97 protein-coding genes, 5 pseudogenes and 1 CRISPR repeat array (2 of these 103 running past the window's edge) are annotated in these 115343 nt (G+C 33.9%); of the genes and pseudogenes, 18 read left to right on the forward strand and 84 right to left on the reverse strand.

The features are described 5' to 3' along the window. From ltrA to TETH514_RS11210, 3 genes and pseudogenes are all read right to left on the reverse strand, one after another. Positions 1 to 880: the 5' portion of a group II intron reverse transcriptase/maturase gene (gene ltrA / locus TETH514_RS11200; RefSeq protein ID WP_009052667.1), read on the reverse strand. The gene continues 533 nt to the left of window position 1, outside the view; only the first 880 of its 1413 coding nucleotides appear in the window; its start codon is at positions 878 to 880; its stop codon lies beyond the left edge, outside the window. 448 nt (positions 881 to 1328) lie between these two features. After that, positions 1329 to 1817, reverse strand: coding sequence for a ribonuclease H-like YkuK family protein (locus tag TETH514_RS11205; RefSeq protein ID WP_009052668.1), 489 nt, complete (start codon positions 1815 to 1817; stop codon positions 1329 to 1331). 109 nt (positions 1818 to 1926) lie between these two features. Continuing rightward, positions 1927 to 2735, reverse strand: a pseudogene (locus tag TETH514_RS11210) (lipid II flippase Amj family protein). A 186-nt stretch (positions 2736 to 2921) separates the two neighbouring features. Here TETH514_RS11210 and TETH514_RS11215 point away from each other — a divergent pair. From TETH514_RS11215 to TETH514_RS11225, 3 genes are read left to right on the forward strand one after another with little or no spacing between them, the layout of a single operon-like run. After that, positions 2922 to 4319, forward strand: a complete 1398-nt coding sequence (locus tag TETH514_RS11215) for an MFS transporter (RefSeq protein ID WP_009052669.1) — start codon at positions 2922 to 2924, stop codon at positions 4317 to 4319. A 5-nt stretch (positions 4320 to 4324) separates the two neighbouring features. After that, positions 4325 to 4732, forward strand: coding sequence for a nucleoside-diphosphate kinase (gene ndk, locus TETH514_RS11220; protein WP_003867735.1), 408 nt, complete (start codon positions 4325 to 4327; stop codon positions 4730 to 4732). Between the two features lie 57 nt (positions 4733 to 4789). Next, positions 4790 to 5125: a hypothetical protein gene (locus tag TETH514_RS11225; protein WP_003867736.1), complete on the forward strand. Its 336-nt coding sequence runs from the start codon at positions 4790 to 4792 to the stop codon at positions 5123 to 5125. 2 nt (positions 5126 to 5127) lie between these two features. Here TETH514_RS11225 and TETH514_RS11230 read toward each other — a convergent pair whose 3' ends face one another. From TETH514_RS11230 to TETH514_RS11240, 3 genes are all read right to left on the reverse strand, one after another. Then, positions 5128 to 7803, reverse strand: coding sequence for a calcium-translocating P-type ATPase, SERCA-type (locus TETH514_RS11230; RefSeq protein ID WP_009052670.1), 2676 nt, complete (start codon positions 7801 to 7803; stop codon positions 5128 to 5130). A gap of 67 nt (positions 7804 to 7870) precedes the next feature. After that, complete coding sequence (locus TETH514_RS11235) at positions 7871 to 8587, reverse strand: DUF2225 domain-containing protein (protein ID WP_003867739.1); 717 nt, start codon at positions 8585 to 8587, stop codon at positions 7871 to 7873. A 48-nt stretch (positions 8588 to 8635) separates the two neighbouring features. Continuing rightward, the gene (locus TETH514_RS11240; RefSeq protein ID WP_009052671.1) at positions 8636 to 9685 is read right to left on the reverse strand and encodes a membrane protein; all 1050 of its coding nucleotides are present in this window, start codon (positions 9683 to 9685) and stop codon (positions 8636 to 8638) included. Between the two features lie 155 nt (positions 9686 to 9840). On the opposite strand from TETH514_RS11240, the gene TETH514_RS11245 reads away from it, so the two are divergent. Next, the gene (locus tag TETH514_RS11245) at positions 9841 to 10752 is read left to right on the forward strand and encodes an LCP family protein (RefSeq protein WP_009052672.1); all 912 of its coding nucleotides are present in this window, start codon (positions 9841 to 9843) and stop codon (positions 10750 to 10752) included. Positions 10753 to 10762: 10 nt separating this feature from the next. On the opposite strand, the gene TETH514_RS11250 is transcribed toward TETH514_RS11245, so the two are convergent. The 27 genes and pseudogenes from TETH514_RS11250 to yfcE form a co-directional block, all read right to left on the reverse strand. After that, positions 10763 to 11542 carry a tyrosine-protein phosphatase gene (locus tag TETH514_RS11250; protein ID WP_003867743.1) on the reverse strand — a complete coding sequence of 260 codons (780 nt, stop codon included), beginning with the start codon at positions 11540 to 11542 and terminating at the stop codon, positions 10763 to 10765. Next, on the reverse strand, positions 11542 to 12249 hold the full coding sequence (locus tag TETH514_RS11255; protein ID WP_009052673.1) for a CpsD/CapB family tyrosine-protein kinase: 708 nt from the start codon (positions 12247 to 12249) through the stop codon (positions 11542 to 11544). Before TETH514_RS11255 ends, TETH514_RS11250 begins: the two co-directional genes overlap by 1 nt. Positions 12250 to 12273: 24 nt before the next feature. Continuing rightward, positions 12274 to 12957, reverse strand: a complete 684-nt coding sequence (locus TETH514_RS11260; RefSeq protein WP_003867745.1) for a YveK family protein — start codon at positions 12955 to 12957, stop codon at positions 12274 to 12276. Between the two features lie 78 nt (positions 12958 to 13035). Beyond that, on the reverse strand, positions 13036 to 13944 hold the full coding sequence (galU, locus tag TETH514_RS11265; RefSeq protein ID WP_009052674.1) for a UTP--glucose-1-phosphate uridylyltransferase GalU: 909 nt from the start codon (positions 13942 to 13944) through the stop codon (positions 13036 to 13038). 30 nt (positions 13945 to 13974) lie between these two features. Beyond that, entirely contained in the window at positions 13975 to 15342 is a 1368-nt protein-coding gene (glmM, locus tag TETH514_RS11270) for a phosphoglucosamine mutase (protein WP_003867748.1), read from the reverse strand. A gap of 108 nt (positions 15343 to 15450) precedes the next feature. After that, positions 15451 to 15990 carry an antiterminator LoaP gene (gene loaP / locus TETH514_RS11275; protein ID WP_012268781.1) on the reverse strand — a complete coding sequence of 180 codons (540 nt, stop codon included), beginning with the start codon at positions 15988 to 15990 and terminating at the stop codon, positions 15451 to 15453. A 282-nt stretch (positions 15991 to 16272) separates the two neighbouring features. Beyond that, positions 16273 to 16842, reverse strand: a complete 570-nt coding sequence (gene pdxT, locus TETH514_RS11280; protein WP_012268782.1) for a pyridoxal 5'-phosphate synthase glutaminase subunit PdxT — start codon at positions 16840 to 16842, stop codon at positions 16273 to 16275. A gap of 1 nt (position 16843) precedes the next feature. Beyond that, a complete protein-coding gene (gene pdxS / locus TETH514_RS11285) occupies positions 16844 to 17722 on the reverse strand; it encodes a pyridoxal 5'-phosphate synthase lyase subunit PdxS (RefSeq protein ID WP_009052677.1) in 879 nt (292 codons plus the stop codon). 169 nt (positions 17723 to 17891) lie between these two features. After that, a pseudogene (locus tag TETH514_RS13210) lies at positions 17892 to 18055 on the reverse strand (MBL fold metallo-hydrolase); the annotation flags it as partial. Between the two features lie 19 nt (positions 18056 to 18074). Further along, the gene (locus tag TETH514_RS11290; protein ID WP_003867752.1) at positions 18075 to 18515 is read right to left on the reverse strand and encodes a DUF86 domain-containing protein; all 441 of its coding nucleotides are present in this window, start codon (positions 18513 to 18515) and stop codon (positions 18075 to 18077) included. Further along, positions 18508 to 18948 (reverse strand): nucleotidyltransferase domain-containing protein, encoded by a 441-nt coding sequence (locus TETH514_RS11295; protein WP_009052678.1) that lies wholly within the window; start codon positions 18946 to 18948, stop codon positions 18508 to 18510. The genes TETH514_RS11290 and TETH514_RS11295 overlap by 8 nt, the downstream gene beginning before the upstream one ends. A 38-nt stretch (positions 18949 to 18986) precedes the next feature. Then, positions 18987 to 20282 (reverse strand): TIGR02679 family protein, encoded by a 1296-nt coding sequence (locus TETH514_RS11300; protein WP_009052679.1) that lies wholly within the window; start codon positions 20280 to 20282, stop codon positions 18987 to 18989. Next, the gene (locus TETH514_RS11305; RefSeq protein ID WP_009052680.1) at positions 20275 to 24441 is read right to left on the reverse strand and encodes a TIGR02680 family protein; all 4167 of its coding nucleotides are present in this window, start codon (positions 24439 to 24441) and stop codon (positions 20275 to 20277) included. Before TETH514_RS11305 ends, TETH514_RS11300 begins: the two co-directional genes overlap by 8 nt. Next, positions 24434 to 25585, reverse strand: a complete 1152-nt coding sequence (locus tag TETH514_RS11310; RefSeq protein ID WP_009052681.1) for a TIGR02678 family protein — start codon at positions 25583 to 25585, stop codon at positions 24434 to 24436. Before TETH514_RS11310 ends, TETH514_RS11305 begins: the two co-directional genes overlap by 8 nt. Before the next feature lie 10 nt (positions 25586 to 25595). After that, positions 25596 to 27083, reverse strand: a complete 1488-nt coding sequence (locus TETH514_RS11315; protein ID WP_003867757.1) for a TIGR02677 family protein — start codon at positions 27081 to 27083, stop codon at positions 25596 to 25598. Between the two features lie 184 nt (positions 27084 to 27267). After that, the gene (locus TETH514_RS11320; RefSeq protein ID WP_009052682.1) at positions 27268 to 27774 is read right to left on the reverse strand and encodes a hypothetical protein; all 507 of its coding nucleotides are present in this window, start codon (positions 27772 to 27774) and stop codon (positions 27268 to 27270) included. Beyond that, on the reverse strand, positions 27771 to 28148 hold the full coding sequence (locus TETH514_RS11325) for a nucleotidyltransferase family protein (protein ID WP_003867759.1): 378 nt from the start codon (positions 28146 to 28148) through the stop codon (positions 27771 to 27773). Before TETH514_RS11325 ends, TETH514_RS11320 begins: the two co-directional genes overlap by 4 nt. 60 nt (positions 28149 to 28208) lie before the next feature. After that, a complete protein-coding gene (locus tag TETH514_RS11330; RefSeq protein ID WP_009052683.1) occupies positions 28209 to 29492 on the reverse strand; it encodes an Nramp family divalent metal transporter in 1284 nt (427 codons plus the stop codon). 22 nt (positions 29493 to 29514) lie between these two features. Beyond that, positions 29515 to 29673 carry a hypothetical protein gene (locus tag TETH514_RS12620; protein WP_156770527.1) on the reverse strand — a complete coding sequence of 53 codons (159 nt, stop codon included), beginning with the start codon at positions 29671 to 29673 and terminating at the stop codon, positions 29515 to 29517. 123 nt (positions 29674 to 29796) lie between these two features. After that, positions 29797 to 30237, reverse strand: coding sequence for a SoxR reducing system RseC family protein (locus TETH514_RS11335; RefSeq protein WP_003867761.1), 441 nt, complete (start codon positions 30235 to 30237; stop codon positions 29797 to 29799). A gap of 143 nt (positions 30238 to 30380) precedes the next feature. Continuing rightward, a complete protein-coding gene (locus TETH514_RS11340; RefSeq protein WP_003867762.1) occupies positions 30381 to 32387 on the reverse strand; it encodes a sodium-translocating pyrophosphatase in 2007 nt (668 codons plus the stop codon). Positions 32388 to 32600: 213 nt separating this feature from the next. Continuing rightward, entirely contained in the window at positions 32601 to 33089 is a 489-nt protein-coding gene (locus TETH514_RS11345) for a small multi-drug export protein (RefSeq protein ID WP_012268784.1), read from the reverse strand. A gap of 187 nt (positions 33090 to 33276) precedes the next feature. After that, positions 33277 to 33429, reverse strand: a complete 153-nt coding sequence (locus tag TETH514_RS12625) for a hypothetical protein (RefSeq protein ID WP_003867764.1) — start codon at positions 33427 to 33429, stop codon at positions 33277 to 33279. Next, positions 33423 to 33665 (reverse strand): hypothetical protein, encoded by a 243-nt coding sequence (locus tag TETH514_RS12445; protein ID WP_081448152.1) that lies wholly within the window; start codon positions 33663 to 33665, stop codon positions 33423 to 33425. The genes TETH514_RS12625 and TETH514_RS12445 overlap by 7 nt, the downstream gene beginning before the upstream one ends. After that, positions 33586 to 33762, reverse strand: coding sequence for a hypothetical protein (locus tag TETH514_RS12975; protein WP_232195842.1), 177 nt, complete (start codon positions 33760 to 33762; stop codon positions 33586 to 33588). The genes TETH514_RS12445 and TETH514_RS12975 overlap by 80 nt, the downstream gene beginning before the upstream one ends. A gap of 71 nt (positions 33763 to 33833) precedes the next feature. Beyond that, a complete protein-coding gene (locus TETH514_RS11355; RefSeq protein ID WP_003867766.1) occupies positions 33834 to 34751 on the reverse strand; it encodes an aldo/keto reductase family oxidoreductase in 918 nt (305 codons plus the stop codon). Positions 34752 to 34942: 191 nt separating this feature from the next. Beyond that, positions 34943 to 35497, reverse strand: a complete 555-nt coding sequence (gene yfcE / locus TETH514_RS11360) for a phosphodiesterase (protein WP_003867767.1) — start codon at positions 35495 to 35497, stop codon at positions 34943 to 34945. Positions 35498 to 35803: 306 nt separating this feature from the next. Between yfcE and TETH514_RS11365 the strand changes: the two genes are divergently transcribed. From TETH514_RS11365 to TETH514_RS11375, 3 genes are read left to right on the forward strand one after another with little or no spacing between them, the layout of a single operon-like run. Continuing rightward, positions 35804 to 36349 (forward strand): LemA family protein, encoded by a 546-nt coding sequence (locus TETH514_RS11365; protein ID WP_003867768.1) that lies wholly within the window; start codon positions 35804 to 35806, stop codon positions 36347 to 36349. 20 nt (positions 36350 to 36369) lie between these two features. Next, entirely contained in the window at positions 36370 to 37269 is a 900-nt protein-coding gene (gene htpX / locus TETH514_RS11370; protein ID WP_012268785.1) for a zinc metalloprotease HtpX, read from the forward strand. Positions 37270 to 37309: 40 nt separating this feature from the next. Continuing rightward, positions 37310 to 38323, forward strand: coding sequence for a hypothetical protein (locus TETH514_RS11375; RefSeq protein ID WP_003867770.1), 1014 nt, complete (start codon positions 37310 to 37312; stop codon positions 38321 to 38323). Positions 38324 to 38413: 90 nt separating this feature from the next. Here the strand turns inward: TETH514_RS11375 and TETH514_RS12630 are convergent, their stop codons facing one another. From TETH514_RS12630 to TETH514_RS11405, 7 genes are all read right to left on the reverse strand, one after another. Next, a complete protein-coding gene (locus tag TETH514_RS12630) occupies positions 38414 to 38536 on the reverse strand; it encodes a hypothetical protein (RefSeq protein ID WP_003867771.1) in 123 nt (40 codons plus the stop codon). A gap of 200 nt (positions 38537 to 38736) precedes the next feature. Further along, positions 38737 to 39000, reverse strand: a complete 264-nt coding sequence (locus tag TETH514_RS11380; RefSeq protein WP_003867772.1) for a Txe/YoeB family addiction module toxin — start codon at positions 38998 to 39000, stop codon at positions 38737 to 38739. Next, entirely contained in the window at positions 38985 to 39242 is a 258-nt protein-coding gene (locus TETH514_RS11385; RefSeq protein ID WP_003867773.1) for a type II toxin-antitoxin system Phd/YefM family antitoxin, read from the reverse strand. Before TETH514_RS11385 ends, TETH514_RS11380 begins: the two co-directional genes overlap by 16 nt. Before the next feature lie 380 nt (positions 39243 to 39622). Next, the gene (locus TETH514_RS11390; protein ID WP_003867774.1) at positions 39623 to 39874 is read right to left on the reverse strand and encodes a hypothetical protein; all 252 of its coding nucleotides are present in this window, start codon (positions 39872 to 39874) and stop codon (positions 39623 to 39625) included. A gap of 351 nt (positions 39875 to 40225) precedes the next feature. After that, positions 40226 to 41524: a hypothetical protein gene (locus TETH514_RS11395; RefSeq protein ID WP_003867775.1), complete on the reverse strand. Its 1299-nt coding sequence runs from the start codon at positions 41522 to 41524 to the stop codon at positions 40226 to 40228. 18 nt (positions 41525 to 41542) lie between these two features. Beyond that, a complete protein-coding gene (locus TETH514_RS11400; protein ID WP_004397274.1) occupies positions 41543 to 43954 on the reverse strand; it encodes an AAA family ATPase in 2412 nt (803 codons plus the stop codon). A 113-nt stretch (positions 43955 to 44067) separates the two neighbouring features. Further along, entirely contained in the window at positions 44068 to 45150 is a 1083-nt protein-coding gene (locus tag TETH514_RS11405; protein ID WP_009052685.1) for an Rpn family recombination-promoting nuclease/putative transposase, read from the reverse strand. Between the two features lie 208 nt (positions 45151 to 45358). Here TETH514_RS11405 and TETH514_RS13090 point away from each other — a divergent pair, with 208 nt between their 5' ends. Together TETH514_RS13090 and TETH514_RS13095 are read left to right on the forward strand one after the other, a co-directional pair. Next, positions 45359 to 45466: a hypothetical protein gene (locus TETH514_RS13090; protein ID WP_269207971.1), complete on the forward strand. Its 108-nt coding sequence runs from the start codon at positions 45359 to 45361 to the stop codon at positions 45464 to 45466. Between the two features lie 95 nt (positions 45467 to 45561). Next, complete coding sequence (locus TETH514_RS13095) at positions 45562 to 45666, forward strand: hypothetical protein (RefSeq protein WP_275452384.1); 105 nt, start codon at positions 45562 to 45564, stop codon at positions 45664 to 45666. A 124-nt stretch (positions 45667 to 45790) separates the two neighbouring features. On the opposite strand, the gene TETH514_RS11410 is transcribed toward TETH514_RS13095, so the two are convergent. The 3 genes from TETH514_RS11410 to TETH514_RS12640 are packed head-to-tail and all read right to left on the reverse strand — an operon-like array spanning position 45791 to position 54451. Then, positions 45791 to 50614: a DEAD/DEAH box helicase gene (locus TETH514_RS11410; protein ID WP_009052686.1), complete on the reverse strand. Its 4824-nt coding sequence runs from the start codon at positions 50612 to 50614 to the stop codon at positions 45791 to 45793. Then, positions 50592 to 50933, reverse strand: a complete 342-nt coding sequence (locus tag TETH514_RS12635; RefSeq protein ID WP_038016603.1) for a hypothetical protein — start codon at positions 50931 to 50933, stop codon at positions 50592 to 50594. The genes TETH514_RS11410 and TETH514_RS12635 overlap by 23 nt, the downstream gene beginning before the upstream one ends. Further along, a complete protein-coding gene (locus TETH514_RS12640; protein WP_012268787.1) occupies positions 50879 to 54451 on the reverse strand; it encodes a hypothetical protein in 3573 nt (1190 codons plus the stop codon). Before TETH514_RS12640 ends, TETH514_RS12635 begins: the two co-directional genes overlap by 55 nt. Positions 54452 to 54728: 277 nt before the next feature. Between TETH514_RS12640 and TETH514_RS11425 the strand changes: the two genes are divergently transcribed. Then, positions 54729 to 55301: a Uma2 family endonuclease gene (locus tag TETH514_RS11425; protein ID WP_009052687.1), complete on the forward strand. Its 573-nt coding sequence runs from the start codon at positions 54729 to 54731 to the stop codon at positions 55299 to 55301. 82 nt (positions 55302 to 55383) lie between these two features. Here the strand turns inward: TETH514_RS11425 and TETH514_RS11430 are convergent, their stop codons facing one another. The 20 genes and pseudogenes from TETH514_RS11430 to TETH514_RS13080 all read right to left on the reverse strand — a co-directional run bounded on the left by TETH514_RS11430 (position 55384) and on the right by TETH514_RS13080 (position 78490). Further along, positions 55384 to 56535 carry a plasmid pRiA4b ORF-3 family protein gene (locus tag TETH514_RS11430; RefSeq protein WP_003868690.1) on the reverse strand — a complete coding sequence of 384 codons (1152 nt, stop codon included), beginning with the start codon at positions 56533 to 56535 and terminating at the stop codon, positions 55384 to 55386. 117 nt (positions 56536 to 56652) lie between these two features. Continuing rightward, positions 56653 to 57315, reverse strand: a complete 663-nt coding sequence (locus TETH514_RS11435; protein WP_009052688.1) for an SdpI family protein — start codon at positions 57313 to 57315, stop codon at positions 56653 to 56655. Between the two features lie 358 nt (positions 57316 to 57673). After that, entirely contained in the window at positions 57674 to 58621 is a 948-nt protein-coding gene (locus TETH514_RS11440) for a YveK family protein (protein ID WP_009052689.1), read from the reverse strand. 213 nt (positions 58622 to 58834) lie between these two features. Next, on the reverse strand, positions 58835 to 59908 hold the full coding sequence (locus TETH514_RS11445) for a mannose-1-phosphate guanylyltransferase (RefSeq protein WP_009052690.1): 1074 nt from the start codon (positions 59906 to 59908) through the stop codon (positions 58835 to 58837). A gap of 233 nt (positions 59909 to 60141) precedes the next feature. Beyond that, positions 60142 to 61515, reverse strand: a complete 1374-nt coding sequence (locus TETH514_RS11450) for an exopolysaccharide biosynthesis polyprenyl glycosylphosphotransferase (RefSeq protein WP_009052691.1) — start codon at positions 61513 to 61515, stop codon at positions 60142 to 60144. 60 nt (positions 61516 to 61575) lie between these two features. Next, complete coding sequence (locus TETH514_RS11455) at positions 61576 to 62931, reverse strand: UDP-glucose/GDP-mannose dehydrogenase family protein (RefSeq protein WP_009052692.1); 1356 nt, start codon at positions 62929 to 62931, stop codon at positions 61576 to 61578. 88 nt (positions 62932 to 63019) lie between these two features. Next, positions 63020 to 64129: a glycosyltransferase family 4 protein gene (locus tag TETH514_RS11460; protein WP_009052693.1), complete on the reverse strand. Its 1110-nt coding sequence runs from the start codon at positions 64127 to 64129 to the stop codon at positions 63020 to 63022. Positions 64130 to 64134: 5 nt separating this feature from the next. After that, entirely contained in the window at positions 64135 to 64347 is a 213-nt protein-coding gene (locus tag TETH514_RS12785; RefSeq protein ID WP_012268789.1) for a serine O-acetyltransferase, read from the reverse strand. A 79-nt stretch (positions 64348 to 64426) separates the two neighbouring features. Next, positions 64427 to 64648, reverse strand: a complete 222-nt coding sequence (locus TETH514_RS12790; RefSeq protein WP_038016609.1) for a hypothetical protein — start codon at positions 64646 to 64648, stop codon at positions 64427 to 64429. A gap of 11 nt (positions 64649 to 64659) precedes the next feature. Then, on the reverse strand, positions 64660 to 65829 hold the full coding sequence (locus TETH514_RS11475) for a glycosyltransferase (RefSeq protein ID WP_009052694.1): 1170 nt from the start codon (positions 65827 to 65829) through the stop codon (positions 64660 to 64662). A 74-nt stretch (positions 65830 to 65903) separates the two neighbouring features. Continuing rightward, positions 65904 to 67130 carry a glycosyltransferase family 4 protein gene (locus tag TETH514_RS11480; protein ID WP_009052695.1) on the reverse strand — a complete coding sequence of 409 codons (1227 nt, stop codon included), beginning with the start codon at positions 67128 to 67130 and terminating at the stop codon, positions 65904 to 65906. Further along, positions 67085 to 68206: a glycosyltransferase gene (locus TETH514_RS11485; protein ID WP_009052696.1), complete on the reverse strand. Its 1122-nt coding sequence runs from the start codon at positions 68204 to 68206 to the stop codon at positions 67085 to 67087. The genes TETH514_RS11480 and TETH514_RS11485 overlap by 46 nt, the downstream gene beginning before the upstream one ends. Beyond that, positions 68196 to 69554 carry an O-antigen ligase gene (locus tag TETH514_RS11490; RefSeq protein ID WP_009052697.1) on the reverse strand — a complete coding sequence of 453 codons (1359 nt, stop codon included), beginning with the start codon at positions 69552 to 69554 and terminating at the stop codon, positions 68196 to 68198. Before TETH514_RS11490 ends, TETH514_RS11485 begins: the two co-directional genes overlap by 11 nt. A 157-nt stretch (positions 69555 to 69711) precedes the next feature. Then, positions 69712 to 70725, reverse strand: a pseudogene (locus tag TETH514_RS11495) (Rpn family recombination-promoting nuclease/putative transposase); the annotation flags it as partial. A gap of 63 nt (positions 70726 to 70788) precedes the next feature. After that, positions 70789 to 71988: an RNA-guided endonuclease TnpB family protein gene (locus TETH514_RS11500; RefSeq protein ID WP_009052698.1), complete on the reverse strand. Its 1200-nt coding sequence runs from the start codon at positions 71986 to 71988 to the stop codon at positions 70789 to 70791. Next, a pseudogene (locus TETH514_RS12470) lies at positions 71976 to 72576 on the reverse strand (IS607 family transposase). Before TETH514_RS12470 ends, TETH514_RS11500 begins: the two are co-directional and overlap by 13 nt. A 455-nt stretch (positions 72577 to 73031) precedes the next feature. Next, on the reverse strand, positions 73032 to 74726 hold the full coding sequence (locus TETH514_RS11510; RefSeq protein WP_009052699.1) for an ATP-binding protein: 1695 nt from the start codon (positions 74724 to 74726) through the stop codon (positions 73032 to 73034). A 23-nt stretch (positions 74727 to 74749) separates the two neighbouring features. Continuing rightward, the gene (locus TETH514_RS11515) at positions 74750 to 76450 is read right to left on the reverse strand and encodes an ATP-binding protein (protein WP_009052700.1); all 1701 of its coding nucleotides are present in this window, start codon (positions 76448 to 76450) and stop codon (positions 74750 to 74752) included. A 191-nt stretch (positions 76451 to 76641) separates the two neighbouring features. Further along, a complete protein-coding gene (mgtE, locus tag TETH514_RS11520; RefSeq protein WP_009052701.1) occupies positions 76642 to 77991 on the reverse strand; it encodes a magnesium transporter in 1350 nt (449 codons plus the stop codon). A gap of 202 nt (positions 77992 to 78193) precedes the next feature. Next, complete coding sequence (locus TETH514_RS13080) at positions 78194 to 78490, reverse strand: AAA family ATPase (RefSeq protein WP_083758527.1); 297 nt, start codon at positions 78488 to 78490, stop codon at positions 78194 to 78196. A gap of 66 nt (positions 78491 to 78556) precedes the next feature. Here TETH514_RS13080 and TETH514_RS11525 point away from each other — a divergent pair, with 66 nt between their 5' ends. The 5 genes from TETH514_RS11525 to TETH514_RS11545 all read left to right on the forward strand — a co-directional run bounded on the left by TETH514_RS11525 (position 78557) and on the right by TETH514_RS11545 (position 83794). Continuing rightward, entirely contained in the window at positions 78557 to 79567 is a 1011-nt protein-coding gene (locus TETH514_RS11525; RefSeq protein WP_003868362.1) for an ABC transporter substrate-binding protein, read from the forward strand. Positions 79568 to 79648: 81 nt separating this feature from the next. After that, positions 79649 to 80395 (forward strand): ABC transporter ATP-binding protein, encoded by a 747-nt coding sequence (locus TETH514_RS11530; RefSeq protein ID WP_003868363.1) that lies wholly within the window; start codon positions 79649 to 79651, stop codon positions 80393 to 80395. Next, on the forward strand, positions 80388 to 81200 hold the full coding sequence (locus tag TETH514_RS11535) for an ABC transporter permease (RefSeq protein ID WP_003868364.1): 813 nt from the start codon (positions 80388 to 80390) through the stop codon (positions 81198 to 81200). Before TETH514_RS11530 ends, TETH514_RS11535 begins: the two co-directional genes overlap by 8 nt. A gap of 71 nt (positions 81201 to 81271) precedes the next feature. Then, positions 81272 to 82903: an NAD+ synthase gene (locus TETH514_RS11540; protein ID WP_009052702.1), complete on the forward strand. Its 1632-nt coding sequence runs from the start codon at positions 81272 to 81274 to the stop codon at positions 82901 to 82903. A gap of 30 nt (positions 82904 to 82933) precedes the next feature. Continuing rightward, entirely contained in the window at positions 82934 to 83794 is an 861-nt protein-coding gene (locus TETH514_RS11545; protein WP_009052703.1) for a DMT family transporter, read from the forward strand. On the opposite strand, the gene yihA is transcribed toward TETH514_RS11545, so the two are convergent. The 7 genes from yihA to TETH514_RS11580 all read right to left on the reverse strand — a co-directional run bounded on the left by yihA (position 83771) and on the right by TETH514_RS11580 (position 93182). Continuing rightward, entirely contained in the window at positions 83771 to 84349 is a 579-nt protein-coding gene (gene yihA, locus TETH514_RS11550; RefSeq protein ID WP_003868369.1) for a ribosome biogenesis GTP-binding protein YihA/YsxC, read from the reverse strand. The genes TETH514_RS11545 and yihA overlap by 24 nt on opposite strands. Continuing rightward, the gene (gene lon / locus TETH514_RS11555; protein WP_003868370.1) at positions 84339 to 86675 is read right to left on the reverse strand and encodes an endopeptidase La; all 2337 of its coding nucleotides are present in this window, start codon (positions 86673 to 86675) and stop codon (positions 84339 to 84341) included. Before lon ends, yihA begins: the two co-directional genes overlap by 11 nt. A 100-nt stretch (positions 86676 to 86775) precedes the next feature. Continuing rightward, positions 86776 to 88050, reverse strand: coding sequence for an ATP-dependent Clp protease ATP-binding subunit ClpX (gene clpX / locus TETH514_RS11560; protein WP_009052704.1), 1275 nt, complete (start codon positions 88048 to 88050; stop codon positions 86776 to 86778). 21 nt (positions 88051 to 88071) lie between these two features. Further along, on the reverse strand, positions 88072 to 88659 hold the full coding sequence (gene clpP, locus TETH514_RS11565; protein WP_003868372.1) for an ATP-dependent Clp endopeptidase proteolytic subunit ClpP: 588 nt from the start codon (positions 88657 to 88659) through the stop codon (positions 88072 to 88074). A gap of 5 nt (positions 88660 to 88664) precedes the next feature. Continuing rightward, on the reverse strand, positions 88665 to 89963 hold the full coding sequence (gene tig, locus TETH514_RS11570) for a trigger factor (RefSeq protein ID WP_009052705.1): 1299 nt from the start codon (positions 89961 to 89963) through the stop codon (positions 88665 to 88667). A gap of 311 nt (positions 89964 to 90274) precedes the next feature. Beyond that, positions 90275 to 91318 carry an IS30 family transposase gene (locus tag TETH514_RS11575; protein WP_009052524.1) on the reverse strand — a complete coding sequence of 348 codons (1044 nt, stop codon included), beginning with the start codon at positions 91316 to 91318 and terminating at the stop codon, positions 90275 to 90277. A 262-nt stretch (positions 91319 to 91580) separates the two neighbouring features. Continuing rightward, positions 91581 to 93182 carry a CTP synthase gene (locus TETH514_RS11580; RefSeq protein ID WP_003867589.1) on the reverse strand — a complete coding sequence of 534 codons (1602 nt, stop codon included), beginning with the start codon at positions 93180 to 93182 and terminating at the stop codon, positions 91581 to 91583. 359 nt (positions 93183 to 93541) lie between these two features. Between TETH514_RS11580 and TETH514_RS11585 the strand changes: the two genes are divergently transcribed. Next, a complete protein-coding gene (locus TETH514_RS11585) occupies positions 93542 to 94360 on the forward strand; it encodes a histidinol-phosphatase (protein ID WP_003867588.1) in 819 nt (272 codons plus the stop codon). Positions 94361 to 94408: 48 nt separating this feature from the next. Here TETH514_RS11585 and serA read toward each other — a convergent pair whose 3' ends face one another. The 14 genes from serA to TETH514_RS11650 all read right to left on the reverse strand — a co-directional run bounded on the left by serA (position 94409) and on the right by TETH514_RS11650 (position 112761). Beyond that, a complete protein-coding gene (gene serA / locus TETH514_RS11590) occupies positions 94409 to 96004 on the reverse strand; it encodes a phosphoglycerate dehydrogenase (protein ID WP_009052116.1) in 1596 nt (531 codons plus the stop codon). Between the two features lie 13 nt (positions 96005 to 96017). Further along, positions 96018 to 97100, reverse strand: a complete 1083-nt coding sequence (locus TETH514_RS11595) for an alanine--glyoxylate aminotransferase family protein (protein ID WP_003867586.1) — start codon at positions 97098 to 97100, stop codon at positions 96018 to 96020. Between the two features lie 203 nt (positions 97101 to 97303). Continuing rightward, positions 97304 to 102634, reverse strand: coding sequence for an SH3 domain-containing protein (locus tag TETH514_RS11600; RefSeq protein WP_009052115.1), 5331 nt, complete (start codon positions 102632 to 102634; stop codon positions 97304 to 97306). A gap of 449 nt (positions 102635 to 103083) precedes the next feature. Continuing rightward, positions 103084 to 104010 carry a homoserine kinase gene (gene thrB / locus TETH514_RS11605; RefSeq protein ID WP_003867584.1) on the reverse strand — a complete coding sequence of 309 codons (927 nt, stop codon included), beginning with the start codon at positions 104008 to 104010 and terminating at the stop codon, positions 103084 to 103086. Next, on the reverse strand, positions 104000 to 105055 hold the full coding sequence (thrC, locus tag TETH514_RS11610; RefSeq protein WP_009052114.1) for a threonine synthase: 1056 nt from the start codon (positions 105053 to 105055) through the stop codon (positions 104000 to 104002). The genes thrB and thrC overlap by 11 nt, the downstream gene beginning before the upstream one ends. Positions 105056 to 105058: 3 nt before the next feature. Beyond that, the gene (locus TETH514_RS11615; protein ID WP_009052113.1) at positions 105059 to 106315 is read right to left on the reverse strand and encodes a homoserine dehydrogenase; all 1257 of its coding nucleotides are present in this window, start codon (positions 106313 to 106315) and stop codon (positions 105059 to 105061) included. Between the two features lie 12 nt (positions 106316 to 106327). Continuing rightward, on the reverse strand, positions 106328 to 106768 hold the full coding sequence (locus TETH514_RS11620) for an ACT domain-containing protein (protein ID WP_003867580.1): 441 nt from the start codon (positions 106766 to 106768) through the stop codon (positions 106328 to 106330). 206 nt (positions 106769 to 106974) lie between these two features. Next, positions 106975 to 107754 carry an MBL fold metallo-hydrolase gene (locus tag TETH514_RS11625; protein WP_009052112.1) on the reverse strand — a complete coding sequence of 260 codons (780 nt, stop codon included), beginning with the start codon at positions 107752 to 107754 and terminating at the stop codon, positions 106975 to 106977. Between the two features lie 259 nt (positions 107755 to 108013). Continuing rightward, positions 108014 to 109642 carry an NAD(P)/FAD-dependent oxidoreductase gene (locus TETH514_RS11630; RefSeq protein ID WP_232195962.1) on the reverse strand — a complete coding sequence of 543 codons (1629 nt, stop codon included), beginning with the start codon at positions 109640 to 109642 and terminating at the stop codon, positions 108014 to 108016. A gap of 16 nt (positions 109643 to 109658) precedes the next feature. Next, positions 109659 to 109940, reverse strand: a complete 282-nt coding sequence (locus TETH514_RS12990) for a hypothetical protein (RefSeq protein WP_232195847.1) — start codon at positions 109938 to 109940, stop codon at positions 109659 to 109661. Between the two features lie 120 nt (positions 109941 to 110060). Further along, a complete protein-coding gene (gene cas2, locus TETH514_RS11635; RefSeq protein ID WP_003871087.1) occupies positions 110061 to 110324 on the reverse strand; it encodes a CRISPR-associated endonuclease Cas2 in 264 nt (87 codons plus the stop codon). A 16-nt stretch (positions 110325 to 110340) separates the two neighbouring features. Further along, positions 110341 to 111333, reverse strand: a complete 993-nt coding sequence (gene cas1b, locus TETH514_RS11640; RefSeq protein ID WP_003867575.1) for a type I-B CRISPR-associated endonuclease Cas1b — start codon at positions 111331 to 111333, stop codon at positions 110341 to 110343. Next, complete coding sequence (gene cas4 / locus TETH514_RS11645) at positions 111330 to 111827, reverse strand: CRISPR-associated protein Cas4 (RefSeq protein ID WP_003867574.1); 498 nt, start codon at positions 111825 to 111827, stop codon at positions 111330 to 111332. The genes cas1b and cas4 overlap by 4 nt, the downstream gene beginning before the upstream one ends. 205 nt (positions 111828 to 112032) lie before the next feature. Next, positions 112033 to 112761: a peptidase E gene (locus TETH514_RS11650; RefSeq protein WP_009052111.1), complete on the reverse strand. Its 729-nt coding sequence runs from the start codon at positions 112759 to 112761 to the stop codon at positions 112033 to 112035. Positions 112762 to 112899: 138 nt separating this feature from the next. Between TETH514_RS11650 and TETH514_RS11655 the strand changes: the two are divergent. After that, a pseudogene (locus TETH514_RS11655) lies at positions 112900 to 114119 on the forward strand (IS110 family transposase). Between the two features lie 85 nt (positions 114120 to 114204). Further along, a CRISPR array of direct repeats spans positions 114205 to 114904; the repeat unit is 30 nt; unit sequence GTTTCAATTCCTTATAGGTAGGCTAAAAAC. A gap of 325 nt (positions 114905 to 115229) precedes the next feature. Further along, positions 115230 to 115343, forward strand: the start of a protein-coding gene (locus tag TETH514_RS11660) for an IS110 family transposase (RefSeq protein WP_003869923.1). It continues 1107 nt past the right edge of the window; only the first 114 of its 1221 coding nucleotides appear in the window; its start codon is at positions 115230 to 115232; its stop codon lies beyond the right edge, outside the window.

Below are 115343 nucleotides of genomic sequence, written 5' to 3' on the forward strand. Positions count from 1 at the left end.
ATTTCTTTATGCTCTTCATTACTCTGTTTCCTGCAGACCTGCTTCTTACATATATGTTGCAGTCATCTGCATATCGGCAGAATTTATGCCCTCGTTTCTCAAGTTCTTTGTCTAGTTCGTCCAACATTATGTTTGCTAATAGGGGACTTAATGGCCCTCCTTGGGGTGTCCCTTCTTCTGTTGATACTTTGATTCCGTTTATCATTACTCCTGATTCTAGGTATCTTCTTATTAACTTTAGTACCCTTTTATCTCCTATCCGCTTTTCTAGTTTGGACATTATTATGTCGTGGTTTACTCTGTCAAAGAACTTTTCTAAGTCCATATCTACAACCCATGTATATCCTTCATTTATATATGCTTCTGCGGCTTTTATTGCGTCTTTTGCACTGCGTCCTGGTCTAAATCCATAACTGCTATCAGAAAATGTATGGTTGTAGACTTTATTTAGTATTTGGGCTATTGCTTGTTGTATTAGCCTATCTAGTGCTGTAGGTATTCCTAGTAGTCTTACTCCTCCATCTGGTTTGGAAATTTCTACTCTTCGCACTGGTTGTGGTTTGTATTTCCCCTCCAGCAGTTGTTGTTTTATGGTTGCCCAGTTTTCTTTGAGATACGGTAGAAGTTCATCTACTTCCATCCCATCGACTCCATGGCTTCCTTTATTTGCAACAACGCGCTTGTATGCTGCTCTCATGTTTCCTCGTTCTACTATCATTTCAAGCATCTTGCTGGTATATCTTTGTACATCGTTTCTTCTATCTTTTGACGCCGATGATATACTATGCACTTCCGTTGTCTTTTGAAATTCCATTTCTCTATTCAACGGATAGCCTCTTTGTTGAGTTGTCTGCAGTCTCTGCATATCTTTCGAGTCCATAAGATTTCCAAAACCTCCTAACGTTCGGCCCTTCCTTATCTATTCATGACTAGATAAGTACTATGACCTCTGCTGACTTCTCAAGGTTCAACCATACATCACTGTATGGGTTGTCACTTCAGAGTTCACTTTAGTGACTTATCCTTGAGACCTCCCCGGGTAAGAACGATAACTTTCATCTCATATATCTGCCAGATTTACTGTATGGGATTCGGGTAGTGTTGGACTTCGTTTTGTTACGCAAACTCATCCATCCCAATTCAGCCTCTTATCTGGTTCTTGTTCATCAGACCGAGATTTTGCCTTAAGCTTCCTTCAGATTCCACCTCACGATGGACACCCTTGCTCTTGGCTAGTGGTTCCCACTACCAAGCCCACAGCGGACTTTCACCGCCTAGCTATCGCCCATGCCGGGCGCACATAAAAATAAGACCTCCTTCGGGAGGTCTTATCCAATATTAGCCATACTTTTAGTGTGCTTATCAGCTACTTTGCTAGCCCCATAAGATGCAGGCTTAACTTGTGCTTCAAATCCACATCCTAACACCATGTTAACTACTTCTTTTATAATATCTCTTGTTTTACCATTTTCCCCTACGTCTAAATGAATCTGTATATTTATATCCTTTTTATCAGTCTGATTGATCTTTTCAAAAAGCTGATTCGCTATTTCAATGCTATAAGTAGCCTCCATAAAAATCCTTTGTTTTAAAGACAACACCTTTTTATTACAAAATTTCCTATAATAATACCTGGCACCTTTCCCTTCTCGGTATATGATTACAGCAGTGACAAAGCATACGGATTTACCTGGTTGAGAGTCTGTACCCACCATCAACTTGTAATTAGATTGCCGGTCTCCCTCAACAAATTCCATGATGTCTTGGAACATTTTATCAATATCCATTTTTCCCTTGGTTGGGCTAATGAAATACAATGACCCCATCTCCTTTAACTGCAAATTGCTTAGCGCAATTAAATCTTATTTTAATTTTTATTATACACCATTTTCTTAAAAAGTGTATTAAAATTTTTTTATTTTTTTGTTAAACTATCAATTTTGTAACAAACAGTATCAACTCTGCAGCTGGTATAAATATAAGCTGAGCCAGCAAAGTACCCAAAATTTTCCCCAACACAAGAAGCACTACCATACTGTCCACATCATGTTGGGTCCTTTTACCGCTTAAGGCCTGGTCAGTTATAAGAGCCGCCACAGGGTCCACTACAACGGTAAACAATACAGTCGCAAACCCGTTTACAATACCCGAAAGCTGACTGGCTGTAATTCTATACTCAGGAAGAATGGCTCCAGCGTAAAGTGAAGAGATAATACCTGTGGTGTAAATAGAAGTAATAATAACGTTATATATCAAAAAAGTTTTTGGTACGTTAGCCTTCCACACACCTTTTAGCATAGACAGCCTTGGCAAAACAATTTTTTTCTTTATCTTTTTTAAATTACTCCATCTAAATCCTTTAAGAATAAGCTTAGGGACTGTTCCAGCCCCTTCCATTCCATTTATGGCAACAGTAAAAATCGATACAAAAGTGGGCATCAGGGGTGCTCCTATCAATGCCCTAATGTAGCTGAAAAAAGTACAATTCTCATATCATTTTGAAGGAGATAGACCTTGTCCATTTTTATCGCCATATCTACAATACTGCCAAGAAAAGGTGCTTGAATCATATTTGATAATCTTGATATCACAGCCATAATATTAAAAAGCGAAAGAGCAACAGCAAGCTTTCGAGTTCTTACACCCGAAGGTCTTATTGAATAAGAAAGTGTGTCAATCAGATTTATGACCATTGTGAAAAAAGCTACTATCATCAGTCTTTTTGCATCTATCATTTGTCCCATCCATTCTTTTCTTTATTTAAAATTCCTCTATAATTATATTGTACAATGCCTTTTTTTTCAACATTTATCTTTTGCCAAGTGCGTGTAAAGAATTAGTAGATAACTTATTTAGCTGACATTTTGCACAGACTTTTGCCAAAGATTGTGGTATAATTTATAGTATCGGAGGGAAAATAAATGTCACAAAAACAGTACAACAAATGGTTAATTCTTTCTGCAGTTGTCATTGGTAGCATAATGGGGCCAATTGACGGAAGTATAGTCAACATAGCAATGCCAGAATTTACAAAGATTTTCCACACAAATATAACAACAGTAAGCTGGGTCTCCATGACATATTTATTAGTTTTAAGTAGTCTAATGATGACTTTTGGAAGACTTGGCGATATGTTGGGTTATAAAAAACTGTATCAATACGGCCTTTTGACTTTTTCAATATCTTCTGCGATCTTGAGTCTTTCTGTAAATATATATATGTTAATAATTATGCGAGCTTTCCAAGCAATAGGAGCTGGCATGCTAATGTCAATGACATCAGCTATTATAACATCCGTGTTTCCTCCAAACGAAAGAGGTAAAGCTCTCGGCATTAACGCTATGTCTATATCTATCGGGCTTGCAATAGGTCCTACATTAGGGGGTTTTCTTTTATCAAATTTGGGTTGGCAGTCTATATTTTATATAAACGTTCCTATCGGTATAATAGGTTACATATGGGCTCATATCGTGGTACCTGACAACAAAGGAGTTCCTGAAAAATTTGATATTTACGGATCTATTTCTTTCTTTGGCTTTCTTGCAAGCCTCTTGCTCTTTATATCAGAAGGTGGAACATGGGGTTGGACATCACTTCCAAGTATAATTTCATTATTGACATCAGTAACATTTTTAACAATCTTTGTAATTATAGAAAATAAAGTAGACTTTCCTATGTTTGACTTCTCTCTTTTAAAAATAAGGTCTTTTACCTTTGGAAACATAAGCACCCTGCTAAACTTTATGTCTCAAAACACAATGACTTTTTTAACTCCTTTCCTCCTTCAGCATCTAGGATTTACTACTGAAAAAGCAGGTATAGTAATGACTTCTTTCCCTCTCGTCATGTTCGTCGTGGCACCCTTAAGCGGTATTTTAGCTGATAGATACGGAGCCCAAATCCTCTCAACTATTGGTGCACTCATTTCTGCAACAGCCCTTTTTCTTATGGTAACTTTAACAGAAAAATCTACTATGTTTTCCATTATGACCCATCTTGCCCTTTTTGGCGTAGGAAATGCCATTTTTCAGACACCAAACAACAGTGCAGTAATGGGAAGTGCGCCAAAAAACAGATTAGGGGTAGCCTCTGCCTTTCTCGCAACAATGAGAAATGTAGGAATGGTAATGGGCATTGCAGTAGGAAGCGCTATATTTACAAACAGGTTAAAAGTCTATCAAGCTCTAAAATTTTCTTCCAACACTACCTTTATGATGGCTATTAAAGAAGCTTATATAGCCGCCGGAATCTTTTCATTAATATGCGCCTTTACTTCTCTTGTGAGAAATGATGTTAAATTAATAAAAGGAAAGGATTGATTTAAATGGAGACCACCCTTGCTATAGTAAAACCCGACGGTGTCAAGAGAGGGCTTATAGGAGAAATATTAAAAAGATATGAAAACAAAGGTTTAAGGCTTAAAGCGGCAAAAGTAATAACTCCAACAATTGAGCTTTTAGAAAAGCACTACGAGGAACACAAAGGCAAGCCTTACTACAAACCTTTAATACAGTACATGTCCTCAGGTCCTGTCTTTGCAATGGTACTAGAAGGAGAAAACGCCGTAAAAATAGTAAGACTTTTAAATGGTGCCACAAAAGTAGAAGAAGCACTTCCTGGGACGATAAGAGGTGATTTTGCCATAAGCACCACTTTTAACATCATACACGGCTCAGATAGTATTGAATCTGCAAAGAGAGAAATAGCACTGTGGTTTCCTGAATTAGCATGAATATTTTTGTGGACAGGGCATAAACTCTAATAGAGAAAACTATTGGAGGTATACCTTATGCCCAAAATAACAGTAGAAAGTAAAAATAACCAGTATGGAATCATCTACGGAAGAATTGATGACTATAACTGGTACGCATTGGTACAAAAAGAAAAAGTAAGTTACGGAATAAATCCTGTTACTTTAGAAAAAGGAGATGGGAAAGTTTCAAGATTGTTTGTTTACAAAAAATTTTCTTCCAAGATTCCCAATGACTTTATAAAATCAGTAGTGGCTGATTACAGACATAAATGGAATTGGTTAGAAAAAGACAAAAAAGAGCTAATAACAAGATTAGTAAATTATTTAGAACTTCGATATTCTCTAAAAGTATTAAAGTCTAAGGCGAAGTGACTTCACTTCGCCTTAGTTAATGGTACTATATAAGCAGTATAAAGATTGTTAAATACAAATTCTATTGAAGAGAAAAATACCACCACCAGCCAATCATAGCCAGTAAGCACTGTTGTCCTAAACACAACACTTAAAGGTGGAACATATATTGTAGCTAAGAAAAGCAAAAATGATGTTAAAACTGCTAACACCAAGTAAGGATTAGTAAAAATCCCTATCTCAAAAATTAAATTTCTTTCTGACCTGCACTCAAAGGCGTGTATCAGCTCTACCATCACTAATGTAGCAAAAGCTACAGTCCTAGCTTTTTCCAATGTCCCATAACTTAATGCAAATACATATGCTCCAAGAGTACTTACTGCCATTAAAAATCCCACTATAATGATTCTTATACCCAACCCTCTTGAAAACACACTTTCTTTAGCGTTTCTTGGTTTCATCATCATTATATCTTTTTCAGGAGGATCCATCCCCAGAGCTAAAGCTGGTAACCCATCAGTAACAAGATTGACCATTAATATTTGAATTGGAGCAAGAGGCAATTTTAAGGCCATTAAAGCTGCAAAAAACATAGTCAAAACTTCTCCAAGATTACAAGAAAGCAAAAATCGTATAAACTTTCGTATATTGTCATAAATTATTCTTCCCTCTTCAACAGCTGCCACAATAGTAGCAAAATTATCATCTAATAAAATCATAGAGGAAGCCTCTTTTGCAACTTCTGTTCCTCCTTTTCCCATAGCAATACCTATATCTGCCTCTTTCAAAGCTGGAGCATCATTTACACCATCCCCTGTCATAGCTACTGTAAAACCTTTGTTTCTAAGGGCTCTGACAATTCTGAGCTTATGTCTTGGGGTTACTCTTGCATAAACACTAATATTTGTACAAGCTTTCTCAAGGTCCTTATCGCCCATGTTATCTAAATCCTGCCCTGTGATTACTTTATCATTTTCCCCTAATATTTTTAATTCTTTTGCTATAGCAGTTGCAGTAATCTTGTGGTCACCTGTTATCATAACCGGCTTTATTCCTGCCATCTTGCATTTTAAAATCGCCTCATATACTTCCCTTCGAGGAGGGTCTATCATCCCTTCCAATCCTACAAAAACCAAATCTTTTTCTATAAACTCCGCAACCATTGGAAATTTAGGAGGAAGCTTTTTATAAGCAAAGGCCAATACTCTTAAAGCTTCCCTGCCAAAACTTTCATTGATATCTAATATTCTTTTTTTATCAAAAACAGTAAGTGGCACTTCTTTTCCTTCTGTATATTTATATGTACAAAGGTCCAACATTACATCTGGTGCACCTTTTACATAGACATATTTTTCACCGCTTATCTCCACAATAACGGACATCCTTTTTCTATCTGAATCGAAAGGAATTTCCTCCATTCTTTTAATATTTTCTACCAATTCAAGAGAAAGTCCTGATTTCATTGAAAAAGAAAGTATAGCAGCTTCGGTAGGGTCTCCTAAGTATTTTTCTTCTTCTAAAGTTTCTTTGCCAATTTTTATCTTTTCCCTCTTAATCTTTGCATTATTGCACAATGCTCCTATCTCCAACATCTTTCTAAAAGCGCTTCTCTCTTTATTTCTCATTGTAGTAAATTCTTTACTTTTATCACCTTTTACTTCAAAAACTTCTTCATCGCAAAACACTTTTGTCACAGTCATTTTGTTCTCTGTCAAAGTACCTGTCTTATCCGTACATATTACATTAGTGCATCCCAAAGTTTCAACAGCAGGTAATTTTCTTATTAACGCATTTCTTTTAAGCATCCTTTGTACCCCAATAGCCAAAGAAACTGTAACAACAGCAGGAAGTCCCTCAGGAATAGCAGCAACTGCAAGACTTACACCTGATAAAAACATATAATATAAAGACTCTCCTCTTATTATTCCTAATACTATTACAATACCGCATATAGCAAGAGCTCCAGCTACTAACACTTTTCCAAGTTTATTAAGTCTTTTTTGTAATGGCGTTTCATCTCCTTCAATATCTTTAATCATCCCTGCAATTTTCCCCATTTCTGTTTGCATACCTGTAGCAGTTACAATAGCTTTCCCTCTTCCTTTCGTAACAATCGTACCCATATAAACTACATTACTATTAGTTACTGCCGCTCTTTTTACATTGTTTACAGCTTCCTTGTGGACAGGGACTGACTCACCAGTCAAAATCGATTCATCCACTTCTAAATTATGACTTTCTATCAAAACAGCATCTGCTGGAACTTTATCTCCCGCCTCCAATATAATAATATCATCTATTACAATCTGAGAAGCCTCTATCTCTTTTTGTTCTCCATCCCTCAAAACTTTTGCAATAGGCGCTGCAAGTTTTTTTAAAGCTTCCAAAGACTGCTCTGTTCTATATTCTTGGATAAATCCTAATACAGCATTTAAAATGACGATTATCGTTATTGTCAAAGCATCCGCTAATTCTCCCATCAAAGCAGAAATTAAAGTTGCTGCCAATAAAACCATCACCATAAAATCTTGAAACTGGTTTAAAAATATTTGCAAAGGACTAACTTTGTGCCCTTCCTCCAATATATTCGGCCCATATTTCAATAACCTTTTTTGCGCTTCTTGACTATTTAAGCCGGTAAAGTCAGTTTTATCAAAGTAGTAAATTGTTTGTTGCATTTGCTTCTTACCGTAAGACATCCCAATCCCCTTTCTTAAACTTTTTGCTCTCTAAATAAAATATGAGGGCATTCTAAAAAACATGCCCTCATTCTTTTAAACTTTGCCATCCATCTCTTGCAAGATTGACTATTAAATTATGTCGAGACTTGTCAGGATGATTTATAACTTTATTATACCATTTTAATGCCTCTTCTTTATTGCCTAACATTCTATTAAGTTCTGCTATCATGTATATAAGAAGTATTTCTTCCTCATATATATCCGAACCACTATAGGCTTTTATATAAGAATCCAATGCATATTTCAAATATTTTTCTTCATTTACCTTATCATTTAAAATCCTATATATCCAAGCAATTCTAAGACAAGTCTTCGCAAAAACTATGGGTTTATCTTCTTTTATCTGGGAACAATATAAAGCCAATAAATAGGTTTCTAACGCTTTTTGAGGTGTTCTTTCACCAGAAAATTCTCTTTTAACCCACTTAGCCGTTACCAGTGACAGGATTTTTTCCTTTTTGTCATTAGTTATTCTGTCAAATTCAGATTCCAAAGCAGCATATCCACAATTTGGGCACACAATAACCTCATAAAAGAAAGGATTAATGCCATCTTTATATTTAGTATAAAAATCTCTTTCTCTTTCTTCCACCTTCAATTGTGAAGTCCTTACTTTAGTATATGTAAATTCTCTCTTACACACTGGACATACGGCTTTTTTCTCGTACAAATATTTGTTCTCCAATATTACACCTCCGTCCAACATTAGTCCTATTAAATATTTTAACATACTCATCAACATTTTTCGACATTCTCTAGATAAAAAATTAGCTATCTGCAAAAGTTGAAATTATTTGTGATTTATTATTCCATATGTAAGGCCAATAAGCATAATAATGCCTCCATAACCAGCAATAGGATATAAATAATGAACAAGTTTTGCAAAACCAAACCTACTAGCTATAAGGGCTATTCCTCCCGAGGCAACAGTAAAAATCTTATATTTCACTGACCCAACTTCTGTAAACCTTGCCGCAAACCCATATAGATTTCCAACAGCCGTAGTATATATTTCTGCAATCAAAATAAAACTGTATACAAATTTCAAAACCGGTGAAATATTACCAGCAACATAAAGCATGGGTATCTCATATAAAGAAGCAGTAGGCATATTTATAAGAATTGTAAAAAATATCAAAAACGCACCTAATCCTAATCCCATTCCTCCTAATATAGCTCCCCATCTTAGTTTTGACCTGTCGTTGGTTTTCTGTCCAAGAGGAGCAAGAATGGCAACTGCCATCAAAAGATTATAGGAAGCATAAAGTACTCCCGACAATGCAAAATTTTTTACTGCAGCTTTAAAAGGAAAGTCAGCAATTGTTATAACCGTAATGTCTGGTCCATAAAAAAGGGAAAAAGTACCCACAATGATTATGGCAAGCAAGAGCAAAGGCACTACAAAAGAAATGGCAGAAATAACTCCTCCAATTCCTGTTAATACTGTTACAACCGATAATACTGCCATTACTACACCCCCAAAAGTAGAAGGAAGCCCAAATTGCTCTTCAAAAATTGCACCACAACCTGCTATCATTGCAGATAGTGCTCCAAACAAAAAAAATGTAACTACTAAATCTATCACTCTTCCAAATAAAGGTCCCCCAGCCTTCATGATGACCTTTTTATAGGAAGAGGCATTAAGCCTGTTACCTAATCGTAAAATTATATACCCATAAAACACAAACATAAAAACAGCAATTACAAGCCCTATAGTTCCTTTTACTCCGTGATATGCAAAAAACTGCAATATTTCTTGTCCCGAAGCAAATCCCGCCCCTACTACTGTTCCTATATAGCTTGCAGCAACTTTAAAAGCCGAAATCTCTTTTTTACTCAAAAAAATCCCGCCTTTCTTTCTATTTTAAATATATTTTTGGCGGGATAAAAAATATTATTCTTTTTAAAAAACTATTTACTTTTTATTAGAAAATGAGTTAAAATAATAGTTGTGCCATAACAAAATATTCTAGTACGTTTTATGAGGTGAAACAAATGAAAAGAAAGAAATGGTTTATTTTCTTTTTAATATTATCTATTGTAGCTTCAGGAGCCTTTTTTGTATATTATAAATACATACGTATAACAAAACATCCAGAGAGTGTATTTAACAATGATAATAAAAATAATATTTCCAATTCTGAACAAGCATTACCTAAAGACAAAGTATATATTGCCTTTTTAGGCTTAGATAAAAATGATGAAAGAGTACACACTCTAGGAAGTTTTAGGACTGACACTATAATGATATTTTCAATTGATTTAAATGATAAAGTCGTAAAAGTTCTTTCCATTCCGCGAGATACATACGTAGATATTCCCGGATTTCATAAAGACAAAATAAATGCTGCATATGTATATGGCGGTATGGGAGAAAAAGGTTATGCTCTTAGCTTAAAAACCATAAGTGATTTTTTAGGTATCGATGTGCCTTATTACATTTCAATAGACATGCAGACAATACCAGATATTGTAGACGCAATCGGTGGAGTACCCCTCGATGTAGAAGTAAATATGCATAGCCATGGAGCCAACTTAGATAAAGGATACCAAATTTTAGATGGGCAAAAGGCTTATCAGTATCTAAGATGGAGATATGACCCCATGGGAGATATAAACAGAATTAAAAGGCAACAAAAGTTTATAATTGCCTTTGCCAACCAGCTTAAAAGTAAAGCAAAAGATGTTTCTACTTATATAAATTTATACAATACTTTTAAAGGAAAGTTGTACACTAATCTCAATTATGAGCAAATACTTGCCTTAATATACGCTGTTAAAGACATATCACCAGATTCGATAGAAAAATTCACAGTGCCAGGAGACTTTTATGATTTAAATGGAATAAGTTACTGGAAGCCAGATATGGAAAAATTAAACGAGGTGCTTCAAGAATTCACAAAATAAAGAGACGCAGCTAGAAGCGTCTCTTTATTTTGTGAAACCAACTTAGTTTCTTTTTTATTGGTTCTATCACTTCAATATCTTCACCATTAATCACTTTTTGACTATTACTAATCAAATAGTCTATGTAGGCATCTTCAATTCCTTCTTTTTTTAAAGTCTCTAAAGCTTTTGATATCTTAGGCGCTCTTCCCCTTGTTGTATGAGCATCAGAAGCTATAAAATGCACCATATTGTGTTTTATAAGCTCTAACGACTTATACCTTATCTCATCTCCAAACAAGCCTGTAATGCTTGTAGAATTAATTTGCATAAGCGCTCCTTCGTTAATTAACCTATATATTATATCAAAATCTCCTTTAACATATGAATATCTTTCTATGTGAGCTATAATAGGAGTAACTCCTATCACCTTAAAGTCAAATATTACATCCTCTATGTATTCCGGATAACTAGCTACCGGTAATTCTATCAAAATATATTTACCCATATCGTTTATTGACATAACTTCTCCTTTTTTATAACTTTCCACTAATGTAGGAGAAATAAAAGCTTCACACCCTGGAATTATCTTTAAATCTATGTGATTTTGAATTAAAAACTCATTTAACTGCTGACAAGCATTTAAAATACTCTCTTTTGATATTTCATGCTCATATTCTATATAATGAGGTGTCGCTACAATTGACTCTATACCATCTTGTACTGCAATAAGTGCCATTTCCTTGGAAATGTCCAAGGACTCAGCACCATCATCAAGATTAGGTAATATATGACAATGTATGTCCACCATTATCTTTTCCTTCTTTTCCTATGTTGTGGTTTATTATCATCATAATAATAGTAATAGTAGTATCCTCCATGACTTTCTTTTACTCTGTTGAGTACAACCCCAAGGATATTAGCTTTTACACTTTCTAAAATCTCTTTTGCTCGGCTAACTGCTCCAATCTCTGTCTTCCCAGCTTGTATAACAAGTATTACCCCATCAACAACAGGTGCTAATACTACTGCATCAGTTACAGTAACAACAGGAGGACTATCTATAAATACATAGTCGTAATTTTCTTGAATACTACTTAATAATTTTTTCATTCTATTAGAACCCAACAGCTCAGCTGGATTAGGTGGAATTGGCCCAGAAGTTAATATATGTAAATTACTGTAACTGGTATCTACATTTAAATAAGCCTCATAGTCCCCTTCATCTATCAGTAAATTTGTTAAACCTCTACTATTAGACAAATTAAAAGTTTTATGAACTGTGGGATTTCTTAAATCTGCATCTATTACAATAACTTTACTTCCTGTCAAAGCTACAGAATAGGATAAGTTTTTGACAATAGTACTTTTCCCTTCATTTGGAAGCGAGCTGGTAATCAATATACTTTTAACTTTTCTATCTACACTGGTAAATTGCAAATTAGTTCTTAAAGCACGAAAAGCCTCAGCAAAAGGCGATTTTGGATCTGCTACAATTGGATTTCTTGCTACTACCATTCATTTTCACATCCTTACCTAAATTTAATTTTTTATTTCGGGAATGACACCTAATACAGGTAAGTCCAAGTATTTCTTTATATCTTCTGGGCTTTTTATAGTTCTATCCATATATTCCAATAAAAATACAATAAAGACGCTTATCATAAAGCCTAAAATAGCAGCTACCGCAATATTCAAACTTGTTTTAGGACTAATTTTAGAGGTTGGTGGAATAGCTTTATCAATTACTTGCACATTATCAATGTTCATTATTTTTACAATGTTTTCCACAAATGAATCCGCAATCGCATTTGCTATTTCTGCTGCTTTACGAGGGTCACTATTTTTTACGCTTATCTCAATAATCTCTGTGTTACCTTTAGCTGCTACATCTACACTATTTTTTAATTGGTCAACAGTTAGAGGTAGTCTCAGTCTCTCAATTACTGGCTGCAAAACCCTCCTGCTTTTAACAAATTCACTATAAGTGGCAGCTAGCATCCTACTAGTTTGTATATCTTGAACTTGTATCTGACTATTGTTAAGCGCGGAACTTTGTGTTCTGCTGACTATCAAAGAAGTACTCGCTTTATACACAGGAGTAGCAATGAAATATGAAAATATCCCACTAATTATCGTAGCTAAAAGGGTAATAATTACTATCATTTTTGTCCTTTTTCTTATAATCAGGAAAATTTCTCGCAAATCAATTTCCTCTTCTGCCATTTTTAAACCCCCTTTTATCCTTTCCTTTGTATACAATTTGCTATAAAAGCAAAATTCAGTTCTTTTTAAATTTTTTTGCTATTTTACTTTTGTAACCGCAGCCTCCTTTTCGATAGCTGTTAAATTGTCAACAAGTTCTAATAAATACCTCTTAAAAGGTTCACTTAAGTCCTCTCTTTTTAGAGCATACTCAACAGTTGCCATAAGGTAACCTAATTTATCTCCCACATCATATCTCTTGCCAATAAAATTATAGGCGTAAATTGCTTCATAATTTAAGAGAGTTTTTAAAGCATCTGTAAGCTGTATTTCACCTCCTGCTCCTGGTGGCGTGTTTTCCAATATTTCAAATATTCTTGGTGTAATTATATATCTTCCCAAAATAGCGATGTTAGAAGGCGCCTTTTCTTTTTTAGGCTTTTCCACAAGGTCTTTGACTTTGTATAATCTATCCTCAATAATAGCAGCGTCAACTATTCCATATTTATCTACATCCTCATACGGCACCTCTTGTACCCCAATAATAGAACAGTTGTACCTTTCGTATTGGTCAATCATCTGCTTTAAAACCGGCACTTCTGAATCTACTATGTCATCTCCTAAAAGTACTGCAAAAGGCTCATTTCCTACAAAAGATTTAGCACAGTAAATAGCATGTCCCAACCCTTTAGGTTCCTTTTGCCTTATATAGTGAATGTTCACCATATTGCTAATATCCTCTACAAGGTTAAGTAAACTTTCCTTGTTTTTCTTTTTTAACTCCAGCTCCAACTCCACAGATTTATCAAAATGGTCTTCTATTGCTCTTTTATTTCTGCCAGTTATTATAAGGATATCCTCAATTCCCGATTGAATCGCCTCTTCGACTATATATTGAATAGTGGGTTTGTCCACAATTGGAAGCATTTCTTTAGGCTGAGCCTTGGTAGCAGGCAAAAACCTCGTACCAAGGCCTGCAGCCGGAATTATCGCCTTTCTTATTTTCACTGTTTTTTCCTCCCATGCAAGTTTTACAGCTTATTTAAACTCTACGCTAAATTTAGCTAAAGCTTCTGAAAGCTCTTTTTTAATCGCTTCAAGTTTTTCTTCTGTCTTTGCCTCACATCTCACAATAAGCTCTGGTCCTGTGTTAGAAGCTCTAACCAGTCCCCATCCTCCATCAAACAACACTCTTGCACCATCAACATCTATAATGTTGTATCCTTTTTCTTTAAAGTATTCAGTTACACCTTTTACCACATCAAATTTTTTCTCATCGTCACATTCTAACCTTATTTCAGGTGTTGCAGGATATTTAGGAACATCAGCTAAAAGCTCAGACAAAGATTTATCTGTATTAGAAAGTATTCGTAAAAGCCTTGCAGCAGCGTATGCCGCATCATCAAACCCATAGTACTCATCTGCAAAAAACATATGACCAGACATTTCTCCTGTAAACACAGCACCTAATTCTTTCATTTTTGCTTTTATGAGGGAATGCCCTGTTTTGAAGAAGATAGGTTTGCCTCCCAATCTCTCAATTTCTTCTACTAATGCCTGAGAACATTTCACTTCTACAATGGCATCAGCGCCGGGATGTTTTTTCATTATTTCTCTCCAATAAAGAATCATCAACATATCTCCCCAAATTACATTGCCTTTATCATCTACGACGCCGATTCTATCACCGTCACCGTCAAAAGCTATACCCAAATCTGCGTTTACCCTCTTTACTTCTTCAATTAAATCTTTTAAATTTTCTTCTTTTACTGGATCTGGAAAATGGTTTGGAAATGTAGGATCAGATTCACAATAGAGAGGATATACTTCACAACCTAAATTGTATATCACATCAGGATAAAAATATGAACCTGTGCCATTCCCACAATCGACAACAACTTTAAGCTTTCTGTCGCCTAATTTAACCTTTTCTTTTATCATATTAATATACGAATTAATTGGATAAGCATACTTCACATTTCCTGTACCTTCTTCAAATTCGCCTTTTTCTGCTATATAGTAAAGTTTTTTAAGTTCATCGCCATAAATTGTAGAAGGTCCTACCATAACTTTGAAACCATTAAATTGTGGCGGATTGTGGCTTGCAGTAATCATCATCCCTGCTTGATAATTGTACAGGACATTAGAATAGTAAAAAGCTGGAGTCGTCAAAACCCCTACATCTAATACATCACAGCCTGTAGAAGTAAGTCCTTTAATCAAAGCATCTCGTATAGGTCTTGATGATAATCTATTATCTCTGCCTACCAGCACATCCTTAATTCCTTTTTGTCTCACATATGTACCAAAGGCCTTCCCTATAAGCTCAGCACTTTCAACAGTCAAATCATCTTCCCATACGCCTCTAATATCATACATCCTAAACATATTTTCATTCAACTTCATTTGTCTCAACCTCCTTTTTTATGCCATACAATTTAATTATATAGATAATACTGAAAATCCTCAATACACAATCTTCACAAAATTGTTTCTTGACTTTATGCAAATATGTCAACAAGCATAAACCAGACTCCTTTGCTGCTCAGATACATTTTCCATCACTTCAATAGCTAAATCTACACTTTTTAGCTCACCTGCTATACTAAATATAACTTTTGCCCTCTTTTTTCTTTTGTCTATTTTCTTAATAAGCCCTTCATACCCTTTTAATGGTCCTTCAATTATCTTTACTCTTTCTCCTTCCATTATACCTTTCGACAAATCTATTAAATCAGAATTTTTAGTAAGAGATAAAATTATTTTCATCTCCTCTTCTTTTACAAAAGCAGGCCTTTTTCCTTCTTTCAGAAAAATACCTCTTTTTAAAACTTCAGATATTTTATAATATAAATCATCACTCATCTCGGCATTTACAAAAACATATCCAGGAAATAAAAGTTTAATTTTTTCCACTGGTTGTCCTTTTACTCTCTCTATAATTTTTCTTTTCGGAATAAGCAATTTCACTTCCTCTTTAAAGCAATTCTCAATAATATCTCTAACTTTGTTCTCATAACCACTTCGAGTAAAAATAACATACCATTTTTTCATTTTTCTACACCCCATTTTATAATTTTATCTCTTATTCTTACAAAATTCAACATATAATTCCTAATTATGATATAAATAAGTATGCAAATGGAAACTTGAAAAACTCGACCATTGTGCTATATTATAATTATTCGAAACAAATTAACGTTTAAAGGGGGACTTTTTATGCAAATAGAACACAAAAGATAAAAGACATAAAACTAAAGGGCGGGCATTCAGAAAAATACCCACCCCAACTCTTGACAAAGAGCCTTTAAAAAATTTTTTATAAAATAAAAAGGCTTAAGAGTTAAGCCTCAAGAAATATTTATAAAAACTCAAATCATCAGTAAGTTCGGGATGAAAAGAGGTAGCAAGCAAATTATCTTGCTGTGCTGCCACAATTTTACCTTGGTGCTTCGCAAGTATCCTGACACCATTCCCTACATTTTCTATATACGGAGCCCTTATAAAAACCGCCTCTATCTCATTATTGGAAACTGCTGGTATTATAAGCTTTGTTTTAAAGCTGTCAAGTTGACTGCCATATGCATTTCTTTTAACTGAAATATCCATTATTCCAAGGTGCACTTTGTCATCATTAACTATATATTTTGCCATAAGTATCATGCCAGCACAAGTGCCCCATATGGGAATTTTCCTCTCATTCAGCTTTAAAATAGCATCTTTGAGTCCAAAATCTACAATCATTTTCCCTATTGCAGTGCTTTCGCCACCCGGTATAATCAATGCATCTAAGCTTAGCAGAGTATTTTTGTCTTTTGCCAAAACAGCTTCTACACCATCTATAAGCTTTAATTTTTCAATATGTTCTCTAACAGAGCCCTGAATTGCCAATACTCCAACGCGCAAACTACCATCCCCTTGAAGCATATAGATCTTTTTCATCAAGTTTTCTTATATCAATACTCTGCATGGCTTCTCCCAATCCTTCTGAAACTTCTGCCAATATTTCTGGTTTGTCGTAATAGGTTACAGCTTTTACTATAGCCTCTGCCATTTTTTCAGGATTTTGTGACTTAAATATTCCAGAACCAACAAAAACACCATCTGCACCAAGCTGCATCATTAAAGCCGCATCCGCTGGTGTCGCAATCCCTCCTGCCGCAAAATTTACAACCGGAAGTCTCCCATGTTGTGCAACATATTTTACAAGGTCATATGGCGCTTGAAGTTCTTTAGCAGCAGCCATAAGTTCGTCTTCTCTTAAAGTAGTAAGCCTTTTTATTTCGGCATTTATTATCCTCATATGCCTTACTGCTTCTACTACATTTCCTGTACCTGCTTCTCCTTTTGTCCTTATCATAGAAGCACCTTCCCCTATACGCCTTAGTGCTTCTCCAAGGTTTCGTGCCCCGCACACAAAAGGTATCTTAAATGCCCACTTATCTATATGGTACATCTCGTCTGCAGGGGTTAAAACTTCGCTCTCATCAATAAAATCTATCCCAAGTGCCTCTAAAATCTGTGCTTCCACAAAATGCCCAATTCTAACTTTTGCCATAACAGGGATTGATACTGCTGCCTTTATCTCCTTTATTATTTTAGGATCTGACATTCTTGCGACTCCGCCTCTTGCCCTAATATCAGCTGGAACTCTCTCTAAAGCCATAACTGCAACAGCCCCTGCCTTTTCAGCAATAACCGCCTGTTCTGGTGTTGTCACATCCATTATGACTCCACCCTTTAGCATTTGCGCAAGGTTTTTATTAAGCTCATATCTTTCATTCATTGTTCTATTCCTCCTTACAATTGTATTGTCATTTTATATATCTTAATATCAATTGTACCTATTAAATCGAAACAAATCAATCAGAACATTATAGATACAAAAAAAGAATGCATAACGCATTCTAATCCAAAAGTTCTCTATACAATTTCATTAAACTTTCATTTATATTGTTTATCTCACTTACATCAAAAATAAATTCTTGATAGTTTAACTCGTCTTCAACTTCTCCCCCCTGAAACATACGCAATCTACAAGAAATTTAGTTTTTTCCGTCTCAACTAAATAGCATGAGCCTGTAACTTCTTTAGTAGCTCCCAAAAAACTTATTTTCACAATAACGTCTCCTTTCATATTAGGAATAATAATTTTCTTCGATCCATTTATTTATATAATGTATATATCTAACAAAATCATCCAAATGGTTCTTTAATATGTCAACAATTACCTTCTCGTCAATTTTCATATAATCATGTACAAGTATATTTCTAAAAGAAACCATGTTAGAAATATTTTTGGCAAAATTTTCTGGCAAAATGTTTGCTTTACCTAATAATAAAACCGTTTCTCTATAGGTATCGGGTTTTTCTAAACCAAGAGAAGAAATAATTATATTGGCTATATCAATAACACATTCTATAGATATTTGAATTCCTCTTTCTATTCCCCAATATTTGAGCATATCCTCTTTTATATTTTCTTTATTTACTTCTTGCGATACTTTTTTTAACAATATTAAATTTTTTTGTAACTCTTTTATTTTAGAATTTATTGTTTCTATTATACTTTTAGTCACTATTATCACCTACAACACTTTTTACCCATTCTTTAATAACATCCATCTGCACTTTTCTAAAATATTCCATGTCCATATATTCTCTTAGAGTTTTAACCTCAAATTCCACCTTTACATCTTCATTTTCTTCAAAAATAAGTTTGCCGTGCTTTATTACTTGATGCTTAAGCACTGGATTTGCAGAATTTAATATTACCAAATCTATATCATCTCGTTTAAATATTGAAACCAAATCGCCAATTAAAGCAAGTTTGTCCATAGGATCATATCCATTCCCTAAAAGTACCGCAATATCAAGATCACTATTTTTTGTATTAGTGCCTTTACTATATGAGCCAAAAACATATATCAACTTTATGTCATATTTACCCTTTAAATATTGCAAATTTCTCTTAAATATTTCTTCCACTTCTTTTAAATCTCTCTGAACCACTACAGACACCTCTTTAAGAAGGCATTATTACCTTAATTTTACCACTCCCCCTTACCTTCTTCAATCAATTTTATATCATTTATAATATCATCTATTATAAGCTCCTGATACCCTGCTTTTTTTATTATTTTCATCTCTTTTGCCACATCAAAAAGTAAAGGTGATTCAATCTTATTTAGCTTACTAAGCCTTACATCATTTATGACTTCATTTGAAAGAGATTTTAAATAATCTTCTACACCGTACCTTAAAAAGTGAAACTTGTCTTTATACCTTTTGTACAATCTATCTGCTATCATAAGCCCCTCTGGGTCAAAATCTCCTGAGTAATATATCTCTGTCCCTTCTTTATAAAGCATGTCCAAGAGCAGGAGAGAAGAAAGTTTTGGCTGGCCATATGTGCATACAAGAGGAAATACTTTGCTTGTGGCATCTATTAAAGATGTAAAAACTGAAGGATTCTCTACAACATACACTTTCTTAGAAGGGCTTATGACCCTCTCAATTTTACTCAAATTTAAAAGAGGAACTTGCAAGACTTGATTGCTTTCATAAGCAGCCTTAAATACTTGATTTTCCGTATCGCCCTCATATGCCAAAAGTCCTGAGAGTGTGACATAATTGGATATTTCATCTATCAAAATGCCAACGTTGTAATAAAGTTCTGATATTTCTTCACTTCCTTTTACTTCATTCAGCCCCATTAAAGTGCATAAAGCGTTTATAAACATACTTCCAGCTTCTGTATTTGAATCAAAATAGTGAGGATTACGTGCAATCTGGGAAGAAAACACCGGCAGTCTTTTCTTTTCCCCTTTATAAACAGGCAAATTATTTATAGCATCACATACATACATTATATCTTTTTTTAGCCCATTTCTATCATTTAAATACCTCTGATTTACTGTCCTTACCCCTACAGCGGTTCCCTCATACAAACTTTTTAGCCAATCAATGCACTTACATTCCTGGTATTTAGAGAAGAGCTCTTTAAAGAACTCTTCTCTTTCTTTTGCCAATATTTCCATATCCTCTTTTTTGCTGGTGAGTTTTTCGCCAAAATAGTATTCCAGTATGTCTTTTAGCGTATACTCCTCAAATCGCGTATTTTTTAGCGACTCTTCAAACTTTGCCACATCAATGGATGCAGATTTTTTTGTCCTATAGTCTTTTTTAAAATGGTTTGTAAGTACTTCTTTTTCATCTTCCGTAAGATTATCAAGCTTTACAACGCCTCCAAGACGTCCTAAACTTCTGTACTTTTCCCTTATACCTTTAAAAATCCTCTTGTATCCCTTTTTTTCTTTAAAATATTTAAGTTCTTCTTTATTCATTTACAGCACCCACCTCAAGAGCGGCAACCTCCTCTTTTTCAGGAAGTATAAGATGCTTTACCTTTCCATCCCACAAATACTTCATGACCAATACAGCCTTTGCATTTTTTGGCCTTATAAGTTCATAAATTGAAAGCTTGGGGACAGTGTCATAATCTCCCCACAAAACCTGCGAATTCATTATATAATTAAATCTTAGATCTTCAATCAGTTTAAACATATCCCTTATGTTTGTGTCATCAACCCCTGCAAATGCTTCATCTAGAGATATTATGCGAGGTGCAGTCGGGGGTGCTCCCTCATACCTTGAGTAAACCGCGGAAAACAAAGGTATATACATGGCCATCGCCTTTTCTCCACCGCTCAACTTATTAAAGGCATTATCAGTAAGCTCCTTGCGACTTTCCCCTTCTTTTCTGTAGTAAAGCTTAAACTCAAACCAATCTCTGTAATCTAATATTTCTTTCATAATCTTGTGAAAAGTTTCTGTATTGTTTTTTTCCTCCATTGCCCTCCTGGCTCTTTCTACTTTTGACCTAAAATGATTTACAACTTTATCGAAGACTTCCTTTTTCAGCATATCAGCATCAGATTTTAAAATATCTACAAGTTCCTTTGTATCAAGTTCTTCTTCATTGGAAGCAGGAATGCTTCTCCACTCAATAGAGAACTTAAGTCCGCTGGAAGTATCCCTTTCAGACATGAGTTTGTTCATTTTCTTTACCCATTCTTCTGCTTTAAAAATCTTTGCCCTTATCTTAATTCCCACATTGTGCATTATAATCTCTTCAAAAAGAATCTTATCCGTCTCTCTTAAAAGGCTTTCATTCGCCATTATATCCTCTTCAATATTAGAATAAAGCGTATATAATGAAACAACTTTACCATTTATATTTGCCGTAATATTAAGTCTTCTCTGCTTACTCTTTGCTTCTTTTATTCTTTCATTGTCTCCCTCACAAGCTTCGTCAAAGATATTGCCAATTGAAAGTCCATATTCTAAAAGTTCGTTGCGAGTTTCAAAATACACATTTTGAAGTCTCTCTGTAAACTTTTCTCTGTCAAAGCCCGCTTTGTCAAAAAAGCCTTTGTATTCAGAAAGAATGCTTTTACTTAATTTTAACATATCCTCCATTTCAACGTCTTGCTTGACAAAGCCAAGTGCTAATTCCTTTTTTAAACCCTCTTCAACAATATTGTAAATTTCCTCTTTAAGATGAATCTCTTCTTCAATGTTTAAAAGGTCTTTTAAGCTTCTCTGTAGCCGCTCCTCAAGTTTTGCTTTTTCGGCTGATTTATTTGTAATCTCTTTAGGTATTTCCTCCAGCCTTTTTAGGCAAAACTCTAGTTCTTTCTCAATTTCTTCAAGTCCAAGTTCTTTTAATGTCTCTTTTAGCATCTCAATTTTCTTAACAGAACTCTGTATTTTGTTTTCCAGTACGTCTATTTCGTACTTTAAGTTATCAATATCGTATTCTAAATCTTGTTTTTGCTGCAATAACATTTCTTCGTTTGAAATGTGCAAAACATATTTGTTGTATAGTATTTCTACTTCATTAAGCCCTGAAGCGTATTCTTCCGCATATTCATACGCAGAAGAATAGGTATCAATATCTGGATGTATGTTTATGCCAGATGTCAATTCTCTTACAACAGCTTTCTTTTTCTGAAGGTCCTCAAAACAGTTTTTAACTGTAAAAAGCTGTTCATCCAGTTTATGAGAGGTGTATTCGTAATCAGCCTTTGCCGTTTTTAAATATCTATATGCTTCTTCAATATCTTCTTTCCCGGGAAATGCCGAATATTCGTAATCCAGCCTCTGTATCCTTGATTTTTTTGCATTTATTTCCTCATCGATTGCAGATATTTCAGCTTTTATAGCCTGTATTTCTTCTTGTATAGATTTAATAAGCTCTTCTCTGTAGCGCTTTCTAGACTCACTCCCGATGTACTTTGATTTAACTTTATCCCGCGCTTTCCCTTTTATTACTCCTATTCCATATGTGCCATTTGAATCAATATAGGTTGTCCCGCTTTCTTCGGATACAAATATATTGCTTAAAGCATCCGAAATATCTTCTGGTGAAACTCCTTCTTCATTGTCAACTACTTTAAAATATTGAGATACATTTAACATCATATTAAAGCTTCCAGGCATAACATATTTATCCGCCATATTGCTGTCCATTTGAAGAGCTTTTTCAAAATATTCTTTGGGAACGATAAGAGCATCCAAAAGCCCCATGTCTTCTATCGCAGCTTCTATATTGCCTCTTGTCTCTTCATCCACATCCTCTTTAAAATCAATCGCCATGTAAAGAGGAATGTAAGGAATTCCAGCTTCTTTAAGCCTTTTTCTGTTGTTTATGACTTGTTCATCTCTTTCAGGCTCAGGATCTTTTTTGTTTTTCCATTCCTCCAATAACTTTTCTTTCTCATGAAGCTGATTTTCTTTTACCTCTCTTTGATTTTGTAATCTTAAAATTTCTTGCTGAATTCCATTTAGTATTTCCTCATAGGGTTTTCTCACAAAAGCCAAAATATCGTCAAATCCTTTATCCTCTCCATACGCCAGTATGACACGGCTTAAGCCTTCCAGTTGGCTACTTAAAAGCTTAAGTTCTGCATTGCCCTGCGACCAACTATAAACTCTTTCAACGTATTCTCTTTTTTGTTCGTCAAAAAGCCTTTCTGCCTCATTAAGCTTTTTAGCCCTGTCTTCTCTTTCTTTTTTAAGCCTTTCCTGCTCTTTAAGTGCGGCATCATACCTTTTATTTGCTTCTATTTCTTCTCTCAATGCACTCATTGCACGCTTTATTTTATCTTTATGCTTTTTTAATTCATTTTTCCAATAAGTAAAATCAAATTCTTTTCCATACACTTTTTTAAGTTCACTTACAGAAAACTCATGTTCCATGAAATCTATATCCTGTGCAATTGAAGATATATCCTCTAATTTATCCTGTAGTTCTTTATCCAGTTTGTATTTTTGTTCCTCAGTGTTTTTTATCTTTCTTTCTAAACCATAATATTTATCTTGTTTATTCCGGAGTTCTTCTTCTTTTTTAGACTTATCCTCCAAATACTGCTTATATCGATCCTCTTCTTCTAATAACTCCTTTTGGGTTCTTTTAGCATCACCACTTGAAAGCTGTTCTTCCTTTTTCTTTAAGGCTTCTCTTTCACTTTCAAGAGAAATGATGTCATTTCCTAAGTTTGCTATTGTACTTCTGTAATTTTCAATATCTTTAGTTAAATTATCGTATTCTTTTTTTGATGCGTATAAATCGCTGTATGCCTTTACTAAATCCCCAGCCTTTTCATAAAGAATGTATCTGTTATAGTTGTCGTACTCATTTTTAAGCTTTTTTACTGCAGCCATATTCCTGTAAAGAACATCAAGGTGCATCTTAATCTGGTCCATATTTTCTATGGTTTCTGAAAGAGGCCTCAAATCATCATCTGTGAGTGAAGGCAGTGAAGCCTTCATAATTTCATATATCACAGTAGGCCTGAAGTCTTTGGAAAGCTTTGGACTTCTAAGCTGTATCAGCAGTTTTATGAGCTCGTCGTATTCCTCGATAGAACTAAAGCCAAAAATGTATTTATTGACCATTTCCATGTACTCTTTTTGGCTTTCAACTACTTCTCCGCCTTCACCTATTCTATTCTTAAGTTCTTTTTTGGTAAGTGGGACTTTTGCTCTTTTGCCGTCATCGCCTATTTCCATTTTGTATAAAAAGAAGTCGATACCTATACGCCTGCCGTCAAGTATTACAAAGCCCCAAAAGTCCATATTTTGATGCCTTTTCGCCTTTAGTCCAATGCCTATTGTAATGTAGCTGTCTTTTTTCTCTTTTTTAAATTCCATGAAAAGATAGCCAGTTCTTTCATCAAGCCCACTTACCTCTTCTTCCCCAAGAAGATAGTCCTCAAGCTTTCTCGCCTTTGAGCCAAAGGGATCAAGTCTTTCAGGACTTTTGTTGCCATCTAATACTAAAGGTATGAAACTCTGCATTGTCACTGACTTTCCAGAACCATTAGCACCTCTTAAAAGAAGCCTTCCATCTGCAAACTCAAATATTTCATCATCATAATACCAAAAATTAAGAAGCCCAATCCTGTTAATCATCCATCTTTCGGCTAATTTTTCACTCATCTGCACCTTCTCCTTTTTCAAAATCTGGAGGATATTCCCCAATTAACTTTGCCGCCATAGGCAATATTTTAATAGAATGCAATTCCTCAACTCTTTTTATCATCTTAAAGCTTTCCATGTTTTCAATGACCTCTTCTATAAGCTGCTTTTCATTCATCTCCCTGTAAGACTTATACCAACCATCACTAAATCTTTCCTTTACTTTCAAAATAATATTTATAAATTCTGCTTCAGTTATATCTATAGTATCATCAGGATTATAGGCGAGTTTTCCCTCTTCAATCATTTCCCTTATAATTTTACTTACCTGCAGCATTATATCAGATATGTTTTTGTTTTTGTCGGGAAAATAAGACCTTAAATATTTGTTGTCATTAAAGAGGACAAAAGCAGAAGTTTTGTGGAGGTGAAGTTTTGCACCAAGATACTCCTCTAAATCTTTCGCTATAGTATTTCTGTAATTTTTTATATACATGAAGTCTTGGTCATCAGGTCCTTCACTATACACAGCAGGTGAAAGAATATGTTTTCGGTACGCCCTGTGCCTTCTCTGTATAACCGCATCTTTGGAGTTTGAAAGATTTAAATCCTCCTGCAAAAAATCCTCAATCTTCATGTCTTCTGTAATTTCTCTGTTAAAAGACCTCAAAAAATACCTTGAAATGCCTGTGTTTTCGTAAAGAACTTCAGTATCTTCACTTTCTGAAAACCTCTCATGGTCACCATCATCTATTTTAATTATGCCAATATCTACAGCAAAATTGAGCACCCGCACAAGTGACTTTCTGTGCTGAAAAAGCGTCCAATCTACTTTATCAGGTCCATCATACTGCGCCTCTATGTATTCCGTTATATTAGACAGCACAAACTGGTCTTCAGGTCCTTTATCCTCCAAAAAAGCTAAGAGCAAACACAAAAATGCATAATCCATAGGCATTTGAAATGCATCTATCCCCATCCACTCTTCAACATCTGACGGCACTTTTTCCAACTTAATAATATATGGGTTTATAATCAATCTATATCCTAATTTTTCTTCAACAAAAGGTTTTATTTTATTCTCCGCATCTCTTATTTTGTTGAAATTTTCTCTATCCTCTCTCAGTATCCAAAAATTTTCAAGAAGCATCTGAAGTTCTTCCATATTTTCACCTTCAATCAACAAACTCAATTACAATATCAGGCATATCAAGATTACCATCTGTGCATTTTAGTATTGCCCTCTCACCATTCTTTGGCATATGAAGCTTGTATGTTCTTCCATCTTCTGTCTTACCTATAAAGCCATTTCTTGCCATCGCTTTTCCTATCCATTTAAGTATCGTTGCCCTCACAAAAGGTTTTACAACAGGTAAATCCTTTATCCTTATTCTATTGCCAACAATGCAACTTGCTATTATTTCATCTTCTATATTTTTCTGATTGAGATAGTCCATCAGCATCTCCGTCTTGTCAGCACTTCTATCAATAATCGCATTTGTCTTAACAGAATTACTGTAGCTCCTTGTTTTTGGCTTTATAATCACTTTAAAGGGCGGTTCTTCCCATACGCTCTGGTTTACACTTTCTGTCTTTCTTTCAAAATCACCTTTTATGTGCCTTGTGTAAAAGCAACCGAAAACCGCCGCAGACAAAAGGTGTGCTTCTTTTATATTACTTGCTTTTGCAAACATTTTAGAAAGAGCAATATATTCATTCTTTCTGCTGGCAGCTTTCATCCTGTTTTCTGCTATTCTCGCCGCATACATTGTTATTTTTCTGATTATTTCGTTTGATATATTAAGAAGCCTTACTGCCTCGCTGTCTTCAAAATTATGACCTGTAAACCAAAAAGATATGTTATTCCACTTATCCATCAAATCTTCTTTTACTTCCTCTTCATTTAAAACCCTGTCAATTCTTGGGATACTCATTTCATATTGGCATAACTTATCTACAACGGAATTGACAATCTCCGGACTCACCTTTTTCAAAAAACTCTCTATGGCAACAGAAAATCTCTGAAGGTCTTTTATAAAATCTCTTAAATATTCTATAAGTTTGTCTTTGTAAATGATAAACTGCTCTGACTTCATAAGTTCATCAGCGTTAGAGCTTTGAAGACTTGCAATGTAATCTGTCGCATTGTGATATATATTTTCAAAGTCGGTATTGAGGTCTTCCCACCATCTGTTTATTTCCTGTAAATCCTCTTTTTTCGCCATTTCATTTATCTTTATTAAATTGCGGTAAATCCTTTCAAATAAAGACGGCTGTAGTGACCCACCATAACCGACGATGCTTTCCAGCCTTATGGTCATTCTCTCTATCTCAATAGAATATGGACTCAGCTGATACCTGAATTTTTTGTTTTTAAATTCGTCAATCGTAGAAGCTTTACTGGTATCTTGTGTCGCAATAAGGTTTTTCCATTCAGTAAGTGCTTTTAAGTCCTGCTCACATTTTTCCATTGTATAGTCAGCAAACATATCAAATTGACTTACATATTCATATACATCCTCTTTGTACAGCCAATATTTAAATTTCTGGTACTGTTCATAAAAATACCTCATGATGAGGCGATATCGCGACGCATTCTCAGCAGATAAATACTTTACCTCTTCAATCGGTTTTATCACATTCAAGTCAAGTTTATTTTCCATAACACTTCACCTTGCATTTATATTTCATATATATTGTAAACTTAATACTGCTTCATTTCAATTTATTTTTGACTTTTTAAAACAAAAACCCTTATCATTTCTCACAATTAGTGGAAATAATAAGGGTCGCGTGCTATTTTGGAGACTTCTATCTTATCATTCTGAATCGAAGCGAAGCGGAGCCTTACTCCTCTTTTATAATAGATTCCATCTCTGCAATAAATTTTTCTACATCTTTTTTTAATTCATCTACCGTTTCAGGGAAAATTTCTAATAATCTTTCTATCCTTTCAGGCATAAGATTAAATCCGTAAATGTTTCTAAATATATGCCTAAATCCTCTAAATTCATTAAGCAATAATTTAGTATTTACACTTATAAAAGCTGGTCTTTCTCCCTGTATAGCAACAGACATCTGTTCAAGTAATTCTAAATGCCACTCAGAACCAGACGGAACTGAACCATCTATATTTTTAGCGACAATCTTAAACATATTCTCAACCGCAGTATAAAAATCGTGAAAAATAGATCCAATTGCTCTTAATGTAAAATCATCAGCTAATTTTTCCTTTCTATGCTTATCACTTTTTAGCATGCCTTTATCCTTTAAAGTATCATAAAGTTTTTGTATATTTTCAAGCTCTAATTGCAATCTCGCTAAAGCAACTTTTATTTTACCAGCATCTGTCAAACTATTTCCCTCCCCTCTTTTGCTATTTCCTTTAGCAAAGCCTGCCCAACATCTTTTTGTGTAACTACACTCACTTTATAAGGTCTTGCAATATCTTCTACCTCAATAAACATTGACCAATAATTAAATTTACTGTCATCCCATCCATCTACAAAAATATCAATATCGGACAAATCATCAAAAGGCCCTTCTCTTGCCAATGAACCATACAAAATAACTCTCTTTACTGAATATTTTTCTTTTAAAAATTTAGCAATTTTATAGACTCTATCCATCGCTTCTTTTCTTCTTATCTTTTCTTTTTCTCTTTCTTTTTCACTTCTTATGCGCCAGTTTTCTCTTATTTTCCTTTTTTCTTCATCTGAAATAGTCATCTTTATCACCACACAAAAATTCTTTACATATATTCTACCATTTTATAGCATTCATATCAATCACACCACAAAACTTATAAGAAGCATAACATTTAAAATTGTCACTATAATTCCTGTAGTCCACAACAATATCTTATAAAGCAATGTATTTGCAAACTTTCCCATTATCTTCTTTGAAGAAGTCAAATAAATGAGCAAAAAAATTGTAATGGGAAGCTGTACACTTAAAAACATCTGCGAATAAACTAATCCTTGAAAGGGGCTTTTTACAAAGAATATTAGGAGTACTGCAAAAATATATGTAATTCCCACTCCAACTCTTGTGTGAATATCATTTATATCATAAGGCTCTTTATATATCCCTGCAAAAATACTTCCACCTGCCATTCCTGCTGTTATAGATGAAGAAATTCCTGCAAAAAGAAGAGCTAAAGCAAAAACAACTGCTGACGCATTTCCCAAAAGAGGTTTTAACATCTGCTGTGCCTGGTCTAATTCTGTAACACTTATGTGATTAGCAAAAAAGGCTGATGCAGCAACAATAATCATCGCACTGTTTATCGCCCAACCTATTACCATGGAAAAAATAGTATCAAAATACTCATAATTAAGCTGCTTTACAATTATTTCTTCATCTTCTAAATTCCACTGCCTGCTCTGGATTATCTCTGAATGTAAAAACAAATTGTGGGGCATAACAACAGCACCAAGCACACTCATGATTATAGGCATTGAACCAGGCGGAAATTCTGGTTTCACCCAGCTTACAACTGCTTCTGTCCACTTTACATCAACTAATGAAAGCTCAAATATAAAAGAAATGCCGATAAGTGATACAAAACCTATAATCCATTTTTCCAACTTTTTGTAGGAATTTGTATAAAGCATCCATGACACAAAAACAACAGTAATCAAACTTCCTATCTTTATAGGAATTTTAAAAAGCATTTGAAGAGCTATTGCAGCTCCTAAAATTTCCGCCATCGCCGTAAGTATAGAAGCTAAAACTGCTGAAATAAGCACAAATTTGGACACAGAAGGTTGCAAAAATTTACTTGCAGCTTCAGACATGCAATAACCTGTAACTATGCCGAGATGTGCAGCATTGTGTTGGAGTATAATAAGCATAACAGTAGATAAAGTTACCATCCATAAAAGCTTGTAACCATATGATGACCCTGCAGCAACATTAGAAGCCCAATTCCCCGGGTCAATAAAACCAACAGTAACTAGTAACCCTGGTCCTATGTATTTAATAAAGTCTAAAGCCATAAACTTCGGACGATGTCTGCCTTTAAACAAATTCTTTATGCCTTTAAACAAATTCTTTATGCCTTTAAACATATGTTCACCTCTTTTTAAAATTTTAATCTTCACCTTTTAAACTGCAAGAGGTGTCAGGCGTACAATAAGTATTGTAATCCCTCTTTAGTAATTTTTTAGCTTTGTTGCGAGAAAGTCTTCGTCCTGCAATAAAAAACATATCACCAATGTTGCAATTTTTCTCAATTATCCATTCTTTCACCATTTCCTTTTTAATTTTATTATATCACACTTTTAAATATTCCCCTCCTGTATGGTATTCTTCGTCATGCTTCGCACTCAGCCCCCAAAAGCAAAAAAACATTGACAATGAATTATATCATTGTCAATGTTTTTTAGGCTGGTTGTCCAAAATATTCACTATTTTCGCAGTGAACATGCGGCTCTTTTCAAAAAAACCGTTGTTAGCGTATATACCTGCGAAAGCCAGTGCAATAAAAAGAAGTCCCATTATGAACGAAAAAAGCTCCCTCCATATGATATTCAGGATATCTGCCAGCTTCAACCCCAGGACCACTCCCAAAAGAAAACCTGCCAGCGGAATCACGTAAAGTATAAAAGTAGCGGAAAGCAGCGCCCTAGACTCCATCTCGATTTCCACTATCTGGCCTACTTCAGCATTCGTTTCATTTTCAGCCCAAACTTTTAAGGTCTGTTTATTCGAGCCGCTACTGCAAGCCCTACACTTTGAACAGGCAGACGTCCGTATCACTTCAACTTCGGCTTGGTTGCCCCTCTTTGAAACAACAATAGCTCTTTCTTTCACTAAGAATCCCTCCGATAGTTTTTATGATATCACACAAATAGTTTTAAATCAATGGGTGTTTAAAATAAGTTCCTCTGTTATTAGAAGTGCTAAAATAAAAAAGACTCCTTTGAGGAAAAACCCCACAGGAGTCTTTTTCAAGATTACTTCATGAACAGCGGTGCGAAAACCAGAGCCACGATAGTCATCAGTTTTATCAGTATGTTCAAAGAAGGGCCCGAAGTGTCTTTGAAGGGGTCGCCCACGGTATCTCCCACAACGGCCGCCGCGTGGGTGGGCGTACCCTTGCCGCCATAATTTCCTTCCTCAATATACTTTTTGGCATTATCCCAAGCTCCGCCTGAGTTAGCCATCTGGATTGCTAACATAACACCGGTCACCAGGGCACCAGCTAAAAGCCCTCCCAGAGCTTCTCTGCCAAATATAAACCCAATGGCTAGTGGTGCAATAACAGCAATAAGACCAGGAATTATCATTTCCCTAAGAGCCGCTCTAGTGCTTATATCAACGCACCTTGCATAATCAGGCTTGGCCCTTCCTTCCATTATGCCCGGTATTTCCCTGAACTGCCTGCGAACCTCTTCGATCATCTGGTATGCCGCTTTACCCACCGCTTCCATGGTCATCGCGGAGAACAGGTAGGGCAGCATTGCCCCTATGAAGAGACCGACTATAACATCGGCCCGCAGAAGGTTAATACCCTCTTTCAAACCGGCGGCTGTAGTGTATGCCGAGAACAGCGCCAGAGCCGTCAGCGCTGCGGAACCAATGGCAAACCCTTTGCCCATGGCTGCCGTAGTATTTCCGACCGCATCCAACTTATCGGTGATTTTTCTGACAGATGGGTCAAGTTCGGCCATTTCCGCAATACCACCGGCGTTGTCGGCTATGGGCCCGTAGGCATCTACCGCAACGGTCATGCCCGTAGTAGACAGCATACCGATTGCCGCGAGAGCTATGCCGTAGAGGCCGGCAAATTTATAGGATATAATTACCGCCAGGGCTATAAACAGCACCGGCAGAGCTGTACTTTTCATTCCGACCGCCAGGCCTGTTATAATGTTAGTGGCTGGGCCGGTCTGGGATGATTTTGCGATTTCTTTCACTGGGTTGTAGTTGGAAGAAGTATAATATTCGGTAAGCATTCCTATAATAATACCCACCACGATACCGGAAGCAGTCGCATAAAAAGCGTTTATTTCCCGCAGGAAGTACCTGCTGAGGAAGAAAGTGGCCAGTATCACAAAGATGCCGCTGGCAAAGCTCCCTTTGCTGAGAGCCTTCTGGGGATCGGCTCCCTCTCCGGTCCTCACGAACAGAGTACCAATGATGGAGCTTATTATTCCCGCCGCCGCCACAAGCATTGGGAAGATGATGCCCTTAATACCATATGGTTGTCCCGTCATAGGACTGATGGCAACGGCGCCAATGGCTATACCGGACACTATTGAACCCACGTAGGATTCGAAAAGGTCGGCCCCCATACCAGCCACATCACCTACGTTATCCCCTACATTGTCAGCTATTACCGCCGGATTCCTGGGATCATCTTCAGGTATGCCGACTTCCACCTTACCAACCAGGTCTGCTCCGACGTCGGCAGCTTTAGTATATATTCCCCCGCCCACCCGGGCAAACAGAGCTATGGAACTAGCTCCGAGGGCAAAACCATTGATGACGTCAAAGCTTTTTACATCCGACGGGTTCCCGAACAGGAAGTATAGTATCCCAAGGCCCAGAAGACCCAGGCCAACCACCGACATCCCCATAACGGTGCCGCCGGAAAAAGCTATAGAAAGGGCCTTATTCATTCCTTCCCGTGCCGCATTGGCGGTTCTTACATTGGCTCTGGTAGCGACGCTCATGCCGATAAATCCCGCTAGAACAGAAGCTATAGACCCGGTTATGTAACTTATGGCCGTCTGCCAGTTTATAAATGTGCCTATAACTAGGAACATTATAATAACGAATATCGCCAAGGTTTTATATTCCCTGAAGAGAAAAGCCATGGCACCTTCGTGTATGGCGTCGGATATTTCGCGCATACGCTCGTTCCCTGCAGGGCTCTTGACAACCCTCATGACGTTAATGAAGGCAAACAAAAGTGCAAGTAAGCCCGAGACGGGCGCTATCCACATTAATCCTTCCATCATTCTCCCTCCAAAAAGTAAATTGTTTTAGGCCATTGCAGAAAACAAAAACCTCACAAACTGCCATTAGCTATTATTGTTTGTAAATATTATTTTACCACTATTTTTTGTTAATTTGAATATATATTGTTTAATTTGTTCTTCTATATTTTCGCTTATTGTTGTATAACACAAGCATTTACGAGTAAGTTACCCCTTTATTTAATTAAATGGTTAGAAAAACAAACTTCCTACGCCATAACTCAATATCATAATTAAAATGGCTGCTATAATATTTCCCATAAATATGGCCAAAAGCGCCTGCTTGAATTTCATGTTTAAAAGAGCTGCAGCCAAACTTCCACTCCATACTCCCGTTCCAGGCAAAGGAATAGCTACTACCAGTACAAGCCCCCATACGCCATATTTCTGTATTTTTTCCCCATTATATTTTAAAGATCTATCTGTAAGCTTATCTACTAACTTTTTAAATAATCTCGTTTTTTTAAGACGATTAAATATAGGTTTAATGGTAAATAATATAAAGGGTGCCGGTATCATACTACCTATCAAGCTTATAATCGTGGCATAAAAAGGAGATAACCCTAAAGATATGCCTATTGGAATTGCTCCTCTAAGCTCTATTACTGGCAATGCTGCTATAAATAGAACTGCTAATTCTCTGGGTAGAAAATTGAGTATTTCTTTTACAAATAATTCCATTATCATACCCCTTTACATCCTACTATTATGAAATCCTACAAAGTTTTCTCCAAAGGTTTCGTGAAAGTTAGAATTTCTTTGTAATTTACATACTCCGCTAATAAATTTATACACTTTGTTATACTAAATAGCTTGCTCTACATTTTTATCATTATCCTTATTCTAGTCTTTTTAATATTATTATATATCATAAATGATAAATTTTGAACAATATTTCTTTGTAATCTATACTATCTAATAATTTTTCTTCCCCATTATACAACACTATCGGAATTATATCTGGCAATTTGATATCCTTTTTCCTCGCCCTTTTTCTAATATCTGTCCATATTTCTAACATGTAATTCCTGTTTTACAAAACTTCTTAATAACTCTATGAATACCCGTTATTGCAGACATAGCTTTAGTGCCACCTGTAAAATCAATGGCAGTTTTATCTGGTTTACCCCATTTATCTACATAAACTCCCTTTAAAATCTTATAAATTTCAATAGGACTATCTTTTACAATTTCTTCTGCTATGTACTGAGAAGGTAATAAACCAGTTAACTCTATTACTTTGTCTAAATTTTCTATGGTACATCACATTAGCAAATTCTTTCTTTAAAACTTCCTTCTTTTCTGGTGCAATCTTTTCTTTTGTAATTAAATTTACAATTGGCATAATTCTCACATATTGCCATAACTCCTCCTATAGTAAGCCCAAACCCCTCGTGAATATCCGGCAAAAAATAATACTCGCCTTTATGGTAATTTATTTCCTGCAGCTCTATATAACTCATACCATTCCTCTCTTGTAAGTTCAATCTCTGATGCTTTGCATATATCTTTCAATCGAGAAGGATTTGTCGTACCAACAATAGGTTGTATCTTTGCTGGATGTCTTAAAATCCATGCAATAGGTATAGCAATATTTGGCACACCCTTTTTAGCAGCAATTTCGTCAATTTTGTCATTAAGTTCTTTAAATTTTTCGTTACCTAAAAAAGTGCCTTCAAAAAATCCATATTGGAACGGTGACCATGCCTGTATCGTAATATTCTTTAACCTGCAATACTCCAAAACACTGCCATCTCTATCTATAGACTGATCTACTTTCATATTCACATTAAAACCAGAATCTATCATACCTGTATGCATAATACTAAACTGCAATTGGTTTATGATAAGCTTTTGGTTTAAATACTTACTAAGCAGTTCTATCTGCATCGGATTAAAATTACTTACACCGAAATTTCTAACCTTGCCACTGCTGTGAAGTATTGAAAAAGCCTCTGCAACCTCTTCTGGTTCCATCAAAGTATCAGGACGGTGTAATAACAGAACATCTATGTAGTCAGTTTTGAGTCTTTTTAAGCTTCCATCGACAGATTTTAAAATATGTTCTTTTGAAAAGTCATAATACCCTTTTCTAATACCACACTTAGTCTGAATAATGATTTTTTCTCTAATACTAGGCTTCATATCTATAGCTTCAGCAAAAACTTCTTCAGATTTGCCACCGCCATATATATCAGCATGGTCAAAAAAATTTATACCTTCTTCTAAAGCCGTATTTATAAGTTCCGCCACTTCTTTTACAGACTTATCAGCAATCCTCATACAACCCAATGCAATTGCCGATGCCTTTATCTCCCCATTACCAATATTGATATACTTCATTTAAAACACCTCTTAATTTTTTGTTTTTATTATAACATACAGCGAAAATTTTTCTAACCGTTTTTCACTAAATCCTATCTTATCTCTGGTTACAATATAATCAACTTTTTTCGTCTTACGTCATTCCCAAACTTCGATTAATTATAAGGTAATAAAGGTGACTATATTAAAATCATTATAGTACTTACATATCATTCCAAAGACAAAATATCTTTTCCGCTTTCCAAATCAATTATATGAACACTTCCACTTTCAACTTCAATAAACCCTACTGAATTAATCTTATCTTCCCGTTTGCTAAGGGATGTAGAACCCGGATTAATCACCACACAATTTTCAATCTTTTTTATTAAAGGAATATGCGTATGTCCCGTTATAAAATAATCCAATTTATACTTCTTAATCAACTTATGTATATCTTCGTCAGAAATACTGTGACCATGATTAATCATAAATCTCTTCCCTTCAATGAAAGCAAAAACATACGGCGTTTGTATAGGCACCTCAAGCATCATTTGGTCAACATAAGCATCACAATTCCCTTCCGCAATCAAAAGCGGAACAGGACAAGCATTTATTGCATCAGCAAGTTTTTTAGGGTCATATCCTTCAGGAATTGGATTACGGGGTCCATGATATAAAACATCCCCTGCATGTAAAATAATATCCGAATCCTTTAAAAAATCCCACGCCTTTTCCCATGATTTATAATCTCCATGAGTGTCACTTATAACACCAATTTTCATAAAATATCACCCTACCTTTCTACACCTTAATTTTAATTTTATCATTTTATAAAGCAAAATCCAACACAAATATTAAGAAAATTCCGACATACCATGACAAAAATAATCTAAACTTATTTTGGAACACCTGATACCAAAAGTTATATTCTGTTGCATGTATAATAGATATATAATATAATGAAACTAAGAAAGATTTAAGAAAACAAGAATATAAAAGCTATTAAAATGTCAAACTTAGTGTAAGAAAATTAAAGGAGCAAATATGGTAGGTCAGAAATTTATAATGAATATGAAGGAGGAAATCAAATGATATGGATAATTTTAGGTATCGTAGCAGTTATAGTTTTGTGGTTTATTGTGACTTACAATGGTTTTATTAATTTGAAAAACAGAGTAGAAAATGCTTGGGCGCAAATAGATGTACAGTTAAAGAGAAGATATGACCTTATACCTAACCTTGTGAATACAGTAAAAGGATATGCTGCTCATGAAAAAGAGATTTTTGAAAATTTAGGAGAATTAAGGGCTAAGGCAATGGGAGCTCAATCAGTAAAAGAAGTAGGAGATACTAATAATCAGATTACACAAGCTCTTAAGACAATTTTTGCTGTTGCAGAAAATTATCCGGAATTAAAGGCAAATGAAAATTTTTTAAAACTCCAAGAAGAATTAACTAATACAGAAAATAAAATTGCTTTTGCAAGACAGTTTTATAATGATATAGTCATGCAGTACAATGCAGCACAACAGAGAATCCCTGCTTCTATTGTTGCAAATATGATGAGATTAACACCCAAGGAATATTATCCTGTTGATGAAGGTGAAAGAGGACCTATTAATGTTCAATTTTGATTAACGAGGGTGTGAGTGTAATGTCTAGAAAAACTCTATATGAACTTCAAGCAGAAAATGTAAGGAAAACTTATCTATTTATAGTTACATTTTCTCTTATACTTTTTGCTATAGGTTATTTTTTTGTATGGTATTTCAACTGGGGACTTACAGGAATAGTTCTTTTAGCAATTTTCATTGTGCTGTATAATTGGATAGCGTATGAACAGTCAGATAAAATAGCTCTCGCGTCGGTGGGAGCCATTCCGGCAAATCCAGAGGAGTATTATGTTCTTCATAATATTGTGGAAGAAGTCGCTCTCGCAGCAGGTATACCAAAGCCCAATGTTTATATAATGGAAGAATCCCAACCTAATGCTTTTGCTACGGGCAAAGACCCAAAGCATGCTTCTGTTTGTGTCACAACCGGTCTACTTCAAATGATGAATAGAGAAGAGCTCCAAGGAGTAATAGCTCATGAAATATCTCACATCAGAAATAGAGATATACTTTTGATGACGGTTGTTGCAGTTGTTGCAGGACTTATAATTTTACTCAGGGATGTAATGCTAAGAAGTATGTGGTGGGGAATGGGAGAAAGCAGAAGAAGAGATAAAAATGACAATGGAGCTATAATTCTCCTCATTATTGGGCTTATTTTTTCTATTATTGCTCCTCTTATTGTATTAATTATAAGGTCTGCAATTTCAAGACAAAGAGAATATTTGGCAGATGCAACTGGTGCCTATATTGTAAGAGATCCCTATGGTCTTGCATCAGCTCTTGAAAAAATAGGTAATTATACTAGACCCATGAGAGTTACCTCTGACGCAACAGCTCATTTGTTTATATCAAATCCTTTTGGAAGAGCGGAAAAGTTATTTGCAACTCATCCACCGATTGAAGAGAGAATTAAGAGGTTGAAGAGCCTTACAATGTAAAAGACATAAGAAAATTTTATAAGGAAGGGTGTAAATAGTAATGAAAGAAAAAGCGACATTAGAAGAGTGGAAAGAATTGTATGAGGTAACTGTTAAAATAAAGGAATTAAATCCTTGGAAATATTTTTGGGATGTAGATATAATAACATTAATTTTGCCAGAAAATGAAGAACCAGTATATTGTAGTGTAATGGGAAGAGGAGGAGAATTTTACGGTATAGGTTTTTATTTTGGGTTTGATGCTTTGGACAATTTTTATAAAATTATTGAGACTACTGATATGCCACCACAGCAAATTCAGCGATTTCAAGAAGATAATGTAATTATATGCTATTTTGGGGATAGAGAAGAGTTGTTTAAAGAAGAATTGCAAATTGTAAAGGCCCTGGGATTGAAGTTTAGAGGTAGAAATAACTGGATCTATTTTAGATCTTTCAAGAAAGGATATGCTCCTTATATTTTGAATAAAGAAGAAGTATTAAAACAGACAGCAATAATGAGACATTTATTACAAGCACTAAAAAATTACATTGAAGAAGATATTGTAGTTAACTTCGAAGAGGGAGAAACTCTAGTTCACAAATACGATAAGCAAAAAAATGAATGGGTTACTTTAGCAGCACCCCTTTTGTTACCCCAAAGAAAATATTTAATCCCTATATTAAAAGATGAGCTTCTTTTATCAAGAATGGCAAAGCAACCAACTACTTCTGCCGAAATAGAAGTTGATATAGCGTACTTGAATACCATAATTAGAGATAAAGAATATGATAGACCAATTGCAGGGAGAATTTGTATTCTTGCTGATTCTAAATCAGGGATGATAATAGATCAACATATTCTTTCTCCAGAAGATAATGAAGTACAATATGTTTTTGATATGGTAATTCCATATATTTTAAATATGGGTAAACCAAAGAAAATATTTGTAAGAGATGAGTATTTATTTCATTTATTGGTTGATTTGTGTGAAAGGACTAAAATTGGTTTGCATATAAAGAGCCGATTAAATGCGATTGATTATTTCATAGAAGAATTTGTAAACTTTAGATAGGGAGCAGGATTTTATCTGCTCTTACTTATTTTCAAGGTAATATATAATATCGCTGATGTAAATATTAAGAAAATTTCAACAAGTTCTGACTTATTTTAACGCACTGGATACCAAAGTTATATTCTGTTGCATGTACCGCTTTTTCTTGAGCTCTGCCGCAAAAGTTGACTTGCCTGCACCTGGAAGCCCTACAAGAAGGACAAGAGCCCCCATTTTCTCTCCCCTCATTCTCTTTTATTTAACTCTATTTTAACAAGTTTGAGCCGTAAAACAAAATTTTTAAAAAACTTTTACTATTCTTCCTGTGTTTTTATCAATAATTTCTATTATTATATCCAGCCTGCCGTAGAAATTATCTAAATTCTCTATTTTATAGCATTATTCATTTCTTACCAATTCCTCAGCATTCATTCCTATTCGTAATGTGTCCACATCCTATACATCTTTATAATGTGTTCATCCTCTAAAATTTCATAAATTATTCTGTGCTGAATATTTATTCTTCTTGAAAGTTTCCCTTGGAGATCACCTTTTAATTTTTCGTATGGAGGAGGATTTTGATGCGGATTTTCTTTTAATATTTTTAAAATTTCTTTTGCTTTTTTGTCAAGTCCACACGCTTCTAATTTTTTTGCATCTTTTAGAGCGTATTTAGAAAATTTTAATTTATATCCCATCCTAAGTCCTTTTCATCCTTCCACTCTTCCAAGGGAATTTTATCTGACTCTATGATGCTTTCTCTTAAATTTGGTACTGACAACAAATATAGCGTTTCTTGAATAGCATTCCAATCTTCTTCGGAAATTAAGACTGCATTTCCTTTTTTAGAAGTTATCTGTATAGGTTCATTACTTACCATTATTTGTTCTAAAATTTTGTATATATTTTGTCTTACCGTTGTTACCGGTATTGTTTTCATAAAAATCACTCCTTTTAAATTAATTATAACGTACGTTTTTATGTATGTCAGTAAAAAATTAGATGACTTGTTATTGAAAATCCTTTATGTAAATTACTTTTCTCTTGTTCTTTAACATAACGCTGAATTGCGTTGTTAAATACTTCTTTTTCAAGCTTATTTTTATAACGAAGAACATCACACATGCTTTGCAAATCGGGTAATTTACTGTAATTTTATCGTATTTTTTGGAAACTTGCAAAATTAAGATTAATAAAAACTGTTGCAAAGCCTACCACCATTAACTCTTCCTTCAAGCTCTAATATAAATCTGTTACCAAAAAAGGTACCATATGGATAAAACTTTTTCGTTTTAATTGTTTCAATCCCTTATAGGTAGGCTAAAAACTGTATATAGTATGTATAGTTAATACGAGAGGTTCAAAAGAAAAACCTAATGACAAAATCAGGTTTTCATATCTTCCATGAAAATTAGTATTATTATCTAACTGAAACTTTTCTATTACCAATGGGAATATCTCTTTGTAATAATAATCTTCAGCTTCTCTGGCTGGTATTGTCTCCCAAATTTCTACTTTTTCTCTTATTTCCTCTTCAATTTTATCACTTGGCAATATCGTTTTCTTTTCCATTTTTCCCTCCTCTTTTCTAAAAAATAAAACAATTTTACTATTATATTTATAATTTTACCATTTTATTCTCCAAAAAACAACATAAATATAAATAAAATTCCAATATATTTCGATAAATTTGTCTCTTTTTTCTCTATTAAACATGACATGACTGTTTGGGGAGTTATCGTTCTAATTCTTGCTGTAATAGAATTCTTTGCAGGACGCAAACCGCAAAAAGCAAATAAACAAGCTTAATCACCACGGCCCTTTTTTTGGGCATCTTCTTTTGCACCGACAATTCTAACATACATTTTACCATTTGAAGTTTTACCTGTTGTAACTTAATAGCCTACAAATCTTACTGATAAGTTATAGCAAAATCTCTTTAGTATCCGTCCCATACACCTTTACAATCTCATTGTGCAACGGCTTAAAATCAATATTATCTACAAACAAAATACCCTCCACTTCTATGCCACTTTGTGGATTGTCAAAAACGTACATGCCTTTTATTGACTTTTCCTTTATATAATAAACATACTCCAAAAGCTCCTTTAAACCCTGTATCATATATTCTCTATCTGTTGTATACTTTACTTCTCCTAAAATAACTTTTACTATTCTTCCTGTGTTTTTATCAATAATTTCTATTATTATATCCGGCCTGCCGCTCCAAAAGATATTGCCCAAAGTACCTTTATCTTCAAAAAGTTTATCTGCTATCTCGTGAGTCTTTTTAACTACTGCCATCATCCTTCTAAAATATTCATTTTCAATATTTTCTACTTCCTCAAATCCTATCTTAAATATTAGATTATCAGAACCAGTACTGTTGTGATAAATATTGTATAGTAAATTTCCGTCTTCCCAACTCGCTATTTTATTATTCGTGCCATCAACGATATACATTTTTTCATTACAAGCGTTATCTCTTAAAATTCTTACAACCCAATATAATTCAAACAAAGTATTTTCATCAGCAATTTCTATAAAAGTTTTCTCAAAAAGTTTTTTAATCTCTTCATAATCAATAAAATTTATAATTTGTCTGTACTTTCTTAAAAGCTTAGCTGCATCACTATAGAGTTTACTCCTGTTTTTTGCAACATCTTCAATCATCCTATCCGTGACATTTATACCTTCAATATTTATCCTGCTCATATAAACATTTTTTTCATATATCTCTTTTACAATTTTATTTATTTTTTCTCCCTCTACGTACCAATCATAACCTGTAAATCTATCCATATTAAGGCCTATAACGATGTCATACAAAACTTCTATAAACTTTTTTAAGACTACATTTTCTTTGGTATTATAAAGCTTATTCCTTTCATTATAAGAAAAAAGAGTTTTATCTTTATAATTTGTATTCAATCTCTGTCTTATAGTCTCTTTCCAATCTATGCTGCCTCTAATTTTATTATAACTTATCTCCTTTGTAAGATTAGTTGAAACCTTCAATTCCCTAATCATCATTGGAAGATTTAATATATAATCCTTAACCTCATCCATTAATAAAAAATGTATTTTCAACAAATCTTCAACCTTATTTATGTTTAAATTTAACTCATTCAAAAAAGGTAGCGGAGATAATTTGCCAGACTTTAAATATACCAATAAATCCTCTTTGATAGATTCTAAAAGCACTTCTTTACTTGTCTTCATAGTCAAATCCCCTAAAAATCACATTTTTATTCCAAAAAAGTCTTTTATGAATCCATCCAATCTATCCTTTTGTCTAGAAAAATCTCCTATACTGCTTTTATACAATTCCTCTGCAAATTTTTTAATATCATTTTCCATAACGCCTTCGAACTGCGGCAGGACATAAAGTATAACAGCAGAAGTGTAATCCCCTTCAACGCTAACATATCTGGCAATGTCTTCAATAATAGCAGGTCCAACTCTTCTGTATTCGTTAATAATATTCCAAACCTCCGCCAGTCCCTCTTTTAAATCCACATTATTGATGCTTTTATCCTCTATCCCCCATATATTAAGATATTTCGCAACAAGGTCCTTATCAATGTTTTTTGGCACACCAACAGGAATAAAAGCAAATCGCCTCATAAAGGCATAGCTCATTTCATATAAAGAAGTTTTGTCGTAAGTGTTCATAGTCCCAATAATGCGAAAATCTTTAGGAATTACATACCCATGTTCTTGTATCTCTACCTCTTCTTCATCATCTTCCTCCGGACGTATGACTATATTCTCTCCAGATTTTGACTTAAAACTCAGTGTCACCCTGTCCCCTGTTAAGGCAGAAAATAATACACCAAAAGCTTTGTCAATATCAGCTCTGTTTATTTCATCTATAATTAGCCACTTGATATTGGAATTGTTATTTTTCTTATTTTTAAAAAGCCGTAAAAATACGCCTTCATCAAAATACAAAGTTCCATCCCTATCAGGTTTATAACCACCAATAGTATCATAAGTAGACCAATCGGACATGGCAGTCACCATTTCGTATTCTACTCCGTAACTTTTACATATTTCTTTAGCTAGTTTGGACTTGCCTGTTCCAGGAGGACCTACCAATATTATGTGTTTACCTGATTTTAAAGCAGTAGATATTTGCTTTGATAAAACCTCTGCATCCTCAAAAAATAAATTATTTATTTTAATTTCTCTTTCAAAATCAATTTCATGAAGAAAGCCATCTTTCTCCTCCTCGCCGCTTTTATCCTTTTCCCCATGAGACACCTTAATAATGTCCTCTCTATTTATACCATTTATCTTTTTAAACCTATCAAAAACTTCAATAAACTTCTTCACCATTTTCTTATATGTAAAATCATTAGGGTTATCAATGGTTTCTATATCATCGTGTTCTTTGGTGCCTTTCTCTTCAAGAATTTTATTAATATCATCACCTATATATAAACCATACGAAATATTAGAATACTTTTCCGTTTCATCTCCCCCAATTGTAAAAAATAACTGAGCAGCTTCTTTATGTGTTTTTTTCTTTTCGGGATATATTGCAAACCAACATCTACTCCCTCCAAAATTCTGTGGTCCATAAAAATCACTAATATATTTATTTTCTTTAAATTTAAAATTAGGAAATATCGATTTAATACTATTGTAAATTTTTCTAATTTCTATATTCACTTTTTCCTTATACTTTTCATAATATAATGGAAACAAAATCTTAAAATCATTCCATGATTTTAAAATATCTTTTTCATGTTTATTTGCAACTTCATTCTTTATGCTCTCCAAATTTTTCTCATCCACATAATCACCATTTAAAATCATCTCACACACTCTAAATCTAATTTCATTGACTTTTTCATCACCTTTGTATCTTTCATATAAAACTTGTAAATATTCTCTATCTAATTCCTTTAAATATTCCAAAAAAGCATTTATATCCTTACTAAAAGAATACAATACCTTTGCATGTTCATAGAGATACTTTACACTTACTTTTACATACAGTTCCTTGTAGTTGGTAAGACAATAAATGAAATCCTGTGCATCCAACATATCTGGATTTTTTATATAATTTTTCTCTTTAAAATAATCGAGCAAAATATTACAAACTTCATAATAGGTAGAATACTTATCTGCTACATCTTCAGTTAAAGACTCATTAATTCCAAAAGAATTTAAAAACTCTCTAAATGCCTGATCCCTATACAAGGGATACTTCTCTAAACTAAAACCTGCTAATAAATATCCAAAAAGAGAAGTATCAAATTTAATAGTAGTATTATATCTTTCCCCAGTATTCACAAATCTTCGTATTCTATCTTCTAAATCTGCCGAATCATCATATAGATAGTTAAACAATTCAGCTACTTCTGAAGGTTTTTCTTCTGCATATTTATATAAATCATCTAAATTCGACCAATGAACAAAACCACCCTTTTGTGGATTTTTACTTTGAAAATACTTAATTATTTCTATAACATTCTCCCCAGCAATACGCTTGTCTTTTAAATAATCATTTATTTCGCTTAAAACTTCTCTTTTATACTTTTCATCGTAATCCACAGTTTCTTTGAACTTTAAATATTCCTCAATAGCAATGTCCATATAATTGTCCATAAAAAATTTTCCTTTTAAATCTTCAATCTTCATCCTAAGATCCCCCTAAAACTACATTAATGTATGTTATATTATCTATTCTATAAATTTATTGAAAATCCTTTATATTTCCATAAAAAATAAAGGCACTACCTTTCATAGTGCCCTTATTTCAAAAACTTATCTAAATCCTCTATCTTATCTATATCAAATATATTGTCAACAATATCCATCAACGTTTCCCTGTTTGCACCATCTATTTTCTTTACATATTCTTCAGGAACATTCCCAAATTTCTTCTCTAATAACTTAATAACAGTTACTCCTATTCCCTTCTCCATGCCTTTTTCTATTCCTTTTTCTATTCCTTTTTCTATTCCTTTTTCTATTCCTTTTTCTATTCCTTTTTTTATCCCTTTTTTAATACCCCTTTTCTCACGCTCTTTCATCTCTTGCAATATGGTCTTTTCAAGATTTGATATCATCTCTTCCACCTCCTTGTTTTCATCTATTATTCTCTCTATATTTTCTCGCTCTTCTTCCGGCAATCTAGCTAGTAATATCTTTTTAAACCATGCTTTAAATAATAATATTTCATCTTTATCCAAGTTATTTAATATCTCTGATAATTCCTTAAGCCTTTTCATTATTTCTTCAAATTCTACTTTTTGTTCTAATAAAAATACAGAAGCTATTAAGTTTTCTAACTTTAATAATTCTTCTTTTGTATACCTATTTACATCTATTAGTATATATTTGAAATCTACTGCATATTCTCCAAAGGTTTCATAGGAATTTAGTGTTTCTTTGTAGCTTGTTTTTGCTGTCCATTTATGGTCTCCGTTGTATAATACTATCGGCACTATAACTGGTAATTTAAAATCTTTCCTTCTTGATTCTTTTCTTGGTGTATCTTTTAGTATGCTTCTCCATATCTCTACCATATATAAAAGTAATCTGTAGGGCATTTGATAGTCAACTGTTGATTGTAACTCCATCAATATATAAAATATAACCTCTTTATCTTTTAATTTTACTCTATAAACCAAATCAGCTTCTTTATCTGCAAAGTCTTGTAATACAAATGACTTATCTACTTTAACTACATTTGCCTCGTCTATATCATTTACCCATTCCTGCTTTACAAAACTTCTTAATAACTCTATAAACACTCGCTTACTGGATAACAAAAATTTATACCCTTTGTCATGCTGATTGTGAATAGCTTCCTTTACATTTTTATCATCCATGACATTTTGCTCCTTCTTAATATCATTATATCTCATAAATCATAAGTTTTGAATAATAATTTTTCACTCTACCCTCATTTTACCATTTTATTTCTCAAAAAACTAGCAATGGGTATTAAAAAATTTCCACTGCATTAACGAAAGTGAAGAGAGAAAACCTAAAGCCTTTGCCTGCGTTGGATAAGTATCAAAAATTTCTGATAGAAAGATGAGGAAGTACATAAGGCTAAGGCTTCTTGTCGTAGATGAAGTAGGGTATTTGCCTTTAGACAACCTTGGAGTAAATCTTTTTTTAGCTGATAAACGCACAGTATGAGAGAAGAAGCATAATACTTACAAGCAATAGAGTATTTGAGGAATATGGTAAATTAAGGTGGGAAGCCAATTCTTGCAACTGCGTTTTTGGATAGATTGCCGTACCATGCCTATATAATTAACATAAGAAGTAACAATTACCGTTTAAAGGATAGGTTAAAGACTAGTCTTTATTATGTTAAAACTGTAAGCCTAAATTAAAAAAACACAGGGTGGGTCAATTTAAAACCACTGAAAATGGGTCAACTTTAATCCGCTATTGACACTATCTAATTCTCAAGACCTTTTCACATATTTTATTCTCATCTTTCACGTTATAACTCTCTTACATCAAGTCTTCCAAAAGTTTAGAAACAAACTCCATTACATATCTTCTCTTTAATATATCATGACAGTATTGATTAGTATAATTTCTTAAACAACCATAGCAGCTTGCATCTCCTTCTTTACCTCCGCATTCACAACTTGAAACTACTTCTAGCGTTTTTTTAAGGACTTTTATGAAATTTTCTTCTTCCGCAATTCTTTTAACCTGTCCTGCTCCACCGGGTACGTCATCAAACAATACTATAGCAGGTCTTCTTGGATCCCCCGCATAAGAATATAACGTACCATCAACATCCTGCCTATCAATCTCCAGAGCTTTGCATGCTCCCTCTATCAATCCATAAAGCAATGATTCCCAGAATCCTTCTCTCTCATCACTATACCCTATAAATTTTAGGGAAAGTATATCCGTTGAAAATTCATATCCCAAAGAATAACGTGAAAAAGTTCCTTTACATACTTTACCCATTCTTGTCTTATGCTCGCCTATAGGCTTTCCATCATAAACTTTTGCGTATCCACAACTTTCACAAACAGCAAACCCAGCTCCTTTCCCATTATTTACAACAGCCAATTTACCATTCCCAGCTTCAATTTCTACAGTTATCCCATTCAAATTTATTGACAATATTTTTTCGACTTTTTCTTCCTGTGCAAAATATTTACGCGTAGTATAAGTTTTTTCTGGCCTTATTAAACCTGGCTTTTGAGGAGGACCAGCAACAAATCCAAATTCAGGCGTAATAAATGTACCACTGCGTCGAATTTTATTACCACATGAAGGACAAAAATCAATTTTTGTCTCTTTATCTGCTATATCACTATAATAGTGTCCACAATAATCACAAATCGCATAATTATACTTTATAGGTTCTCTATCAGGCAATTTCTTAATATACTGGCTTGTCCACAATTTGCCTCCTGCTACTACTTGGCTTTCAGGAGCATACTCAGACAAAGCTATTTTTAAGTCTCTAGTAAGCTCTAGTCCCTTAGCTTCTTCCCCGTGATGATGTACTTCTAACTCTACTACATCGACAGGAAAGCCATACTTCGGTATAACATTAGATTGAGAAAGAAAATCTATTATATAGCGTCCTTCTAAAGTATTAATTACTCGCCTTACAAAATCCGCTTTACTGTACTTTTTCTCATAACTATATTGTTTTTCTATCATTTCCAACTCTTCTATATCCTTTTTAAGCCACCTTTCTGCTTTTTTTAAAACCCCATCTTTCCCCACCAATCCTTCCACCCAGCTCCAATCTTCAATCCCAATATCTTTGTGCATATTTAGCGGCACAATTCTCATAAGACTTTCTTTTAATTCCTTCGGTCGCTTGCTAAGGAAATTTTTTATAACTTCAGAAGCTGAAGTATCATTTTTGAAAAATTCTTTAACTTTCCCAAAATAGTCTTGGTTATTCCTCCAGAATAACGCCAAAGCTACTGCATAAACATGTCTTTTTACAATTTTCTCATTTGTTATTTCAATATGCGGAGTTTGTATTTTCCCATTCACAATATTTAAAGGATTAACAAAATGCGTAAAATCGTGGGAACGCCTCTGTGCAAAAGTAAGCACAAAAGCAGTTGAACTTGTCCTTCTGCCAGCCCGCCCCGCCCTTTGAATATAATTAGCAGGAGTTGGGGGAACATTCCGCATAAATACTGTTTCCAGTTCACCAACATCTACTCCTAATTCAAAAGTAGTAGAACAGCTCAAAACATTTATTTCACCTTCATAAAATTTCTTTTGAATATTTCCTGCTTCTTCAGTAGTAAGCTGAGCAGTGTGCTCACTACTTTTTAATGTCAAAGGTAAAATATCAAGATAAAGCTTTCTGTAATGATGGTCTTTCAGCTCATCATCAGGATTGCACTCCTCTAAATGTCCATCACATCGATAATTGGGACAAACTCCTCCCACATTGTGAAGGGAAAGCCTATTACACTTACTGCATTTATACCACTTTACAGATTTATCAATAACAGCCGGAACCACTCTCCAGTATCTCAAATTTAAACGATATCCTTCTTGCGGACTCCCGGAAAAATATCTTCTAAAAGGCGATTTGTCTGAAATCAACAATTTCTCCCAAATCCTTGCCAAAAAATCTTTTATCTTTTCTACATCTACTTCCTGTCCTTTAGCAGCAGCAAGTCGCATCATAAAATCCAAGCGTGAATTGGTTCTCCCACTGGAAGCTGGAACCCAACTATATTTATTAGGCTCTTTTGCTTCCTTCTTAAAATAAAACTCTCTATTTAAAGGCTTAAAAAATTCATCCTGCAGGCTTACACTATCAGGAAATAGCACAGCACCATTCTTTCTCATAGTATCTAACAAAACCATAATAAGTTCTGTGGCTTCTCTTTCTGTTAAATTTATGTACCCTTCAGTTAATGCTTTTGGAGGGTGCCAATTTTCAGGTAATATAGGTTCAAACCCTAAAAGCCCTAAAGACTCTAAATTTGTTTCTCCGCCTCTTCCTAAAAACTCATACAATACCCACTTCCATGCTTCCTCTTCCAACTGCTGTAAACTCAGTTCAGGAAAAAGATTTAATTCTTTTAGCATTTTCTTAACATATTCTACCAGATCCTCTACACGCCATTCATTCTTAATTACTTTCTCTTTATATCTTTCCAGAGTCATTATAATCAAACGTCTCTGTAAAATTTGGTTATATGAGGATTGTAAATAAGTAGCAAAAAAAGCGGCATCCTGCCGGCTATCAGAAAAAATAAGCATTCGCCGGTTATTTGTTACAGAAAAATTCTCATTATTATCGGCTGTGCTCCATTCGTCATCTTCCTCTTCTACTTTTTCTTCCTTTCTATCAGGGATGTGTTGATACAAAGCTGTCGCTAAAACACTCGTTGCAGCTTCATGCCCTAAAAGAAAACGTCTGGCAACGGTTCCCGTAGTATTAATAGCCCCACAGGCAGGGCACTTGTGGAGCATGCCATTTTTAGTGGAACTTCTTATTAGCCTAATCTTATACTCATCACCACAACCGCAAAGGTCTCCCAATTCATTAACAGGTTTAATAGCACCACATTTACCGCAAAGAACCCATTCTTCCTCTTTGAATATAAATTCGTTTTCTCCTCCTGCTAAAACAATTTCATCTTCATTATCTGGTACCAAACCCTTGTCTTCAATTAGTAAAAAATACTCCAAATTTGCTTCGTTCTCGTAATAACGGCTGCCAGGTTGATATAAAAATTTCTTTCCATCTTTTTCTTTTATTTCCCCGACCAAATATATAGAATTACAGCGAGAACATGTAGCAATCTCAAAAACCTTATAACGCTCCCCTTTATTCCCTGATATCCATTCTCTTCTTTTTAAAAAAATACGCTTATTAGGAAATAAAGAAGTAAATCCTCCTTCTAAAGCTCTTATAAACAAATGATACCTAGCAGGTAGTAAAGGTTGCTCATTAACTCCCATTCGAGCATTATTAGCTAAATGCACTAGCGCAGACAAATATTGTTCTCTATTTTCTTCCTCCCCAAACAATTCATCTGAAGCTTGCGATAAATAGCACGGCCCATTTTCCAGCATATTTTGCAAAGTTATGAGTCTTTCATCTTTTTGAAGAATCAAATACAGAAATTTTTCCCATTTGCTATCACAATTATTTAATGCATTTTCTAAAATTTCTTTTGGTATACCTAAATTTTTCCCTTCTTTCACTAACAAAGAAATCTTATCTTTTTCTTCTCCATCAATAATATCGGCCCACTTTTGATATAGAATACCTTTAGGTTTACCCCAGCTTTTTTTCGAAATTACCAAACCTCTCTTTTTACCTATTACTACATCCTGACGTAAAGGGTCATCTTCAACCCACTCAAATTTTTCATCAAAAAGTCTCTGAGCAAATTCCGTAACCTTTTTAAAATCTTTATCAGTATTTCCAACCAAAGTAGCACTCGTACCTATACATTGTAAAATCCCTTTTTTACTTTTTACTATCTTATCCTTCAACCTTCTTAATAAAATAGCAAGCTCAATGCCCTTCGCACCCGTATAAATATGTATTTCATCAATAACAATAAACTTCCAATCTCTAGCATATTCTCCGTCAAAAAATACATTATCTTCTGGACGCAGCAATAAATACTCAAGCATAGCATAATTTGTAAGAAGAATATGAGGAGGAAACTTATGCATTCTTTCTCTTGACAGTATCTCATTTGGCAGCGGTTCATCGCCCGGATTCATCTTCTTAAACCTTTCTACAGCCTTCTTCTCTTCATACTCCGTTTCACCCGTATAACTGCCAAAAGTAATATAAGGATAATTCTTCAATAATCCCCGCAACCTTTTAAGCTGATCATTCGCCAGAGCATTCATCGGATACAACAGCAAAGCTCTCACACCAGGAGTTAACTTCCCTTCTTCTTTTTTCCTGAACAAATAATTTAAAATAGGAATCAAAAACGACTCTGTCTTTCCACTACCTGTACCTGTCGCAATAATCAAATTTCTCTTGTCACTGACAAGTTTTCTAATTGCAATTTCCTGATGCACATATAAATTACGCTCTAAAGGTAACTCACCAGTAGAAAGCCTATAAAATTCCCGAGATAAAATACCTTCTTCTATCAAACTATTTATAGATTTACCACTTTCAAAAGGCGGTGTAGCTTCCAAAATTGGGCCTTTTACGAATCCTTCAAATTCTTCAAGCTCTTTTTTAAACTGTTCCTTTAAGTTATCATCATTAAAAGAAAAAGTAGTAGCAAGATAGTCCAAATATCTATTAACAACAGCATTTGTAGTCTTAATCGGATCTAACCTCGTCATTTTTCCATCTCCTTATTCGAACAAGTATATACTCTGGCAGTATAACTTCTTTGCCACATTCTCTATGCCCCTCAGTTTCAGAAAAAATAACCTTGCATCTTCTGCAATATGTAAAACCATCATTGTCTTTATCTATCAAATAAGGCAATTTATTAAAATAATCCGGATTCATTCCGAAGTAAAATTTGCAAGGATTATACTCCAGCTCAATGATTTCACCATCGTTATCAAAAGTGCATACATGACCTTCAAATTCTATCCCTTCTACAAAATTTGTATATACCTTAATATCCTGTATCCAGTAATTTCTTTCAAGCAATACTTTATCACCATCACTTCAAACCCAATGATATCCAATCCTTTTTGTTGCAGTACTTCAATAATCTCTTCTTTATCTCCAATCATAATATCAATGCAATTTCTCTCCCTCTCTTTTGGCAAAGAAATTTCTTTATCAAACCATGGATCTTCAATATTAAATTCCAATCTATATTTCCCTAACGGCAATCTTTCTAAATCCTCAATAAATTCTACTTCATTTTCACCATCAGAAACCTTCCTCTCAATTCTCCCTGTCACTTCATCGCCCAGATACCATAATCTTACAATCCTACCAGAGACTTTACCCAAATCTTCCCATTGAACAAATACCCTTCTTTTATCATTTTCTCTTTTTTGGTTTATTCTAACATTTACGACTTCCCAGTGAACTCTTATTCTTGTCAACAAAAATGATGGTATATCGTGATTCTCAAAGAATAAAATCAAATCCCAAACTGTTTTTTTACCTTTTTCTCTGATATCATAGATAATATCACTCAGCTGTTTCAAACTAAATATGATAGTATCTTTTGCTTTTTTGGGCATAATAGCTGTCCCAGTTGAAGATAATACAAGTTTAGCTCCTATCCCCTGTAAAAAGTAAGGCAATTTAACCTCCAGTTCTCCTATATCTTCATACCAAATCTCTTCTATCTCGCTCAGCCAATCTCCTTGATCCCTGAGTCGCCAGTAAATTTTGGGAATAGCTATTGTAAGTTTGATATCAAACTCTCTTTCTTCTAAAAAATATGTCAACTCAATTTCAATACTGTCATATTTTGCATCAAATTTTATAATATTTTTACGAAAATTACTCTCGGTAACTTTATTTCCTCTAACCTCAAATTCGTATTTTGAGGTTAATATAATTTCCCCAAACCTTCTTTCCCATTTCTCAACAGGCGGATACAAATACCTATCAAACTCTAATTGTAAATCTGGCACAAGTGCAAATTCTTTACTCCAGATAATATCCTGTTTATAAACTAATGCCACTTTATACATCCCGTAAAGTTCTGAAGCAAGCAGATCTAAAGGAATAATTGCAATATTCTCTCCTTTTATAACGTTACTAATTTCCTTTAAAGGCTTAAAAATGCTCTTTTCTGAAACTTCTACTTTTATACCATAAAACTCTATATCTCCTACTGAATTCAGTGGTAAAACCAAGTGCGGTAATTTCCCATTATAAACAAATTTACCCAGCACATTTACTCCTTCGAGTATATCTCCACCAATTAACTGAGGCCGTAAACCAGATGGCTTTTTAAAAACAAACTCCTTCCCTTCTACTTCTACGGAAAACATCTCAATATCGCTCAAATCAACATAAATATATTCATAATCAGACCATTCACCTATTAGCCTTCCCCTTTCTCTTACTGCTAAAGAAGGACTGACCTTGCTTCCATAATGGGTAACTATGTAAACTCCCTCTTCCGGAAGATATGAACTTTCTAGCAACTTCTTTTCAACTGAAAAAAGCAAACACTTATTAAGACAAATTCCCGTTATATTCCATTCGACTACTTTATCTTCCTGTCTAAGCTCAAAATGATAAAATTCTCTTGGCTTTTCCAAAACTTCTGAGATTGCTTCCGTATGATATTCATTACCCAACTTTTTAATCGCTACTTTTATATCCTTAACTTCTATATCATCTTCTTTAATTCTGAATACTAAAGGGTACCCATTGCTCAATACTTGTTTTGGCAGTTCCACTTTTATAACTCTTTCAACAGTATCAAGTTTTATAAGAGGTTTACGCAAAATTAAATCATTCTCATCCTTTGCTCTCCTGTTTTTTTCTCGTTCTACAGTCAACTTTTCTTTTCCTTCTTCTTCCCACCATTTTTTCATTTCATTTTTAATCCTTTTAGGCAAAAGAACATCTTTTTCCTCTCCACGGTCTAACATCTCTAGAAATATTAAAGATTGAAAAATAAAATCTTCAGCAACCTCCCCTCCTTGGAATATAAAAAGGCGGGTAGATTCATTCAAAAAATACAGAGGATTACTCAATTCTTCAAGAACATCGGCATATTTTTTCTTTTTGTTCTGCACTTCACTAAGCAGATTTTTTACTTCTTCCTTATCTGAATACTTCCAAATTAATTCAAAATTATTCCATAAAGTTTCTAAAGAATATTTGCTTGTAACGTCCTTTTTAACTTTTTTTATTTCTAAGCGCAATGCTCTTTGTTCTTCTAATACTTTTAATCCTTCCTCCACATCACCTTTTCCTACTATTTTCAAATTCTGTTCATATAAATTGATCTCCTTCTCAATTTCAGTTAACCTTCTCTCCACATCTTCCAAAACTCCCTTAGAAACATCTAGATAGGTAGTTACCGCAGCCTCTTCCCCAGCCTCTTTTACTAAATCTTTGTATCTATGTAATAATTCCTGTAATTCTCTTATGTGCCTTATTGTTTCAGAAGAATAATTTTCCAGTAAATTCTCTTTCAATGGCAATTTTTTTAACTCATCCTTCAACCTGCTCCCACAATTTAACATCCTATAATATTTATCTGGCATAAAAAGTCTCATTAATACTCCAAATAAACCTCTATACCTTCTTTTAAAATTCCAGTAGGTTGTTAAATTGTTTTCAATCTCGTCAATAGGAAGCTCTAATATAACTTCTGCTAAATCATTATTCCAATAACTTAAAAAAGAATAAGCAAGTTCTTTTATTCGATCTTCTATTTCTTTATATTCTTTTTCGAAAATTTCTTTTTTCTCCAAGAGGTTGCGAATCTCATTTAATTGTGTATTTAATTTTTCCCTCTCCTCCCTTGCTTCCTCCAGCCAGCCCTTCGGCTTAGATAAAAGCACTTTTAGCTCTGGGCTTCTTTTAAGATCTTTTAGCAATTCCCTAAGTTCTATCAATTTATCTTTATTTCTTAATACTTCAAAGGCAACTTGCAACTCTTTCTCTTTTTTATCTAATTCTCTCAACTTATTTTCTCTTGCCGCATACAATTGATATTCTTTCCTCCAGGTAGATACTATGTGTTTTACCTCATCCAAAGCTATGGATAATTCTAACTCCTGCCTCTCTTTATACATTCTAAAAATGACATTTAAAAAGTAGTCATTAAGATAAAAATTAGGAACACACCCATGGGCTAAAATTGGCATAATATAACGTAGTTCATCTTTAAATTCTATCAGTCCATATTTCTTAACTGTTTTTAAAAAAATTTCTCCCAATCGTCTTTGCCACAATGGTTGTTGTGAAGGCAATCGTAATATTTTATACACTGGCATCCAAAAATTTCCTTCCTGATAGTATAAAATACCTATCCATACAAGAAAAACCGATATAGTAAGTGACTCAGAAATATTAAAATCAGGTTTTACCAATTCTTTAGAAATTAGCCCGGCCATATGTTCAATCTCATCTACATCTAGTTCAATATAACCTAAAACTCCCCTATTTTTTGATAAGCTGAGTACATCTTCAAAATATCTATCACATTCCTCCAAATAATTACAATCTTTTACCCCCATCCTCTCTCCCTCACTTAAAAACATAACCTATCAAAATCTTCTTATTTTAATTTAATTTTACCACTTTATAAACTAAAATCCAATCAAAATGTTAAGAAAATTTCGTTATATTTCGACAAAATCAGTACCCCTATTTTAAAATATTGTTCTTTATAGACCAGAAAACAAAATATATTTTATTGCTTATAGAACAGGCGTATAATATAATAAAATCAAAAAAATCTATCTATTAAAACAAAAAACTGAGTTGCTTAAAAAATTACAAGGAGTGTCAATTATGTCTTTGCCAGAAAGAAAAAAAGTTTATACATATGAGGATTATTTAAACTGTCCAGATGAACAGAGAATAGAAATAATTGACGGGCAAGTTTATTTACACACCCTTCCACCAAGAATACATCAAGAAATTTCTGGAGCAATAGGCTGTCAATTTTCTAATTACCTAAAAAATAAAAAATGTGAAGTTTATTTTCGTCTTGGAGTAAGATTACCATCAGGTAATGAAAAAAGCGATAAAGAAATAAAAACTGTTGTAGAACCTGACATTATAGTAGTATGCGATAAATCAAAATTAGATGATGAAGGGTGCAAAGGTGCTCCTGCTCTGATTGTTGAAATAACTTCTCCTTCCACTGCAAGAACAGATAAAGTAGAAAAATTTAATTTATACGAAAAACATGGAGTAAAAGAATACTGGATAGTAGAACCAGAAATAAAATTGGTAACAGTATTCCTGCTTCAGGAAAATGGTAGATACGGCAGGCCAAACATATACACTGAAGAAGATAAAATCAAAGTTTCTATCTTTGAAGACATTGTAATAGACTTAAAAGATGTATTCAACTATTGAAGTGATTCTTTTCTGGCACACTTTTTCTATAGAGCTTTGATAGTTCATTACTATCATAGAGTTAGTAATAACATTAAACCTTTCATAGTAAAAAAGAATCATACACAAATTTAATATTTTTGTTTACTTCGCTAATATTAAAATCCTTATATCCTTGATACTCGCCCCAAACCAGCGTACCCTCATATTCTGGATTATTTTTATCAGAAATTATCTCCAAAAATTTATCATAGCCAAACTTACCACCTACATCTTCTGGTGGGGCATTTCCTTCCCCATCAACGCAAATAGCATAATTTTTATCATAATCATCTATTACCTTCTCGACTTCAATATAATGCCGCCAATTATCTCCAAAGTCATAAACATATAACAACCTTTTGTACTTCGGAATATATTCTGATAACTTTATTCCCTTTTCAAATCTCATTTCTATACCATCATCGTTTGGGTAATCAAAAGCTTCTTCATCGCTGACCAAATTTATAACTGGCTTATACCCTGCTTTATTGTAAGAAGGATGATTAATAAATGAGATATCCTGCATCTCATCCCCGTAAATGAAAAATTCGTGAAGATGATAATCTAGCCAGCCAAAAGCAGCCTGAAGTACCTTGTGAAGCTGTGTAAATGTACTATTTATGGGAACAACAAGCCTGCGCCAAATATTATGATTTTCCATCTCAAGTGTTACTTTTAACTCTATTGCCTTGCATTTAAAAATGGGTCTACCTGCAAAAGCCTCTAAATCTTTAAACATTTCTTTACTTGGAGATATATATCCTTCTTCCTGTTTGCCTACCCAATAACGGCTTGCCACTTTGCTTACAAAAGTTTGATAAACTGTATTATCCAAAAGCAAATCTTCATATAAGTACACCACATTACAAGCCGCATTCATTTTCCCTACATAACTACTATTTTTTGTTTTACCATATAAAATTTCTTCCGATTGTCTTACATACTCTTCCACAATTTCTTCATCAATACATTCATCCAATAACGTCAGGCGAATAGCATTTAAAATAGCCTCATCAAGCCTTTTAAAGTCCTTTGCTTTAAGTCCATATAAAACAACCACATACCTGTTTTTGTCATTTACAAGGACTATCGTTTTCCTTCGATTTAAGGTAATCAAATTCGCATGCCAACAAAATAACAAATTTTCTTCTTCATATGAAACGGGTTTTCTCTCTATCACATCCAACAACTTTTTTGTACATTGTATTAACACAGCCTATCACACCTATCCCTATAAAAATTCTATTATCCCCATTTTCTCGGGCAAGTGTCCGAGTCATATTATAATCATAACTATATCATAAAAAGCCAATCTAACCTCATCCATCCTCTACTTTTCTTTATTTTTAAAAATCATGTAAGAATACACAATCGGCACTATAACAGCAATCATCAATATTGCAAACATAAAAACAATCACCCATGTGCCTTTAAAAAAAGAAAAAAATAATCCAATAATACCTGCAATGAGCCATATTTTACTAGCTACCTGATGTGTGACATTCCATACCTCTTCATCTGCCAGCGTCCAAGGAGTCCTTATACCCACAAAATAATTATGGCGTAGTTTACCCATAACGCTTCCAAACCCAATCAACATAAAAGGAATAATAAAATTGCCTATTCTATTCATATCAATTCTATAACCTAATGCAGAATACGTAGAAGCAAAATATACTGCCATGAAAATAATTACCACAACCGCTCTTACTATCCTATAAGCTTCAGCAAATTTGCCATAATTAGCTCTTTTAGGGTCAATAAGCGGTATAAATAGCATCACAAAATATATTATTGTAATAGTAGAAGGCAAAATAAATATCTCATTTTTTGAACCAAACCTATCTACTTGACCAGAAATGTTCCAATGCATTGGAATTTTATCCGGTAAACGTCCAAAAATGGCAAATGTAAAAATCCATATCAATATGATAATGCCAATTAACCACCAATCCTTTTTTATCTCGTATTTGACATTGTAGTTTTCATCCATACTACATTAAACACTCCCCTCATGTTGTATATATTGAATCAAGTATTTTTTCTACGAGTATTCTAAATACCTTTAGTTTTTTCTTCAAAGGTACTCCTCGTTATCTTACGTTCTCTACTTAAAGAATTATAATTTTCAAAAACATTATCTATGCCCTTTTTATGTCATTCATTAGATATATATCTCTATTCTTTAATATCTTAAAATCAAAACCTTTTAAAAGTGAAAATATATTTTTATCCATCTATATTTTACCATTTTATTTCTCAAGAACCAACACAAACATTAAAAATGTTTCGATATATTTTGACAAAAATAAAAGAGGGATGGCCCTCTTCACTTAAACTATAATTTTTTATTATTTACTCTCTACAGCTCTTTTTGGCTCTGTATTTTTCCAATATTCCATAAAAAACACTATAAAAATACTGACCATAAGACCTAATATAAATGCTATAATTATATTCAATGATTTTTTAGGTGCTACTGGTTTATCAGGTATTAAAGCTTTGCTAGTTATAAGAATGCTTTGATTGCCAAGTTCCGATTCTTTAACCAGTTCCAGCATATTATATTTTTCTAACATTATATCTCTTGTAGTTTTCAGTAAATCCAACTGTTTTTGTTTCTGCTCAATTAAAAGCTTGTCTTGAGAATTTGTTTGAATTTTATTAAGTTCCGCTGTTACCTCTTTTATTTTATCATTTTGGAGAGTTATAAGTTTATTCAAAGTTTCGATTAATTTATCTGTCTGCCTGTTATTTCTCTCAATTATATAAGTCCGAAAATTTTGCGCTATTGTATCTGCAATTTTTGCCGCAAGCTTTGGATCATTTTCCTTTACAGTAACTGTTATAAGATTTGTATTGTTAATCACAGAAACCGAAATTTGCTTTTTTAAATTTTCTATTGTGTACTTTTGAGGATCTAATCCTAATTGTTTTACAGTATTCATAAGAACAATAGGATTAGTAACCTCTTCTTTAAATGCTTCTACTGACATATTAGGATATTTCAAAAGAGAAGACAACAGCAAAGATAAGTCTTTTTCTATACTGTCACTTTGTACTGTCGGAAGATTTGAATCTTTTCCCGGAAGAATAACCGTAGTATTTGAACCAAAAAAGCCTGTTGCAGGTGTTACATCTGTAACTGATAAAGTTGTAGTTGCTTCATAGGTGGGTTTTATTACAAAAAAACTAAGCACTGCTGCTACTAAAGTTGCAGTAAGAGTTACAATAATGATTGTTTTTTTATATTTTAAAATTACCTCAATAAGCTCTCTCAATGAAATTTCTTCTTCCATTTTTATCCTCCCTATTATATAAGTCTTTCATATCCGTTTAGAAAATTGTTTTTAAAATATTTTCGATAATTTCCTGAGATTTCTAATTTTTTAAATCTCTTAATTCTATTTTCTCACTTATTATTTCATTACTTAAACAAATTCACCTCCACAGCCATAGAAAGGTTAAAAATAGATAAAAACTCCATTTTATCAGTGTACAATTTTAACTCCTTATAAATACTCACTTTTTTTCTCTTTCAACTCCTTCAATACCTCTTTCACATTCTGTGCCTTATCTTTTGAACAAATTAAAAGAGCATCCTCTGTATCTACAATTATTACATCTTCTATACCCAATGTCGCAATAAGCCTTTCGTTACCAGTTATTATGCATTTCTTTGTATCTACACTTACTACATTGCCTTTTATGACATTGCCATTATCATCTTTTTCATAAAGCCTTTCAATAGAAGTCCAGCTTCCTACATCATCCCAGCCAAAATCTCCTGGCACGACATATACATTTTTGGCTTTTTCCATTATGCCGTAATCTATTGATATGCTTTCAAGTTTTGAGTATTCATCGTATAATACTTTTTCTATATCATCTGCATCAAAGTTTTTCCTTATATTTTCCAATGCTTTGTGTAAATCAGGCATGTATTCGCATATAGCGCTTAATATTGATGATGTCTTCCATATAAACATACCGCTATTCCAAAGATAATCTCCGCTTTCTACATATTTTACTGCTGTATCATAATCAGGTTTTTCTACAAATCTTTCTACTTTATGTACAGGATTTTTATTTATTATTTCTCTCGTTACCTTCTTGAATTTTATGTAACCATATCCTGTCTCAGGACGTGTAGGTTTTATACCTATTGTGACAAGATTGTCCCCTGCTTTTGCTTTTTCTATTGCTGTTTTTAATATTTCAATATATGCTTCTTCGTCTTTTATGACATGGTCAGAAGGAACAACAACCATTATAGACTCTTTATCAAGCCTTTCTGTGTGAAGTGCTGCAAGGCCAATGCATGCCGCAGTATTTTTAGCCATAGGCTCTATTAAAATATTTTCTGTTGGCAAATCAGGAATTTGGTCACTAATTATTCCCGCATAATCCATATTAGTAACAACAAAAATATTCTCTACAGGCATGATTCTCTTCAGTCTATCCACTGTTTGTTGAATCATTGTTTTATCTCCATAAAGATTCAAAAACTGCTTTGGCATCTTTATCCTACTTTTAGGCCAAAACCTTTCGCCTTTGCCACCCGCCATAATAACACCTGTTATCATTTGCATCATCCTTTTTAGTTAATTTGTTCAACTCAACTTACTCAATATCCAAGCAAAAGTTTTTAATTAATACTTTCCATCAACCACGAATAAAATTTAATGAAAAAGCAAAATATAAATAAAAAATAAGGAATGTGAGTATATGTTTAACGAAAAATTTTATAAAGGTCTTTTAAATGGTCTATTATACAGTACCATATTGTGGATTCTTATTTTTATTCTCATTAAATTTGTTAATACGCACCATCTCTTTTAAGTACCGCGGGAATAGTCTTAAAGAGAATATTTATATCAAGCCATAAGTTCCAATTGGATATATACTGCATGTCCATTTCTAATCTGCCTTCAAAATCTACCTCATTCCGCCCACTTATTTGCCATAAGCCTGTAATTCCTGGTGGGACTCTCCATAAGAACCTTGCATAATGCTTGGTATCATTCAATTCTCTTACAAGATAAGGTCTGGGACCTACCAAGCTCATATCACCTTTTAGCACATTAAATAATTGCGGCAACTCGTCTAGACTTGTTTTTCTTAAAAATTTACCTATTTTTGTTACTCTTGGATCGTTTTTAAGTTTATGATGTACCAAATATTCCTCTCTAATTTCAGGATTCTCATCTAACCACTTTAATAAAATCTCTTCGGCATTTATGACCATTGTCCTAAACTTGTACGCTTTAAACAACTTTCCATTTAATCCTATTCTATCTTGAACAAAAAATACCGGCCCAGGAGAAGTTAGTTTTATTAAAAGCGATATTACAACAAACAATGGTGATAGAATGATTAAAGCAATAAGTGACAGTGTGAAATCCAAAAGCCTTTTCATATGCCCTTCAAATCCACTTATAAATACATCTTTCAACTTCAAAATTGGCATATCATTAATAATCTCTATTTCCATAGGATAATTTGGAAGATTTATACTGTTATTTATAGAATATATACTTATGTACTTATCCAGACCAATATTTATAACTTCTTCTACATTTTCCATCTTAGAAACTATAAATATCATCTCCACATTGTATTTATCAACAACTTCACTAAAATCTTTTATACTCCCTAATCTATTCAAACCGTTACCATTTATATCATTAGACAAATACCCCACTATATTTATTCCATATTCACGTGTTTTAAGTTTATCCATTAACTCTTTTGGTATCTTTGTATAATCGCCTATTACTAATGCGTTGCTCAAATCCAAACCTTTTTTGTATCTTCTTTTTTGCAAATACGATAAGATTGTCTTAAATGTAATCTGAAAAGTTAATCCTATAATAAATATGTATATAAGCGTTAATCTTGAAAAATAAGTCATCTTTGTAAAATAAGAGATAAGTAAATATATAAATACAGAATAAACAAGACCATCTATCACTATTCCTATTTGATTAAATAAAGGCTTGTGTTTTTTATCATATAATCCCTTAAAATATAAAATCAAAAAATCAAGTGTAAGCACAATTATAAAAGTAGTAACATACCAAGACCTTGATAACATGCTCAAATTATCAAACCTAATATATAAAGCAAGTGCAAATGCTAAAATGAGTGCACTAATGTCAAGTACAATACTCCATCTTCTATACCACATCATCTCACCCCCCGATAATATTAATTCGTCAAATCTCTTAATCCTTATGCTTCACTTAAGTAATTATTTACTTACCGAAGCTGCAGCCTCATCTCGATAAATTTTATTGTTTAATTCTAATCCATTAACCGTATTTCTTCCTATCGATTCATAAATAATGCCTACTCCCTTAACTTTCTCTAAATCATAACAATTCCTTCCGTCAATCACCAAAGGATATTTCATCAATTTTGCAAATAATGATACATCAAAATTTTTTATTTGGGGCCATTCAGTAAATATAAAGCAAATATCAGCATCTTTAATCGCTTCTTCAATTGTATCACAATACTTGATTTCATTAGGATAAATTTTTTTACAATTCTCTATTCCTACAGGGTCCCATGCTTTAATATTGGCGCTATCTTCAAGGAGTATAGGAATATTTTGTAATGATGGAGCCTCCCTCAAATCGTCTGTACCTGGTTTAAAAGTAAGTCCAAGAATTGCCACAGTCAATCCATTAAAATTATCATAATATTTTCTTGCTTTTTTGATAAGTTTTATTTTTTGGTTTTCATTTACCTCAATTGCAGCCTTAATTGTTTTAAGCTCATAGTCATAAAAATTAGCTAACCAGTGTAATGCTTTTGTATCTTTCGGGAAGCACGAACCACCATATCCAATGCCGGCATTCAAAAATTTGTCTCCTATGCGTGGGTCCATTCCCATTCCTTTTGCTACATCCTCTATATTAGCCCCTACTATTTCACATAAATTAGCTATTTCATTGATATAAGAAATTTTCAGTGCTAAAAAGTCATTTGAAGCATATTTTATCATCTCTGCACTTTTCCTATCTGTAATTACATAAGGTTGTCCAAAACCATCATATACTTTTCGCATAACTTCCTCTGCATGTTTTGATTCTACTCCTAATACTATCCTATGAGCTTTTAACGTATCTCTTACTGCTGTCCCTTGTGATAAAAATTCAGGATTTGAAACAACTTCCACATGAATATTATGTTTTAAATTTTCTTTTAACATCTTTTCAACTTTATCACTTGTACCAACAGGTACAGTAGACTTTACAACAACTATACAATCCTTTTCTATCGACTCAGCTATTTGTTTTGTAACTTCATATACATATTTTAAATTTGCCGAACCATCCTTTTTCTCAGGAGTACCAACAGCTATAAAAATAACATCCGCATCTTTATAAGCACTTCTATAATCAGTCGTATATGTCAATCTTTCTTTATTTTTAATCATCAGCTCTTCGAGTCCCGGTTCATATATTGGCGACTTTCCTGCCTTTAATATCTCTATTTTTTTCTCATCAACATCTACACAAGTTACATTGTGTCCTATTTCTGCAAGACATACTCCTGTAACCAAACCTACATAACCGGTACCTGCTATAGAAATATTCATTGCAAATACTCCTTTCTAAAATTATAAGTAGATAAAACTTTTCGCACTTTACATCATTAATCAAAACTAAAAATCCATGTAACATATACTAAAAGTGATAAACACTAGAATTCCTATAGTCATTATATTTATTTATAATAAAGTCATAAATTTTTTTCTTAAATATTTTCACATCAAATTTTTCCGCGTGTTTTCTTATTGTCTCTTTACTAAAATCAATTTTTTCAAACCTCTTTATCGCTTCTTTTAAACTCTCTTTATTTTGATCTTTAAAAAATATACCAGTTAATCCATCTATAACCGAATCAAGTACACCACCTTTACCAAAAGCTATTACAGGTCTACCGGATGCTTGTGCTTCTAATGGAGTTATTCCAAAATCTTCTTCTCCAGGAAAAATAAAAGCTCTACATTTTGCATAATATTCTTTTACTTCTTCATCCGGTAATCTACCTAAAAATCTTATATTACTTTTTGCCATCTTTTGTAACTTGCTTCTTTCAGGTCCATCACCTATTATTATAAGAGGTAATCCTAAATCATTAAAAGCCTCAATTGCAATGTCAATCCTTTTATACTCGACAAGTCTGGATACAATCAAAAAATAATCTTCATCTTCATCTTTTGGAGTATAAAAATTTGTATCCACAGGTGGATTAATAACCACTGCATCTCTTCTATAATGTTTTTTTATTCGCCTAGCAACTGCGCTTGAATTTGCAATAAAATAATCAACTCTATCAGCAGACAGTCTGTCCCACATCCTTATATAATTCATTAAAAAAGGAATAAATTTTCTTTGCCATTTCGGTGCGTTTTGTTTATATTCATGATAAAAATCCCATGCATAACGCATAGGAGTATGACAATAACATATGTGTAAGGTATCAGCTCTCGTTATTACTCCTTTTGCACACGAAGAGCTACTACTTAGAACAACATCATATTCCGATAGGTCAAATTGCTCAAAAGCTACTGGCATAAGTGGAAGATATATATTATATTTTGTTTTAGCCTTCGGTAGTTTTTGAATAAATGAAGTCCTTATATCCATTTTTCTAAACTCTTCAGGTAGCTTGTCAGGATTATATACACTCGTATATATGGGAGCATCAGGAAAAATTTCATGAAAAGCCAATATAACCCTTTCAGCTCCACCCATATTAGTAAGCCAATCATGAATTATTGCTATTTTCATAATCATTAATCCCCCAAATTATTTTTAGGTATTATTTTTGCTGGAACACCAACTGCTATACAATTATCTGGTACATCATTTATAACTACAGCATTTGCACCAATAATAACATTGTTTCCAATCTTTATCGGACCTAATAATTTTGCACCTGCCCCTACTAATACATTTTCTCCTAGTATTGGAAATCCAACATTTTTAGTAGCATGCTTACTTCCCAATGTGACTCCATGGTATAATTTACAACCTTTTTTATAACTGCACCTTTCCCTATAACTAACCCAACTCCATGCACAATTGTTACTCCACCTTCAATTTTACAGCGATAGTCAATACCAATCGAATATAATATCTGGTAATCATTGTTAACAGTAAAGGGATCAGTGGAACCTTTTTTCTCCATAAATAGTTAGAAATCCTATATATCAAAAGTGCATGAAATCCGCGATTACTAACCACAAATAAAAATCTATTTTTATCCACTACACAAATATCTTTATAAATATCAGCCAACAAACCCATTTTTCTCCTCCTCATTTGTCAATTTGCTCTATGAGTTCCATCATTTTATTGGTCCTTGATTCATAGGTATATTTTTTAGCTTTTTCTAGCCGTTTGATTTTAATGTCTTCATTTTCATAAAATGCATGTTCTATTTTTTGTATAAAATCGTCATAAGATTTAGCAATATATACCATATCACTAAATTCTTTAATTGCTGGCAAATCAACACTTACTACCGGTTTCCCCGCAGATAAATATTCAAAAAATTTCATAGGAAACATCGACTCTGTATATTCATTTAATGTATTAGGCAAAATACATACATCAAATCCTTTCAAATAATTTGGTAAAACTTTATATTCTCGTGGACCTAATAAATAAATGTTTGAACATTCATACAATAGCTTTGGATTAGTCCTAGGATCTCCCTCTCCTATCTTTCCTATTAATACAATAGACCAATTTGGCCTATTTTTTGCAATATAATTTAATAATTTAAAATCTATTTTATAACTACTCAATGCTCCAATAAAACCAATACGAGGTTTGGGGATTTCTAATAAATCTTCTGGTATACTCGTTTCAGGATTTAATGCTTTTGAAAAATGATCGTAATCTGCCACGTTAGGAAAATAATAAGTATTTTGGTTCCACTGTTTACGAGTTTCATATAATTTAGAAGACGTAACAAAAACTATATCCGATTTTTTTACTAACTCATGTTCATATTTAGTCAATATATCTGAAGGCATTCCCGGTTGTGCCTTAATTTCATCAACACAATGATATACTAATCTTTTATAGGAGTTAATCCCTATAAGTTGCACTGTCAAAGGATTATAAGTCCATAAAATATCTTTTTTAAAATTCAATTTTTTAAGCCAAAAATCTAACCATTTATTTAAAACATAAAAATTGAATTTTCTAATAAAATCCTTACTTTGAAAAGGTAATATTATAGGCGACCATACCCACAAATTTTCTTTAACTTGTTGAGGTTTTTGAAATGCTTTTTTAACTTTTTTATAAATTTTGTTGATATCCTGTGAAGTAGCACTTGGTCTTCTTAACCCTAAAGAATCTATGTAAAATACCCTATTACCACGTTTAGCCAATTGGACAGCCACATGCTGCTTATTTGTCCAAAAAGGGTTATCCCAATCTGCAGTTGAAAGTAATATTATATCTTCCTGTTTCAAAGTTCACACCTTCTTATTCTTAAATTTAAATATTTGTTGAGGCAACAAAATATAGAGCATATATGGATTATTTTTTATAAACTACTTACAATACCAAATAGCTTATAATACTGCTTCGCACAATATTCAAGTGTGTATTCATATGGCAAACTATTTTTATATTTTTCTCTATTGTCAATTACATGGGCTAATAAATCCGCTATTTTTTCACTATCATATGGATTTACTCCTATTATATTGTTTGTATTTATCTTAATAACACTCGTTAAATGATTTGATACAATTGCCGGCAATCCCATAGCCATAGCCTCTAACACATTTAAAGTTAAGCCCACTTCCGAATGTTTCGTTGTGAATAAAAAAACATCTCCTAACTGAAGATAATTAGGAAGTCTTTCCCTATCAATTGCTCCTAAAAAGAATACTTTATCTGATATACCCAAAGTCTTTACTAACTTTTTTAAAGAAGGTAGTTCAGGTCCATCACCTATGATTAAATATCGTGCTAATGGATTTTTCTTGGCATACTTTTCAAAACCTTTTATACTAAGATCTATTCCTTTTTGCTTATGTAAACGAGATGAAGAAATAATTATAATGTTTTCAGACCCCAATCCTAACTCTTGCAATATTTCTTCATTTGTGGATTTATTTGAAGAAAATAGTTTAGTATCAATGCCATTATTTATAAGTTGAACTTTTTCTCTTGGCAGAAAAAATGATATAGGAGGTTTCGTAAGATCTAAATATACCCTTTCTCCCACTGCAACCACATAATCATATTTATTGTACATTGATAAATCTTTAAACAGCCAAACCATGTTATAAACAGAACTTATCATCGCTTTTGGTTGCAATGTACGCCATTTAGATAATATTTCACCTAAAGAAGTGCCATGAGCTTGGAGTAAAAAAGGTACCTCTTTAAGATGTTTTTTAAGTGTTAATAAACTATTTGCAGCAGAACTAACGCTTAGAATTCCTGTAGCAGAATCTATAAGGTTCTTTTCAAAATACTCTCTTGAATATTTCCACCAAGTAAATGAATAACGACCAGGAATTGTATTTTTAAGTGTAACAACCTCTATTCCATCTTCTACAAACTTTTCTGGTTTATTAGGTATTTTTGTTGTTAGAAAAGTCACTCTTATACCATCACGAACAAATTGACGTGCAAGATCCCATGCAATAGCTTGCATACCACCTATACTATGAAAAGGTAATATCCTCGACAAAAAAACAATATGTGGTTTCTTTATAATAGACTTTTGTAAATCTCTTCCAGTTTTTGTGTTTGACATTGCAAATTGAATCTCCTTTCCACCATTATTCGTGCTGCTTTACCCATTTTATCACGAAGTGTTTCATTTTCTAATAAATAATTTAATCGCTCAGCTAATTCATCAACTGCCCTTTCTGGTACCAAATAACCTGTTTCACCATCAATTACAGCTTCCGGTATACCTCCAAGATTAGTCGCTACACTTGGTACTCCCAAAGCTGCAGCTTCAAGAAAAACCATCCCTAATCCTTCTGTAGCTCCCGAACGTGCTGTAACACTTGGTAGACAAAATATTTTTGCTTTTTTCATCCATTCCATAACTACAGAGTGAGGCTGGGCTCCCATAAAATGTACTTTATTTTCTATATTTAGTGACTTAGAAAGAGCTTCTAATTCTGTACGTAATGGTCCATCTCCAATTATAACCAATTCTACCTCTTTATTTTTTTTTGTAACATATGAAAAAGCTTCAATTAAATATTTAGTACCTTTATTTTCTACTAAGCGGGCAACATGTAATATGTATGGTACTTTTGTATTTTCTTTGATTGGTTTAAATTTATCTGTATCAATACCTATATAATGCGTAATTGTACGATCTTCAGGAAACCCCATTTTTACAACGCGCTCTCTAATGTAATTAGAAACACAGATAAATATATCTCCTCTTTTGGCTAATTGCTTCCGAAATAACGCATAATTTATCCATGATGGTTTTCTAGATAATAATAAATTCTTTGTGCTTGTTGTTGCATCAAACCCATGAAAAGTTGTTACTAAAGGTATCTTTAAAGCTTTTGCCAGTTCCATTGCATAAACTCCTTCAACACCAAAGTGAGCATGAATTAAAGTAGGATTAAATCTTTTAACCTTCTTTACATAAGGTATAGGATTTCGGAACAAAATGTTCTTCATCACATCTAATTTATTTTCGTCTTCAAGTGTTACTACTTTTGTACCTTCTTTATAATTCCCAAAAACCTGTCTCCCAACATATATTGGATTAAACTCTTTTAAACTCTCAGCTTGCTGCAAAATAAAAACTTCCGACGGTTTAAATAATTGATGTCGATATATGAGTATATTATGCTTCATTCTTTCGTCCCCCATTTTCATAAAAGTGTGTTTTTGTATACAATAATCCCAAAGCTACTGCCAATATAGGCTGCATATGTTCTTCTCCAATTATTCCATAATTCTCACCAAATCCTTGAATAAAAAGCCATAAAAACGCAAACATAAAATATAGTGATAAAATCTTTACTTGCTTATCATCATTTCTTAATCCATTCCAAAAAAACAGTATAATATCAATAATAAACAAAACCCCTAAAACGAATGCTAAAATACCGCTCTGCGACCATAAATAAATCAATGTATTATGAGGAGGATAAGAAGGTGATAAACCAACTGTTTGTGCATATTGGGGATATGTTGCCTCCCATCCACCGAATCCTTGTCCTAAAATCGGATGCAATTGAAATTGAAACCATGCATGCTTCCATATCATTAATCGTACATTGAATGTATGTTCCGCATCATATATAAAGAATTTACCTTCAGCATAAGATACTATCCCGAATATACCTATGGCTAATATAATTATTAGGAAAAGAAATTTCACTAAATTGCTATAAGTCACTTTATTAAATACTTTAAAATTCACTATCAAAAAGGCAGTTAAAGGAAATAATATATCTAAAATTATCCCTATTTTAGACCCTGTGAATAAAATTGCTATCCATAAAAAAATTGATATATTTTTTAAAACTTTACTACTATATGCTTTATAGATTCCATATAAAACATACATATTTATTCCTAAAAAAGCTGCTGCCACATTTGCGTTTAAAAAAAATCCGCCTGATTTTGTAGGATCTAAAACATTATTTCGAATTACTGTACCGAATTGAGTTATTACATTGGGTTTAATAAATATTTGACTTATATTTGAATTTAAAAATAATGTTTCTAGGTTGGGCTGTAAACGGAATAGTATAACTAAAACAGCTTCTACTACTAAAAAAAACGAATATACTACCAATATTTTTATAAAATACAATTCTGAATTATTTTTTGAAATCTCATATGTGGTTAAAAATATAAACAAAAATGGCAATAAATAAGAAACCGTTCGTATACCTAAGTATATATCACTTGACCAAACTATGCTCAGCATCTGAACAATTATTAGAAAAACGTAGGTTCTTATAGGCTTAAAACCTAATATATTTTTTAAATTCCTTATAAATGATGTCCACAAGGTAAGTGAAAACAAAAAACTTAATGATGGATAAATACCCATTAGGGAAAAAGTATAAATTTGAAAAACCGAAGTTAATACTGCAATCTTATATAGCATCTTTTTTGATATGAGTAGCGAAGTTAATAAAAATATAAAAAATACAGTTATAAATACTAAAACTAATGTAAAATCTGCCAAAACTATCCCATCCTTCTATTATCATATGTCCGTTTAATTTTTCCTTAATTGCGATTACATCCACCTAATTATACTAAATTATGATTTCGTACAATTAGTTTCTCTTTCTCGCTTTCTCTCCCTTAGGTAAGAGAAAATAATTCAAACTCATCTCAATTTATATATATTTCTTCAACTCTTCTAATTTCTCTATCTTTAAAATGTCTTTTGCTAACTGAAGTAAAGTTTTATCATCCAATTTTGCAATACCTTCCAAATATTCTGCTGGAATATCTGTGAATTTTTCCTTGAGTTGCTCAAACACTACCATGCGTATTCCTTCTATTTTGCCTTCCATTCTCCCTTCCATTTTTCCTATTTTTAAGCCTTCCAACTTCCCTTTTTTAAGTCCTTCTTTTAATCCTTCTCTTCTCGTTTTCCTAAACTCTTCTCTTAAGCTTCGTTCTAAATTTGAAATCATCTCTTCCACCCCCTCACTTTGTACTAAAATTTCTTTTATCTCTTTTTCTTTATCCTCTGGTAAAAATCTCGATACAACTGAGAAAAGCCAATTTCTAAGTATTATGAATTCTTCTTCCGATATGTCCTTTAAAACATCTGCTAATTTCCCCCATTTTTCTGTCAGCTCTTCCTTGTCTATTTTTCTATCCAATAGAAATATACTGCTTATCAAATTTGACAGCTGTAAAAGTTCTTCTTCATTATATCTGTTTACGTCAATTAGAATATACTTGAAATCTATTATATTTTCTCCAAATAATTGATATGAATCTATCGTTTCTTTAAAGCTCAAAGAAGCAGTCCATCTATTAACACCATTATACAACACGATAGGAATAATCGCTGGTAATTTATAGTCCTTCCTTTTTTGCTGGTTTAATGATGTATCTTTAAGAATTTCTCTCCACACTTCAATTATATACAATAACAATCTGTATGGCATTTGAAAATCAACTTTTGATTGTAATTCCAACAATATATAAAAGAAAACTTCTTTATCCTTCAATTTTACTTGATAAACCAAATCAGCCTCTTTATTTTTAAAATCTTGTAATATGAAGGATTTGTTTATTCGTATTACTTTAGATTCGTCTATTTCACTTACCCAATCTTTTTTGACAAAACTTCTTAAAAGTTCAATAAATACTTTTTTATGAGAAAGTAGGTATTTAGGTTATGAATAGTGTTTAACATATAAAAAATTATTAAAAATTTTGTTAAACACTATTCTTTGTTAGGCTACATTTTGCCTAACTGGATGTAACCCCACGCCCTCTATCCCCTCTGCAAATGCGTTGGGGAATACTTTTACCATGATATTATATGCAGCATTAACATCAGCATTTATTAAAATGCCTTTATTGCTTTTAAATAAACCTCTTGTAATACGGCGTTTTGGATTATAGTTCTCTTTACATACTTCTTCGCTATCAAGAAAACTGCATCCACTTGTGTAACCTTCTTCTACTAGAATTAAATTAATTCCTTCTTCCTCACATTTGTACTGAAGCATGTTAATAAATTGATAGTAAGGAATTCCAACAAAGTTTTGATTATTTACTTTTCCTAATTCTATTTCCTGCTTCCATCCTTTGTTATAACCAATGACAATAGTATCTATGTCGTGTTCTTTACACCAATTAACTATAAATTTACTTGCTTTATGCATAAAGTCTTTTATTTTGTTATTCCTTTTTAGAGTAAGTTTTTCTATTCTTCTACTTGTTCCTTTACTGCCAACATAACTCATAAGTTCTGCTTTTTTCTTATTATAATACTGATTTATTGACTTGATAACTTTGCCGTTAATAACAATAGGCTTTATACCTATGTTATTTGTTAAGGTTACAAAGTTATCAAGTCCTAAATCTATTCCTGCTATCCTTTGAGGTTTTTTGAAAGTTTTATTTATTAGTACTCTTTCATAAACTATTTCAACAATATAAATATTTCCTTTGGGGATTACTCTCACCTCTTTTAAATTGCCTTCTACCATTGTTTTTAGTCTTAAATTTGTTTTCGGAAAAGTTAAATAACCACTTTTAATTTTGCATTGTTGATTTGTAAATATAGCAATTGCTCTACCATTTTTCTTTTTATATTTTGGTAATCTGGGCCTGCCTGAAAATTTACTTTTATCTTTTTCCCATTCTTTTATAGCTTTGAAAAATGATTTCCAATTTCTATCAAGCAGTTTCAATGTATGCTGTGCTGTTTGTGCAGGTAAGTTTTTATAAGTCTCGTGGTTCTTTAATTCTCTATTTAATTGCCTGTATCTTATCCACTTATTATTGTTTATAAATTCTTGTCTTATAATATAATTGGCATAATTGTATAAGTTTTTTGTAGCAAAACATATTTTATCAAAATATTTCCACATTTCATGATTTCTATTTATCTGAATTTGTTCAGCTCTTTTAACTACCTTTTCCATCTTCCATTCTCCAATATTTCTTTTATTTTTTTAATTTTTCTTTTGCTGTATAACTTCATGTTGTAATAGTGAATAAAATTTACGATTTCTTCAAATATTTCCTGAGCATCAAGTTTTTCGTCACCCACTTCTGACATAACTACTATTTCAGTGTTAAATTTTTTAAATAAATTTTAAAAAGTCCAAATACAACTCTGTTCAATCTATCTTTATAAGTTATAACAACTCTTTCTACTCTGCCAGCAAGAATATCATCGAGCATTTTAAAGAAATCTTTTCTTTTTTCAAAACTGATTTCACTGGCTATATCACTGAATACTCTATGTATTTTATAACCATTGCTAAAACAAAACTATTTTAATAACTCAATTTGATTTTCTAAATCCTTTTTCTGCTTTTGTGTTGAACTCTAGCGTAAATATAAGTCTTTCTTTCAACTTCTTTCATAAAGATTTTATACACATCTTCTTCATTATAATCGTAAAATCCGTTTGGCATAACTGTTACTCTTATTTTGCCTTCTTTAACATACTTGGTTAGTGTTGATCTTGATATCCGCAGTAGTTCTAAAAGTTCTTTTGCTTTCATATTTATATCGCCTCATAGATATTATAGCAACAACCAGCAAAGTGATGTAAATATATTTTGTTAAAAATTTTAATATGTTTAAACAAATAGGTTGATTTTTTAGTACTATATTATATCATTTTATTACCTACTTATAGAAAAAGCACAAAAAAGGTAATGCTTCGCCATGCGGGCGCAAGTGCTTAAAAAGCACCGCCTCCGCTTTTTGTATCTATAATCTATATTACCACCAATAAAACTTATGGGCGCCGAAACAGCCTCATAAGTCCTATCGGATCATGTCAAAAAAAATGAATAACCAATCCAATTAATATATATTCGACATAAAATACTATTTTCCTTCTTTTTTAAGGAAATTTTTTATAAATTTATAGAATGATATTCCATGAAAAGATTATAGTAAACCTTTGAAGTCTGATATTATTCCTTCCTGATGCTGGATAACTTTCTTCTCATTACTCTTCAAATATTTTGTAATCTCCTTTTCCTATAAATACCACTAATGCTTTCTTTAAATTTTGTTTATCTTTAAATTGCATACTTTCACGGTATCTCTTTAATTGTTCTTTCCCTTTTTCTATTATCTCCTCAATATATTTTTCGTCACTTTTCTTTACATACTTTAGCTCTATCAACCATTCGTATTTTACATCTGGCATTCTTATGTCTTTTTCTAAATAAATATCTATATAACCTCCCTCTGTTTCTTTCTCACTTATAGGCTTGTATATGTTACTCATTGTCAAGTATGAAAAGAGTATTATTTTTATATATTTTTCATCAAATTTTATTGTATCTCTATTGGATAATACTTTTAGAACTTTTTCACTTATAAATTTTACAAAGTTCTTTATTTTTCCTTCAAATGCCATTTCCCATATGGCTTTTGCTATTTCCAGCATTTCATATTTTATGTTGTTTTCTTCCTTTAATTTTCTACCGAAGTACTCCCAATACATTGTTTTTATTACGTAATTAGGTATGCCAAGTTCTAAGATATTGTACCTGTAATCTTTTATTGTTAATAAGCCCATATAAAATAGAAGAGAAATAAAGTATTCTTCGTCGTACATTCTGTCAAATGAAAATTTTGTTACTATCTCCGCTACTATCCCTTCCTCTTTTATGATCCTCTCTAACAATGCCTTGTTCTCTTCATTCATTGTAAGCCTGTTTAGCCTGCCATAGTCTGTCTTTACATTGTCGTCTATTAGATACTCTGGATATCCTCCTGTGTTTTTGTATTGTGCTAAAAAGTATAGTACCATGTCTGGATTGTACACCCTTGTCCTGGCATTTTTGTTGAATTTATAGCCATCGTATAATTCCCTTAAGTTATTTATTAAATTCTCTTTTTCCTCTATCCCTACTTCTTCTAGTATCTTCACTACTTCTTCTTCTGTAAATCCTAGCATCTCATTTAAACTTAAATCCATTGTGACGTTTAATGCTATGTTAAATCCACTCGTTAAGTCATCCAACATTATCGGGGATATCCCTGTTATGAATATCCTGTCTATTACACTCTCTGTCCCTATCTTCAATGTCTCATAAAAGTCTCTTACAAAACCTGATGCCCTCACTATCTCTCTGTAAAATTCACTCTCACCCATCGCTATTATGTCATTGGCAAAATGGTCATACTCGTCTATTATTAGGTATACCTTTTTACCTACTTTTTTTACTTCATTTATTATCGTCATTATAACCGCATTTATATCAGTTATTTGGTCAATTTTCTTCCTTATTTCTTCCGTATTTTCTAATATACCCTCGTATCTGTTTAATAAGGCATTTATTGAATTTTTCACACTTAACAAAAAGGACTCTTTTAGTTGGTCTTTGTTTTCTGTGTTTAGGCCTGAAAAATTCAGTTTGAGTATCATATAACTGTTCTTTAGTTTTGTAGGATTCTTCCCTATATATAAGTCGCTAAATAGTTTCTCAAAGTCTTTCTCATTTTTTATGTCATAGTAGTTCTCTAATGTGGAAAGAAAGAGACTTTTCCCAAACCTCCTCGGCCTTATGAAAAACAGGTATTTGCTATTTAAGTTCTCTATCTTCTCTATATACATCGTCTTGTCTACGTACAGGTATCCTTCTTCTCTCATCGCTCTGAAATTGGACATGCCATAGGGTATTTTCTTCATCTTTACCACTCCTAATTTCCCTTTTACACTTCAATTACTTGGTATTCGTCCTTGCCTATGAATATAAGCAGTGCTTGTTTTACATCTTTTCTCTCTTGTAGCCCTCTGCTTTCTCTATACCTCTTAAGCTGCCTTATACCTTCTTCTCTTATCTTGTCTACCTTGTCTTTTTCACTTTTCTTTATGTATTTTAGCTCTATTAACCACTCGTATTTTACATCCGGTATCCTTATGTCCCTCTCCAAGTATATGTCTATATACCCTCCCTCTGTCTCCCTCTCACTTATTGGCCTATAGGCTTTACTGTTTACAAGATACGTAATTAATATCACTTTGATATATTTTTCGTCAAACTTTATTATATCCCTGTTCGAAAGCACCTTTAGCACGTTCTGGCTTATATACTCTATATACGGTTTTATTCTCCCTTCATACGCCATCTCTTCTATGGTCTTCCTTAACTCATTTAGGTCAAGATTAATTTTGTATTCTTTCTTTAAATTCGTTTCTATATATTCCCACATTATTGTCTTGATTACGTAATTGGGTATTTTTAAAAATAATCTCGTTTTTTCTTGTCTCTCTATCGTTAGTAATCCCATATAGAATAACAGTGATACAAAGTATTCTTCATCGTACATCCTGTCAAATGAAAATTTTGTCACTATCTCCGCTACTATCCCTTCTTCTTTTATGATTCTCTCTAGTAATACCTTGTTCTCTTCATTCATTGTAAGTCTGTTTAGCCTGCCATAGTCTGTCTTTACATTGTCGTCTATTAAATTTCTAGGCGGTTTTTTGTATCTTACTATGCTGTCAAGATAATACAATACCATGTCGGGATTGTATATCCTTTTCTCCGCTTCTGCACTAAATAAATAACCATCGTATAATTCTTTTAATTCTTCTAGTGATTTTTCTCTTTCTTTTTCCTCTATCCCTACTTTTTCTAGTATCTTCACTACTTCTTCTTCTGTAAATCCCAGCATCTCATTTAAGCTTAAATCCATTGTGACGTTTAATGCTATGTTAAATCCACTCGTTAAGTCGTCTAGCATTATTGGGGATATTCCTGTTATGAATATCCTGTCTATTACACTTTCTGTCCCTATCTTCAATGTCTCATAAAAGTCTCTTACAAAACCTGATGCCCTCACTATCTCTCTGTAAAATTCACTCTCACCCATCGCTATTATGTCATTGGCAAAATGATCATATTCGTCTATTATTAGGTATACCTTTTTACCTACTTTTTTTACTTCATTTATTATCGTCATTATAACCGCATTTATATCAGTTATTTGGTCAATTTTCTTCCTTATTTCTTCCGTATTTTCTATTATACCCTCGTATCTGTTTAATAAGGCATTTATTGAATTTTTCACACTTAACAAAAAGGACTCTTTTAGTTGGTCTTTGTTTTCTGTGTTTAGGCCTGAAAAATTCAGTTTGAGTATCATATAACTGTTCTTTAGTTTTGTAGGATTCTTCCCTATATATAAGTCGCTAAATAGTTTCTCAAAGTCTTTCTCATTTTTTATGTCATAGTAGTTCTCTAATGTGGAAAGAAAGAGACTTTTCCCAAACCTCCTCGGCCTTATGAAAAACAGGTATTTGCTATTTAAGTTCTCTATCTTCTCTATATACATCGTTTTATCCACATACAGGTATCCTTCTTCTCTCATCGCTCTGAAATTGGACATGCCATAGGGTATTTTCTTCATCTTTACCACTCCTAATTTTTCCTTTTTCTTTAGAGTGAACTACATCGCCAATGAATTGGCGAGCTTCGTGCTATCGGTGAAACCTTGTTGAAAGTCCCATCGGTACGCAACTGGGGTGTCCAACCCAAGTAACAGGCGAACCGCCGCCTATATAAAGACACGGTGCCGCTTATAAGCACCTGCCTGCATCTTTATATTTTAATGAACAATCCGGCGATATAAAAATATACCACTAACGCCATGGCGTCTACGATGGTGGTTATGAGCGGACTGGCCATGATAGCGGGGTCAATTTTAACCATTTTTGCTAAAAGCGGCAGTAAACCGCCGACTATCTTGGCCATAATCACTGTTACCACCAGTGTAAGACTGACCACCAGAGAGATGGTAGTGCTCACCTGCTCAATAACAACAAGCCGTAAGAAGTTCAAGCCAGCAAGAGAAAGGCCGACAATAACGCTCACCATAAACTCTTTTACCACTACTCTAAAAACATCCCGTGTTTTTATTTCGCCCAGGGCAAGGCCCCGAATTACCATTGTCGACGACTGGGAACCTGCATTTCCGCCTGTATCCATTAGCATAGGTATAAAAGCGGCCAGGATTACCATATTCTGGAGAAAGTCTTCAAACTTTTGTATGATCCGGCCAGTGAATGTGGCCGAAATCATCAGAGCCATAAGCCAAAACAGCCTGTTTTTGGCCATGGTAAAGGGGCTCTGACTTATATAAGATTCTTCGGTAGGGCTTATTCCACCCATCCGCTGAATATCTTCGGTGTTTTCCGCTTCCAGAACGTCCATCACGTCGTCTATGGTTATAATGCCAACCAGCCGATTTTCCTGGTCTACTACAGGCATGCTTAACAGGTCGTATTTTTTAAACAATGATGAGACGAATTCCCGGTCATCGTGGGTTTTTACAGCGATGACCTGTTTGTCCATCAGGTCTTCGATCCTGGTGTCAGGGTCTGCCACCACCAGGTCTTTCAGGGAAACGACACCTAAAAGATGTCTTTCCTGGTCTATGACGTAACAGGTATAAATAGTCTCCTTTTTAGGAGCGGTATAGCGAATATGAGTAAGTGCTTGAGCCACCGTCATGTCGGCTTTCAGGTCTACAAATTCGATGGTCATGATGCTGCCGGCGGAATCTTCGGGATAATTTAAAAACTGGTTAATAAGCCTTCGTTCGCTTTCCGGCGTCGTTTGGAGTATTTTTTTTACTACATTAGCAGGCATTTCTTCCAGAAAGTCTATTTTATCATCGAAAAAGAGGTCTTCTACCAGGCTTTTTAATTCGTCTTCTTCGATCATCTGCGAAAAGGCTACCCTTATTTTATCCGACAGATATGAAAATACTTCCGCAGCCCTATCCTTAGGCAGCAGTCTGAAAGCCAGCAGGCTGTTTTTAGCGTCCAGATGGTTCAAAATTTCCGCTACGTCCTGTACCGGAAGTCTCGACATTTCTTTTTTTACGGCTAGAAAGTTTTTTTCCTGTAACCATTGGCGAAAAAGCTCTTCCATTTTTTCGATATGCACAATAATACCCCCTCTAGTTCGGAGGCGCCTCCGACGATGTGGGGTGCCGACGGAGTACCCCCGTTTTTTCGTATATGCTATTTATGGATAGAAAAAGGGTATAATATTGTCGAGGTAAGGGATCCATCCAGCACCACCACCTTTTTTATATCTAATTCCTTCATCTGCTATATTCCTTTGTTTTATTATATCATAATAATTATCATAATAAAGATAGTTTTAATAATTCATTGTCTCCCATCGCTATTATATCATTGGCAAAATGGTCATACTCGTCTATTATTAGATACATCTTTCTCCCTACTTTTTTTATTTCATTTATTAGCTGATTTATTATCGATTTTATATCTGGCTTCTCTTTTATATGTTGTTTTATTTCCTCTATGTCTTTAAATATGTTTTGATATTCGTCTAAAAAGCTGTTTATTGAATCAATTAGATTTTGTTTAAATGATATTTCTAATCTGTCTCTATTGCTATAAAAGTAAAAGAGTACAATTCACCTCAATCACACATTTTAATTGAAAGAATATAATAAATTGAAAAAAGAAAAAGGAGGATGGGTATGAGGCTTAAGTACTTAATTGTATTTGTATTGGTATTAGCCCTTACAGTTTCTTTATTTACAGGGTGTACAAATAAAAGTCAAAAACTTACAAAAATTAATTTTGTAGAAACAGTTCATTCTATTTTTTACGCTCCCTATTACGTAGCTGTAAGCCAAGGCTTTTTCAAAGAACAGGGGCTAGAGCTTGTCATTACAACTGCTCAAGGGTCAGATAAAGCAGCAACTGCGGTTTTATCTGGTACAGCAGATATAGGACTTCAAGGACCCGAAACCACTGTATACGTACTTAAAGAAGGAAGAGATGATTATCTTGTAAATTTTGGGCAATTGACAAGAAAAGATGGGTCTTTCCTCTTGGGGAAAAAGCCTGAACCGGACTTTAAATGGGAAAATTTAAGAGGTAAAAAGGTTATAGGTGGAAGGCCGGGTGGAATGCCTCAGATGACACTGGAATACATTTTAAAAGAGCACGGCATAAACCCAAAGACAGATTTGACCCTTATCACCAATCTTCAATTTACAGCCGCAGCGGGAGCTTTTATGTCTTCTGATGCAGACTATGTGGCGTTATTTGAACCTACAGCTTCCCTAGTTGAAAAACAAAAAGGGGGATATATTGTAGCATCAGTTGGTGCCTCCAGTCATGAAGTTCCTTATACCACTTTTAATGCAAAAAAAAGCTATATTGAAAAACATCCCGACATAATACAGCGTTTTGTAAATGCAGTGTATAAAGGAATGCTGTGGGTGGAATCTCATTCTTCTAAAGAGGTAGCAGAAGCAATTAAGCCTTTCTTCCCAGATACTGATGTAGACCTTATGGCGACAGCAATTGAAAGGTACAAAAATCAAAACACCTGGGGCACCACTCTAAAAATGAAAGTTGAGGATTTTGATTTTCTACAAAATATACTTTTGGATGCAGGTGTAATAAAAGAAAAGGTGGACTCACACCTTCTAATCAACAACACTTTTGCTGAAAAAGCTGAAAAAATGGTCAAAAAGTAAAGTTTTGGATTGTGCTCAATATGCCCCCCATATTGAGCACAACTCCCCTTTTATTAACTTCACATAGAAGGGAGTGCTTTTATGAATAAAATAATGGTCAGTCTTAAAGATGTATCCTTTAATTATCACACTTTAGAAGGTGAAACACAAGCTTTAAAAAATATTTCTTTTGATGTGTACGAAGGAGAATTTGTGGGAATTATAGGCCCTTCTGGTTGTGGCAAATCTACTCTTCTTTCGATTATTTCCGGCCTTTTAAAACCTTCTAAAGGGAGTGTAGATGTAAACGGGAAAATAGGCTATATGCTTCAAAAAGACCACCTCTTTGAATGGCGAAATATATGGCAAAATGTGCTACTTGGACTTGAAATACAAAAAAGTCTAACAGAAGAATCTAAAAAATACGTAGAAGGTTTGCTTGTAAAATACGGTCTCGGCGAGTTTAAAAACCATTATCCTAATCAATTGTCAGGGGGAATGCGACAAAGAGCCGCTCTCATAAGGACATTGGCTTTAAAACCCGACATACTTTTACTAGATGAAGCCTTTTCTGCTTTAGACTACCAAACGAGACTTGCCATATCCGATGAAGTGTATAAAATTCTTAAATATGAACAAAAAACTGCGATCATAGTAACTCACGATATCTCAGAGGCAATTTCTATGTGTGACAGAATTGTAGTTCTATCAAATAGGCCCGCCTATGTAAAAAAGATTTATGACATTGTCTTAACCTGCGAAGACCAATCTCCCATAGGTCGTAGAAAAGCTCCTGAATTTAGAGAATATTTTAATTCTATTTGGAAGGAGTTGGATGTTCATGTATGAAGCAGCAACCCCTTATATTTCAAAAGAGCACAGAGAATTTTTAAAAAAAGTAAAAAGAAAAAATGTATTAATACGAGTCACTCAATTTGCATTATTAATCCTCTTTTTCGCTACATGGGAAATTGTCGCAATGTATAAAATTGTAGACCCTTTTTTGGTCAGCCAGCCCTCCAGAATGTTAAAAACTATAATAACTTTAAGCCAGAATGGTTCTCTTTTTATGCACATATGGGTTACTTTGAGTGAAACGATAATAGGTTTTACTCTTGGCACAATAATTGGCATGATAATCGCCATACTTCTGTGGTGGTCAGATTTTTTGTCAAAAGTAGCAGAACCTTATTTAGTAGTACTTAATAGCCTCCCTAAAATTGCATTAGGTCCTATATTTATCGTTTGGATGGGAAATGGAGAAGCTCCAATAATTACAATGGCTCTTGCTATTTCATTGATAGTAACTATAATCAGCTTGCAAACGGGTTTTAAAGAAGTTGACGAAGAAAAAATAAAACTTTTAAAGACTTTTGGTGCCACAAAAATGCAAATACTTACAAAATGTATTCTTCCCGCCAGTGTCCCAACGATTATTTCCGCCATAAAAATAAACATCGGACTTTCCTGGGTGGGAGTAATTACAGGAGAATTCTTAGTTTCTAAAGCAGGTTTGGGATATTTGATTGTCTACGGCGGTCAAATTTTTAAGTTGGATTTGGTAATGACAAGTGTCCTGATACTCTCAATACTTTCTGCGTTGATGTACATTTTTATAGTGTATCTTGAAAAAAAGCTGATAAGGTGGAGATAGAAAACAGTGTTTTTTGTCTTTTTATGTGCTAAAATATGTATTGTAGTACTATAAATGCGGGGTGAAAACTAATGAAAATTGCATTGGCACAAATAAATCCAGTTGTAGGAGATATAAAAGGAAACTTCGAAAAGATAGTAGAGTTTATAAATACAGCAAAATACCAAAAAGCTGACCTTGTGGTGTTCCCTGAACTAGCTACTGTAGGTTATCCTCCTAAAGACTTTTTGTTTATGCAAGATTTTTTAGAGGCCAATGAAAAATATATAAATGAAATAGTCTTGCCCAATACTAATCAAATTGGAGTAATACTCGGTACGGTAAGACAAGACACAGAGGGCAACCTTTATAATTCTGCTTTTTTTATTTATGAGGGTGAAATAGTCGAGATTTTTGATAAGACTTTACTTCCAAACTATGATGTATTTGATGAAAAAAGGTATTTTAAACCAGCACAATTAAGAAAGGTCGCTTCTTTTAAAGGGATAAAATTAGGAGTTAATATATGTGAAGACATATGGAAAGATTATGTTTTTGAACCAAATGTAGATTATTCTGTTGATGTTTTAGAAGAACAATTTAAGCTTAAACCTGATATTTTTATAAATATTTCAGCATCTCCTTACTACCTGGGTAAGGAAAATATGAGAGTAGAAATGATAGAGAAAAAAATAAAAAAGTACGCAATTCCTTTTGTTTACGTGAACCAAGTTGGTGCAAATGATGAATTGATATTTGACGGTGCTAGCTTTGTAGTAAATGAAGAAGGCAAAAGAGTGGTACAACTTAAAGCTTTTGAGGAAGATATTAAAGTTTTCGATATAGATGAACTGAAAAATCTTAGGAAACTGCCCGAAATAAAAGAAGATATATCATGGGTATACAATGCTCTTGTCCTTGGTGTAAGAGATTATTGTAAAAAATCAGGTTTTAAAAAGGCAGTAGTAGGCTTAAGCGGTGGAATAGATTCTGCAGTAGTTTGTGCCATTGCAGTAGAAGCTTTAGGAAAAGAAAATGTTCTTGCAGTATCAATGCCTTCAAGATATTCCTCTGAAGGAAGCAAAAGTGATGCAAGAATACTGGCTGATAATTTGGGAATTGAATTTAGAGTAATCCCAATAGAGCCTGTGTTCAAAAGTTATTTATCCGTTTTCAATGGGGATAACAACGTTATAGGTGACCTGGCAGAAGAAAACATACAGGCAAGAATAAGAGGTAATTATTTAATGTTTATATCAAATAGGGAAGGGCACATTGTTTTAACTACAGGAAATAAATCAGAATTGGCAATGGGATATTGCACTCTTTACGGAGATATGAGCGGAAGCCTTGCACCAATTGCAGATGTACCTAAGACAATGGTATACGATCTGGCGAGGTTTATAAACAGAGAAAGAGAAATAATTCCAATTTCTATAATTGAAAAAGCTCCTTCTGCAGAATTAAGACCTAATCAAAAAGATGAAGACTCATTGCCTCCTTACAAGATTTTGGATGAAATATTAAAAATGTATATAGAGGAAAACAGGTCAGCAAAAGAAATAATAGAAAAAGGATATGATGAAAGATTGGTAAAAGATGTTATAAATAAAGTCAACAGAGTAGAGTACAAAAGAAAACAAGCAGCACCTGGACTCAAAATCACCACCAAAGCCTTTGGAACAGGAAGGCGTATGCCAATTGTTCACAACTTTAAACTGTGATTTTTAAATAACTTGTGAGGAGGAGATATTTTGTCAAAACAATTAAAAAGCGACATTGTGCTTATCTTAGTAACTATGGTGTGGGGGTCTACATTTATAATAGTCAAAAACGCTATACAGACACTTCCTGTGTACAATTTTCTTTTTATACGCTTTTTATTGGCTTTTTTGCTTCTGGCAATAATATTCCATAAAAAGTTAAAAAACATTGACAATAAAACATTGGCTGCTGCTTCAATAATTGGCACAATGCTTTTTTTAGGTTATGCCTTCCAGACAATGGGGCTTAAATATACTACAGCATCTAAATCAGGGTTTATAACAGGGTTTAGTGTAGTATTAGTGCCAATTTTAGAAGCAGTGCTTCTTAAAAGAAAACCAACCAAGCCTGCAATTGTAGGAATTGTCCTCGCTTTTATGGGACTTATATTGCTTACTACAAACATTGATTTTACTGTTAATATAGGTGATTTTTTGACGCTTTTGTGTGCCTTTTCTTTTGGAATGCAGATTGTTTTAATAGCAAAATACGCCTCCACCTTGGATACATATTTACTCGCTACTATTCAAATAGGAATAGTTGCACTTTTAAGCGGCATTATAACTTTGTTATTTGAAAAGCCTTTGGTACCTACATCTGTCGATGTATGGTCAGCCATTGTAATAACCGGTGTTTTTGCTACGGCTTTTGCATATGTTGCTCAAAACACAATGCAAGCCTACACTACTGCCACTCATACAGCTTTGATATTTGCACTGGAGCCAGTTTTCGCTGCAATAGCTGCTTTTCTAATTGCAGGTGAAGTGATGTCTTTTAGAGCAATAATAGGCGGAATTTTTATGTTTGCAGGTATAGTGCTTTCCGAACTAAGCATACTTCTCAAAAATTGATAAGACTTGTGATACTCCCATTTTTTCTAACGCAGAAAATATTATAACCTCTTCTCTATTAATTTTAAAAATTTTACAAATATCTTCCACTGCTTTCCTACTCTCTGATTTATTTACTTTATCTGCTTTAGTCAGCACCACAGTGAAAGGTAAATTTTTATGCTTAAACCAATTTATCATTAAAAAGTCATCTTCAGTTGGGTTTCTTCTTATGTCTATTAAAAATAATCCATGGCGTAAATTTTGGGAGGTATTGAGAAAAGTTTCTATATTATGTGCCCATTGTTTTTTCATCTCTTTTGAGACTTTTGCATAACCATATCCAGGCAAATCTACTAAATAAAATTTGTTATTTATTAAATAAAAGTTTATACCTCGAGTTTTCCCTGGCCTAGAACTTGTTTTTGCAAGATTTTTTCTATTTAATACAGTATTTATCAATGTAGACTTGCCTACGTTTGACCTCCCGACAATTACTATTTGTGGAAGATTATCTTTAGGATACTGTTCCTCATTAAAAGCAGAACGGGCAAATTCTACAGTTTTAATTTTCATAAAAGCCCTCCTTAACCAGTGCAAAGTCAAGAACTTCGTCAATCTTTTCTACAAACTTGAATTCTAATTTTCGCTTTACACTTTGAGGAATTTCATCTAAATCCCTTTTGTTTTCTTGAGGAAGTATTACTTTTCCTATTCCTGCTCTATGGGCTGCTAAAACTTTTTCCTTTACTCCTCCAATTGGAAGGACTTTGCCCGTCAAAGTTATTTCTCCTGTCATTGCTACATCTTTTCTCACAGGAACTTTTTTAAGAGCAGACACCATTGCTGTCACCATTGTTATGCCAGCAGAAGGTCCATCTTTTGGAATTGCACCTTCAGGAACGTGTATATGTATATCGATATTTTTGTAAAAATCTTTATCTATATTCAGTTTCTCGGCATTCGCCCTTATATAGCTAAAACCAGCTTGTGCAGATTCTTTCATCACATCCCCTAATTGCCCTGTAAGATTGAGCTTGCCACTTCCTGGCATTATAGAAGCTTCTACAGTTAAAATTTCTCCTCCTACCCTTGTCCATGCAAGTCCAAAAACTATCCCTACTTCGTCTTTTTGATTCGCTTTGTCAGGGCGGTAAATAGGCTTGTCTAAATAAGACTGTAAATTTCTTTTTCCCACTTTTACTACTTGTGCATTTTCTTCCACTATCTTCTTTATAGCTTTCCTCACAATTTGAGATAAATTCTTTTCTAAGCCTCTTACTCCTGCTTCACGAGTATATTCCGAAATTATTCCTTTGATAGCAGATTCTTGGATTATTATCTTGTTATCTGGCACCCCATGTTCTTTTAAAATCTTAGGGATTAAATAATCTTTTGCAATATGAAGTTTTTCTTCTTCAGTATATCCAGAAACATATATAACTTCCATTCTATCTAAAAGAGGCGCCGGTATAGTATCTACCGTATTAGCCGTTGTTATAAACAATACCTTTGAAAGGTCAAAAGGCAAATCAAGGTAATGGTCTCTAAAAGTGGAGTTTTGTTCTGGGTCAAGAACTTCAAGCATTGCAGAAGCAGGGTCTCCTCTAAAGTCTGAGCTCATTTTGTCTATTTCATCCAGTAAAAACACAGGATTTTTTGAACCGGCTATTTTTATGGAATTTATAATACCTCCTGGTATAGCTCCGACGTAGGTACGCCTATGTCCCCTTATTTCTGCTTCATCTCTCACTCCACCAAGAGATAATCTGACAAATTTTCTATTCATAGCCCGCGCTATAGACCTGCCTAATGAAGTCTTACCAACACCTGGAGGACCTACAAGGCATAAAATAGGACTTTTAATTTTGTTGTAAAAACTTCTAACTGCTAAAAACTCTATTATCCTCTCTTTTACTTTCTTTAAGCCGTAATGGTCCTCATCCAATATTTTTTGTGCTCTTTTTAAATCTAAAATATCTTCTGTTTCGTAATTCCAAGGTAAATCCAAAATCCAATCCAAATATGTCCTCACTACAGAAGCTTCTGCAGAACCAGGCGCCATTTTAGAAAGGCGCTTTAATTCTTCTTTTGCCTTTTTTCTAACTTCTTCTGGTAAATCTTTTTCATTTAATTTCTTTTCATACTCCTCAATCTCTTGGTCAACTTCATCTGTCTCTCCTAATTCAGCTTTTATAGCTTTTAACTGTTCTCTTAAATAATATTCCTTCTGCAATTTGTCAATTTGGCTTCTCACCTTTGCATTTATTTCTTTTTCAATGTTTAGTATTTCTAATTCTTTCATTAAAAACCCTAAAAGAGTTTCTAACCTTTTATTTGCATCAAAACACTCCAAAAGCTGCTGACTTTGACTCGTATTTAAAGATATATGGGCCGCAATCATGTCTGCGAGTCTTCCAGGCTCTTCTATGCTTATAACACTGTATAAACTATCTATAGGCAGTCTCGAAGTCATATTTACATATTCTTCAAAAGCAGAAATAACACTTCTCATTAAAGCTTCAAGCTCTGGTGTCTTTTCAATTTCTTTTTGCACTTCTTTTTCTATAACTTCTACCTCAAAAAATTCATCATCTCTTGTCACTTGCTGAATTTCAGCACGACTTATCCCTTCTACCAAAACTCTTATAAGTTCTCCTGGCAGTTTTAACATTTGTTTGACTTTTGTAATAGTGCCAACTTTGTAGACGTCGTCAATAGAAGGGTCTTCTATCTCAGCTTCTTTTTGCGTTGTAACAAATATTAACTGATTTTTCATAAAAGCTTCTTCCAAAGCCCTAATTGACTTTTCTCTTCCTATATCAAAATGAAGCACCATGTATGGAAAAATAGTTAATCCTCTTAAAGGAATCATTGGCAATATATACTTTTTTTCTGTCATATCTTCACCCTCTTTTATGCAATATAACCAAGCCCCCTTCCCATTCACTATTTTAGTATGTGAAGGAGAAGGGGGATTGATGTAAAAATTCTCTATTTTTTTACGAAACAGACTCCGTCTTTTTTATTTTCTTTTTGGCTTTTTGAGCATCTGAGTAAACCAATGTTGGCGGAGCCTTCTTTAGTACCGTCTCCTCTGTAATTATACACTTTTCTATGTTGTCACTGGATGGTATTTCGTACATCACATCCAACATAATTTCCTCTAAGATTGCCCTCAGTCCTCTTGCGCCGGTCTTTCTCTCCAAAGCCATATCTGCAATGAGCCCTAAAGCTTTCTTATCAAATTCAAGCTTTACACCATCTAATTCAAACAATTTTTCGTATTGTTTTGTCAGCGCATTTTTGGGCTCTGTCAAAATCCTTACTAAGTCATCCTTACTCAATGGGTCTAATGTAACTACTATTGGCACCCTTCCTATAAACTCGGGTATCATACCGAATTTAAGAAGGTCCTGTGGCATTATATGACTTAAAATTTCGCTTAAGTCTTTTTCTTTTCTGCTCTGTACTTCTGCGCCAAATCCTAAGCTCTTTTTCCCTATTCGGGATTCTATTATTTTTTCTATGCCTTCAAAAGCGCCACCACATATAAACAATATATTAGTTGTGTCAATTTGTATAAACTCTTGATGAGGATGTTTTCTTCCACCTTGTGGCGGCACATTTGCAATGGTCCCTTCTAAAATTTTTAACAAAGCCTGTTGTACGCCTTCGCCTGAGACGTCACGAGTAATAGAGGGATTTTCTGACTTTCTCGCTATTTTATCTATTTCGTCAATGTAAATTATACCTTTTTCAGCTTTTTCTATGTCATAATCTGCTGCTTGTATAAGCTTTAAGAGTATATTCTCTACGTCTTCACCAACATATCCAGCCTCAGTTAGAGAAGTAGCATCAGCTATTGCAAAAGGAACATTTAGAAGTTTTGCCAGTGTCTGAGCCAATAAGGTTTTACCAGAACCTGTGGGACCTAAAAGTAAAATATTGCTCTTTTGAAGTTCTACATCGTCTGGCTTTATCCTGCTGTTAATTCTCTTATAATGATTGTAAACAGCAACAGCTAAAGCTTTTTTAGCTTTTTCCTGCCCAATTACATATTGGTCAAGAAATTCTTTTATTTCCTTTGGCTTAGGAAGTTCTCCAATTCCCATATCAATATCTTCTTCAAATTCTTCATTTATAATTTCTTGACAAAGTTCAATGCATTCATCACAAATATACACACCAGGCCCTGCAACTAGCCTCTTTACCTGGTCCTGTGTCTTTCCGCAAAAGGAACACTTTAGTTGTTTTTGATTATCATATTTGACCATAATTTCACCTCTTTTGGGGCATCATCTTTTATTCCTGATGAGAACCTCGTCTATAATGCCATACGCTTTTGCATCCTCCGCGTCCATGAAAAAGTCCCTCTCAGTATCTGCCTTTATCTTTTCAATAGGCTGCCCCGTATTTTCTGCAAGTATTTTATCCAACTTATCTCTTAATTTTAAAATCCTTTCTGCATGAATCTTAATGTCAGTAGCTTGACCCTGCATGCCCCCTAAAGGCTGATGTATCATTATTTCGCTATTAGGAAGTGCAAATCTTTTTCCTTTCGCGCCTGCTGCCAGTAAAAATGCAGCCATGGATGCCGCCATTCCGACACATAGAGTCACTACATCTGGTTTTATATACTGCATAGTATCATAAATGGCAAAACCTGCTGTTATTGAACCTCCTGGACTATTTATATAAAGCCAGATGTCTTTATCAGGGTCTTCAGCTTCCAAGAACAAAAGCTGTGCAATAACTAAACTTGCCGTAGTATCATTTATTTCTTCTCCTAAAAAGACAATCCTGTCTTTTAGCAAACGTGAAAATATGTCGTAAGAACGTTCGCCTCTATTTGTCTGCTCTACAACAATAGGTACAAGACTCATAATAATCACTCCTCTTTACTTATTATTTTACACTTACTGAAAATAAAGTCAATCGTCTTATAATAAGCTATATCCTCTTTTATGCTGTTTATCTGGCTTTCAGTAAGACTTTTCTTGAATTCTTCCAAATTTATTCTGTAATTCGCTGCCATCTCTTTTAATTTATTTTCTAATTCTTCCTCTGTAACTTCAATATTTTCCACTTTGGCAATTTTGTCTATGACAAGTTGAGTTTTTACTCTATTTAAAGCTCCATCCCACATCTCTTTTCTTAAATTTTCTAAAGTCTTCCCTGTAATTGATAAATAGCTATTTAAATCTAAACCTTGATATCTCAAATTATAATCTAAATCCCTCAAAGAAATATCTATTTGCCTTTCCACCATAACATCTGGTATATCAACTTTTGCGTTTTCTACAACTTTCATTACTGCTTTCTCTTTCATTTCATTTTCTGCTTCTACCCTATTTTTTTCTTCTAATTTCTTCCTTATATCAGCTTTTAATTCATCTAACGTTTCAAATTCACTTACATCTTTTGCAAATTCATCGTCTAACTCTGGCAGTTCTTTTTTATTTAAAGCCTTAAGAGTGACTTTAAAAACAGCTGATTTGCCTCTTAATTCTTCTACTCTATAATCTTCAGGAAAAGTAATATTTACATCAAAAGTCTCATTTACATTGTGGCCTATTATTTGGTCCTCAAACCCGGGAATAAAAGTATTGCTACCTAATTCTAATTCATAATTTTCAGCTTTACCGCCTTCAAAAGGCTTACCATCAATAAATCCTTCAAAATCTATTACAGCAATATCTCCGCTCTCAGCCGGTCTTCCTTCTACAGGCACAATCCTCGCATTTTGCTGTCTTAATTTTTCTAATTCGTATTCTACATCCCCATCGTACACATTATACTCTATTTTTTCAATTTCTATGCCTTTATATTCACCTAATTCTACTTCAGGCATTACAGGTACTGTTGCCTCTAAAATCAAATCTTTCCCTTTCCCAATTTGTAAAATGTTAATATCTGGGTAATCAACAGGTTCTAAATTAAACGTTTTAAGAGCTTCCTTATACGCCTCATCAAAAACATACTCTACAGCATCTTCATAAAGGACTCCTTCACCATAATATCTTTCTACAATTACTCTCGGAGCCTTTCCTCTTCTAAAGCCGGGTACATTAAATTTAGATGCATTCTTTTTAAAAGCAAAATTTAAACCCTCTTCAAATTTTTCACTCGGTATTGTAAGTTCAATCGTCGCAACACTTTTCTCTAATTTTTTAAGACTCACACCCATTAAGCAAATCCTCCTATTCTCTTTCTTTCGTATAAAGTCTTCTAAACTTATAATATTATAACATAAAAAAACGGTGAATCAAACTCAAGTTGTTGTAATTTTATGCAAAAAAAATAATATAAATTGCAATATTAAATGCAACACCTAATGAAAATCATGTAGATATAGGATTTGGAACAAATCATATATAACCTTAAGCCCATCTTAGTTAACAAATTGAGCGAAGGTCGTGATTTGTCAAGGGTTTAAGTCAGGCGAAGCCTGCCCCTTGACAAATCACGAACGAGCTCTATACTTTATAAGAGATGGGCTTAACAAATTTTTGCCAGTTCCTCATAAAAGCATTCTTTAGGTGTTTTATAATTTAACAATTTTCGTGGAAGGTTATTAAGCCAATTTTCTACTTTCTTTATCGTATCTATAGATAAATCTCTAATACTTTTTCCTTTAGGGATAAAACGTCGTATAAGACCATTATGTCGTTCATTTGTACCTCTTTCCCAAGATGAATATGGATGTGTATAATATACTTCTACGCCATATTCTAAAAGAGCACTTTCTAAATCACTAAACTCTGTACCATTATCAGATGTTATTGTTTTAAAGACCTTGCTTAAATTGTCACCAAACATATCTTTTAATTTTGATAGTGCATCTTTAACAGATTTACTGTCTTTTGTATCCAATAGTAATATTATTTCATGGCGAGTCTTACGCTCTATTAATGTTAAAAGGACCTTGTCATTAGACTTCTTGCCAATTAACGTATCTATTTCCCAATGCCCAAAAACTTCACGGCTTTCAACTTCTTTAGGCCTAAAATCAATACTTTTACCCATAATACGTTTATTTTTACGGTTTTGTTTCTTCCTTGGTTTTAAACGTAGTTTTAAAGGTAAATCAATGTTTTTAACTTTTAATAATCCTCTATCTATATAGTTGTAGAGTGTTTTAGTACAAACAATGGTTTTATTATTCCAACTTGGGTCCTTCTTACAATAACCTACAACTGCGTCTGGTGACCATTTTTCATTTAATATTTTATTTTCAGCATATTTCAAAAAATCTTCTGCTTTAGCTGCTTTAAATTTAGCTCCACAATTTGAACGATTTTTTTCGTAGACAGCCTGACCAGTTTCAGGAAAATAGCTTGTATAAGAAGACAAATCACTTCTAAGTTGTGTAGTAGTTCCACGTTTAATTTCACGGCTTATAGTACTTGGAGATCGATTAAGTTTTTTAGCAATATACCGAATGCTCCTTCCTTCCTTGAGTAATGCATAGATTTCTCCTCGTTCATAGCTACTTAAATGTTTAAAAGAACGCTTTTTTGTGGTACAATTATTATGAACCATAGTGAAAATCCTCCTTGTATGATGTTTAGTTGACACCTATATCATACACGATTTTCACTATGGTTTCTATTTTTTTATCTGTTGCATTTAATTATACAACTAACCACCCCTTTTTTTATTTATAATTTGCAAATAAATTTTTCAACTCATCAGTTGTATTTTATTTACTTTTATATATATATTTTCGGATTTATTAGCTAATTGTTTAAATACCTATTTCACATATAAATTATGGGGTACAATCATCTTACCCCCACAAAAATTACCCTTTAATCTTTAATATAGCCCCTATAAAATCCCTAAACAGAGGATGAGGTTTTAAAGGCCTTGATTTAAACTCTGGATGAAACTGGGATGCTACAAAATAAGGATGGTCCTTTAATTCTATTATTTCCACCAACCGTTCATCAGGAGAAAGTCCTGAAAGTACAAGGCCTTTTGAAGTTAAAAGTTCTCTGTATTGGTTATTAAATTCGTACCTATGTCTATGCCTTTCATATACTAATTCGTCTTGATAAGCCTGATAAGCTTTTGTACCTTCAATCACTTTGCAAGGATACACTCCTAATCTCATGGTACCGCCTTTTTCATCTATATCTTTTTGTTCAGGCATAAGGTCTATTACAGGATAGGAAGTATTTGGGTCAAATTCTGTAGAATTAGCTCCTTTTAGTCCTGCTACATTTCTTGCAAATTCTATTACAGCGCATTGCATACCAAGACACAATCCAAGATAAGGGATTTTGTTTTCCCTTGCATATTGTATAGCTCTTATCTTCCCTTCAATGCCTCTATCGCCAAATCCTCCAGGCACTAATATGCCGTCTGCACCTTTTAAAAGTGTTTCTACTGTCTCATCATTCACATGCTCTGCATTTACCCATCTTATATTCACAGCAGCGCTATGATAAACCCCTGCGTGTTTTAATGCCTCTACCACACTTATATATGCATCATGAAGGTCTACATACTTACCTACTAACGCTACTTCTACCTCTTTTATGGGATTTTTTTCTCTTTCTACATATTCTCTCCACTCTTTTAAATCCGATTGGCCAAGTGGCAAATTTAATCTTTTTAACACATATTCATCTACTTTTTGTCTTTCTAATTCTAATGGTACTTCATAAATTGATTCTACATCCCTATTTTCTATAACAGCTTCTACACTTACATTGCAAAAAAGAGCAATCTTTTCTTTTAAGTCCTGTGTTAAAGAAAGTTCTGTTCTACATACAATCATATCCGGTTGAATACCTATAGAGCGCAGTTCTTTTACGCTATGTTGAGTAGGTTTTGTTTTTAATTCCCCTGTCTTTCCAAGATGAGGTACTAATGTGACATGAATAAACATTACATTTTCTCTTCCTTGTTCAATTGCTACTTGTCTTATAGCTTCAAGGAAAGGAAGACTTTCTATGTCTCCTACTGTACCACCAATTTCGGTTATTACTACATCCACATTCTTTTCTTTTGCAACTCTGTATACTCTTTCTTTAATTTCGTTTGTTATATGAGGTATTACTTGTACTGTGATACCAAGATAATCCCCTTTTCTCTCTTTTGTAATGACAGACCAGTACACTTTACCTGCTGTTACATTGCTATTTTTTGTAAGATTAATGTCTATAAATCTTTCATAATGGCCGAGGTCTAAATCTGTCTCTGCACCATCCTCAGTGACAAAAACTTCACCATGTTGGTATGGACTCATTGTACCAGGGTCTATGTTTATATAAGGGTCAAATTTTTGTACTGCAACTGATATGCCGCGGCTTTTTAAAAGCCTTCCCAATGATGCAGCAGTTATGCCTTTCCCAAGAGAGGATACAACTCCTCCTGTTACAAAAATATATTTTGTCATTATCTCACCTCTTAAGTGTATTATCGTTTTTTATGATTAATTTTTAAGTATTTTTAACCCATAAAAAAATCTCTATTTTGGAAAAATAGAGACTCGTATCCCTTTTAGATTTAAATGGATTTTTTTGTTTTTTTACAATACCGCCAGTACATAAAAAAACACCTCGTAAAAATAAATACTCATTTATTATATAGTATTTTTAGGTGATTGTAAAGAGGATGGAACCCCTCACTTCACAAAATAAAACACCTATTGTAATTATTATAACACAAGTTGCATTAGTTTTTGCAAAATATTATAATGTTTTAAGATGCTAAAGAGAAAAACGAGGATTTTGAGTTGTTTAAGGAGGAAAAATTATGGCTGCAGATTATCACGTCCACATAGAAAATGGGCCTTATACAATAGAATGGCTTAAGAAGTTCATTGATGTAGCACTACAAAAAGGTTTAACTGAGATTGGCATTTCTGAACACGGACATAGATTTAAAGAAGGGTACAATGCGTATAAAAGTGACGGTTTTAGAAGCGAATGGATAAAAAACTACATGAACCAAAACATTTCTGAGTATGTTGAATTAATTACTGAAGCAAAAGCAATGGGTTTGCCTGTAAAATTGGGCATTGAAGCGGACTACTTCCCAGGAAAAGAAAAAGAAATAAAAGAATTTATTGAACCTTATCCATGGGATTATGTGATAGGGTCTGTACATTGGATTGAAGATTGGGGGATAGACCTTGAGGAATCTATAGAAGAATGGAAACTATGCGATGTTGATTCGGTTTATCTTGAGTATTTTAACATAGTTGAAAAGATGGCCAAAACAGGCTTATTTGATATTATAGGACACATTGACCTTGTAAAAATTTTTGGATTTAGGGCAAAGCCTTATACCTTTGATAAAATAAAGCGAAACATCGAACAAATCTCAAAAACAGGGATTGTAATTGAGGTTTCTACTGCAGGCTTTAGAAAACCAGTAGGAGAGATTTATCCTTCAAAAGAAATAATGGAAATGGTTAAAGAATACAACATACCTGTTGTGATAAATTCTGATGCCCATAATCCTTACGATGTGGCACGAGATTTTGACAAGGCTTATGCTTATGTAAAATCATACGGGATAAATACTCTTTATTATTTTGAAGGGAGAAAAAGAACACCTTATAATATTTAACCTTATAATATTTAAAGGAGCAAGAAAAAACTTGCTCCTTTTTTTATATTAACCCCTTACCGCTCTTGCTTTTATTATGCTATTTAATTTATTTAGAGACTCTACCGCTTCATCAGGAATTTCTCTGTCCGTACTTACAATCATTAATGCTGTTCCATCATTTTTATTGGGGCTTACTTGCATAGTGGAAATGTTTATGCCAAAGTCTCCTAATACATTTCCTATGTGACCTATAACCCCTGGCACGTCTTTATTCTTGACAAATAGCATGTACTCCGTAGGTTCAAAATTTACTTTATGTCCCATATACTCTACAATTCTTATTTCTTCTCCATATGTGGTTCCTGCAAATTGTGTCGTTTTGCCATTGGTATCTGTAATTTTGAGAATAATAAGGCTTGAATAGTGGTTTATTTCTTCGATTTTCCCCTCTACAACTTCTATTCCCATTTCTTTTGCCCTTAATCTAGCATTTACAACACTTACATCCTCCTCCAATACAGGCTTTAAAAAGCCTTTAAGAGCATAGAGAGTAACAATATCTGTATTAGTTCTAGAAATCTCTCCTCTATATATCACTTCAACTAATCTAACAGGAGTATCATTTATTTGATAATAAAGTGCTCCCATGGCTTCAGCCAATTTCATATAAGGTTTAAGCTGTGAAAATTCGTCGGATTTTACCCCGGGTAAATTTACTATATTTCCGTAGAGATTACCGTTTAAAGCCGAGATTACTTCTTGAGCAATGGATATGCCTATGTTTTCTTGCGCTTCATAAGTTGAAGCTCCAATGTGAAGAGTAAAAACAACATTTGGCAGTTCAAGAAGAGGATTGTGAAAATCTTGTCGTTCTACATTATATTTAGGTTCTACTTCAAGAACGTCTAACCCTGCTGCCGCTACAATGCCCTCTTTAATAGCATTGTAAAGGGCTTTTTCATCAATGATGCCTCCTCGTGCGGCATTTACTATTCTAACTCCCTTTTTCATTTTTTTGAACTCTTTTTCGCTGAGCATTTTTTTGGTCTCTTCCGTTTTTGGGAGGTGAATTGTTATAAAGTCTGATTGCTGAAGCAATTCATCTAAAGTAACTTTTTCCACACCGTATTTTTCAAAACGTTCATCTGGCATATAGGGATCATATGCAATTACTCTCATATTAAATGCTGCAAGTCTAGACGCCACAAGAGAACCAATTCTTCCTAATCCTATTACGCCGACAGTTTTTCCGTTCAATTCAACGCCTTTGAATTTATCCCTTCTAAAGTCTCCATTAAGACCAGCATGATATGCCTGCGGTATATTTCTGGCTATAGCCAGCATAAGACCAATGGTCAATTCCGCGGCAGCAACGATATTTCCAGCAGGAGTATTTACAACAAGGATTCCTTTTTCAGTAGCTGATGACACATCAATGTTGTCAACACCATTTCCCGCACGACCTATGACTTTTAATCTTTCACCTTTTTCGATAAGTTCTCTATCTACTTTTGTAGCACTTCTAACAATAATAGCGTCATAATCTTTAATAATTTCTAAAAGCTCATCTCTTGAAATATTAGTTTTCACGTCTACGTCAGCGTGTTTTTTTAGATATTCAATGCCATTTTCTGATATTTTCTCTGTGACAATTATCTTCAAATTATATCCCTCCTTACCCCTTTATTGCGTCTTTCAACGCCTCAAGAGTTTCAGTAAGCATTTCTTCAGTCACATAACCCATGTGACCTATTCTTATAATTTTCCCTTTTAAAGGTCCTTGTCCTCCTGTTATCAATACCCCATGTTTTTCTTTCATGTGATTTATGATCTCTGATGCTTTGTACTTTTCAGGAACTTTTATAGCAGTTATTAAATCAGAAGCTATGTCTTCTTCCGGCAGCAGTTCTAATCCCAAGCTCTTTACGTATTCTCTCACTCTTTTCCCATATGAGGCTTGCCTTTTGTATACATTATCCAACCCAAATTCCAAAAGCATATCTGTCGCTTTTGCTACAGCCATTATTGTAGACACAGCAGGAGTAGCAGGAGTATCAGGATTGGGTTTTAAAACGCCTTCTCTTGCTTTTTTTAAGTTGAAATAATATTTTGGAAGATTAGAAGTCTCCGCCATTTTCCATGCTCTTTCACTTAAAGCGACAAAGCTAAGTCCAGGAGGCGACATAAGGCATTTTTGAGAACAGGTTATTACTGCATCAATACCCCATTCGTCCATTTCAAGAGGTATACCGCCTAAAGAGCTTACAGCATCAACGATGACTACCACACCGTACCTATTAGCAATTTGGGCAATTTCTTTTACGTTATTTGTAACTCCTGTAGAAGTTTCATTGTGAGTGACTAAAAGTGCTTTGTAATTGCCTTTTTTTAATTTGTCTTCCAATACGTTAAGGTCTACTGCATTTCCCCAACCAAAGTCATGAAGTTCCGCATCAAGCCCATAAGCTTTCGCTATATCATAAAACCTCTCTCCAAAGTAACCTATACTGGCGACTAATACTTTATCACCGGTAGAAAAAAGATTTGCAATGACAGCTTCCATTCCACCTGTTCCTGATGAGGTCAAAGTAATAACTTCATTTTTAGTTTTAAATATTTCTTTTAAATTTTTATTAAGATTAGAAAATAATTCATAAAATTCTTCCGTTCTATGGTGTAAAGGTTGCTCACCCGCGACTTTTTTTACCTCCTTCGGCACCATTGTCGGACCTGGTGTCATTAATATCATCTCTTTCATTTTCTCACTCCTTGTTACTAGATGTATATTTAATATGATAAATCAATAAAGTGAAAAATGCAATAGCAAAAAATACATTTGTCTATTATGTAAAGACATTGTTAGAAAAATAACGATTCCTTATAGGCAAACATCAAAATTTTTAGATTCCTCTGTTTTAAAAAAATAGCAAAGCCGCTAACTCGGCTTTGCTATCTTCTCATTCATTTTGTATATTTGGCATATACGTATCCGAATCCACCCTTATACAATATCTTATACCAACCATTGTATTCTCCAACTACTTTCAGTTCTGCCCCATAAGGAACTACTCCTAATTTTGCTGCGCTTGTAGAATTGCTAACTCTCACATTCAGTCCACTTTTAGCAGTGACTTTTACAGTTTTTATGATAGTTACATCAGATGAACTTGATATCACATCAACATATTTTCCATATATATACCCTATCTTGCCATTGTAATTTATCTTATACCATCCATTCACTTCCTCGAGCAGTGTTACTACTGTACCTTTAGAAAGTGTTCCTATAACTTTTGTTGAAGTGCTCGCTTCCTCTCTTACGTTAAGAACCGAAGCTGTAACCCTTCCAGTCTTTACTTCAGAAGAGCTTGGCATTACAGTAACATATACTCCATATATATACCCTGTCTTGCCATTGTAATTTATCTTATACCATCCATTCACTTCCTCGAGCAGTGTTACTACTGTACCACGAGGAAGCACTCCTATCACCTTTGTGGAAGTACTTGCTCCTTCTCTTACATTGAGAGCTAATGCTTTTACAACGCCTTGAAGTTGCGGTTTCTCTTTTACTGTTACATTTACAGATATTGTTTTCCCACCATAATTTATATTAATTACAGTAGTACCTTTTTTGACCCCCTTCACAAGCCCTTTATCTACTGTAGCAATACTTGTGTCTTTAGAGGTATAATTGGCATCTTTTGTTATATCTTTCTCTGTACCATCAGAATATATTCCTGTAACTTTCATCTGGTAAGTTCCATCTATTTGTACTTCTATTAACAATGGCTGAACTATTATATCTCTAAGTACAGCTTCAGTAACTTTAATTGGAACCTCAAAAGAGCTACCTGAATATTCAACTTTAAGTATTGTATTACCTTTCGCAAGTCCTTTAACAACTCCATTGTTGTATTCAGCAATAGTTTTATCTGCTACTGTATATTTTGCAGATTGTGTCACCTCTATTTTTTCACCGTTTGAAAGAATACTGTAAACTTTAATAGCTGACGTCAAACCTGCTGGAACTTCTATAGAAGATGGTTGTACTTCTATTCCCTCTTGTACTGGAGCTACAACTTTAACTTTTATTTCCACAGTTTTATTTTGATACATTGCAGTTACTGTCGTTTCACCTTGTTTTATACCTTTTACAGTTCCATCAGCTTCTACTTTTGCAATGCTTTCATCTGCTGATTCAAATCTTACTTTATTTGTCACATCTACTGTCCTATCTTTAAACTCAGCAGTAATAGCTACTTTTGCTGTTTTACCTGCTGGTATTTCAATTTGATTTGGCTCAGCAGCAACCGAAACTAAATCTACATTTTCAAGAGGCACTTTAATCTGATTTCCTTCATAAGTTAGCATAGCGTAATTTTCTACTTCAGAAGTATATACCCTTGCAGTTATTTTAACTTCTGCAGTATTCATTGCTTCATCTATTGCTTTTATCAAAACAAAAGTATCGCCTTCTCTGCTAAGAGATATTTTTTCCGCAAAAGTATCGTCAAAAGTCGTATAATCGTCTGCCTCTTTGTTGCTCTTCATGTTGCCATTTATATAAAGTTTATACCCAAATCCTGTATCATGTACATTTCCACTAATAATAAGGCTTATATCATTCGGCGAAATATAACCTTTAAGATTCTTTGTATCTAAAGTAATTTCAGGAGTTGTAGTGTCTATATAAATTGGTACTTCAAATTCTGTTTTGTGCTCATGAGTTGATGGATCATTTTCATTATATAAATGATCAATTGCAAGGAATTGTATCTTTTGTCTTCCATCACTGTCAAAGTGTACTGTTGTCTTGAAATTGTTGTTTTCGTCAACTGGCACTAATTCACCATTAATATAAAGTTTACCCATAAACGTTGTCTCATCTTGTATATTCCCTGAAACAACAATATCTCTCGTATTAAATATTTCTCCTACCTGTGGTTCAACTACATTGATTACAGGTCCAAAATTATCTTTTATGTCGATATTAAATGCAATGCATCCATTTTGCCCTATTGTGGTTTCAGAAACATTTCCTGCATAATCTACTCCCACTACAGCAATAAATGTATAGCGATATGGAATTGAAACGTCTGCTACATTTGCATCACTTGGTAATGCTTTTGCTTCCACATTTGTAACATTTCCTGTTATAGGATCAATCTTACCAGTAAGTATAATATAAGAATCTATTCCTGAACCTTCATCCTGACCTCCCCATTCAATTGTAGCCTTCCCATTAGAAATATATATGTCTTTCAAGTAGCCATATTTATCAATGTAGTCTTTATTTATCATAACCTCAGGAGCTATTGTATCAACTTTAACAGGCATTTCAAGAAGTTGTGTCTTAGCATTTGGATAATCTATCTTTGATTCAAAGCACATATAATACTGCCCATCAGGGGCTACTTCAAATTCTCCCGTTGCGGGGTTAAATGCTGTACCATCCCATATCCAAGAATCAGAAATTCTCGCCATAGAAGTTGCTGCTACATTCTTTCTTATATACTCTTCTTGAGTTATCTCTCTTATTACATTTCCATTCTCATCTACAACACTTACTTTAAATTCTCTTGCATTTCTTAAGAAGGAAAGCACTGGTTGTACAAAGTCAAATACACCATCGCCATTAGGAGATATAGCAATTGTAGATGGATCAGGTGTTTTACTACCAAGATTTCCTAAGAAATATAATTCATTGTTTATAACTCCTGCCATACCTGTAAGTCCATAATAAGTGTCATCCTCATAAAGAGGTGAATCTATAATTCTCGGCTCATCCCAACTGCCATAAAAAGCTGTATAAGGTACACTTAACTTTGGAAGGCTGCTGTCCTGGGGAATAAAGCTTAAAAATCCTTCTGCAAAAATATTTTGTAGCGCATTTTGTGGAATTATCAGTGTGACATTTACAGTCGCTTGTCCGTTTGCAGGCACTGTCACAGTATCTTTGTCAAATTTAACCGTCGCCCCTGTAAGGGTTGTTGTTTCGGCAAAGTTAAATCCCCAAAGAACATAATCTGTCAAAACTCCATACTCATCTTTCAAGTTATACGTAACATCGCTATTGCTGTGATTTTTAAGAATCAATGTAAATGTTACACTATTTCCAATACTGCCAAGGGCAATACCGGCTTTTCCATTTGCATCTGTAATTGTAACAGGTGTCTCAATTGCCTTATCTATTTGAATCATACCTGCTCCTTGTTGTCTCGGTGAATAAGGCTTAGGACTTCTTAAGATTTTACCTGTATAAGGAGCAGCATTGTCGTTTGTATCAATTATAACTTTAGCTGTATTCATTGCCATTATTTTAGCCATTTCAACAAAATCTCTGCCATTTTCAAATTTCAATTCGCCTTTAGCAACCCTCTCTTTAAGAACTTCTGCAATTAACGCCATCGCACCTGCCACATGAGGAGATGACATAGAAGTACCGCTCATTAAGCCATAAGAATCTTTGTTAAGTGTTGAATATATTCCGCCGCCAGGTGCCATTATTTCTGGTTTAAAGTCAAAGCTTGGTGTGACACCCCATGAAGAAAAGTCTGTTACATTGTCTCCAGGAGGAGTTCCTAAATTATTAGTCGCTATAGCACCATCAAATTTTACTGTAACTTTTTGCCCTTGATCTAACAAGGCTTTAATTGCAAGACCTGCATCTTTTAAAATAGACACAGAAGGAATTTTTGTACCTTCTCCTAAAGCCATTGATATTGTCCCTGTAGTGTTGTTGTAAATTATTGCAGCTACTGCGCCAGCATTTTGTGCATTTATTGTCTTTGCGTTAAATGTAATAGAGCCTCTTGAAATAAGAGCAACTTTGCCTGATACATCTTTGCCTTGGAAATCCTCAGGCTTACCTAATCCGCAGTATACTACCTCATATTCCCCTTTTAATACATCTGCAGGGTCAATAGGGTCATGGTCTGAAGGACTTCCTACAGAGTATACTACTTTGTCAAATCCTTGTGGTGCAGGATTTACAGAAAAGCTTTTTCCTGTAAGTCCAGGATTTATAGAAGCAGCTACTTGAATAGCATCAAGCCACAATCCAGGCGAACCGACAGTTCCTATATCTGGATCCATTGCATATGGATAAAATTCTGCGCTCGTCGAATAACTGGAGTTACCAGCTGAAACGACAACTATCACGCCATTGTCAACTGCATTTTTTATTGCAACATGCTCAGGATCATCAGGACGCACAAAACCCGCTGTTGAACCAAGGCTCATGTTTATGACATCTGCTCCAAAGGCAACTGCATGGTCAATACCTGCTACTATATCGTCTGAAAAAGCTGATGGGAAATTGGGATTGTTTGTAAATACCTTTTCTACTATGAGCTGCGCTTCAGGTGCAACACCTTTAATATTACCATTTGCTGCAATAATTCCCGCAACGTGTTGTCCATGCATTGACTGTGTAGCACCTATGTCTATAATTTCATCATTGTTGTCTGCCCAGTTCCAACCAACTGGCACTTTTTCTGTGAAATATTTATAAGGAAGGCCTGTCTGAGCTGCTATTTGCTGCACTTTTTCCTTAGTCAATTTCACCCGATTTGGGTCTGCAACTTTCATATCCTGATGTCTATAATCTATTCCTGTATCTATAACTGCTACAACCATTCCTTCCCCTTTATACCCTAATTCATTCCACACAGTAGGAGCATTTGTTGAATAAACTGCCGATGTCATATCAAGGAAATACTCATTTGCAATTCTTACATCCTTTACTCCTGGTAATAGCTTAATTTTTTCTATATCTTTGACTTTTACTTCGCCGCTTATGCCATTTATTGCTGTTTTATAAATATGTCTTACCTTAAAGTTAAAATTTTTAGTTAATTCATTTTTTACTTGATTTTGCTGTTGAGCAATTTTATTTAATATATTTGCTTTTTCAGTTTCTGCTAAAGTTTTAAGAGTTTTGTTAGCTTTTAAAGCATAAGATGCAACGCTGTCTTGTTGTAATTCTATAATAACTCTTACTGTCTCATCGGGAGAATATTTTTCAATTTCTTGCTGAGCGTCCTCTCCTAAATTTTGTATTTCTTTTCCCAGACGCTCTGCAATTTTTGATTTACTCTGATAAGGTTGAAAATTTTGTTTAAAGTTATCCTGAGCAATTTGCTTTAAAAGATTGTAATCGACCTTTAAGAAATCAATTATAAGTTTCGAATACTCTGATGTAGGTATTTGTTGTGAATAGCCAAAAGTACCAAAAGCACTAAATACTAAAGTAAAAACAACAAGAAAAACAAGAAACTTTTTGGCCATAAAATCTTAACCCCCTTGCAACCCCTTTTGTATTTGTTTCGACAAAAATCTATCCTTTTCCCCTTTCATCCCCCCATTCTATAAACTATCTATTTCTAAGGGAACAAGCCCTTAATGCATTATGAACATTCTATTCAATATTATTCTATATAAATCATTTTTTTCCTTCTTGAGGATACTAATTTTTTTTATTTATAAAATTATAATATTGCAAGAATTTATTCATTTTCACTAAAACCAAAAAGTTTCCACATATACTACATATGACCTATATATAACTAAAATACTTTAAAATTTAAGTATTTATTATCTGTTTTTATTATTTTGGTAAATACTTTTTGTCTCTGTTTTTCATCCCAGTAATAAGTAAAGAAACATTTTCTATTATTTTTTAAACCTATCATACACTTATTTTAAAAAAATAAATATTATAATTAAAAAAAGCTCCTCTATATTGATAGAGAAGCCTTCAAAACTTGGGCACCGTTATTTTCGCAGTGAAGTTTATACACTCTATAGTCTATTCCCCGGTCAATATATACCTTGCTTACTTCATAAACTACTCTTTTTACCTTTTCCTCTGGACAAATAGCCATAATTGTGGGGCCTGCTCCACTTAAAAAAACAGAATAAGCACCTGCTTCTAAAGCTTTTTCAAAACAGGCATACATTTCAGGTATAAGTTTAGAGCGATATTTTTGATGTAGCATATCTTGAGAAGCAATCTTTAACAAATCGTACCTTCCACTAAACAAAGCTGCTGTTAAAAGAGAAGACCTACCTGTATTGAATACAGCATCTTTAAAATCTATTTTTTGGGGCAATATATTTCTTGCAATCTCTGTTTTTAAAAGTTTTTTGGGAGTAAAGGCAATAAATTTTAATTCTTCTTCTAATTCTTTTTTTACATAATAAGTAGTATTACCGTCAAAAACCGTTACATTCAGTCCTCCATTTAGAGCAGGAGCTACATTATCGGCATGCCCTTCCATAGAAGCCGCAAGGTCTAAAATTTCTTTATGTGTTAAAATACCCCCTGCAAGTTCATTTGCTGCCAACATTCCTCCAATTATTGCTGCCGCACTACTTCCAAGACCAGCACCCACAGGAATACCATTTCTTATTTCTATTTTTAATCCTTCATATTGTGTCTCAGTTTTTTCAAAAACTTTTTTAGCCGCTTTATAGACAAGATTATTCTCAGTTGTTTCAATTTCTTTATAGTCCTCTCCTGAAACCTCTATCAAGAGCCCTTCTTCTATAAATCCCATAGAAATTTCTGTATACAAATTTAGTGCTACTCCTATAGAGTCAAAACCGGGCCCTAAGTTTGCAGAAGAGGCTGGAACTTTTACCTTTACCATGTCACTCTCCATATAAAACTTCCTCCAATGCTTTTAGATTCGCCTCTATCGTTTTTATCTCGCCACCTAATTTAACAGCAGTATCTGGATCTTTTAATCCATTTCCCGTCAAGACACAAACAACAGATTCTCCTTCTTTAAAAAATCCTTCCTTGTATTTTTTAATAACTCCTGCAATAGAAGCTGCTGAAGCAGGCTCTGCAAAAATTCCTTCGCTCTTAGCTAAAAGCGCATAAGCCTCCAGTATTTCTTCATCTGTGACTTTGTCAATGAGTCCACCTGACTCATCTCTTGCAGCAACTGCCTTTTCCCAGCTGGCTGGATTACCTATTCGTATCGCTGTTGCAATAGTCTCAGGTTTTTCAATTACTCTGTTTTCAACTATAGGTGCAGCTCCAGCTGCCTGAAAACCTAACATTTTAGGAAGCCTCGTTATTCTTTTTGCATTATAATATTCTTTAAATCCCATCCAATAGGCTGTTATATTCCCCGCATTTCCCACAGGAAGCGCAACATAAGAAGGAGCATCTTTAAGTTCGTCACATATTTCAAAAGAAGCTGTCTTTTGTCCTTCCAACCTATATGGATTTATGGAATTAACCAGCGTTATAGGGAATTTTTGTGAAATTTCTCTGACTAATCTTAAAGCATCATCAAAGTTTCCATCTATAGCAATGACTTTAGCACCATAAGCAATGGCTTGAGCAAGCTTTCCTAAAGCAATTTTGCCGCCGGGTATAAGTACAATGCTCTTAAGTCCTGCCTTTGCTGCATAGGCAGCTGCAGAAGCAGAAGTGTTTCCTGTTGAAGCACACACAACTGCATTAGAACCTTCTTCTTTTGCCTGCGACACTGCTACAGTCATCCCCCTGTCTTTAAAAGAACCTGTTGGGTTTAATCCTTCGTATTTCAGATATATTTTTATGCCTGGAAAAAGCTTTTGAAGATTTACAGCCTCATAAAGAGGTGTATTGCCTTCTTTTAATGTAACTATGTTTTCCTCTTTTATTTTAGGCATAAATTCTCTATAAGCTTTTATTAGACCTTCCCATCCCATTAATTATTCCCCCTCTACTCTTATGACACTTTCTATACATTCTACTTCCTTCAGATTTTGTATTTCCTCTAAGGCTTCAAATACCTTCCCTGTATTCGCAATATGAGTGATCAAAACAATCTCCGCAGTATCTCCCAAAACCCCTTTCTGCACCACAGACAAAAGACTTATTCCCTTATCTCCTAATATGCCAGTAATTTTGCTCATTACGCCAGGTTTATCAAAGGCTATGAGTCTTATATAATATTTGGATACAGTATCCACAATAGGGAGAAGGTCTCCATCTTCGCACCCATTTTGAATTACAATATGGTTTTTTACATCCATTATGTCCGCAACAACTGCGCTGGCAGTAGGCATCATACCTGCACCTTGACCATAAAACATGACTTCCCCTACTGCATTTCCATCAACTAAAATAGCGTTAAAAACCCCATTTACACCGTTTAAAGGATTATCTTTCTTTATCATGACAGGATGTACCCACGCTTCTAAACGGTCTTCTTCATCAATTTTTGCGTAAGCAATGAGTTTTACATTGTACCCCAATTCTTCCGCATATTTTATGTCAGCTTTAGAAATAGACTTTATACCTTTTGTGTAAATTTTTTCAGGCAAAATGAATTTGTTAAAAGCTAAAGTGGACAGTATAGCAAGTTTTCTTGCCGCATCAAAACCTTCCACGTCATCTGTCGGGTCTGCTTCTGCGTAACCCTTTTGCTGAGCCTCCTTTAAGACTTCTTCAAAGTCAAAACCTTTTTCTTTCATTTCTGTTAATATATAATTTGTAGTTCCGTTTAATATTCCTTTGATTTCGTATATTTTATTTGCCGCAAGACATTGTTTTAATGGCCTGATGATGGGAATACCACCACCAACTGATGCTTCATAGAGAAGACTTACTTTATTTTCTGTCGCAAGTTTTATTAGCTCTTTACCGTGAACTGCTATGACTTCTTTGTTTGCAGTGACAACATGCTTACCTTTTTTGAGAGCTTTTATGATATATTCTAAAGCAGGATGTTCTTTCCCCATCACTTCTACCACTACATCTATTTCTTCATCTTCTAAAATATCATTTGCATCAAAAGTTATTTTTCCCTCTGCAAGAGGTGTCCTCTTTTTATTGGGGTCTTTCACAAGTATCTTCTTTATCTCAATCTTTTCACCTATCTTTTTTTCAATGTTTTTACCGTTTTGGTTGATTAAATGAACTACACCTGTTCCAACTGTGCCAAGGCCCATTAGTCCTATCTTCATTCTCAATCCCTCTCATTCTCCTAAAATTTCTATTTTCCTAACTCCGTTTTGACTGGATAATTTCTCAAGGAAATTTTCCAAACTCATTTCCATGTACTGGGTATCAATAGAAATAGTTACGCTGGCAACCCCCATAGAAGGCATACTTTGATTTATGGTGACAACATTCCCCCTCGCATTTGCTACCACGTCCAAAATAGAAGAAAGCACTCCTGGCATATGGTCTAACACCATAGATAAAGTTATGATTTTTCCTTTGCTAAACTTAGAAAAAGGAAAAACATAATCTCTATACTTGTAAAAAGCACTGCGAGATATACCTACTTGTTTTACTGCTTCATTGATGGTTTTCACTTTGCCCGATTCTAATAATTCTTTCACTTTTAAAGTCTTTTTAAGAGAGTCCGAAAGGATTTCTTCTCTTATTATATAGAGTTTTCCATCTTCTCCCATGGATTTCACCTCCACTGTTTTTGTTGTATAAACATTACTCCATATATGGAATACATTTTATCACATTAAATTATAAAAATCAATAGCGGTTTACGTTTACTAAACAAAAAACTAATATTGAAAATTTAAAGCTCCAGGTGTACCATGGACAGCAATAATAGTAAAAATGCGGCAAAGCATGAAACTTTGCCGCATTTTTATATTTTTTATATTTCCACCACATCACTTTCAATATTTCTCAGCGCCATACGCACTTCAAATTTAACTCCTGATTTTTTAAGCATATTCGTTACAGTAGCAAAAGCAAGTTCTGGTCTGTTATTATTTTGGCTTAAATGGCCTAAAAAAGCTATTCCTATCGCTTTCATTTTAAACAGTTTCATGAGAGCATCTGCAGCTGCATCATTAGAAAGATGACCTAAATTAGACAAAATCCTTTTTTTAAGAGGCCAAGGATATGAACCATTGATAAGCATTTCTATATCATGGTTTGCTTCTAAAAGTACTACATCAGAACCTATAAGGTGATTTGCAACACCTCTTGTCATGTACCCTAAATCAGTAGCAATGGAAATTTTTTTGTCTCCGCATTTAAAGGAAAAACCTACTGGCTCTACGGCATCATGGGGTTTTTTGAAGGGCATTATTTTTACATCCCCAATTTCAAATTCTTCACCTGTGGTAAAATAGAGTTTGTTTTTTTCGGAAATTTCTTTTATGTCTTTCTCCATTACCTCCCATGTAGCTTTATTGGCATATATAGGTATATTGTATCTCCTTGAAAGTACCCCGGCTCCGATAATATGATCTTTGTGCTCATGAGTTATGAGAATGGCAGATAGGCTTTTAGGGGTTACCCCTATATTGAATAATGCTTTTTCAATTGTTCTGCCACTTAAACCTGCATCAATTAGAATATGTACATCTTTATGATTTATGTAAATAGCGTTTCCACTACTTCCTGACCTCAAGGAACAAAACTTCATAGCCAATATACCCGCATTGCGGGTATCCCCCTTTCTTTTGCTTTCACAATTAATTATAACAATTTTCCTAAGGCAAGTGAAGAAATTTTCCTTTTAAAGGAAAAGAAATTATTCACATCCAATCTGTGTGCAAATTTTTCATAGCTCAAAAACTTCTCATATTTTAACCGAAAGATTTTTAACATCAAATTATCAACATATTCACATACATTTGTGGATAAGTTGATAATTTAAAAATATAAGAGGGGAATAACCCCTCTTATAGGGAAAAACCTAAATTACGTCCCTCAGAAATAGCGTGGACAATCTTTCTTACTTCTTTAGCATCTCCTATAACATGAAGCTTTTCTTGTGGTAAAACCTTACTGACCTCTTCGTAAAGAGAAGGATCTGGTTTTAAACCCACAGCTAAAACTATAGTATCGGGAAGTGGCAGCTCTTTTTCCCCTTCAGGTGTCTCCACCAAAAGCGCCTTTCCTACTTCCTTCAAACGAGTTTTTACATAAATTTCAACACCTCGTTCTTTTAAGCGTTTCATAATGAGATTCTTCTCAAAAACTCCCATGTCTCTTGCTACTTCCTCCAAAAGCTCAATAACTATAACTTCTTTGCCTTGTTCTGAGAGATAATCAGCAGTTTCCATGCCTATTAAGCCGCCACCAATTATAGCAACTTTATCGCCTGCTTGTTTTTTTCCTCTTAATACTTCCACAGCTGTCAAAAAGCCGTATTCTTTAAGTCCGGGAATAGGTGGTACAATTGGCTGTCCTCCTGTCGCAAAGACGACTTCGTCAGCCTCCCATTTTGCTATTTCTTCTGCTGTAACTTTATGATTAAGATTTAAATTGACACCAACCTTTGGAAGTACCTCTTTATAGTATTCCACGATGCCTTTCAATTCTTCTTTGTGAGGAGGAACAGAACCGGGCAAAACTTGACCTCCTATCTCTCCTTTTTCCTCATAAATGTATACTTTATGTCCTCTTGCAGCAGCAGTATAAGCTGCTTCCAAGCCTGCAACTCCAGCACCAATGATAAATACATTCTTTCCAGGTTGAGGTGCTTTTTGTATTTCGATTTCCTCCTCCTTGCCAACTGATGGGTTGAAATTACAACCAAAACGGCGTCCTGCTCTTAATTCATCTAAACAGCCTTGGTGACAAGCAGCACAACGGCGTATTTCCTTGCTGCGTCCTGAGGTAGCTTTTTCTACAAATAGCGGATCAGCCACCAAAGGACGTCCAAGAGCAACTAAATCAGCTTTGCCTGATACCAATATTTCTTCTGCCAATTCTGGCGTATTGATTCGCCCAACAGCGATAACAGGAATATTGACCTGTTTTTTTATTTTTGAAGCAAATTCCCATGCCAATCCTTTTTGCGTTCCCAAAGTTTGCAATGTAATAGCACCAGACTCACAGCTACTTCCTAAAGAAGCATCAATAGCAGCAACACCTTTATCTTCTAATATTTTAGCCAGACGGATTGCATCCTCTAATGTCCAGCCCCCTGGCACAAATTCATCAGCACTAATGCGTACAATAATTGGAAAATCAGCACCTATCTCTTTCTTTATTTCATCTAATATTTCCATCCCAAAGCGAATTCTATTCTCAAAACTGCCACCATATTCATCCTCTCTCTTGTTAGTATGAGGTGACAAAAACTGGTGAATGAGATAACCATGTCCAAATTGAATTTCCAATGCATCTGCACCAGCTTCATAAGCTCTGACAGCAGCTTTTACGTAAGTATTTTGCCATTTCTTTATGTCCTCATGAGGTATTCCTTGTGGTTCAACTCCAATAGTTGGACAAGCTATTGAAGAAGGTGCGATAAGGGGTAATTTAGTTACCATTGGATTTGCTATCCGCCCTGCATGATTAATATAAACTGCGACTTTGCTACCAGCCTCCTGTAGGGGGGGTAATAAGGCGGCGAAGCCCCTCTACCATTGAATCATCATAAATACCTAATTGACGCGGAATTTCTTTCCCTGAAAGGTCTACATATGCTGATTCTAAAACAATTAAACCTACTCCCCCTTTTGCTCTATTGACATAATATTGAATTAGGTCCTCTGTAACCTGTCCCTCTGATGTAGCATAACCAGTTTTAACAGGCGCCATTACTACCCGATTTTTTAAATTTAAATTACCTATTTTTATTGGCTTTGTAAGCTCCATTATATCACTCCTTTAGTGCAGTGTATTTTAAAATAATGTTCATAATTATTAAATTCGACATAAAATAGTCAATTCCTGCTTTGTTAAATTTTTGTCTTTATTTGCTTTGAAATGTAAATTTTATATAATTATGTCTTCTCCACCTTTTCTAAGCCCAAGGATTTCTCTTTCAGAATATTTGGTAGTCCGTAAAATATAAAAAATAACTGAATCCTCATCTTTGTCTATTATTCTTGAAAGCTCTATTTTTAGTTTTTTAAGATTGGCTTCTGATATTTCGCCTTCTAAAACAGAATTTTGAACCCAGTGAAGGTATTTTCTGCAAGTTTTTAAGACTTTATTGACCCTTTTTTCATTCACATCGTATACTAAAATTAAAAACATATCTTATCACCTAAATTTACCATTGTGCAATAAAAGGCTTGTACTGTTCTTCTTCAATCAAGTGTTTTTCCAATTTATACAACTCTAATCTTATAAGTCTTCTATAAGAAACATTGTTAGAAAGAGTCCTGTGTTTAATGGTTGTAGCAAGCTTATCTTCAAATTCCTGCACAAATACTTTTTTCCCTTTTTCTTTAAGTAATAATCCTTCTGCATCTTCTTCAAAGTCTTCTTTAGTAACCATTTTTTTGCTAAGCAAGGTAAATATAGTCCTATCTACAATGATAGGCTTAAAAATCTCTGAAACATCAAGATTTAAAGAAAAACGTCTAAAATTGGTCGCATGCAAAAAACCTATTCTCGGGTCTAAGTGGGTTTTGTATATTTCACTTAAAGTTGTCGTATACATCAAAGAATTTCCAAAGCTTATCAATGTATTCAAAAAATTCTGAGGTGGTCTTTTGCTTCTAAAGTCAAACTTAAAATCTGGGTTTTGAATTATCTCATCAAAAGCCTTATAATAATATTCCCTAATATTACCTTCTATTGCCATTAATTCATTTATTGTAGAAGTTGAATCAACGCTCTCCCCTAATTTTTCTATGGAATAAATGACATCTTCCAAATCTTTGCCTCTATTTGAATAATATTTCAAAACTTGCCTTATATTCTTATAAGCTCCTTCGACAAATTTTTGAGCAAGATAAAGCCTTTTACTTCCATCATTATAGTGCTCAGCTTGTCTTAATATCATATAGCCTGAGTTTAAATGTTCTCTTGGATAATAAGACCCTACATAATATCCATAATGATTGAAAAAATGAAGTATAATCTCTGATTGTGTTAAAAACTCAAGAAGTCTTTTGTTAAGGCTTACTTCTCCAAAAACCATTATTTCAGAAGTATTTTCTACTGGTATAAATTTTCTTCCATTTTCTCCTTCAAAAAATAGAGTATTATCTTTTCTTTTTAATTCCCCATCTGAAAAAATATAAATCGTTTTTTTCATGACATACAAAACTCCTTATACCCACAATTTTTACAATATGGAATTTTTATAAAAGCAGGTGGCTTTTCTTTATATACTATATCTTTAATTTCTTCAATTGCCTTTATAACTTCTCTTTCAAATTCTGGTGTAAGTTCTACTACTTCCCTCTTCCTTTCTTCTGGAAAAAAAAGTTGCCCTTTTGCAGTTATTCCGCTTTGCTTTAACTTGTAGAGATAAAATAAAAGTTGCATTTTAGCACTATCTTCCGCTTTTGAACTTTTCTTTACCTCGCCAATTAAAATATTATCTTTTTCCATTCTCACAAGGTCTAATACCACATTTTCAAAATGAATCTTTTTTCTATCCCTTTGATAAGAATTTTCATCAATAAGCCTACCTATTTCAATATAAGGATGTTCTTGGTCAGGCACTATCTGATGTGCCATAAGCCAAACTTGCCTTTTACAAATGGTATAGCTTTGCATCAATGCCCCTGTAACCTCAAATTCCATAGTATCACCTATAAAAGTTTTTTATATTTTTTAATTAAACTATTTTCAATCCTCATCAAAACCGGAATACATAAACTTATCAGCTATTAATTTTCTATTTTGTTTGAAATTTTAATAAAAGTTTAAAACTATAGTCTCTTCTTCATGTTTTATATGCCTTTACCTAATTTCAATTCCTTATATGTAGGCTAAAAACCTGTTATATTTAAATCAGCAAATTGAATGGAATATAATCACGATGCCTTATCTCATCCACAAACAATTTATTTTCACTTCTTCTGAACACATAGGCATGTGCATTTTCAAAAGAATTTATGATTTTAAAAGTATCGTCTACGATTTCAATTGCGCAACCATTTTCTAGTCCTATACCCACTCCTTCGAAATCTATCATGAATTTCTCAAAAAGTTCCCTTCTATTTTCCTCGTTAAGATGAGGACATAGTATTGCATCGAAAAGCCCTAATCCTTCAACTTTAGTGTAATGCCAGTTTTCTTGATTTTCAAATCTCTGTGAATCGCTGAATCCATATTTGAACCAGCATATGGCTCCCGCACTCAACCCTGAAAGTACCGTTCCTCTTTGATAAGCATCGATAAGCATCTTATCGACACCTTTCGATCTCCAGATCTCCATCATCCTTTTTGTGTTACCACCACCGACATAAATCAAATCTGCCCATGAGATCTTCTTCTCTATCTGTGAACTATCAGGATCATCTTTTATCAAGAATAAAATATCTGTCTCACATCCAAGCATTTTACCATAGACAAAGTCAAAATTATCACAATACGCTTCAGGTTCGCCACTTGCCGTTGGTACAAAAAGGGCTTTTGGCTTAGCCTTGTCAGTTAGTTTGACTATTTCTTCATCTATCTTAAAAGTTTCAAATTTTGAAATCTCTCCTCCTCCTATGGCAACTACCTTTTTCATATCCTCACCCCGTTTATAAATGAATTAGATCACAGGACCTAAAACCATTAAATCAGATAACCCCTTATGGTTGTTGCACCAGCTCTTCAATTTTACAGTCGCTATCGTTCAAATTTTAAAAAAGGAGTTGGTTCTTTCATGGATTTAGTTTATTCTCATGTTTGCGGATTAGATGTCCATAAAAAGAATGTCGTAGCTTGTATAATAACACCAGAAGGTAAAGAAATCCGCACTTTTTCAACTATGACCGATGACCTTATTGCATTAAAAGAATTTATTAAAGCTAAAGGTTGTTCTGTTGTTGCTATGGAAAGTACCGGTTCTTACTGGAAACCTATCTACAACCTCCTGGAGCTTGAGAATATTAAAATTCTACTCGTCAATGCTAAGCATATTAAAAATGTTCCCGGCAGAAAAACTGATGTAAAGATGCTGAGTGGATAGCAAGTCTTTTGCAACATGGCCTTTTGCAAGGCAGCTTTGTCCCAGACAGAGAACAAAGAGAGCTTCGCGAACTTGTCCGCTATAGAAAAAGCCTCATTGAAGAAAAATCAAGAGAATTTAATCGCATACAAAAGGTTTTAGAAGGAGCTAATATCAAACTGTCTTCGGTAGTCTCTGATATCAACGGGGCATCCAGTCGTTCTATACTTGAGGCTATTATAAATGGTGAAGAAAATCCCGAAACCCTGGCTGAGCTTTCTCAAGGCAAGCTAAAAAATAAAATGGATGAACTAAAACGCGCTTTAAAAGGCTTGATCAATCATCACCAAAGGATGCTTCTGGAAATACAGCTTAGACATATTGATTACCTTGATGAAGAAATAGCAAAATTAGACGAAGAAATTAAAAATCGAATGCTCCCTTTTGAAAAAGACCTGGCACTGCTGGATACAATCCCTGGAGTCGGAAGAAGAACTGCAGAACAAATAATAGCCGAAATCGGCACGAATATGGAACAGTTCCCCTCTGCTGCCCATTTGTGTTCTTGGGCAGGGCTGTGTCCAGGTCATAATGAAAGTGCTGGTAAACAAAAGTCTGCCAGAACTCGAAAAGGTAACCAAAAATTGCGAAGCTCTCTTATTGAAGCTGCCAGAGCTGCCTCAAGAGCAAAAGATACTTATCTCTCATGTCAGTACCACCGCATCGCTGCTCGAAGAGGAGCAAACCGTGCAGCAGTTGCAGTGGCACATAGCATTTTAATTATAGTTTATCATATTCTCAAGCAAAAGCAACCATATATTGAATTAGGTCCTACTTATTATGAAGAGAAAAAGCGTAATATGATTATTCGTCAATCTTTAAAAAAGCTAGAGTCTTTAGGCCTTAAGGTCACGGTCGAATCTGCAGTGTCTTAACTTTTAATTTAACTTTATTAACCATTTATTTATCCCATATTTTTACATCGGTATGGGTTTAGTTTTTTGTTGCCTTTTTGAGAGACACTATTTTCAGGATAGGTAGGCTAAAAACTAGAGAGGGTAAAAGCGGCATGGCAAGTTTTTGAAAGTTTCAATTCCTTATAGGTAGGCTAAAAACTTAAAGGAGGAAGATAAAAATGATAACTTCTGTAAAGTTTCAATTCCTTATAGGTAGGCTAAAAACAAGGTATCAAAAATTATGCTTATTTTGCGCAATAGAGAAGTTTCAATTCCTTATAGGTAGGCTAAAAACCAAGCCAAACAATATACGTTAAGTTTTATTTTGCTGAGTTTCAATTCCTTATAGGTAGGCTAAAAACATCGGGCCGGTCAGGGAAGTGGAACGGTTGTAATTTGTTTCAATTCCTTATAGGTAGGCTAAAAACTGGGGACACAATTTACGATTAGGGACACAAAAACACCGTTTCAATTCCTTATAGGTAGGCTAAAAACCTGTATAAGTTGCAACTCCACTATTATCAAGCAATCTAAGTTTCAATTCCTTATAGGTAGGCTAAAAACTTGGTTTCGGGCTGAACAGGTAAAGGCGTTTTTGCAAGTTTCAATTCCTTATAGGTAGGCTAAAAACGATACATTTACACCAACGGTAAAAAACCTTTAAAAGGGTTTCAATTCCTTATAGGTAGGCTAAAAACTCTTCATGTTCCTATCACCCCAAGCCTGTTATTCTCGTTTCAATTCCTTATAGGTAGGCTAAAAACGAAAACTAACCCGCAGCCGATGCGGGGAGATAAAAAAAGTTTCAATTCCTTATAGACTCCCATGCCGCAAATGCAGCACCAGCAGAGGATGAAAATGTCCTTTTTTGATGATATAATCAGTACAGCGGCTGGTGAAGAAAGGTCGTTCTTACCTTGGTGCTTTGAGCCCGACTCATAGACAGACTCCAACGACCAGGTGCACCACAGATTGTTGCTCCCTTTACGGGAAGCACGCAGGATAGAATAACCCCTTATGGTTGTTGCACCAGCTCTTCAATTTTACAGTCGCTATCGTTCAAATTTTAAAAAAGGAGTTGGTTCTTTCATGGATTTAGTTTATTCTCATGTTTGCGGATTAGATGTCCATAAAAAGAATGTCGTAGCTTGTATAATAACACCAGAAGGTAAAGAAATCCGCACTTTTTCAACTATGACCGAT

It is taken from the genome of Thermoanaerobacter sp. X514 (assembly GCF_000019065.1).
In the GTDB taxonomy this organism is placed as follows: domain Bacteria; phylum Bacillota; class Thermoanaerobacteria; order Thermoanaerobacterales; family Thermoanaerobacteraceae; genus Thermoanaerobacter; species Thermoanaerobacter pseudethanolicus.

Bases quoted from the DNA above. Each gene is read 5' to 3' on its own strand.
- TETH514_RS11595 (WP_003867586.1), bottom strand. From the start codon at position 97,100: ATGAAAGAGATGATATTAATGACACCAGGTCCGACAATGGTGCCGAAG.
- TETH514_RS11340 (WP_003867762.1), bottom strand. From the start codon at position 32,387: ATGGAAGGATTAATGTGGATAGCGCCCGTCTCGGGCTTACTTGCACTT.
- TETH514_RS11620 (WP_003867580.1), bottom strand. From the start codon at position 106,768: ATGGGAGAAGATGGAAAACTCTATATAATAAGAGAAGAAATCCTTTCG.
- TETH514_RS11250 (WP_003867743.1), bottom strand. From the start codon at position 11,542: ATGGTGGACATACATTGTCATATATTACCTAATCTTGATGATGGTGCT.
- TETH514_RS11255 (WP_009052673.1), bottom strand. From the start codon at position 12,249: ATGGTAGTAGCAAGAAATCCAATTGTAGCAGATCCAAAATCGCCTTTT.
- htpX (WP_012268785.1), top strand. From the start codon at position 36,370: ATGTCTAGAAAAACTCTATATGAACTTCAAGCAGAAAATGTAAGGAAA.
- cas2 (WP_003871087.1), bottom strand. From the start codon at position 110,324: ATGTTTTTAATTTTAGTATACGATGTGAATGAAAAAAGGGTCAATAAA.
- TETH514_RS11400 (WP_004397274.1), bottom strand. From the start codon at position 43,954: ATGAAGATTGAAGATTTAAAAGGAAAATTTTTTATGGACAATTATATG.
- TETH514_RS11365 (WP_003867768.1), top strand. From the start codon at position 35,804: ATGATATGGATAATTTTAGGTATCGTAGCAGTTATAGTTTTGTGGTTT.
- TETH514_RS12630 (WP_003867771.1), bottom strand. From the start codon at position 38,536: ATGGGGGCTCTTGTCCTTCTTGTAGGGCTTCCAGGTGCAGGCAAGTCA.
- TETH514_RS12990 (WP_232195847.1), bottom strand. From the start codon at position 109,940: ATGGAGCTTACAAAGCCAATAAAAATAGGTAATTTAAATTTAAAAAAT.
- TETH514_RS11305 (WP_009052680.1), bottom strand. From the start codon at position 24,441: ATGAGTGAAAAATTAGCCGAAAGATGGATGATTAACAGGATTGGGCTT.
- TETH514_RS11580 (WP_003867589.1), bottom strand. From the start codon at position 93,182: ATGACAAAATATATTTTTGTAACAGGAGGAGTTGTATCCTCTCTTGGG.
- TETH514_RS11510 (WP_009052699.1), bottom strand. From the start codon at position 74,726: ATGAAGAAAATACCCTATGGCATGTCCAATTTCAGAGCGATGAGAGAA.
- cas4 (WP_003867574.1), bottom strand. From the start codon at position 111,827: ATGGAATTTGAGGTTACAGGGGCATTGATGCAAAGCTATACCATTTGT.
- TETH514_RS11310 (WP_009052681.1), bottom strand. From the start codon at position 25,585: ATGGAAGAACTTCAGATGCTTCTTGAAAATTTTTGGATACTGAGAGAG.
- TETH514_RS11435 (WP_009052688.1), bottom strand. From the start codon at position 57,315: ATGGATGAAAACTACAATGTCAAATACGAGATAAAAAAGGATTGGTGG.
- TETH514_RS11650 (WP_009052111.1), bottom strand. From the start codon at position 112,761: ATGAAAAAGGTAGTTGCCATAGGAGGAGGAGAGATTTCAAAATTTGAA.
- TETH514_RS12790 (WP_038016609.1), bottom strand. From the start codon at position 64,648: ATGGGTTTGTTGGCTGATATTTATAAAGATATTTGTGTAGTGGATAAA.
- TETH514_RS11245 (WP_009052672.1), top strand. From the start codon at position 9,841: ATGAAAAGAAAGAAATGGTTTATTTTCTTTTTAATATTATCTATTGTA.
- TETH514_RS11405 (WP_009052685.1), bottom strand. From the start codon at position 45,150: ATGGATGATAAAAATGTAAAGGAAGCTATTCACAATCAGCATGACAAA.
- TETH514_RS11260 (WP_003867745.1), bottom strand. From the start codon at position 12,957: ATGGCAGAAGAGGAAATTGATTTGCGAGAAATTTTCCTGATTATAAGA.
- TETH514_RS11625 (WP_009052112.1), bottom strand. From the start codon at position 107,754: ATGAAGTTTTGTTCCTTGAGGTCAGGAAGTAGTGGAAACGCTATTTAC.
- TETH514_RS11460 (WP_009052693.1), bottom strand. From the start codon at position 64,129: ATGAAAATAGCAATAATTCATGATTGGCTTACTAATATGGGTGGAGCT.
- TETH514_RS11385 (WP_003867773.1), bottom strand. From the start codon at position 39,242: ATGAAAACAATACCGGTAACAACGGTAAGACAAAATATATACAAAATT.
- TETH514_RS12625 (WP_003867764.1), bottom strand. From the start codon at position 33,429: ATGTTAGAAATATGGACAGATATTAGAAAAAGGGCGAGGAAAAAGGAT.
- TETH514_RS12640 (WP_012268787.1), bottom strand. From the start codon at position 54,451: ATGGGGGTAAAAGATTGTAATTATTTGGAGGAATGTGATAGATATTTT.
- cas1b (WP_003867575.1), bottom strand. From the start codon at position 111,333: ATGAAAAAAACGATTTATATTTTTTCAGATGGGGAATTAAAAAGAAAA.
- loaP (WP_012268781.1), bottom strand. From the start codon at position 15,990: ATGAAAAAATGGTATGTTATTTTTACTCGAAGTGGTTATGAGAACAAA.
- TETH514_RS11575 (WP_009052524.1), bottom strand. From the start codon at position 91,318: ATGGTTCATAATAATTGTACCACAAAAAAGCGTTCTTTTAAACATTTA.
- yfcE (WP_003867767.1), bottom strand. From the start codon at position 35,497: ATGAAAATTGGTGTTATAAGTGACACTCATGGAGATTATAAATCATGG.
- TETH514_RS11445 (WP_009052690.1), bottom strand. From the start codon at position 59,908: ATGATAACAGGTGTTATTATGGCGGGTGGCAAAGGCGAAAGGTTTTGG.
- TETH514_RS11535 (WP_003868364.1), top strand. From the start codon at position 80,388: ATGTATGAAGCAGCAACCCCTTATATTTCAAAAGAGCACAGAGAATTT.
- TETH514_RS11230 (WP_009052670.1), bottom strand. From the start codon at position 7,803: ATGTCTTACGGTAAGAAGCAAATGCAACAAACAATTTACTACTTTGAT.
- TETH514_RS11485 (WP_009052696.1), bottom strand. From the start codon at position 68,206: ATGAAGCATAATATACTCATATATCGACATCAATTATTTAAACCGTCG.
- TETH514_RS11600 (WP_009052115.1), bottom strand. From the start codon at position 102,634: ATGGCCAAAAAGTTTCTTGTTTTTCTTGTTGTTTTTACTTTAGTATTT.
- TETH514_RS11380 (WP_003867772.1), bottom strand. From the start codon at position 39,000: ATGGGATATAAATTAAAATTTTCTAAATACGCTCTAAAAGATGCAAAA.
- TETH514_RS11390 (WP_003867774.1), bottom strand. From the start codon at position 39,874: ATGGAAAAGAAAACGATATTGCCAAGTGATAAAATTGAAGAGGAAATA.
- lon (WP_003868370.1), bottom strand. From the start codon at position 86,675: ATGACAGAAAAAAAGTATATATTGCCAATGATTCCTTTAAGAGGATTA.
- clpX (WP_009052704.1), bottom strand. From the start codon at position 88,050: ATGGTCAAATATGATAATCAAAAACAACTAAAGTGTTCCTTTTGCGGA.
- thrB (WP_003867584.1), bottom strand. From the start codon at position 104,010: ATGGAGAGTGACATGGTAAAGGTAAAAGTTCCAGCCTCTTCTGCAAAC.
- TETH514_RS11235 (WP_003867739.1), bottom strand. From the start codon at position 8,587: ATGTTGATGAGTATGTTAAAATATTTAATAGGACTAATGTTGGACGGA.
- TETH514_RS11410 (WP_009052686.1), bottom strand. From the start codon at position 50,614: ATGACGAGGTTAGATCCGATTAAGACTACAAATGCTGTTGTTAATAGA.
- TETH514_RS13090 (WP_269207971.1), top strand. From the start codon at position 45,359: ATGAGGAAGTACATAAGGCTAAGGCTTCTTGTCGTAGATGAAGTAGGG.
- TETH514_RS11395 (WP_003867775.1), bottom strand. From the start codon at position 41,524: ATGAAGACAAGTAAAGAAGTGCTTTTAGAATCTATCAAAGAGGATTTA.
- TETH514_RS11585 (WP_003867588.1), top strand. From the start codon at position 93,542: ATGGCTGCAGATTATCACGTCCACATAGAAAATGGGCCTTATACAATA.
- TETH514_RS11315 (WP_003867757.1), bottom strand. From the start codon at position 27,083: ATGGAAAATAAACTTGACTTGAATGTGATAAAACCGATTGAAGAGGTA.
- TETH514_RS11530 (WP_003868363.1), top strand. From the start codon at position 79,649: ATGAATAAAATAATGGTCAGTCTTAAAGATGTATCCTTTAATTATCAC.
- TETH514_RS11330 (WP_009052683.1), bottom strand. From the start codon at position 29,492: ATGTTTAAAGGCATAAAGAATTTGTTTAAAGGCATAAAGAATTTGTTT.
- TETH514_RS11355 (WP_003867766.1), bottom strand. From the start codon at position 34,751: ATGAAGTATATCAATATTGGTAATGGGGAGATAAAGGCATCGGCAATT.
- ndk (WP_003867735.1), top strand. From the start codon at position 4,325: ATGGAGACCACCCTTGCTATAGTAAAACCCGACGGTGTCAAGAGAGGG.
- TETH514_RS11450 (WP_009052691.1), bottom strand. From the start codon at position 61,515: ATGATGTGGTATAGAAGATGGAGTATTGTACTTGACATTAGTGCACTC.
- clpP (WP_003868372.1), bottom strand. From the start codon at position 88,659: ATGAGTCTTGTACCTATTGTTGTAGAGCAGACAAATAGAGGCGAACGT.
- pdxS (WP_009052677.1), bottom strand. From the start codon at position 17,722: ATGAATGAAAGATATGAGCTTAATAAAAACCTTGCGCAAATGCTAAAG.
- TETH514_RS11455 (WP_009052692.1), bottom strand. From the start codon at position 62,931: ATGAATATTTCTATAGCAGGTACCGGTTATGTAGGTTTGGTTACAGGA.
- TETH514_RS11440 (WP_009052689.1), bottom strand. From the start codon at position 58,621: ATGGAAGAAGAAATTTCATTGAGAGAGCTTATTGAGGTAATTTTAAAA.
- TETH514_RS11225 (WP_003867736.1), top strand. From the start codon at position 4,790: ATGCCCAAAATAACAGTAGAAAGTAAAAATAACCAGTATGGAATCATC.
- TETH514_RS11500 (WP_009052698.1), bottom strand. From the start codon at position 71,988: ATGGAAAAGGTAGTTAAAAGAGCTGAACAAATTCAGATAAATAGAAAT.
- thrC (WP_009052114.1), bottom strand. From the start codon at position 105,055: ATGGGATGGGAAGGTCTAATAAAAGCTTATAGAGAATTTATGCCTAAA.
- TETH514_RS11615 (WP_009052113.1), bottom strand. From the start codon at position 106,315: ATGAAGATAGGACTAATGGGCCTTGGCACAGTTGGAACAGGTGTAGTT.
- yihA (WP_003868369.1), bottom strand. From the start codon at position 84,349: ATGAAAATTAAAACTGTAGAATTTGCCCGTTCTGCTTTTAATGAGGAA.
- TETH514_RS11480 (WP_009052695.1), bottom strand. From the start codon at position 67,130: ATGTCAAACACAAAAACTGGAAGAGATTTACAAAAGTCTATTATAAAG.
- TETH514_RS11525 (WP_003868362.1), top strand. From the start codon at position 78,557: ATGAGGCTTAAGTACTTAATTGTATTTGTATTGGTATTAGCCCTTACA.
- TETH514_RS11215 (WP_009052669.1), top strand. From the start codon at position 2,922: ATGTCACAAAAACAGTACAACAAATGGTTAATTCTTTCTGCAGTTGTC.
- TETH514_RS11540 (WP_009052702.1), top strand. From the start codon at position 81,272: ATGAAAATTGCATTGGCACAAATAAATCCAGTTGTAGGAGATATAAAA.
- glmM (WP_003867748.1), bottom strand. From the start codon at position 15,342: ATGAAGTTGAATGAAAATATGTTTAGGATGTATGATATTAGAGGCGTA.
- TETH514_RS11345 (WP_012268784.1), bottom strand. From the start codon at position 33,089: ATGGAATTATTTGTAAAAGAAATACTCAATTTTCTACCCAGAGAATTA.
- TETH514_RS11375 (WP_003867770.1), top strand. From the start codon at position 37,310: ATGAAAGAAAAAGCGACATTAGAAGAGTGGAAAGAATTGTATGAGGTA.
- TETH514_RS11325 (WP_003867759.1), bottom strand. From the start codon at position 28,148: ATGACTATTTCAGATGAAGAAAAAAGGAAAATAAGAGAAAACTGGCGC.
- TETH514_RS11515 (WP_009052700.1), bottom strand. From the start codon at position 76,450: ATGAAGAAAATACCCTATGGCATGTCCAATTTCAGAGCGATGAGAGAA.
- TETH514_RS11300 (WP_009052679.1), bottom strand. From the start codon at position 20,282: ATGAATAAAGAAGAACTTAAATATTTTAAAGAAAAAAAGGGATACAAG.
- TETH514_RS11425 (WP_009052687.1), top strand. From the start codon at position 54,729: ATGTCTTTGCCAGAAAGAAAAAAAGTTTATACATATGAGGATTATTTA.
- tig (WP_009052705.1), bottom strand. From the start codon at position 89,963: ATGGGTGTGAGTCTTAAAAAATTAGAGAAAAGTGTTGCGACGATTGAA.